The 112,993-nt window shown below is 72.1% G+C and carries 103 protein-coding genes and 1 pseudogene (2 of these 104 only partly in view); 40 read left to right on the top strand and 64 right to left on the bottom strand.

What is annotated here, in order from left to right; translation table 11 throughout:
* Positions 1–1,898: the 3' portion of an ABC transporter permease gene (locus tag FHS37_RS06195; RefSeq protein WP_184818020.1), read on the top strand. It extends 436 nt beyond the left edge of the window; only the last 1,898 of its 2,334 coding nucleotides appear in the window; the start codon falls outside the window, past its left edge; the stop codon is at positions 1,896–1,898.
* Positions 1,899–1,987: 89 nt separating this feature from the next.
* Here the strand turns inward: FHS37_RS06195 and FHS37_RS06200 are convergent, their stop codons facing one another.
* A complete protein-coding gene (locus FHS37_RS06200; RefSeq protein ID WP_184818021.1) occupies positions 1,988–2,932 on the bottom strand; it encodes a LysR substrate-binding domain-containing protein in 945 nt (314 codons plus the stop codon).
* 133 nt (positions 2,933–3,065) lie between these two features.
* Between FHS37_RS06200 and FHS37_RS06205 the strand changes: the two genes are divergently transcribed.
* Together FHS37_RS06205 and FHS37_RS06210 are read left to right on the top strand one after the other, a co-directional pair.
* Positions 3,066–3,620: a peroxiredoxin gene (locus tag FHS37_RS06205; protein WP_184818022.1), complete on the top strand. Its 555-nt coding sequence runs from the start codon at positions 3,066–3,068 to the stop codon at positions 3,618–3,620.
* A gap of 6 nt (positions 3,621–3,626) precedes the next feature.
* Positions 3,627–4,160, top strand: a complete 534-nt coding sequence (locus tag FHS37_RS06210) for an alkyl hydroperoxide reductase (protein ID WP_184818023.1) — start codon at positions 3,627–3,629, stop codon at positions 4,158–4,160.
* 129 nt (positions 4,161–4,289) lie between these two features.
* Here the strand turns inward: FHS37_RS06210 and FHS37_RS06215 are convergent, their stop codons facing one another.
* The 9 genes from FHS37_RS06215 to FHS37_RS06255 form a co-directional block, all read right to left on the bottom strand.
* The gene (locus tag FHS37_RS06215; protein ID WP_184818024.1) at positions 4,290–5,654 is read right to left on the bottom strand and encodes an AI-2E family transporter; all 1,365 of its coding nucleotides are present in this window, start codon (positions 5,652–5,654) and stop codon (positions 4,290–4,292) included.
* 162 nt (positions 5,655–5,816) lie between these two features.
* Positions 5,817–6,521: an aggregation-promoting factor C-terminal-like domain-containing protein gene (locus tag FHS37_RS06220; RefSeq protein ID WP_184818025.1), complete on the bottom strand. Its 705-nt coding sequence runs from the start codon at positions 6,519–6,521 to the stop codon at positions 5,817–5,819.
* A 420-nt stretch (positions 6,522–6,941) separates the two neighbouring features.
* Positions 6,942–8,267 (bottom strand): RNA 5'-3' helicase PhoH2, encoded by a 1,326-nt coding sequence (gene phoH2 / locus FHS37_RS06225; RefSeq protein WP_184818026.1) that lies wholly within the window; start codon positions 8,265–8,267, stop codon positions 6,942–6,944.
* Positions 8,268–8,603: 336 nt separating this feature from the next.
* A complete protein-coding gene (locus FHS37_RS06230) occupies positions 8,604–9,377 on the bottom strand; it encodes an isoprenyl transferase (protein WP_184818027.1) in 774 nt (257 codons plus the stop codon).
* Positions 9,378–10,377: 1,000 nt separating this feature from the next.
* Positions 10,378–11,178: a class I SAM-dependent methyltransferase gene (locus tag FHS37_RS06235; RefSeq protein WP_184818028.1), complete on the bottom strand. Its 801-nt coding sequence runs from the start codon at positions 11,176–11,178 to the stop codon at positions 10,378–10,380.
* Positions 11,179–11,252: 74 nt separating this feature from the next.
* Positions 11,253–12,128, bottom strand: coding sequence for an LLM class flavin-dependent oxidoreductase (locus tag FHS37_RS06240; RefSeq protein ID WP_184818029.1), 876 nt, complete (start codon positions 12,126–12,128; stop codon positions 11,253–11,255).
* A gap of 72 nt (positions 12,129–12,200) precedes the next feature.
* A complete protein-coding gene (locus tag FHS37_RS06245) occupies positions 12,201–12,659 on the bottom strand; it encodes a hypothetical protein (RefSeq protein WP_184818030.1) in 459 nt (152 codons plus the stop codon).
* A 938-nt stretch (positions 12,660–13,597) separates the two neighbouring features.
* A complete protein-coding gene (locus FHS37_RS06250; protein ID WP_184818031.1) occupies positions 13,598–14,953 on the bottom strand; it encodes a putative T7SS-secreted protein in 1,356 nt (451 codons plus the stop codon).
* On the bottom strand, positions 14,950–15,273 hold the full coding sequence (locus tag FHS37_RS06255; RefSeq protein ID WP_184818032.1) for a hypothetical protein: 324 nt from the start codon (positions 15,271–15,273) through the stop codon (positions 14,950–14,952). The genes FHS37_RS06250 and FHS37_RS06255 overlap by 4 nt, the downstream gene beginning before the upstream one ends.
* A gap of 248 nt (positions 15,274–15,521) precedes the next feature.
* Here FHS37_RS06255 and FHS37_RS06260 point away from each other — a divergent pair, with 248 nt between their 5' ends.
* A complete protein-coding gene (locus FHS37_RS06260; protein WP_184818033.1) occupies positions 15,522–15,992 on the top strand; it encodes a hypothetical protein in 471 nt (156 codons plus the stop codon).
* A gap of 37 nt (positions 15,993–16,029) precedes the next feature.
* On the opposite strand, the gene FHS37_RS06265 is transcribed toward FHS37_RS06260, so the two are convergent.
* The 5 genes from FHS37_RS06265 to FHS37_RS06285 form a co-directional block, all read right to left on the bottom strand.
* Complete coding sequence (locus FHS37_RS06265; RefSeq protein WP_184818034.1) at positions 16,030–17,058, bottom strand: hypothetical protein; 1,029 nt, start codon at positions 17,056–17,058, stop codon at positions 16,030–16,032.
* Positions 17,046–17,705, bottom strand: a complete 660-nt coding sequence (locus FHS37_RS06270) for a hypothetical protein (protein ID WP_184818035.1) — start codon at positions 17,703–17,705, stop codon at positions 17,046–17,048. The genes FHS37_RS06265 and FHS37_RS06270 overlap by 13 nt, the downstream gene beginning before the upstream one ends.
* Positions 17,706–17,911: 206 nt before the next feature.
* Positions 17,912–18,316, bottom strand: coding sequence for a TIGR03618 family F420-dependent PPOX class oxidoreductase (locus FHS37_RS06275; RefSeq protein ID WP_184818036.1), 405 nt, complete (start codon positions 18,314–18,316; stop codon positions 17,912–17,914).
* A 59-nt stretch (positions 18,317–18,375) separates the two neighbouring features.
* The gene (locus tag FHS37_RS06280) at positions 18,376–18,579 is read right to left on the bottom strand and encodes a DUF4287 domain-containing protein (RefSeq protein ID WP_184818037.1); all 204 of its coding nucleotides are present in this window, start codon (positions 18,577–18,579) and stop codon (positions 18,376–18,378) included.
* A 137-nt stretch (positions 18,580–18,716) separates the two neighbouring features.
* Entirely contained in the window at positions 18,717–19,757 is a 1,041-nt protein-coding gene (locus tag FHS37_RS06285; RefSeq protein ID WP_184818038.1) for a sigma-70 family RNA polymerase sigma factor, read from the bottom strand.
* Between the two features lie 191 nt (positions 19,758–19,948).
* On the opposite strand from FHS37_RS06285, the gene FHS37_RS06290 reads away from it, so the two are divergent.
* Entirely contained in the window at positions 19,949–20,557 is a 609-nt protein-coding gene (locus tag FHS37_RS06290) for a GNAT family N-acetyltransferase (RefSeq protein ID WP_184818039.1), read from the top strand.
* Positions 20,558–20,597: 40 nt separating this feature from the next.
* Here the strand turns inward: FHS37_RS06290 and FHS37_RS06295 are convergent, their stop codons facing one another.
* The 3 genes from FHS37_RS06295 to FHS37_RS06305 all read right to left on the bottom strand — a co-directional run bounded on the left by FHS37_RS06295 (position 20,598) and on the right by FHS37_RS06305 (position 24,379).
* Entirely contained in the window at positions 20,598–21,158 is a 561-nt protein-coding gene (locus FHS37_RS06295) for a hypothetical protein (RefSeq protein ID WP_184818040.1), read from the bottom strand.
* The gene (locus FHS37_RS06300; RefSeq protein ID WP_184818041.1) at positions 21,155–21,865 is read right to left on the bottom strand and encodes an Imm52 family immunity protein; all 711 of its coding nucleotides are present in this window, start codon (positions 21,863–21,865) and stop codon (positions 21,155–21,157) included. The genes FHS37_RS06295 and FHS37_RS06300 overlap by 4 nt, the downstream gene beginning before the upstream one ends.
* 102 nt (positions 21,866–21,967) lie before the next feature.
* Positions 21,968–24,379 carry a Tox-REase-5 domain-containing protein gene (locus FHS37_RS06305; RefSeq protein ID WP_229889994.1) on the bottom strand — a complete coding sequence of 804 codons (2,412 nt, stop codon included), beginning with the start codon at positions 24,377–24,379 and terminating at the stop codon, positions 21,968–21,970.
* Between the two features lie 350 nt (positions 24,380–24,729).
* Here FHS37_RS06305 and FHS37_RS06310 point away from each other — a divergent pair, with 350 nt between their 5' ends.
* The 5 genes from FHS37_RS06310 to FHS37_RS06330 all read left to right on the top strand — a co-directional run bounded on the left by FHS37_RS06310 (position 24,730) and on the right by FHS37_RS06330 (position 27,103).
* Positions 24,730–24,918 carry a hypothetical protein gene (locus tag FHS37_RS06310; RefSeq protein ID WP_184818042.1) on the top strand — a complete coding sequence of 63 codons (189 nt, stop codon included), beginning with the start codon at positions 24,730–24,732 and terminating at the stop codon, positions 24,916–24,918.
* A gap of 85 nt (positions 24,919–25,003) precedes the next feature.
* Entirely contained in the window at positions 25,004–25,393 is a 390-nt protein-coding gene (locus FHS37_RS06315; RefSeq protein WP_184818043.1) for a DUF192 domain-containing protein, read from the top strand.
* A complete protein-coding gene (locus tag FHS37_RS06320; RefSeq protein ID WP_184818044.1) occupies positions 25,390–25,821 on the top strand; it encodes a hypothetical protein in 432 nt (143 codons plus the stop codon). The genes FHS37_RS06315 and FHS37_RS06320 overlap by 4 nt, the downstream gene beginning before the upstream one ends.
* Positions 25,822–25,862: 41 nt before the next feature.
* Positions 25,863–26,417, top strand: a complete 555-nt coding sequence (locus FHS37_RS06325) for a GNAT family N-acetyltransferase (RefSeq protein WP_184818045.1) — start codon at positions 25,863–25,865, stop codon at positions 26,415–26,417.
* Between the two features lie 122 nt (positions 26,418–26,539).
* Entirely contained in the window at positions 26,540–27,103 is a 564-nt protein-coding gene (locus FHS37_RS06330; protein WP_184818046.1) for a cysteine hydrolase family protein, read from the top strand.
* A gap of 286 nt (positions 27,104–27,389) precedes the next feature.
* Here FHS37_RS06330 and FHS37_RS06335 read toward each other — a convergent pair whose 3' ends face one another.
* The 14 genes from FHS37_RS06335 to FHS37_RS06400 form a co-directional block, all read right to left on the bottom strand.
* Entirely contained in the window at positions 27,390–28,031 is a 642-nt protein-coding gene (locus FHS37_RS06335) for an OmpA family protein (protein ID WP_184818047.1), read from the bottom strand.
* A gap of 8 nt (positions 28,032–28,039) precedes the next feature.
* Positions 28,040–28,621 carry a hypothetical protein gene (locus FHS37_RS06340; protein ID WP_184818048.1) on the bottom strand — a complete coding sequence of 194 codons (582 nt, stop codon included), beginning with the start codon at positions 28,619–28,621 and terminating at the stop codon, positions 28,040–28,042.
* A gap of 34 nt (positions 28,622–28,655) precedes the next feature.
* The gene (locus FHS37_RS06345; protein ID WP_184818777.1) at positions 28,656–29,258 is read right to left on the bottom strand and encodes a pilus assembly protein TadG-related protein; all 603 of its coding nucleotides are present in this window, start codon (positions 29,256–29,258) and stop codon (positions 28,656–28,658) included.
* Positions 29,255–29,452, bottom strand: a complete 198-nt coding sequence (locus FHS37_RS06350; protein WP_184818049.1) for a Flp family type IVb pilin — start codon at positions 29,450–29,452, stop codon at positions 29,255–29,257. The genes FHS37_RS06345 and FHS37_RS06350 overlap by 4 nt, the downstream gene beginning before the upstream one ends.
* A gap of 160 nt (positions 29,453–29,612) precedes the next feature.
* A complete protein-coding gene (locus FHS37_RS06355; protein WP_184818050.1) occupies positions 29,613–30,488 on the bottom strand; it encodes a response regulator transcription factor in 876 nt (291 codons plus the stop codon).
* 44 nt (positions 30,489–30,532) lie between these two features.
* Complete coding sequence (locus FHS37_RS06360; protein ID WP_184818051.1) at positions 30,533–32,077, bottom strand: sensor histidine kinase; 1,545 nt, start codon at positions 32,075–32,077, stop codon at positions 30,533–30,535.
* Between the two features lie 17 nt (positions 32,078–32,094).
* On the bottom strand, positions 32,095–32,982 hold the full coding sequence (locus tag FHS37_RS06365) for a DUF5936 domain-containing protein (protein ID WP_184818052.1): 888 nt from the start codon (positions 32,980–32,982) through the stop codon (positions 32,095–32,097).
* A gap of 22 nt (positions 32,983–33,004) precedes the next feature.
* A complete protein-coding gene (locus FHS37_RS06370) occupies positions 33,005–33,949 on the bottom strand; it encodes a type II secretion system F family protein (protein ID WP_184818053.1) in 945 nt (314 codons plus the stop codon).
* An 11-nt stretch (positions 33,950–33,960) separates the two neighbouring features.
* Positions 33,961–35,298: a TadA family conjugal transfer-associated ATPase gene (locus FHS37_RS06375; protein ID WP_184818054.1), complete on the bottom strand. Its 1,338-nt coding sequence runs from the start codon at positions 35,296–35,298 to the stop codon at positions 33,961–33,963.
* Positions 35,299–35,346: 48 nt separating this feature from the next.
* Positions 35,347–35,712 carry a TadE/TadG family type IV pilus assembly protein gene (locus FHS37_RS06380; RefSeq protein WP_184818055.1) on the bottom strand — a complete coding sequence of 122 codons (366 nt, stop codon included), beginning with the start codon at positions 35,710–35,712 and terminating at the stop codon, positions 35,347–35,349.
* A 1-nt stretch (position 35,713) separates the two neighbouring features.
* The gene (locus FHS37_RS06385; RefSeq protein ID WP_184818056.1) at positions 35,714–36,106 is read right to left on the bottom strand and encodes a pilus assembly protein; all 393 of its coding nucleotides are present in this window, start codon (positions 36,104–36,106) and stop codon (positions 35,714–35,716) included.
* Positions 36,103–37,356 (bottom strand): CpaE/TadZ family protein, encoded by a 1,254-nt coding sequence (locus FHS37_RS06390; protein WP_184818057.1) that lies wholly within the window; start codon positions 37,354–37,356, stop codon positions 36,103–36,105. Before FHS37_RS06390 ends, FHS37_RS06385 begins: the two co-directional genes overlap by 4 nt.
* Before the next feature lie 9 nt (positions 37,357–37,365).
* Positions 37,366–38,073 carry a Flp pilus assembly protein CpaB gene (gene cpaB, locus FHS37_RS06395; RefSeq protein WP_184818058.1) on the bottom strand — a complete coding sequence of 236 codons (708 nt, stop codon included), beginning with the start codon at positions 38,071–38,073 and terminating at the stop codon, positions 37,366–37,368.
* A gap of 166 nt (positions 38,074–38,239) precedes the next feature.
* Positions 38,240–39,130, bottom strand: coding sequence for a hypothetical protein (locus FHS37_RS06400; protein WP_184818059.1), 891 nt, complete (start codon positions 39,128–39,130; stop codon positions 38,240–38,242).
* Positions 39,131–39,557: 427 nt separating this feature from the next.
* On the opposite strand from FHS37_RS06400, the gene FHS37_RS06405 reads away from it, so the two are divergent.
* The 4 genes and pseudogenes from FHS37_RS06405 to FHS37_RS06420 form a co-directional block, all read left to right on the top strand.
* Positions 39,558–41,267 carry a chitinase gene (locus FHS37_RS06405; RefSeq protein ID WP_184818060.1) on the top strand — a complete coding sequence of 570 codons (1,710 nt, stop codon included), beginning with the start codon at positions 39,558–39,560 and terminating at the stop codon, positions 41,265–41,267.
* 160 nt (positions 41,268–41,427) lie between these two features.
* Positions 41,428–41,937: a SigE family RNA polymerase sigma factor gene (locus tag FHS37_RS06410; RefSeq protein WP_184818061.1), complete on the top strand. Its 510-nt coding sequence runs from the start codon at positions 41,428–41,430 to the stop codon at positions 41,935–41,937.
* 66 nt (positions 41,938–42,003) lie between these two features.
* Positions 42,004–43,278, top strand: a complete 1,275-nt coding sequence (locus FHS37_RS06415) for a hypothetical protein (RefSeq protein ID WP_184818062.1) — start codon at positions 42,004–42,006, stop codon at positions 43,276–43,278.
* Between the two features lie 308 nt (positions 43,279–43,586).
* A pseudogene (locus FHS37_RS06420) lies at positions 43,587–43,865 on the top strand (serine/threonine protein kinase); the annotation flags it as partial.
* Between the two features lie 37 nt (positions 43,866–43,902).
* On the opposite strand, the gene FHS37_RS06425 reads toward FHS37_RS06420, so the two are convergent.
* The gene (locus FHS37_RS06425; protein WP_184818063.1) at positions 43,903–45,225 is read right to left on the bottom strand and encodes an Nramp family divalent metal transporter; all 1,323 of its coding nucleotides are present in this window, start codon (positions 45,223–45,225) and stop codon (positions 43,903–43,905) included.
* Positions 45,226–45,407: 182 nt separating this feature from the next.
* Between FHS37_RS06425 and FHS37_RS06430 the strand changes: the two genes are divergently transcribed.
* Positions 45,408–46,745 (top strand): M14 family metallopeptidase, encoded by a 1,338-nt coding sequence (locus tag FHS37_RS06430; protein ID WP_184818064.1) that lies wholly within the window; start codon positions 45,408–45,410, stop codon positions 46,743–46,745.
* Between the two features lie 15 nt (positions 46,746–46,760).
* On the opposite strand, the gene FHS37_RS06435 is transcribed toward FHS37_RS06430, so the two are convergent.
* From FHS37_RS06435 to FHS37_RS06455, 5 genes are all read right to left on the bottom strand, one after another.
* Complete coding sequence (locus tag FHS37_RS06435; RefSeq protein ID WP_184818065.1) at positions 46,761–47,357, bottom strand: hypothetical protein; 597 nt, start codon at positions 47,355–47,357, stop codon at positions 46,761–46,763.
* Positions 47,358–47,440: 83 nt separating this feature from the next.
* A complete protein-coding gene (locus tag FHS37_RS06440; protein WP_184818066.1) occupies positions 47,441–48,928 on the bottom strand; it encodes a GntP family permease in 1,488 nt (495 codons plus the stop codon).
* A gap of 110 nt (positions 48,929–49,038) precedes the next feature.
* Positions 49,039–49,467, bottom strand: a complete 429-nt coding sequence (locus FHS37_RS06445; RefSeq protein ID WP_184818067.1) for a RidA family protein — start codon at positions 49,465–49,467, stop codon at positions 49,039–49,041.
* A 14-nt stretch (positions 49,468–49,481) separates the two neighbouring features.
* Positions 49,482–50,240, bottom strand: a complete 759-nt coding sequence (locus tag FHS37_RS06450; RefSeq protein WP_184818068.1) for an IclR family transcriptional regulator — start codon at positions 50,238–50,240, stop codon at positions 49,482–49,484.
* On the bottom strand, positions 50,237–51,322 hold the full coding sequence (locus tag FHS37_RS06455; RefSeq protein ID WP_184818069.1) for a sugar kinase: 1,086 nt from the start codon (positions 51,320–51,322) through the stop codon (positions 50,237–50,239). The genes FHS37_RS06450 and FHS37_RS06455 overlap by 4 nt, the downstream gene beginning before the upstream one ends.
* A 134-nt stretch (positions 51,323–51,456) precedes the next feature.
* On the opposite strand from FHS37_RS06455, the gene FHS37_RS06460 reads away from it, so the two are divergent.
* Both FHS37_RS06460 and FHS37_RS06465 read left to right on the top strand, forming a co-directional pair.
* The gene (locus tag FHS37_RS06460) at positions 51,457–52,746 is read left to right on the top strand and encodes an amino acid deaminase (RefSeq protein WP_184818070.1); all 1,290 of its coding nucleotides are present in this window, start codon (positions 51,457–51,459) and stop codon (positions 52,744–52,746) included.
* Between the two features lie 10 nt (positions 52,747–52,756).
* Complete coding sequence (locus FHS37_RS06465) at positions 52,757–54,367, top strand: N-acyl-D-amino-acid deacylase family protein (RefSeq protein ID WP_184818071.1); 1,611 nt, start codon at positions 52,757–52,759, stop codon at positions 54,365–54,367.
* Between the two features lie 18 nt (positions 54,368–54,385).
* On the opposite strand, the gene FHS37_RS06470 is transcribed toward FHS37_RS06465, so the two are convergent.
* The gene (locus tag FHS37_RS06470) at positions 54,386–55,318 is read right to left on the bottom strand and encodes a S1 family peptidase (protein ID WP_184818072.1); all 933 of its coding nucleotides are present in this window, start codon (positions 55,316–55,318) and stop codon (positions 54,386–54,388) included.
* 332 nt (positions 55,319–55,650) lie between these two features.
* Entirely contained in the window at positions 55,651–56,346 is a 696-nt protein-coding gene (locus FHS37_RS06475) for a hypothetical protein (RefSeq protein WP_221499405.1), read from the bottom strand.
* A gap of 124 nt (positions 56,347–56,470) precedes the next feature.
* Between FHS37_RS06475 and FHS37_RS06480 the strand changes: the two genes are divergently transcribed.
* Both FHS37_RS06480 and FHS37_RS06485 read left to right on the top strand, forming a co-directional pair.
* Complete coding sequence (locus FHS37_RS06480; protein ID WP_184818073.1) at positions 56,471–57,682, top strand: pyridoxal phosphate-dependent aminotransferase; 1,212 nt, start codon at positions 56,471–56,473, stop codon at positions 57,680–57,682.
* 77 nt (positions 57,683–57,759) lie between these two features.
* On the top strand, positions 57,760–58,179 hold the full coding sequence (locus tag FHS37_RS06485; RefSeq protein ID WP_184818074.1) for an SCO4983 family protein: 420 nt from the start codon (positions 57,760–57,762) through the stop codon (positions 58,177–58,179).
* Between the two features lie 139 nt (positions 58,180–58,318).
* Here the strand turns inward: FHS37_RS06485 and FHS37_RS06490 are convergent, their stop codons facing one another.
* Positions 58,319–60,043, bottom strand: a complete 1,725-nt coding sequence (locus FHS37_RS06490) for a WD40 repeat domain-containing protein (protein WP_184818075.1) — start codon at positions 60,041–60,043, stop codon at positions 58,319–58,321.
* Between the two features lie 128 nt (positions 60,044–60,171).
* Positions 60,172–60,897: a peptidoglycan recognition protein family protein gene (locus FHS37_RS39130; protein ID WP_229889993.1), complete on the bottom strand. Its 726-nt coding sequence runs from the start codon at positions 60,895–60,897 to the stop codon at positions 60,172–60,174.
* A 447-nt stretch (positions 60,898–61,344) separates the two neighbouring features.
* On the opposite strand from FHS37_RS39130, the gene FHS37_RS06500 reads away from it, so the two are divergent.
* Together FHS37_RS06500 and FHS37_RS06505 are read left to right on the top strand one after the other, a co-directional pair.
* Complete coding sequence (locus FHS37_RS06500) at positions 61,345–62,727, top strand: SMI1/KNR4 family protein (RefSeq protein ID WP_184818076.1); 1,383 nt, start codon at positions 61,345–61,347, stop codon at positions 62,725–62,727.
* Positions 62,724–63,392 carry a hypothetical protein gene (locus FHS37_RS06505; RefSeq protein ID WP_184818077.1) on the top strand — a complete coding sequence of 223 codons (669 nt, stop codon included), beginning with the start codon at positions 62,724–62,726 and terminating at the stop codon, positions 63,390–63,392. The genes FHS37_RS06500 and FHS37_RS06505 overlap by 4 nt, the downstream gene beginning before the upstream one ends.
* A 19-nt stretch (positions 63,393–63,411) precedes the next feature.
* Here FHS37_RS06505 and FHS37_RS06510 read toward each other — a convergent pair whose 3' ends face one another.
* The gene (locus FHS37_RS06510; protein WP_184818866.1) at positions 63,412–64,170 is read right to left on the bottom strand and encodes a hypothetical protein; all 759 of its coding nucleotides are present in this window, start codon (positions 64,168–64,170) and stop codon (positions 63,412–63,414) included.
* A 237-nt stretch (positions 64,171–64,407) separates the two neighbouring features.
* Here FHS37_RS06510 and FHS37_RS06515 point away from each other — a divergent pair, with 237 nt between their 5' ends.
* The 6 genes from FHS37_RS06515 to FHS37_RS06540 all read left to right on the top strand — a co-directional run bounded on the left by FHS37_RS06515 (position 64,408) and on the right by FHS37_RS06540 (position 70,424).
* Positions 64,408–64,938, top strand: a complete 531-nt coding sequence (locus tag FHS37_RS06515; protein ID WP_229889992.1) for an SMI1/KNR4 family protein — start codon at positions 64,408–64,410, stop codon at positions 64,936–64,938.
* Positions 64,939–64,996: 58 nt separating this feature from the next.
* On the top strand, positions 64,997–65,872 hold the full coding sequence (locus FHS37_RS06520; protein ID WP_184818078.1) for a hypothetical protein: 876 nt from the start codon (positions 64,997–64,999) through the stop codon (positions 65,870–65,872).
* A 127-nt stretch (positions 65,873–65,999) separates the two neighbouring features.
* Positions 66,000–67,076 (top strand): substrate-binding domain-containing protein, encoded by a 1,077-nt coding sequence (locus FHS37_RS06525; protein ID WP_184818079.1) that lies wholly within the window; start codon positions 66,000–66,002, stop codon positions 67,074–67,076.
* A gap of 15 nt (positions 67,077–67,091) precedes the next feature.
* Positions 67,092–68,267, top strand: a complete 1,176-nt coding sequence (locus tag FHS37_RS06530; protein WP_184818080.1) for a toxic anion resistance protein — start codon at positions 67,092–67,094, stop codon at positions 68,265–68,267.
* Positions 68,264–69,811 (top strand): substrate-binding and vWA domain-containing protein, encoded by a 1,548-nt coding sequence (locus FHS37_RS06535; protein WP_184818081.1) that lies wholly within the window; start codon positions 68,264–68,266, stop codon positions 69,809–69,811. The genes FHS37_RS06530 and FHS37_RS06535 overlap by 4 nt, the downstream gene beginning before the upstream one ends.
* A 4-nt stretch (positions 69,812–69,815) precedes the next feature.
* The gene (locus FHS37_RS06540) at positions 69,816–70,424 is read left to right on the top strand and encodes a hypothetical protein (RefSeq protein WP_184818781.1); all 609 of its coding nucleotides are present in this window, start codon (positions 69,816–69,818) and stop codon (positions 70,422–70,424) included.
* Between the two features lie 73 nt (positions 70,425–70,497).
* On the opposite strand, the gene FHS37_RS06545 is transcribed toward FHS37_RS06540, so the two are convergent.
* The 6 genes from FHS37_RS06545 to FHS37_RS06570 all read right to left on the bottom strand — a co-directional run bounded on the left by FHS37_RS06545 (position 70,498) and on the right by FHS37_RS06570 (position 77,955).
* Positions 70,498–71,631 (bottom strand): FAD-dependent monooxygenase, encoded by a 1,134-nt coding sequence (locus FHS37_RS06545; RefSeq protein ID WP_184818082.1) that lies wholly within the window; start codon positions 71,629–71,631, stop codon positions 70,498–70,500.
* Between the two features lie 83 nt (positions 71,632–71,714).
* Positions 71,715–72,284, bottom strand: coding sequence for a GTP-binding protein (locus FHS37_RS06550; RefSeq protein WP_184818083.1), 570 nt, complete (start codon positions 72,282–72,284; stop codon positions 71,715–71,717).
* 5 nt (positions 72,285–72,289) lie between these two features.
* Positions 72,290–72,646, bottom strand: a complete 357-nt coding sequence (locus FHS37_RS06555; protein ID WP_184818783.1) for a DUF742 domain-containing protein — start codon at positions 72,644–72,646, stop codon at positions 72,290–72,292.
* Between the two features lie 47 nt (positions 72,647–72,693).
* Positions 72,694–73,131 (bottom strand): roadblock/LC7 domain-containing protein, encoded by a 438-nt coding sequence (locus tag FHS37_RS06560; protein ID WP_184818084.1) that lies wholly within the window; start codon positions 73,129–73,131, stop codon positions 72,694–72,696.
* Positions 73,128–75,698 (bottom strand): sensor histidine kinase, encoded by a 2,571-nt coding sequence (locus tag FHS37_RS40435; protein WP_184818085.1) that lies wholly within the window; start codon positions 75,696–75,698, stop codon positions 73,128–73,130. The genes FHS37_RS06560 and FHS37_RS40435 overlap by 4 nt, the downstream gene beginning before the upstream one ends.
* A gap of 436 nt (positions 75,699–76,134) precedes the next feature.
* Positions 76,135–77,955, bottom strand: a complete 1,821-nt coding sequence (locus tag FHS37_RS06570) for a phosphoenolpyruvate carboxykinase (GTP) (protein ID WP_184818086.1) — start codon at positions 77,953–77,955, stop codon at positions 76,135–76,137.
* Between the two features lie 326 nt (positions 77,956–78,281).
* Here FHS37_RS06570 and trhA point away from each other — a divergent pair, with 326 nt between their 5' ends.
* From trhA to FHS37_RS06590, 4 genes are all read left to right on the top strand, one after another.
* Positions 78,282–78,995: a PAQR family membrane homeostasis protein TrhA gene (gene trhA / locus FHS37_RS06575; RefSeq protein WP_184818087.1), complete on the top strand. Its 714-nt coding sequence runs from the start codon at positions 78,282–78,284 to the stop codon at positions 78,993–78,995.
* 129 nt (positions 78,996–79,124) lie between these two features.
* Entirely contained in the window at positions 79,125–80,825 is a 1,701-nt protein-coding gene (locus FHS37_RS06580; RefSeq protein ID WP_229889990.1) for an MFS transporter, read from the top strand.
* 4 nt (positions 80,826–80,829) lie between these two features.
* Positions 80,830–81,462, top strand: coding sequence for a TetR/AcrR family transcriptional regulator (locus FHS37_RS06585; protein WP_184818088.1), 633 nt, complete (start codon positions 80,830–80,832; stop codon positions 81,460–81,462).
* 63 nt (positions 81,463–81,525) lie between these two features.
* Positions 81,526–82,257 (top strand): Mut7-C RNAse domain-containing protein, encoded by a 732-nt coding sequence (locus tag FHS37_RS06590; protein ID WP_184818089.1) that lies wholly within the window; start codon positions 81,526–81,528, stop codon positions 82,255–82,257.
* On the opposite strand, the gene FHS37_RS06595 is transcribed toward FHS37_RS06590, so the two are convergent.
* The 5 genes from FHS37_RS06595 to FHS37_RS06615 form a co-directional block, all read right to left on the bottom strand.
* Entirely contained in the window at positions 82,254–84,683 is a 2,430-nt protein-coding gene (locus FHS37_RS06595; protein ID WP_184818090.1) for a galactose oxidase early set domain-containing protein, read from the bottom strand. The two genes, FHS37_RS06590 and FHS37_RS06595, sit on opposite strands and share 4 nt — an antisense overlap.
* Positions 84,680–85,879, bottom strand: coding sequence for a glycosyltransferase (locus FHS37_RS06600; protein ID WP_184818091.1), 1,200 nt, complete (start codon positions 85,877–85,879; stop codon positions 84,680–84,682). Before FHS37_RS06600 ends, FHS37_RS06595 begins: the two co-directional genes overlap by 4 nt.
* Positions 85,876–87,522 carry an ArnT family glycosyltransferase gene (locus tag FHS37_RS06605; RefSeq protein ID WP_184818092.1) on the bottom strand — a complete coding sequence of 549 codons (1,647 nt, stop codon included), beginning with the start codon at positions 87,520–87,522 and terminating at the stop codon, positions 85,876–85,878. The genes FHS37_RS06600 and FHS37_RS06605 overlap by 4 nt, the downstream gene beginning before the upstream one ends.
* Positions 87,519–88,787, bottom strand: coding sequence for a glycosyltransferase (locus FHS37_RS06610; protein WP_184818093.1), 1,269 nt, complete (start codon positions 88,785–88,787; stop codon positions 87,519–87,521). Before FHS37_RS06610 ends, FHS37_RS06605 begins: the two co-directional genes overlap by 4 nt.
* 239 nt (positions 88,788–89,026) lie before the next feature.
* The gene (locus tag FHS37_RS06615; RefSeq protein WP_184818094.1) at positions 89,027–91,060 is read right to left on the bottom strand and encodes a thioredoxin domain-containing protein; all 2,034 of its coding nucleotides are present in this window, start codon (positions 91,058–91,060) and stop codon (positions 89,027–89,029) included.
* Positions 91,061–91,596: 536 nt separating this feature from the next.
* Here FHS37_RS06615 and FHS37_RS06620 point away from each other — a divergent pair.
* On the top strand, positions 91,597–94,797 hold the full coding sequence (locus tag FHS37_RS06620; protein ID WP_184818095.1) for a tetratricopeptide repeat protein: 3,201 nt from the start codon (positions 91,597–91,599) through the stop codon (positions 94,795–94,797).
* A 54-nt stretch (positions 94,798–94,851) separates the two neighbouring features.
* Here the strand turns inward: FHS37_RS06620 and FHS37_RS06625 are convergent, their stop codons facing one another.
* Entirely contained in the window at positions 94,852–95,112 is a 261-nt protein-coding gene (locus tag FHS37_RS06625) for a hypothetical protein (protein ID WP_184818096.1), read from the bottom strand.
* The gene (gene mca, locus FHS37_RS06630; protein WP_184818097.1) at positions 95,105–95,986 is read right to left on the bottom strand and encodes a mycothiol conjugate amidase Mca; all 882 of its coding nucleotides are present in this window, start codon (positions 95,984–95,986) and stop codon (positions 95,105–95,107) included. The genes FHS37_RS06625 and mca overlap by 8 nt, the downstream gene beginning before the upstream one ends.
* A 147-nt stretch (positions 95,987–96,133) precedes the next feature.
* On the opposite strand from mca, the gene FHS37_RS06635 reads away from it, so the two are divergent.
* Entirely contained in the window at positions 96,134–96,532 is a 399-nt protein-coding gene (locus FHS37_RS06635; protein ID WP_184818098.1) for a DUF4307 domain-containing protein, read from the top strand.
* Between the two features lie 201 nt (positions 96,533–96,733).
* Positions 96,734–97,231, top strand: coding sequence for a transcription elongation factor GreA (greA, locus tag FHS37_RS06640; protein WP_184818099.1), 498 nt, complete (start codon positions 96,734–96,736; stop codon positions 97,229–97,231).
* 78 nt (positions 97,232–97,309) lie between these two features.
* On the opposite strand, the gene FHS37_RS06645 is transcribed toward greA, so the two are convergent.
* The 3 genes from FHS37_RS06645 to ilvA all read right to left on the bottom strand — a co-directional run bounded on the left by FHS37_RS06645 (position 97,310) and on the right by ilvA (position 100,587).
* Entirely contained in the window at positions 97,310–98,155 is an 846-nt protein-coding gene (locus tag FHS37_RS06645; protein WP_184818100.1) for an ABC transporter permease, read from the bottom strand.
* Entirely contained in the window at positions 98,152–99,195 is a 1,044-nt protein-coding gene (locus tag FHS37_RS06650) for an ATP-binding cassette domain-containing protein (protein ID WP_184818101.1), read from the bottom strand. Before FHS37_RS06650 ends, FHS37_RS06645 begins: the two co-directional genes overlap by 4 nt.
* Before the next feature lie 162 nt (positions 99,196–99,357).
* Positions 99,358–100,587 (bottom strand): threonine ammonia-lyase, encoded by a 1,230-nt coding sequence (ilvA, locus tag FHS37_RS06655; protein WP_184818102.1) that lies wholly within the window; start codon positions 100,585–100,587, stop codon positions 99,358–99,360.
* 163 nt (positions 100,588–100,750) lie between these two features.
* On the opposite strand from ilvA, the gene FHS37_RS06660 reads away from it, so the two are divergent.
* From FHS37_RS06660 to FHS37_RS06670, 3 genes are all read left to right on the top strand, one after another.
* Positions 100,751–101,269: a MarR family winged helix-turn-helix transcriptional regulator gene (locus tag FHS37_RS06660; protein WP_184818103.1), complete on the top strand. Its 519-nt coding sequence runs from the start codon at positions 100,751–100,753 to the stop codon at positions 101,267–101,269.
* A gap of 168 nt (positions 101,270–101,437) precedes the next feature.
* The gene (locus tag FHS37_RS06665; RefSeq protein WP_184818104.1) at positions 101,438–101,941 is read left to right on the top strand and encodes a sigma factor-like helix-turn-helix DNA-binding protein; all 504 of its coding nucleotides are present in this window, start codon (positions 101,438–101,440) and stop codon (positions 101,939–101,941) included.
* A gap of 72 nt (positions 101,942–102,013) precedes the next feature.
* Entirely contained in the window at positions 102,014–102,262 is a 249-nt protein-coding gene (locus FHS37_RS06670; RefSeq protein WP_184818105.1) for a hypothetical protein, read from the top strand.
* 28 nt (positions 102,263–102,290) lie between these two features.
* On the opposite strand, the gene FHS37_RS06675 is transcribed toward FHS37_RS06670, so the two are convergent.
* A complete protein-coding gene (locus FHS37_RS06675; protein ID WP_184818106.1) occupies positions 102,291–103,448 on the bottom strand; it encodes a cystathionine gamma-synthase in 1,158 nt (385 codons plus the stop codon).
* Positions 103,449–103,614: 166 nt separating this feature from the next.
* Here FHS37_RS06675 and FHS37_RS06680 point away from each other — a divergent pair, with 166 nt between their 5' ends.
* Both FHS37_RS06680 and FHS37_RS06685 read left to right on the top strand, forming a co-directional pair.
* Positions 103,615–104,733, top strand: coding sequence for a hypothetical protein (locus FHS37_RS06680; RefSeq protein ID WP_184818107.1), 1,119 nt, complete (start codon positions 103,615–103,617; stop codon positions 104,731–104,733).
* Positions 104,730–105,050 (top strand): DUF6247 family protein, encoded by a 321-nt coding sequence (locus FHS37_RS06685; protein WP_184818785.1) that lies wholly within the window; start codon positions 104,730–104,732, stop codon positions 105,048–105,050. The genes FHS37_RS06680 and FHS37_RS06685 overlap by 4 nt, the downstream gene beginning before the upstream one ends.
* Before the next feature lie 368 nt (positions 105,051–105,418).
* On the opposite strand, the gene FHS37_RS06690 is transcribed toward FHS37_RS06685, so the two are convergent.
* Entirely contained in the window at positions 105,419–106,462 is a 1,044-nt protein-coding gene (locus FHS37_RS06690) for an NAD(P)-dependent alcohol dehydrogenase (protein ID WP_184818108.1), read from the bottom strand.
* A 172-nt stretch (positions 106,463–106,634) separates the two neighbouring features.
* Between FHS37_RS06690 and FHS37_RS06695 the strand changes: the two genes are divergently transcribed.
* A complete protein-coding gene (locus FHS37_RS06695) occupies positions 106,635–107,549 on the top strand; it encodes a helix-turn-helix domain-containing protein (RefSeq protein WP_184818109.1) in 915 nt (304 codons plus the stop codon).
* An 89-nt stretch (positions 107,550–107,638) separates the two neighbouring features.
* On the opposite strand, the gene FHS37_RS06700 is transcribed toward FHS37_RS06695, so the two are convergent.
* From FHS37_RS06700 to FHS37_RS06710, 3 genes are all read right to left on the bottom strand, one after another.
* Positions 107,639–110,962 carry a S8 family peptidase gene (locus FHS37_RS06700; protein WP_184818110.1) on the bottom strand — a complete coding sequence of 1,108 codons (3,324 nt, stop codon included), beginning with the start codon at positions 110,960–110,962 and terminating at the stop codon, positions 107,639–107,641.
* Positions 110,963–111,182: 220 nt separating this feature from the next.
* Positions 111,183–111,866, bottom strand: coding sequence for an ABC transporter ATP-binding protein (locus FHS37_RS06705; protein ID WP_184818111.1), 684 nt, complete (start codon positions 111,864–111,866; stop codon positions 111,183–111,185).
* An 80-nt stretch (positions 111,867–111,946) separates the two neighbouring features.
* A protein-coding gene (locus FHS37_RS06710) for an ABC transporter permease (RefSeq protein WP_184818112.1) crosses the window boundary here: on the bottom strand, positions 111,947–112,993 show its 3' portion. 399 nt of this gene lie beyond the right edge of the window; the window shows 1,047 of its 1,446 coding nt (coding positions 400–1,446); its start codon lies off the right edge, out of view — the gene reads right to left on this strand; it ends in the stop codon at positions 111,947–111,949.

A 112,993-nucleotide genomic window follows, 5' to 3' on the forward strand; every position in this document is an offset into this window, starting at 1 on the left:
TGGTGGGCACGATCGGCGAGCAGGGGCTCGTCGGCTCGCAGGAACTCGCCTACTACGCCGGCGCCGAGGGGCTCGCGGAGCGGATCGACGGCTCCACGGCGGCCCGCATCGACGCGTTCGGAGACCCGGACCCGACGGAGGAGGAGACGGATCCGGTCCTGGTCCTGCTGGTCCTGGTCGTCTTCGTGGTGCTGCTGATGCCGGTCGCCGTGTTCATCGCCGCGGCCGTGCGGTTCGGCGGCGAGCGGCGCGACCGCAGGCTGGCGGCGCTGCGGCTGGTCGGCTCCGACAGCCGGGCGACCCGGCGGATCGCCGCGGGCGAGGCGCTCGCGGGGGCGTCGCTCGGACTGGTCCTCGGCACCGGCTTCTTCCTGGCCGGACGCGAGGTCGCCGCCTCCTTCGAGGTGTTCGGCGTCAGCGTGTTCCCCAGTTATCTGAACCCCTCGCCGCTGCTGGTCCTGCTGGTCGCGGTGACGGTCCCGGCGGCCGCGGTGCTGGTGACGCTGCTCGCGCTGCGCGGCGTGGTCATCGAACCGCTGGGCGTGGTGCGCACGGCGCGCCCCGCGCGGCGCCGGCTGTGGTGGCGGCTGCTGCTGCCGCTGGCCGGGGTCGGCATGCTCACCCCCATGATCGGCCAGGGCCGGGAGAACGGGGACTTCAACCAGTACCTGGTCGTCGGCGGCGTCATCTGCCTGCTCGTCGGGGTGACCGCGCTGCTGCCGTGGGTCGTCGAGACGGTCGTCGCCCGGCTCGGCGCGGGCGGCCTGTCCTGGCAGCTGGCGGTGCGGCGTCTGCAGTTGAGCAGCGGTGCGGCGGCCCGCATGGTCAACGGCATCGCGGTCGCGGTGGCCGGGGCGATCGCGCTGCAGATGCTGTTCGCCGGGGTGGAGAGCGACTACACCGAGGCCACCGGCTACGACGTGTCACGGGCCCAGATGCAGGTCCGGGTGCCCGAGGGCACGGAACTCGCCGCGGCGGCGACGAAGCTGGAGGAGACCGAGGGCGTACGGCGGGTCCACGCCCTGTCCGAGGGCTACCTCTACGACACGCCGCCGCCGAAGGAGCCGGAGAACGGCGCGCTGCTGACCGTCGGCGACTGCGCCACCCTGCGGGAGGTCGCGAAGCTGCCGGACTGCCGGGACGGCGACGCGTTCGCACTCCGCGGCGGCGACTACGACGAGGGGACCGCGGCGCTGAACGAGCCCGGCCGGAAGCTGTACCTGGAGACGTCCGGATCCAGCGGGCCCGGGGCCGTCGTCTGGACCCTCCCCGAGGGGGTGAGACAGGCCGACTCGATCGAGGACCCGACCGGCAACAAGCGCAACGGCTTCCTGATGACCCCGGGCGCGATGCCCGCGGGCCTGGCGGAGGAGGTCAGCGGGGAGCTGTACCTGGCGATCGACGACTCGGTGCCGTACGTCCACGAGCACGTGCGCAACGCGGCGGCCGCGATCGATCCGACGGCCCAGCCGATGACGTGGTACGCCACCGAGCGCTCCGACCGCTACGAATCCATCCGCACCGGTCTGTCCGTCGGCGCCACGGCCGTGCTCGCGCTGATCGGGGCGAGCCTGCTGGTCTCCCAGCTGGAGCAGTTGCGCGAGCGCCGCAAGCTGCTGTCGTCCCTGGTCGCCTTCGGCACCCGGCGGCGCACGCTGAGCCTGTCGGTGCTGTGGCAGACGGCGATCCCGATCGGCCTGGGGCTGCTGCTGGCGTCGGCGGTGGGCGTGACGCTGGGTGCGGTGCTGCTGCGGATGACCGCGACGTCGGTCCGCGTGGACTGGCCGAGCGTGCTGCAGATGACCGGGATCGGCGCGGCGGTGGTCGTGGTGGTGACCCTGCTGAGCCTGCCGCCCCTGCTCCGCATGATGCGCCCGGACGGCCTGCGCACGGAGTAGCCCCGGGGCCGAACCGCGGGGGCCGGCCCCCGCACCCACCGCGGATCGGCCCCGCACGCACCACAGACCAGACCCGCACACGCCGCAGGTCAGCTCCGCACGATCCGTACCGGCAGGTCCCGCATCGCCTCGCGCAGGGCCGTCGCCAGTTCCTCGTACTCCGCCGCCCTCGCCGCGCCCGTGCGCATGGCGAGGGCGATACGGCGGCCGGGGGCCGGGTCGGCGAAGCGGCCGGTGAGGAGCCGGCCGGAGCGGGTGGTCTCGACCTGGACGGCGGTGCGCGGCAGCAGCGTCACCCCGAGGCCGCCCGCGACCAGCTGCACGAGCGTGGACAGCCCCGCCGCCGTCGTGGTGGCCGCGACTCCCGCGCTGCCGGCCTCGCGGCAGATGTCGAGGGCCTGGTCGCGCAGGCAGTGCCCCTCGTCCAGGAGGAGCAGGTTGACCTCGCGCAGCGCCTTGCGGGGGATGCCCTCCCGGCCGCCGAGCCCGTGGCCGAGCGGGGTGACCAGCACGAAGTCCTCGTCGAACAGGGGCAGCTCGGTCACCCCCGGGACCCCGAGCGGCACCGCGAGCAGCAGCAGGTCGAGCCGGCCGCCGGCCAGCCCGTCCAGCAGGCTGGCGGTCTGCTCCTCGTGCACCTGGAGGTCGAGGTGCGGGTAGCAGTCGTGGACCAGCCGCAGGACCGTGGGCAGCAGGTACGGCGCCACCGTCGGGATCACACCGAGTCGCAGCGCTCCGGTGAACGGCGCCCGCAGCGCGTCCGCCTCCTCCGTCAGCGCCCCGACCTCCGCCAGCACCGCCTTGGCGCGGACGGCGAGCCGCTCGCCGGCCGGTGAGAGCAGGACCTTGCGCGTCGTACGCTCCAGGAGCGTGACACCGAGTGCCTCCTCCAGCGCCGACACGGCGCCCGACAGGGCCGGCTGGCTCATCCCGAGCGCCGCGGCGGCGTCCCGGAAGTGGAGATGCTCGGCCACGGCGGCGAAGGCGCGCAACTGTGCGAGGCTCGGCTGCCTGCGCCTTTTACGCACGGTCACTAATAGCTACCTCCGATCAACACGACCGAGTGTAGCTATTTCACTCATCAATGCACCGTGTGCCAACATCAATAAGGTCCAACCCATGGGAAACACCCGGAAAACGGGTGTTTCTTCGCTGCAAGGAGAGCCTGTGCTCACTGTCGGTGACAAGTTCCCCGAGTTCGAACTGACCGCCTGCGTCTCGCTGGAGAAGGGCAAGGAGTTCGAGACGATCACCCACAAGACCTACGAGGGCAAGTGGAAGATCGTCTTCGCATGGCCCAAGGACTTCACCTTCGTGTGCCCGACCGAGATCGCGGCCTTCGGCAAGCTGAACGACGAGTTCGCCGACCGCGACGCCCAGATCCTCGGCTTCTCCGGTGACTCGGAGTTCGTCCACCACGCCTGGCGCAAGGACCACGACGACCTGCGCGACCTGCCGTTCCCGATGATGGCGGACTCCAAGCACGAGCTGATGCGCGACCTCGGCATCGAGGGCGAGGACGGCTTCGCCAAGCGCGCCGTCTTCATCGTCGACCAGAACAACGAGATCCAGTTCTCCATGGTGACCGCCGGCTCCGTCGGCCGTAACCCGAAGGAGGTCCTGCGGGTCCTGGACGCCCTGCAGACCGACGAGCTCTGCCCGTGCAACTGGACCAAGGGCGACGAGACCCTGGACCCGGTCGCGCTGCTGGCCGGGGAGTGATCTGACGTGTCGCTCGACTCCCTGAAGTCCCGCATACCGGACTACGCCAAGGACCTGAAGCTCAACCTGGGCTCGGTCATCGGCAACTCCGACCTCCCGGCCCAGCAGCTGTGGGGCACGGTGCTGTCGACGGCGATCGCCTCGCGCTCGGCGATCGTGCTGCGCGAGCTGGAGCCGGAGGCGAAGGCGAACCTGTCGCCGGAGGCGTACACGGCCGCCAAGGCCGCCGCCGCGGTGATGGCGATGAACAACGTCTTCTACCGCACCCGCCACCTGCTGTCGGACCACGAGTACGGCAACCTGCGCGCCGGCCTGCGGATGAACGTCATCGGCAACCCGGGCGTCGACAAGGTCGACTTCGAGTTCTGGTCCTTCGCGGTCTCCGCGATCAACGGCTGCGGCATGTGCCTCGACTCCCACGAGCAGGTGCTGCGCAAGGCCGGCGTGGAGCGTGAGGTCATCCAGGAGGCGTTCAAGATCGCCGCGGTGATCCAGGCGGTCGCCGCCACACTGGACGCGGAGGCGGCCCTCGCGGAGTGACGCCGCGCCCGCCCGCGCATCGGGCCCGTCCACCGGTCACGGTGGACGGGCCCGCTGTCGTAGGGCCCGCCGTCGTGCGGGGCCCCGCACGCCACGGCCGTCCGGAGGCGGCGGGCGCAGCCGTTCCCGCTACTGGTCGCGGGTGTCCTCCGGTCGTTTCCCCTCCTCCGGAGCCGGCGGTTCCGTGTCGGTGGGCGCCGGGGCGTCGGCCGAGGACATCGCCGTCGCGCCCCGGGGCCTGACGGCCTGCCGCACGGCCGCCTCCTGGGAGTACGCGCGCAGGTAGACGGCGACGGTGTTGGTGACCGCGACCAGCGGTACGGCGACCACCGCGCCGCCGATGCCGGCCACCATGCCGCCCGTGGAGACCGCCAGCACCACCGCGAGCGGGTGGACGCGCACCGCGCGGCCCAGGATGAACGGCTGGAGGATGTGTCCCTCGATCTGCTGCACCGCCAGGACCACCACCAGGGTCATGACGCCCGTGAACACGCCCTGCGTGACGAGCGCGACGACCACCGCCAGCGCTCCGGACACCACCGCACCGACGAGCGGGATGAAGGAGAACAGGAAGATGAAGACGGCGAGCGGCACCGCCATCGGCACGTCGAGGAAGTAGATGCCGAGGCCGATGAAGATCGCGTCGATCAGGGCCACCACCACCGTGCCGCGCACGTACGCCGTGAGCGTCCGCCACGCGGCCGGACCCGCACCGGCGACACCCGGACGGGCCGCGGCCGGGACGAGCCTGAGTGACCACTCCCAGATGCGCCGGCCGTCGTAGAGCAGGAACAGCGTCGAGAAGATCGCCAGCAGGATGCCGGTGAGCGCCTCGACGACGACCGTCACGCCCTCGATGCCCGCCGAGGTGATCTGCTCGGTGTTGGCGCCGACCGCGTCCCGCAGGTTCTTGGCGATCTCGTTGATCTGCTTGTCGGTGACGTGGAAGGGGCTGTTGAGCAGCCACCTGCGCAGCTCGTCGATGCCGTCCTGGATCTGGTCGGAGAGGTGGTCGATGTTCTCCATGACCTGCCAGGTCACGAACCAGCCGATGAGGCCGATCACGACGAACCCGAACAGGGCCGTCAGCGCGGTGGCCGGTCCGCGCGGCACCCCGATCCGGCACAGCCGCGCCACCGTCGGCTGCAGCAGCGCCGTGATCAGCAGCGCGGCCGCGAACGCCAGCACCACCAGCTGCACGGCGCTGATCACCCGCATGAGCACCCAGAGCGTGCCGGCCAGCACCAGCAGCCGCCAGCCGGCCTCGGCCGCGACCCGGACCCCCCACGGCACGGCCTGCGCCGGGTCGGGCCGGGGCTGGACGAGGGGGGCGTGGTCGGGCGGTGGCGGCACGAGCTTCGCGGTGGTCTCCCGTTCGGACTCCCCGTCCTCCCGGTCACCCCGCTCCACCTCGGCGCGGCGTTCCTCCAACCGCTTGCTGACCTCGGTCAGCCGGGTCCCGACCCGGCCGAGCCACCCTGGCACTCGCGACATGATCCGTCCTCTTCCCCCGTTGCTCCCCACCACTCCCCCCTGGAGTCGTCGGTCAGACCGTACATGGCGCAAGCCCCGCACCGTAGGACGGTGCGGGGCTGTGCTGGGGTTGAGCGGCGGCCGGGGGCCGGCGGATCGGAGGGCCGAAGGGCTCCGGATCTCCTAGTACCAGTGGTTGGCCTGCCAGAACGACCACGCGCCGCAGGGGCTGCCGTAGCGGTCGTTCATGTAGTTGAGGCCCCACTTGATCTGGGTGGCCGGGTTGGTCTGCCAGTCGGCGCCGGCGGAGGCCATCTTGGAGCCCGGGAGCGCCTGGACCAGGCCGTAGGCGCCGGAGGAGGGGTTGACGGCCCTGTAGTTCCAGGTGGACTCGTGGTCCACGATGTTGCTGAAGCACTGGAACTGGCCGGCGGGCACCATCTGGCGCGCCATCGCCTGCACCTCGGCGACCGTGTACGAGCTCTGCACGGCGAAGTCCGAGGCGTCCCGGGCTGCGTCGCGGCTGGCGGCGGCCTTGGCCTCCGCGCGCTCCTTCGCCTCTTCCTTCGCCTTCGCCGCCTTCTCGGCGGCCTCCTTCTTGGCGATCGCGGTTTCGGCGGCGGCCTTGCGGGCGGCCTCCTCCGCGTCCTTCTTCGCGCTCGCGTCCGCGGCGATGGCCATCGTTTCGGCCTGCTGCGTCAGGGACGCGGTCTGCACCTGGGCCTGCTGTCCCGCGGGGATGTCCGCGAGCAGCGTGGTGCCGCCTGCCGTCGCTTCGGCGTCGTTGTTCTGCGCGGTGCTGCCCGAGGCAACGCCGACGACGCTTCCGACAGCGGTGACCGCGGTGGCCGAGGCCACTGCGAATCCCCGGACCGAGATCCGGCTCACACGGTTTCCTTCCAGCATCGCCCGCTTCGGTGACCCTCGCGGACGCAATCGTGCCCCTGGCACTGGCCTCCCCAACTGCGGGTCACGGAAGGCGCGGGCCCGGTGGGCAACTCCCGCGAGGGGAGCGCCGCGTGCTGCTCGGGCGGCATACGACGACGCTATGCAGTTGAAGCTGTGCCGTGCTGTGGTGCCGTACCGCTGGGGGTACAGGTGTGTCGTATGCGGGGCCTGACAGGAGTGAGACTCTGCCGTAACCCGACGGTGCAAGGCAATTCTCCGTTGCGTGTGAAAGCTCACACCCCGTTTGGCCCCCGGGATTCCAGGAAATCCGCACACGCGCCGACGCCGCCCGGCTAGGCTCTACGCCTTTTCCGGACGGCGCCAACTACTGCGTAACCGACCCTTGTTGGGATGATCGGATCAGACCTGCCCGTCTTCGAGCATTTCGGTCACAAGGGCGGCGATCTGGGACCTCTCGGACCGCGTCAGGGTGACGTGCGCGAAGAGCGGGTGCCCCTTCAGCTTCTCCACGACGGCGACCACACCGTCGTACCGGCCGACCCTCAGGTTGTCCCGCTGGGCGACGTCATGGGTCAGGACGACCCGCGAATTGGCCCCGATCCGGGACAGAACGGTCAGCAGGACGTTCCGTTCCAGCGACTGCGCCTCGTCCACGATCACGAACGCGTCGTGCAGCGAGCGGCCCCGGATGTGCGTCAGCGGCAGGACCTCCAGCATGCCGCGCGCGGTCACCTCCTCGATGACCTCACGGCTGGTGACCGCCGACAGCGTGTCGAAGACGGCCTGCGCCCAGGGGCTCATCTTCTCCGCCTCGGTGCCGGGCAGGTAGCCGAGCTCCTGCCCGCCCACCGCGTACAGCGGACGGAAGACCATCACCTTCTGGTGCTGCCGGCGCTCCAGCACCGCCTCGAGCCCCGCGCACAGCGCCAGCGCCGACTTGCCGGTGCCGGCCCGGCCGCCCATCGACACGATCCCGACATCCGGGTCGAGCAGCAGGTCGAGCGCGATCCGCTGTTCGGCGCTGCGGCCCTTGATGCCGAACGCCTCCCGGTCGCCGCGCACCAGACGGACGTTGCCGTCGGCGGTGACCCGCCCGAGCGCCTTGCCGCGCTCGGACTGGATGGTCAGACCGGTGTGCACGGGCAGGTGCGCGGCCTCGGGCACGTACACGTGACCCTCTTCGAAGAGGACGTCCACCTGCTCGCCGGGCAGGGTCAGTTCGGACATTCCGGTCCAGCCGGAGGCGTCCGTGATGGCGAGTTCCGCGCGGTACTCCTCGGCGAGGAGACCGACGGAGGACGCCTTGATCCTGAGCGGGAGGTCCTTCGACACGACGGTGACGTCGAACCCTTCGGCCTGCAGGTTGCGGGCGACCGCGAGGATGCGGGAGTCGTTGTCCCCCAGGCGGTAGCCGCTGGGCAGCACGCTGGGGTCCGAGTGGTTGAGCTCGACCCGCACGGTCCCGCCGAGGTCCCCGGTCGGAATGGGGGCGTCGAGACGGCCGTACCGCACCCGGTAGTCGTCCAGCAAGCGCAGCGCCTGGCGGGCGAAATAGCCGAGTTCGGGGTGGTTCCGCTTGGCCTCCAGTTCCGTCACCACGACGATGGGGAGCACGACCTCGTGCTCGTCGAAGCGGCTCAGGGCCTTGGGGTCGGCCAGCAGGACGCTGGTGTCGAGAACATAGGTGCGCCGGTCTGGCTTGGGGCGCTTTGCGCTGGTCACCACGGAAGGACGTACCCCCTCGGATGAGGTCGGGGAGCGACGAGGCGGAGCTGGACCGGTCGACGGCCCTCACGCACACCCCGGTGCACAGCGGGCCACGAACCGGCCCTCCGCTGCTTCTTCCGTGCCGTGACCGCACGGTCGGGCTGGTGCAAAGGGCCTCCCGGGCGGACGGCTCCCGTGCCGTCCGCTGAGATCCGACACCCGTGGTTCGGGTGTCGACCTGTCTGGCTTATGCCCTCGAACGAGCGCCGCCATGCCACGGCATATGACGGCGCGCCGGTGAACAGCACGTGACGACCGGGGCGGTGCGGGGTGCGCGACGGCGCACGCGGCCCCTCAGCCGCCGTAGCGGCGGTGGCGTGCGGCGTAGTCGCGCAGCGCGCGCAGGAAGTCGACCTTGCGGAAGGCCGGCCAGAAGACCTCGCAGAAGTAGTACTCCGAATGCGCGGTCTGCCAGAGCATGAATCCGGACAGCCGCTGCTCGCCGCTGGTGCGGATGACGAGGTCCGGGTCGGGCTGGGCGCGGGTGTAGAGGTGACGCCCGATCATGTCGACGTCGACGGCCTCGGCGAGCTCGTCCATCGTGGTGCCCTTCTCGTGGGCGTCGAGCAGCATGGACCGCACCGCGTCGGCGATCTCCTGGCGGCCGCCGTACCCGATGGCGACGTTGACCACTATCCCGTCGATGTGCGCGGTGGCCTCCTCGGCCTCCTTCAGGGTGGTCTGCATCCCGGACGGCAGCAGGTCGAGCGTCCCGACGTGGTGCACCCGCCAGCGCCCGTCGGCGGCGAGGGTGCGGACCACGTCCTCGATGATGCCGAGCAGCGGGACGAGCTCCTCCTTCGGCCGGTCGAAGTTGTCCGTCGACAGCAGCCAGAGGGTGACGACCTCGACGTCCGTCTCGGTGCACCAGCCGAGGAACTCCCCGATCTTGTCCGCGCCGGCCCGGTGGCCGTGGACGGTGCTGGAACCCGCGGCCTTCGCCCACCGGCGGTTGCCGTCCATGATGACGCCGATGTGCTTGGGCACCTGAGCGGTGTCCAGGTGGCCTTCCACCCGGCGCGCGTACAGCCTGACCAGCAGGCCGCGCAGCTTGTCGCGCAGGTTCACGTGATCGTCAGCCTCTCCGTACGGATCGGACAGGGACGGCACCCGCCGCGGCGCGGCACTCGGCCCGGTCTCGGCCGCGGGCGGACCCTGTCCGTGTGGCAGTCCCCGGAGGCGAAGCCTACCCCCGCCGGGGCGGGGGTCCCCAAAGTCCGGGGTGGCGCGTTTGTCGGACGTGCCGGGGCGGCACACCGTTCGCGGGGTGCCGCCGGAACCGGGCGCCCGCGCCGCTCCGACCGGGCAGGACGCCGGGCAGCGCCCGGGGCCCGGTCGTCACGAGGATCACCACTCGGGCGGCCCGTACGGGTCGCGGTACGGCGGGAGACCGGCCGCCCGGGCCTGCGGCGGGACACCGGGCGCCGGGTACGGCGGGAGACCCGGGGGCTGGGCGGGGCGGGCCGAGGCGGCCGGGCGGTGTCGAATGTTCGTTCGACACCGCCGGGCTCCGGCCAGGGGCCGGGGCGAAAGAGAAAACGGGCCGGTCCGTGGGGGGGAGACGGACCGGCCCGAGGGGGGGTTTCCACCATAACCCTTCGTAAGTGATGCTGCGTGCATCGGCGTGCCACAACTACTCTCCGGAGTCGGCTGACGACGCCTCGACGCCCGTGGAAGCCGCCGTTCAGGCCGTTCCCGTGGCCGAAACACGGTGACATTCCGCCGAAAAGCGAAGAGTGAGAGGCTGCTGTGAAGGATGTGACGGCAAAGGACCCGCATCGCGACAACCCTTCCGGCCGTCCCCCCGACGGGTGACCCGGCGGCGAACGCCCGCTTGACCCGCTCCGCGGCGAGCGGCGCACGAGGGGGGAGGAATGCGGGCGAGGGCCGGGAGGTGAAGGGCGGGGACGAAGGGTGTGGGTACCGCGCAGCCCCCTCCACTGCGCGGTACCGCCCGCACAGCTTTGCTTGCGCGAATTACCTTGGTCTGAACTTACGCGACGCCGGGTCCCGGAAGCGAGCCGCACCCGATAACGATGCGGAAACCCCGGCGCCCGGGCCCGGTCGTTCAGGGCGTACGGGACGTACCGGGCTTGCGGGCCTCGAAGAGATGACGGGTGCTGTGGGCCACGAACGCGCCCTCGGCCTCGATCCGCTCGTGCAGGGCGCGCAGCTGCGGCAGATACGCCTCGACGGTGAAGCCCGGGACGATCCAGATGACCTTGCGCAGGAAGTGGACGACGGCTGCGATGTCGTAGAACTCCATGCGGAGCCGTTCGGCACGCAGATCGACGATCTCCAGCCCGGCGGCCTCGGCGTCCCGCCGCTCCCGGTCGGGATGCCGGGCGTTGCGCCGCTCCTCCGGCTGCGGCCCGAGGAAGTACTCGACGAGCTCGTAGACGCTGCCGGGCCCGACGTGCTGGGCGAAGTAGGTGCCGCCGTTCTCCAGCACCCGGGCGATCTCGGCCCAGCGCGCCTCGACGGGATGCCTGCTGACGACGAGGTCGAAGGTCCCGTCGGCGAAGGGCAGCGGCGCGTCCTCCGGCGAGGCGACGACGGCGACGCCGCGGGGCCGGAGCAGGGCGGTGGCCCTGGCGACGTTGGGCGGCCACCCCTCGGTGGCGACGGTGAGCGGGGGCCGCCGGGCGGCCTCGGCGAGGGCGAAGTCGAGCACCTCCCCTCCTCCGGTCTGGACGTCCAGCGCGGCGTCGGCCCGGCCCAGCCGCTCGGCCGTCGACACCGCGTACCCCCAGGAGGGCCTGGCCTCGGTGGCCCGGCCCTCGAACCAGGAGAAGTCCCATCCCTCGGTGGGGACGGAGGCCCCTTCCGCGACGAGATCGTCAAAAGAACGGTTCCGTTCGTCCGGCATGACCTGATCATGCAGGACAGCGGTGCGCCTCGTCGCCCGGATTACGGCGCCCCCGGATCGCGGCACCGTCCGGATCACGGCACCAGCGGCCGTACGTCCTCCGCCACGAACCGCACGAAGCCCTCGGGGTCCGGCTCGTCGCCGGTCGGCTGGAGGACGACCGAGTCGGCCCCGGCCTCGGCCAGCCGCTGCACCGCCTTGGCGACGGCGCCCGCGTCCCCGGCGACCCCGAGGTCCGGTTCCCCGCCGACGCCCTCGGCGATCAGCTCGGCACGCAGCCGCTCGCCGGCGCCGGGGCCCGTGGCGGCGAGCAGGTAGACGACGACCTCGTGCGACTCGGCACCCCGTCCGGCTGCGGCGCGCCCCTCCTCGATGAGCCGGCGTGCGCGCCGGACACCCTCCGGCGAGGTGGTGGCGGTGAGGATGGTGCCGTCGGCGGCCTCACCGGTGAGCCGCACGGTACGCGGCCCGGTGGCCCCGGCGAACACCTCGACCTCGTGCCCCGGCGGCCAGTCCAGGGCGACGTCGTCGAGCGCGACGTACCGCCCGTCGGTCGTGATCCGCTCCCCGCGCAACAGGCCCCGCAGCGCGACGAGATGCTCCCGCAGCAGGGTGACCGGCGACTCGACCCTCGCCCCGACCTGCCCCATCCAGTCCTGCACCCCGTGCCCGACGCCGAGGATCGCGCGCCCGGGGAACATGCGGTGCAGGGTGGCGGCCTCCATGGCGGTGATGGCGACGTTCCGCAGGGGCACGGGCAGCAGCCCGACCCCGACCCGCACCCGCTCGGTCCACGCGAGCGCGGCAGCGGCGGCCGAGATCCCGCCCTCCCGGAAGCAGTCCTCCCACAACCACAGCTCCTCGAGCCCCGCCTCGTCGGCAAGCCGGGCGACGGAACGAAGACGCTCGGGGGCGAGCTGGGGACGGAAGACTGCGCCGAGTGTGGTCATGGTGGGGGTCCTACCCGGCAGGGGGTGGGTCGGTAACCCCGTCAACGGAACAATGGACTTCGACCGGTTCGCTCACGACCCGCCGCTCGCCTCACCCAGGGGATTCTCGAAGCTGACGCTCTCGGCGATCAGCCGCAGAATCGCCCGGTACTCGTCCCGCCGGCCCGGGGCCGTCGTGGTGAGCGTGAGCACGGCGAGGCGTCTGCAGTCCGGGTGGGGCAGGTACGCGTGCAGTTGGAGGAGCGGCCGCTGCGGCAGCCCGCTGCCGGGTGCCGGTGTCGCCGCCGTCTCGCTGAAGGTGGCGGGACCGCAGGGAAGTTCGGCGAACCCGATCTGCGCGTGCCCGTCGGCGGACGTCACCGCACGAGCCGCGGTGACGCCCCGCGGGGCGACGCCGGTCTCCCGCCAGGAGACGGTGAAGAGGGAGAACAACGGCCCCCTGCTGTCCGCAACGGACACATCACCGACGTCGTCCCGGTGAAGACCGATGGAGCAGTGGACGGTGCCGACCTCACGGAGTGCGGCCAGCAACCGCTGTGCCGTGACGAACTGAGTGATGAAGTGCTGGCGTGCCCTCTCGTCTGGGACAACGTCAAGAAGTGGAGCGACCGCCGTGCGCAAGTCATCCGCCGCCCGCGTACCAGGCGAAGGGAGCAGAGCACTGAGGGGAAGGGCCGTGAAACCGGCAGGCTCGGAGAACCAGAGTGCCGCGTGGGGATCGTTGAATGAATCATCGAGAATGATTGCCAGGTTGGCCATAAGCGATTCCGTATACGGATCAGAGCTGAGCGGGGAAAGTTCCGAGTACTTCTACTACGGCTCTGCGTCCTCCACAGCGACACCCAATTCAACACGTCGCTGCCCCTCTCGCAATGTCGTTCGCTGCTCGAGTACGTGTAGCCGACGAGGCCGGGTACCTCTGCCATCCGGTACGGCGATGAGCCCGATGAAGCGAGGATCGCCGGCGAACCAGATCGTCTCGAGCTCCGCCTTCAGCACGGGCTTGGCGTGAGGTGCCATCCTGCGGTGCCACCACTCCGTACGGTGATGACGAGGGAAAACGAGTGGCAGTCGATACTGAGGACGGACTGGGTGGGAGAACTCGAACCACCCGTAGTGTTTGCTGACGACCTTGGAGTGGTCCGCCAATCCATACGGGATGCACCGAAGAACCTGCCATGGATACACCAGCATGATGCGCCGCATGCGAAGGGCCGGACGGAAATAGCACAGTTGCACTGTCGATCGATAGAAGCAATAACAGAGCGGGAGTGCAAAGAGGAATGAAAATCCTGGAGACAGGAGAACAACCAGTACATAAAGCAAACCGAACCAGGAAGCGATCCACCCAAGTAGGCCAGTAAAATTCATCAACATGTGCCCTGCCCAAGCCCGACGGGCAGGCGGGTAATCCCAGGCCACGCGGTACGCTTCAGGGTTCATGAGCTCCCTTTCCCCTCGCCCAGACGTCAGAAGGCATGACGGACGACATCAAAGATTCCGGAGTTGTCCAGAATCAGTCGCGATCCGTCGATACCTGCGACAGTCCCGTCCTTGATTCCGTCGTCGTCTGCGTCCACGATGTTGTTATAGAGCCCAAATCCAGCAGTACCGACGCCGACCAGTCCTGATGTGGTCGCCACTGCCTTGGCTGCGACATCGGGGTTGCTGAGGCTCCGAACAGCCCTAGCGACAAGAGGGTTGTCGAGCCGGGAAATGGCCTGCATGTTGTCCATGGTTTTGGTGCCGAACAGTGTTGCCTTCTGAGCGAGCGAAAGTGTTGTGCCACTCGTACGAAGCGCGTTCACGACTCCCTTGGTTCCAGCTGCCACCGCCGCGAGGCCGGGAAGCGCCCCGGCGGCATCCGCTCCCACCGACACCAGGTTGCTCCAGAAGTCCGCATCGAGCTCACCTTTGGTGAAGCCGTCCTTCAAAGACTCCAGCGTCTCGGGATTCGCGAGGAGCCGTAGACCGAGCGCCGTCACACTCAGCCCCGACGCCGTCAGCATCAACGCCGCCACCATCGTCAACCCGAGCGGTCCCGCAAAGAGAATCGCCACGACGCCTGCGACTCCGGCCAAGAAGCTCAGGATGTCCGGCAGGTTGTCGCTCAGCCAGTCGAGGGCCTCGTCGAACCAGCCCGGTTCCTGCGGCGCCAGTTTCCTCGTCGCGTCGCGGATCTTCCTCGCACGGTGCTGAGCCCGGCGCTCATGCTCCTCGGCCAGCCCCTTCGCCCTGCCGATGACTTCGTCGAGCTCGGCCTGCGCCTCCTCGGCGTCCTTGTTCGCCCGGGTCAGCGCCCGCTGCGCGGCCTCCTGATCGGCGCCCTCCTTCTCGAGGTCGGGATGGTCCCCCGCCTCGGCCGCGCGCCCCTCGGCCCGGTCGACCGCGGCCCGCGCCTCCTTCGCGTCGTCCTCCAGCCGCTTCGCGCGCCGCTGGAAGTCCTCCAGCTCCTCCTCCCACCGGCTCAGCTGCCTCGCCGCCTTGCGGAGGGAACGCGCCGCGTTCCTCAGGTTCAGCGGCAGCGGCCCGCCGTCGAGCTGCTCGCGGAAGGCGACGGCGGCGTCGCCCTTCCAGTAGCTCCCGTCCAGCAGCCTGGTGACCACGTCGTACGTGTCCTGGAGCACCTCCGCGCAGCCGCTCAGCTTCTTGCGCAGTCGGCGGACGGTCTCCGTTTCGCCCGGCACCGGATCGAACCCCAGATGCGGGTAGTGCGGGTTCGGCATGCGCGGTGCCGACTTGAGCCCCTGGGGCAGACCGAGGTCCGCCCGGGCCCGCGGGTCCGGAACGGCGCCGGACCGGTCGGTCTCCGGAGCGAAGGTCACCTCGCACCACCCCCGCCCTTGCCCCCTTCGCGCCCCTGCCCCAGCGCCTCCTCCAGGGCCTTGTCGACCTCGAGGTAACCGTCCCGGCTCTTGCCGATGATCTCGGCGAGGTCCTCCGTCTGCTTGCCGATCTCCTCGGCGCCGTACTCCCAGTCCTCCTGGAAGTCCTGGCAGGCCTCGTCGAGGTCGTCGGTGCCGAGCCCGGTGACGGTCGCGTCGGCGAGCGCCTTGCGCACGCCTCTGAGCGAAGTCGACGACTTGCGCAACGACTTCATGAAGCGCCCGAGTTCACCGCCGTCGACCGCCAGCCGCTCCGCCATACGCCCGTCCCCTCCAGCCGGCTCATCCGCACCGAAGGGATGAACGACGCTGCGCGCCATTCGTGACGCACCGAGCGAGCAGGCACCTCTGCACCTGTCCACCCGTGCATACGCATAGGAGAATCCGGAGAGATGACGGTCGGATGCAGTGGCCACGATCAGCCAGTCGGGCAGGCGGGGACGTCCCGGCCCGCTCTCGTCGTCGCCGCCCGAGAAGCGGTTCCGGCCGCCGGAGGGGACCAGCCCGCGTGAACCGTCACGACGCTCCGTGCGAGGAGCCGGCCGAGCACCTCCGCTTCGCCGCCCACCTGAACGAACCGCGGCAGGTCGCCGACCTCGACGAGGCCGCTCCGGTCGGCTCGGTCCTCACCGACCGGGACCAGGCGATGGCCCGGTCCGCCGTCCTCCGGCACCTGGACCGCCGGGCCGGCGCCCTCCACCTCGGCCCGGCCTCCGACCGGTGGGCGGAGTCGATGGCCCAGGCCACCGCCGGCGATCCGTTCCTGGCCGCCCGGCTGCGGGAATGGACCCTCTTGCGCGCCATCGCGCTGAGGCGGTCCTGGGACCGGGACGCCCCGCTCGCGTCATCCGGCTGGCTCCAGCGCGAAGCGGCCGCCGCGTCGGACGCCGAGGCCGTCGAGCTCCTCGCCGAGCACGGTCGCACCCGAAGAACCCGCACCACCGCGAGGGCACGCCTCGAGCACGGGCAACCGCATTGAGCCACACACCGACTCGCTCACGGCCCCGCCACCGCGTTCACCGGTTGACGGCCTGGATCTCCTGGACGACGACGTCCTGCGTCGCTCCGAACTCGCCGTCGGGGAGGTCGCCGCCCGCGCCGCCGCTGCCCGTCCAGTGGATCTCCCAGGTGACGGTGGCCTGGAGCGGGAAGGTGCCGTCGCCCGAGGAGCGCAGGTACTTCACCCCGCACGGGGGCGTCTCGTCCGCCTTGCCCTTCGCGTACGGCTCCCCGATACGGCCGTCTTCGATCTCGCAGACGCCCGAGGCCGGGTACGTCTCGGCGTCCGGGGTGCCCGGCTCGATCTTCAGCGAGACCGGCTCCGCCGTCGCGGTCGCCTCGATGCCGATCACCGGTACGGACGCGGTGACCGAGACCGGCTTGAACTCGGCACCGTCCAGCCAGGACCAGGTCGGGAGGTTGACCTTGGTCGCCTCCGCGGGGGCCAGCGTCACCTCGGTGCCCGGGACGCGGATCTCGGCGTAGGCGAGCTCGGCGAGGACCTCCGGGGTGACGGCGTTCTCGATGTCGGCGGGCGGCGGGTCGCCCTGGTCCACCCAGAAGTAGTCCTTGTCGCAGGAGTCCCAGCCCGGCGGGTAGCTCTCGTTGACGTACGAGCCCCACCAGTAGCCCTTGCCGGTCTTGTCCTTGTTGAAGCCCTTCTCCTCGTCGTCGGCGTTGTACTTCTTCCGCTGCTCGGCGTCCCACTGGTAGCCCGTCGACTCGGCCTCCCAGATCGGCTCCAGGTACTCCTGCAGCTCCTCGGGCGTGTACTTGGGCGCGTACCAGCACGGGGGAGGTGTCCAGGACGTGGACGACGTCAGCGCGCCCGCGGAGCCGCCGCTGCCGTTCTTCGAACGGTCGAACACGACACCGCCGACGGTCACGGAGACGGTGCCGTCGTCGCCGACTTGAGCGCTCTGTTCAGCCTCATTCGCGTTTCCGTTCGATCCGCGTTCAGCGAATGCCGCAGGGGAAGCGAAGAGGGAGGCGCACGTGAGTATCAGGACCGTGGCAGTCCTCGCCGATCTCCTTACGGCTGACACGCTTTGTTCCCCCTGTTCGAGACGACGTCAGTGGTCTGCCAGACTCCGTCGGAATTCTTGGTGAGGCTCGTGTTGTACAGCACGTACGCATTCGCCGTGGCCGGTGATCTGTCGACCTTCTCCGTCTTCTTGTTCTTGATGTAGGACTTGCTCTCGTCGGAGCAGTAGGTGACGTAGGCCTTCTTGGTTCCGGATAGCGTCACCTTGTAGTTGAAGTACCGGGTCTCGCCCACCCATGTCTCGCCGTCGTCGATGTACTTCTGCACGTAGGTGATGTACGCGCTCAAAGCCTGGCCCGTGTTGTAGAAGCCCAGAGCCTTGTTGCCCGTGCTGCCCGTAAAGATCGCTTCGTCCACGGAGTTGACGCTGAGCGTACTGTCGGCGAGAGCCGCGTCCTTCGCCGCGTCGCCCGTCTTCTCGTACTCGAAGACGTTCTTCGCGTCGGAAGGGAAGGTGATCTTCGGGCGTCCACCGGAGTCCGACGCGCTCGGACTCGGCGACGCCGACTTCTCGCTGTCGGTGTCAGCGCCCGCGATCTTGTCGCTGTCCTTGGACGGGCTGTCGTCGTCGCTTCCGCACGCGGTCAGCGTCAGGGCCGCGGTGGCGGTCAGCGCGAGCGCTGTGAGGAGGGTGGGGCGGCGGTTCACGGTCGGCTCCCGGTGGGGCGAGGCTTCTCTTGAGCGAACCCAAGCTATCCGCGTGATGCACGGCGACACCAGGGTGAAAGGTGTCAACTTGAGCCGGTAAGCACCCCATTGGGGCTGGAAGGTCCTTGCCCGTGCGGGTAACGGTTCGGGGCGCGATCACCTCCGTGACCGCTTCCGGCCGCGCCGGGCGGCGGTCCTCGCCGCGGTCACCGGGCCGTACCGGCCAGCAGCCAACGGCGTACGCGCACTTCCAGCAGGACGCGCTCGGCTTCCGGGCGGGTGGGAGCGGTCACGTCCCACCCGTACTTCGCCTCGAACGCCGCCACGACCTCCGGCGGGAACCGGTCCCGGACCAGCGTGGCTTCCCCTTCGGCCACGACCGGGGACCGGCCGTCCTCCAGGGCCAGGGAGACGCGCGGCTCGGTCCGGACGTTCCTGGCCTTGACCGAGCCGTGCTCCGTGCCGATCCACCACGTGGAGGCCTCGTAGACGAACCAGACGGGCGTCACGTGCGCGGAGCCGTCCGGGCGCACCGTGCACAGCCAGACGTTCCTCTCCTCGGCCAGGCGCGTGCGAACGGCCGGCTCCAGCTCACTCGTGAGATCGTCCATCCACCCATTGGATCAAGGCGTCCGGTGGAGGGCATCGGGCAGCGGCTCGGACCAACGTCCTAGGCCTCCGCGAGGGTGTGGGCGACGAGGGCGTTGGCGTGGCCGTGGCCCAGGCCGTGTTCGGTCTTGAGCCAGTTGACGAGCTCCATGTGCTTGGTCAGGGGGGAGGAACGGATGAGGTCCTTCCACTCCGCTATCGGGCGACCGTACTTCTTCTCGATGGAGGGAAAGTAGCTGGCAGGTCCCTTGGCGGCGGCGGCCATGTCGGTGGCGTCCTGTCTGTCGGTGCTCGGTGTCGTCGTCCGTATGACCGGTGGGCACGGCTCATGTCATCGGCCGCCGGGGGTGCGCTGCGTCACACTTCGGGTGCCGAGCGGCCCTGCCGTGGGAACCGGCTCCGCTACGCGTCGATGCGGGCGGGCAGGTCGAAGAGCGGGAACAGGCGCTCGGTGTCGCGGAAGGCGCTGATGTTCGTGATCCGGTCGCCGGAGAAGTCGATGACCTGGAGCGCCCAGGGCACGAACCCGGTGCCGTCGGCGTCGGGCCGGTACTGGCCGAACGCCGGCGAGCCGTTCGCGAAGGTGGGGACCAGCCGTGACCCCCGGCAGCCGGCCGCCGGTCCCGTCAGCCACGCCTGGATGTCGGACACGCCTCGCATCCACAGGGCGTGCGGCGGCAGGGACAGGGTGGCGTCCACGTGCAGCAGCATGCTCAGCTCGTCCATGTCGAAGCCGGAGAAGGCCGCCGCGTACCGCTCCGCCAGTGCCTGCTGGACGGTGCCGGGCGGCCGTACCGCCGTGTCGCCGGTCGTTTCGCGCCGGGCGGCCAGTGTGGCGCGGGCGCGCTGGAGCGCGCTGTCGACCGAGGCGACCGTGCAGCCGTGCAGGTCCGCGACTTCGCGCGCCGAGAAGCACATGACCTCCCGCAGGAGGAGGATCGCGCGCTGCTTGGGCGGCAGGTGCTGCAACGCGGCGATGAACGCCAGACGCACCGACTCGCCGGTCTCGGCCGCCTCCGCGGGGTCGTCCGCCGTGTTCACCAGGCCGGCCGGACACGGTTCGATCCAGAGGCCGGCGTCCAGGGGGGCGCCCGGTGAAGCGGCGCCGCGGGTCGGCCCGGAGAGGTCCATCGGGCGGGCCCGGCGCTTGCCGGCGGCGAGCGTGTCGAGGCAGACGTTCGTGGCGATGCGGTAGACCCACGACCGCAGCGACGACCGTTCCTCGAACCGGTCGAGGCCGCGCCAGGCCCGCACCATGGTCTCCTGCACGGCGTCTTCCGCCTCGAAGACCGACCCGAGCATCCGGTAGCAGTAGCCGACCAGTTCGGCCCGGTGGCTCTCCAGCCGGTCCGCCCCTGCCCCGGCTCCGGGTTCGGCTTCGTGTCCGGGTGCGCGCCTGGGTGCGCGCCCGGATCCGACGGCGGCGACTTCGAGGCCTTCCATGTGTCCCTCCCCCCTCGGCGTGCGCGGGCCCTCAGGGTACGGGGACGGGGCTTCTCCCGGGTGAACCCGGGCCGTCCCGCGTCCCGTGACCGCACCGGCGCGAACTCGCCCGCCGGACCGCGTCGTTGTCCCCGCGGTCGGGCCGGACCCCCGCTCCGCCGTCGAAGATCACGAAGGGCAGAATGACCCGTATGCCGATGACGAACACGCCGAAAGCGGCAACGGTCGACGACGCCCCGCTGATCAGCCGCACCCTGGCCCGTGCCTTCGACGACGACCCGATGATGCGCTGGTTCTTCCCCGACGACGCCTCCCGCGAGGCGTCGCTGGGCCGCTACTTCAGCACGATCTTCACCCGGCAGTACGTCCGGCACGGCGTGTGCGAGCGCACCGGGGCGGCGGCCGCGTTCTGGACACCGTCGGAGGCACAGGACAAGGCCGTTCCCGACGCGGAGACCGTCCAGGAGCTCCGGAACATCCTCGGTGACCGGGCCCAGCTGTTCGGGGAGGCCGTCGAGACGGCCGCCCGGCACACGCCCCGGGAACCGCACTGGTCCCTGGCGGTGATCGGCGCCGACCCCGCCGCCCGGGGCCAGGGGCACGGGGCCGCCCTGCTGCGCTCGGGGCTGGCCAAGGCCGACGCGGCGGGCATGCCCGTCCACCTGGAGTCCTCCAAACCGTCCAACCTCCCCTTCTACGAGCACTTCGGCTTCACCGTGCGCGAGGAGCTGCGACTGCCGGGCGGCGGACCGACGTTGTGGGCGATGTGGCGTGAGCCCCGCCGCCCGGTCGACGGGTAGTCCGCTCGGCCCCGAAGCGGTGATGAGCGCCGTACCGGCCTCAGCCCTGGTCGGCGGGTTCCGTGATCGGGCGGGTGCTGACCAGGGCGGTGATGAGCATGGGGGCGTCGCCGTCGGACTGGTTGAGGGAGAGGGCGAACCACCGGGGGGCGGCGGGCGGACCGGCGGACGGACCGCCGAGTGGGCCGGCGGGTGGCACCGGGCCCCATACCGTCAGGTCGCCGTAGCAGTCCTTGGCCGTCAGGGTGCGGAACGGTTCGGGGAGGGAGGTGCCCGCCCGGCTGCGGTGCAGGGGGACGCGCATGCTCACCGTGCGGTGGGGGCCCCAGCGGCGGTCCAGTTCCGTGACGAGCGCGGTGAGGTTCGCCTCGGCCGCCGCCTCGGCGTCGTTCCACTCGGGACCGTACACCCCCGTGAGGGCCCCGCTCTCCCAGAGGGGGAGGAGCAGGAAGCCCTCGCCGCGGGTCGCGGTCCACTCCCCCGTGGCCGGTTCGCCCTCGCTGGTCGTGGGGCCGGCCGTCGGGACGGGGGCGGACAGGGCCGCTTCGGCGTCGGACGTCGCGCGGGTCACGTCGAAGGGCTCGCCGGCACGGGCCGTCACAGCGTGGGCCCGGTCATCGGCTGGGGCAGCGGGTCCAGGGCCCCGGCCTTCCTGAGCGCGTCGTAGGCCCGGACCACCCCGGCCGTGTCGCCGGGCTCCGCGATGTCCAGGAGCACGCCGACGCCGGGGAGGTCCTTGCGCGGGGCCGGCCAGTCGGCGGGGATGCGGGCCGCCCGGCCCGGGGACAGGAAACCGGCCCAGCCGACCGACGGGGTCCCGATCCTGAAGCCGGCCTCCTTCTTCAGGGCCGCCGTCACCGCCCGGTCGCTCACGTCCCCGTGGTCCGGACGCCACGCCTCGGCGACGGCGGTGAGGAGGTCGGCGTCGGGGAGCCGCTCGTCGTCGGGGGACACGATCGTGGCCACCAGCGACTGGAGCAGGAACTCCGGGGTGCCGCCCGCCAGTCCGGCGACCTCCACCTTCCAGCCGGGCGGCACGCCGTCGGCGACCAGGCGCAGCGACGTGCCGTTCCCCGCCGACCAGTCGTCGGCCGCCTGGGCCGTGCGCAACGCCTCGAGCAGCGACGCCTCGTCCGGCTGGAGCAGCCGGGAAGGACCGGAGGCCGGGGCGGTCCGCCACGTCCACCGTGCGCCGGGGGCGGGGCCGAGGAGTCGGGTGAACCGGTCCAGGGTCGTGCTCCACCGTTCGGCGAGTGCCTCCACCGGTTCCCGCCGCGGGCCCCAGAAGCCCCGCACCACTCGTCGCATGTCCCGTCCTCTTCCCTTCTTCCTTCTTCCCTCGTCCTCGTCCGCGCCTCTCGTCCCACGTCCCGCGGTCCCACCTTAGGGCCGCCCCGGCCCGCGGTCCCGTCAGTCGAACGCCTCGGGTCGTCGGTCGCCGGCGACCCGCTCGGGTGCGGTGTGGACGACCTCGATGTCCAGGCCCGCGTCCTCGAACGCGTCCCTGGCCGCGTCGGCGACCTCCTCGTTGGAGAAGTGCCACTCGACGTCCTTGCCCCGCGCGGCCTCGACCTGTCTGCGGGCTTCGGCCAGCAGGCGTTCCCTGCCGGACGGGGTGAGTTCCGTACGGTCCGCGGCCAGGAAGCTGTCGTAGCCGTTCTTGGCCTCCAGGTAGGTCTGGCGCGAGGAGTCCCAGCCGTCGAACTCGACGTCCGGCACGTCCGGGTCGGTGTGCGGGACGACGTACTCGTACCCGCGCTGCGTGCCGTTGACCTGCTCCTGGTAGCGCAGCCACGACTCGTTCTTCCAGCCCGGCTTGGGGTTGCGGTCGCGGCTCGCCCAGAAGCCGTCGCCGGCGTCGGCGTCCCCGTACGTGCGGCTCCGCAGGTTCTCGGCCCAGTCCGGCGGGTTGTAGTTGCGCGGGTCGCCGGTGTCGTTGCGCTCGGGGTCCGGCCACTGCTTCTTGTTCTCCAGCGCCTGCCGGGCGCGCTCCGGCTCCTCGGCGCGCTTGCGCTCCAGGTAGGCCTGGCGCTCGGCGGCCCGGGCCTCCTCGGCCTGCTCTCGGGCCTCCTCGTCACAGCCCCCTTCGGCCAGGAAGACGTAGAGGCTGTTCGCGACGGGGCCGGCGGCGAGCACGGTCGTGCCCGTGCCGGGCCCGCCGCTCAGGTCCGGGTGCGGTCCCTCGCCGTACGGGATCCCGCGGGCGGGCGCGGAGAGGGTGCAGCCGGTGCGGCGGGCCGCGTCCTCCGCCTCGTCCGCGGCCTCGTCGGCGCGCCGGGCGGCGTCCTCCAGTGCGTCGAGGTCACCCGCCTCGGCCGCTCGCCGCGCGTCCTGGGCGGCCTCGGTGGCGTCGTCGACGACCTTGCTCAGCCTGCCGAGCGAGCCGATCTTCTCGGCGATCTTGACTTCGCCGTAGCCGGGGATGAAGAGGGAGCCGACGTTCCAGATGACGGTGGTGACGGCGCGGGTCTCGTTGCCGTCGTTCCACTGGTCCACGACGTCGTCGCCGATGAACGAGTCGAACAGGACCGTGCCGCCCGTCCCCAGGGAGGCGCCGCCCCAGTCCAGGATCGCGCCGAAGTAGTCGCCGTCGTCCCACTTGTCGCGGGCGTCCGCGGTGTCGTTCCACCACTCGTCGCCGAGCGAACGGCCGTAGTCCATCAGGCCGTTCCACGTGTCGACGGGGTTGGTGACGGTGTCCCAGATGCCGGTGAGGTCACCCCAGACGCCGTCGACGAAGAGGCCTTCGCCGACCTGCTTGACCTGGTCGCCGGCGCATCCGAAGAAGGCGCCGAAGCCGGAGAAGCAGCCCTCGTCGTCCTCGCCGCCGCCCTCTTCGCCGCCGTCGCCGTCCGCCTCGTCCCCGTCGGCGGTCGGGTCCTCGTACGGGGGCTCGTCGATCTCGTCCCCGGCGGCCACGGGGTCGACGACGGACGGGTCCCCGTCCCCGCCGGGCTCCGTGGTGTCCCCGCCGGGCTCCGTGGCGTCCCCGTCCTGACCGGAGCCGGTTCCCCCGGTGTCGCCGTCCGGGTTTCCGGTGCCGTCGCCGGGGCCGGCGTCTCCGGGGTCGTCGCCCCCACCGGCGTCACCGCCGGTTCCGTCGGAGTCCTCGCCGGCGTCCCCGGCGCCCCCTTGCTCGCCCCCGTCGCCGCCCTCCGCGGTGACCTCGCCGCCGCCCCCGGGCGCGGGGCACGCCGTGCCGGTGACGCGGCACACCTGGGCCTGGATGCCGGTGAGGAGCTGCGTGCCGAGGCCGCTGACGACGAGCGCGGCGATGATCGCCGCGACGACCGCGACCAGGCCCGCGTACTCCACCGCCGTCTGTCCCTCGTCCCGGCGCCAGCGGATCAGCCGGGCCGGGGAGAAGGGGCGGCGTTCCCGCCGGTCCGGTCCGGCGAGGCGGTACCAGGCGCGGCTCTCCGGGCGGGTCAGGAGGAACAGGGTCAGGAGGGGGAGCAGGAGCTGGGTGAGGCCGCGCGCCGACCCGTCGACGACGTTGGACACCGAGCCGAGGACCAGCCACGCCTGTACGGCGATCAGCCCGCCCCAGATCCCGGCGCCGCCCTCCCACGTGCGGCGGGCCAGCCACCAGCCGAGCACGCCGGGGGCGGCCGCGTACGCCACCTGGGCGAGCAGGGCGCCGTCCACCGCGTCGAGGGACGCCGCCGTGAGGAGCAGGCCCAGGCCGCCGAGCACGGTGAGCGCGAACAGCGCGTGGACGGACAGGAGCGCCCACGACAGCGGCCGGGGCATGTCCCGCCGCCCTCCGGGCCCGGCCGGCCGCACGGCCCCGAACTCCGCTCCTCCCCCGATCGAGGCCATGCCCGTCCCTCCTCAGTTCCCCCGGTTCGCAGCCGTGTTCGGACACGGCACGGCCGAGGGTAGGGAGGGGCAGTTGTCACGGCATGGGCCCGTGGGCCCAAATCAGCACCCACGCATCGCCGTGCGCGACCCGGTTCCGTTCACTCGCGCGTGTCACACCGCGCCCCCGTCACGCGATCCGCGGGAGGTGCTGCTCGTCGGCCGGCACGACGGGCCGCCGCCCTGCCCCGGCCCGGGCTCCCGACCGTCCGTGTGGCCGACTCCGTCGGACCCGGGCACCAGGGTCCCCGATCACAGCCGCCACATGGGCAGCCATCGCTGTTGACCTGCCGTCAGGAGCTGAAGCAGTCATGGGCCTCGAGGCCACTTACGTGGACTTCTCCGTCGACCCGATCCGGCTGTCCAACGCCGAGGTCGCACGCCGTCGGGTCCGGTTCTCCGGGTCCCGCCTGGCCACGGACCTGGAGGTGGCCGTCCAGAGCCCGGCCGGGACCGCCCGGACCCTGACCGCGCCGGCCGCGCGACTCCGCGACGGCTGACACCGGGCGGCCCGCCGACGATACGTTCGGTTCGGTGGGCCGGTCGTCCGGCCGGTCGGTCGTTCGGTGGCGGAGGGGGTCGGTGATGGCGCGCTGGCGGGACGGGCGTGGGGAGTTGAGGGTGCCGGGGAGGGAGCCCGGAGGGCCGCCCGTGCGCGTTCCCCTGGAGATCGCGGCCTCCTACCGTGCCCGCACCAAGGGATTGCTCGGGCGGGACTCCCTCGACGGGGCGCTGCTGCTGTCCCCCGCCAACAGCGTGCACACCTTCCGCATGCGCATGCCGATCGACGTCGCCTACCTCGATCGCCGTCTCACCGTCGTCGCCGTACGCACCATGCCGCCGGGACGGCTGGGGCTGCCGCGGCTGCGGGCGCGGCACGTGGTCGAGGCCGAGGCCGGGGCCATGGAGCGGTGGGGAGTGACGGTGGGGACGCGCGTGGAGATCACGGCGGCGGGGCAGGGGGCGACGGGTTGAGCGGGGGAGGAGTCCGGGGCGCACTGCGGCGGTCGCCGGCCTTCTGGTTCCTGTCGTCGGCCATGTCGTGCGTCACGCTGTTCGTCGTCTGGTTCTGGGGGGCGTGGTCCGGCGGCCTGGACGTGGCGGAGACCTGCCGCCTCCTCCACGGCCAGGAATTCGACCCGGACTACAGAGGTGAGCACCCGGACGAGCCTCTCCGCGTGTTCCCCCTGCACAACAGGTGCAACGCCTCGTACGACCTCGTCCCGGCCTGGATCAACCCCGCGCTCGTCTGCCTGGCGGTCACCGCCGCGGGCTGCTTCGTCTCGGGCACGGTGGCGGTCGTCGCTCGTTCCAGGACGCGTGGCGGACGGGCCGGGCGGCGTCCTGAGCCGGAGGAGGCGGAGGTGTCCCGCACCCGGCGGCCGTGGGTCCGGTGCCGTTAATTGCGTTGTCGATCCGGTGAGGCCGGGGCAGCATCCCGGTCATGGGACAGCCTGCTGACGTACTCCGCTTCGACCAGGTCGAACTGCGCCGATGGCGTGCCGACGACATCGAGGCCCTGCACCGGGTGATCACCGAGTCGCGTGACCACCTGCTGCCGTGGATGCCCTTCGCGGCCACCCACGACCGGAAGCAGGGGGAAGGTTTCCTGGCCCACTCCGAGGAGCAGTGGGACTCGGGGCAGGAGTACAACTACGCGATCACCTCGGGTGGGGTGGTGGTCGGCAGTTGCGGACTGCATCGCCGGATCGGACCCGGCGGCCTGGACATCGGGTACTGGCTCCACCACGCGTGGACGGGGAAGGGGCTGGCCACCATGGCCGCGGCTGCCCTCGTACGGGCGGGACGGGACCTGCCGGGCGTCGATCACATCGAGATCCACCACGACGAGGCCAATTCCGCGAGTGGTGCGGTCGCCCGCCGCCTGGGCTTCACCGAGGTCGAGCGCGTGCGGGTGCCGGACGGACCGGAAGCCCCCGGCGAGACGGGTGTCCGAGTGAGGTGGCGCCTGCGGACCGGGACCGACAAGGACCAGTGACTCCGTAACTGACGGGCGGCACCGCTCGTCCGGAGGGCTGACACCGGTCACGGGCGCACTGCGGCGCGACACCGACGAGGACGGTCCTGCTCTTGTTTCGTCACGGAGAAGGGACGGCGAGCATGGCGAACAGCGCGCTTCTGGTGATGGACGTCCAACGGGACGTCGTGGCCATCGCCGACGACGGTTCCGGATACCTGCCGCGCCTGCGCAGGGCGATCGACGGAGCCCGGGCTGCCGGCATCCCCGTGATCTACGTGGTGCTCGGGTTACGGCCGGGTGATCCGGAAGTCAGCCCCCGCAACAAGGTGATGACGAACATCCTGCGGGCCGGCCTGTTCACCGAGGGTCGGCCCGGCACCGAGATCCATGACGACGTCGCGCCCCAGCAGGGCGACGTCGTGGTCACCAAGAGACGAGGGAGCGCCTTCTCGGGCAGCGACCTCGACCTGGTGCTCAGGGCTCGCGACGTCGACAGCCTCGTTCTCACCGGCATCGCCACCAGCGCTGTGGTGCTGTCCACCCTGTGGCACGCCATCGACCTGGACTTCGGCCTCACCGTCCTGGCGGACGCCTGCCTCGACACCGACCCCGAGGTGCACCGGGTCCTCACCGAGAAGCTGTTCCCTCAGTGGGCAGATGTCGTCACCGTCGAGGACTGGCTCAAGGCCATCGCACCGCAATAGGGCGAAGCCGCCCGGGCCCGGGACGGGCCGGGCGGCCTCGGCCGGCTCCTCCCGGGCGGCGGAGCCCGACTCGGCTCACGGGCCCGAGTTCCTTCACGGGCAGTCGCAGTGGGACAAGTACCGAGCACATCTGGACCGGATGGAGACCGCGTCGTTCCCGTCGGCCGGATCGCGGGACTTCCTGCGCAGCACCGCCAGTGACTTCTGGTCACCGACAGCAGGGAGGCCCTGCGCGCCGTGATCCTGGAGATCAAGGCGGGCAAGGCCGACCACCTGCTGTGACTGGCTAGCTCTCCGTGCGGGGGAAGGAGATCTCGACCCGGCGGTTCTTCTTGCGGCCGGCCTCCGTGGAGTTGTCGGCGATCGGGTACTGCTCGCCGTAGCCGCGCACCTCGTAGGTGATGTCGGAGTCGTTCAGCTCCTGCTCCAGGACGCCGTGCACGGCGTTCGCGCGCCGCCGGGACAGGACGTCGCCGTGCGCGGAGGAGCCGAGGTTGTCGGTGAAGCCGAAGACGCGGATCCTCGTCGCGTTCTGGGTCTTGATCTCCTCCGCGATCGTGGCGATCCGGGACTTTGCCTGTGCGCTGAGCTTGGCGCTGTCCTTGCCGAACAGCACCTCGGCCTGGAGCGCGAACGTCACCTTGGAGTTGGTGTCCTCGCGGCGCTCGTCGCCGCTCTGGTCCTCGACGACGGTCTTGATGTCCAGGACCTTCGGTTCCGCGAGGGTCGCACCGTCCGGGAGCTTCAGGTCCGGGTCGTTGGGGTCGAGTTCGACGGGGGCTGAGGCGGTGGCTTCGGTGCCTGGGGGGACGCTGGGGCCGTCGTCGGCTGCAGCGACCGTGGTGCCGTAGAGGTTCGTGGTGACGAGAACGGTGACGGCAACGAAGGCGAATCGCGGCAGCACCGGACGCTTGTGGGTACGTGTCATGACCGACCTCACCCAGAGATCTGGATGGTGCCGCTGGCGAATGTCGGCAGTTGGAAGGTGACTTCCGTGGCGTCCGCAGGTGGGGCAGGGAACTGCATGAAGACGGACAAGCTTTCCCCGGCCTTAATCGTCGAGAAGCCAGTGGTGGTCAATGGACGACCATCCGTGTCACGAAGCACGTAGTACCGCTTTTTGCCCTTTGAGTCGACCAACGTGGCACCACCGAGCGAGCGGCCGTTTCGCACGATCTCGGTCTCGTTACCACTCAGAGCTGCCGGGACCACAATGCTCTTGGCTCCGTCGTTCTTCAGGGTGCCGTTAACGGTGACGAACCCACCGGCGTCACGCTGTGCGGAAGTGATCTGAAGAAGCAACCCGCCCGAGCCCCTCAGCTCGGCAAGGGGCTCGTCCGCCTGTCCCTCCTGTGCACTCGGGTTAGACCCACTGTCCTTGGAAGCCGAAGCCGAGGTCTCCGGCTTCTTATCGTCGTCACCGCCTCCACCGCAGCCGGCCACGCCGAGGGCCAGTCCGGCCGCAACGGTCAACGCGACCATCCCCCTACGGGCCTTCGTTGTGAACCGAATGCTCATGCCTCTGCTTCCTTAGTCACTCGTCGTTCGCTTGTCAGTCGGCCAGGTGGACATCGAAGAGGTCCTCGGGTTTCGGAAGCAGTTCTTCAGGGCCCTTCGGGTCCAAGTCCCACTCCCTTCCCTCACAGGTGAGCGGAGGAAGCTCGTCTCCCCCTTCGTCCCCCGTCGGAAGTTCGAACGTGCAGCGAGGCTCGATCACGGCTGTGGCGGTCTCCTGCGACTTCTCGTCCTCCGTGCCGGGCACGATGGAGTCCCCCACGGTGTCGTTCGTTTCGACCACGACCGTGTAACCCAGCAAGCCGTCCGGAAGGCAGCTCAGCACATCGGCATCGTTCTGTGCCGCGAGCTGGTCCGCCCGCCAGCAGGACAGGCCGAGCCCTTTCGCCTTGCCGTCGAAGATGTCCTGCCACTCGGTCGGATCGAGGAGGGCCTGCACCCACGCACCCGCGAGTTGGTCCCGCCGGTCCTGGGCTGCCGCGAGCGCGGCCGCGTCAGCGGCGGTCTGCGCGTCGTTCCGGTTCGCCGCGGCCTGACCGACCGCAAAGTACGCGAACGCGAGGAAGAGCAGGCCCCCCACCACCGTGATGTAGATGGGGAAGGCCTGCCCTGCGTCGCCGTACTTACGGGAGCGCGTCAGCCACCGGTTACTTCGGCGATCTGCTGCGTGATCGCGTCGTAGATCGACTGCCCGATGTCCGTCCCCGTGATCGCCAGCACGATCGCCACGACCACCGCGATGATGCCCAGGTACTCCACCGCGGTCTGGCCCTTGTCGTTGCGCGCGGCGCGGGACTGGAGGTACGCGACCGTCGTGTGGATCCAGTTGCTCATGGTGTTCCCCTCCGGCTGACGCGGTGGCGGCTTCCTTCGCGGTGCCGCTCTCGACACGAGCAACGTAGGGGCGGACGCCCCGCCCGCCGGAGGGCCCCAGGGCCCAATCCCGGGCCCAATCACGGGCCCAGTTCCTCTTCCCCCCTGCCGTCACCGCCGGTCACCCCACTTCCCGGCCGGAGCCCGGTGCCGTGCCGAGCCACTTCGCGGCGGCCTCGGAGCGGCTGGTGCTGTGGAGCTTGGCGAAGATGCGGTTGATGTGGTTCTTGACCGTCTTCTCGCTGATGAAGCACGTGGCGGCGATCTGCTGGTTGTTCATGCCGGACGCGATGAGGTCCATGATCTCCGCCTCTCTCGTGCTCAGTCGGAACCTCGACCTGTCGGGAGCGGTCGGGCGGCCGCTCGTCCACCCAGACGACGACTGTGCCACATCCGGTTGCAGTTGCGAAAGGTTTTCCGCGGAAGTAGGCGGAGAGGGGATGTGCGGGAGACCTACTCCCGTTGGGTTGCCGCGAATTGTGTCCGCGCTCCCCAACCCCTCCGGCAGCGCCTGACCCGTCCCCGGCGCTTGGCGGAGTTGCGTCAGCAACGCACCCGCCGCCGTCGGTGTGAAGTGGGCCCTGCCCTCCCTGATGTCCCGTACCGCCGTGACCAACTGGTCCGCCGTGAACTCGCCGTGGACCAGGTAGCCGCCCGCCCCCCTGCGCAGCGCCTCCTGGACGATCTCCGACTCCCTGCTGTACGTCAGCATCACGACCGGTGCGATCCGCACCAGGTGGGGCAGCGCCGAGATGCCGTCCACGCCCGGCATGCGGACGTCGAGGAGGACGACGTCGGGGCGGTGGGCGTGGGCCGCCTCGTAGGCCTCCTTGCCGTCGGCGGCCTCCGCCACGACCGTGATGTCCGCGCGGCCGGAGAGCAGGGCGGTCAGGCCGGCGCGGACCACCGGGTTGTCGTCGGCCACGACCACCCGGAGCGCGGCGGGCGGGGGGACGTTCTGGAAGGGGTTCGGCGGCGGCTGCGTGGGGCTCTGCATGGGGCTGCCTCCTCTCCGGGGACGGGGGGACGCGTACGGCGTGTTCACGGGGTGGCCTCCGGGGGGCCGGACGGCGCCACGGCCGCCAGGGGGAGCTCCAGCCGGACCTCCGTGCCCCGGGCGTGCGAGCCGCGGCCTATGCGGATGCGGGCGCCGACGGAGGCCGCCCGTTCGACCATGCCGAGCAGGCCGAAGTGACCGGCCCGGCGGAGTTGTTCGAGGTCCGTGCCGGGCGGGAGGCCGCGGCCGTCGTCGTGGACGCTGATGCGGAGCAGGCCGCCGTGGACGCCCGCCCGGACGTCGACCCGGGTCGGCCCGGCGTGGCGGTGGGCGTTCTCCATGGCCTCCGAGGCGATGGTGAGGAGCTGGCGGGCCACCGCCGGCGGGACCGGGGGGACCGTGTCGCCGCCCGTCGGGCGGTACGTCGTCGGCAGGCCGGTGCGGGCGCCGAAGTCGCGTGTGCGGGCGGCCAGTTCGACCAGGACGTCCGTGCCCTGGTCCGGGTCCGACTCGCGGCGCAGGTCGGTGAGGAGTTCGCGGGACTCCGCCGCCGCGCGGCGGGCCGAGCGGGCGACGAGCTCCGCCTGCTGCCGCACCAGGGCCGGGTCCACGCGCTCCGCGCTCGCCGTGGCCGCCAGGCCGTCGGCCGCCAGGGCGACTCCGTGCAGGGTCTTCGCCACCGAGTCGTGCATCTCCCGGGCCAGCCGGGCGCGTTCCGCGCCGACCGCCTCCGTGACGGCCAGGCGGGCCCGGACCGTCGTCAGGGCCTGGGTCGCCGCCCCGAAGCGGAGCATGAGGTTGCGCAGGCTGGAGCCGACCGCGCCCGCGACCACGCAGAGGCCGGGCAGGAGCAGCGTCTCCGCCAGGCCCGCGTGCGGGTCCTCCACGGTCGCGTAGACCAGCAGGAGGATCAGGCCCTGGAGGGACGCGAAGACGGCCGCGCCCCGCCAGCCGTAGACCAGGCCCGCCAGGAGGGGGGTGCAGACGCTGACGTAGGCGAGGGTGGTGTCCGGGCCCGCGGAGACGAGGAGCAGGGCGCCGAAGAGGGTGTCCACGGCGAGGAGCGTGGGGTGGCGCAGGAGGAGGGGGCCGAAGCGTTCCCAGTCCCGGAAGAGGACGTAGGACGCCATGAAGGTGACCACCACCGCGCTGCCGACCAGGCGGGTGCCCCAGCCGGGGCCCGCGTTGAGGAGGGCGGCGGGGGCGGCGAGCGCGATCATCGCCAGGCGGAAGCCGAATGCCTGCCGGCACAGGGCCTGCAATGCGTTGACTTGGATCTGCACGTCCGGCGCGGGTTGTGGGGGGTGTACCCGGCCTCCGGCCGGGTTCTCGCTCCCCCTCGCACCACCCGTGGGGGTTTCGTCGTCGGGCGCGGGTGGCCCCTGCGGGACCCGAGCGCCGTCGGCGGCTTTCTCTCCGTTCGCCGCCTCCCAGCCCGGCGGCAGCGCCGGTGTCGCCGTCGTCACCGGGATGTCCGCCGCGCCCGTCCGGGCGTGGGCGGGGAGGACCGTGCCCGCCGGTGGGGTGGTGATCTCGGGGGGCCCGGGGTGCCGGCGGAGCAGCCCCGTGCGTTCCCCTGTCGTCGTCATGGCACCCTGCCCCCGTCCTACTCGCCCGTGATCGAGCCGAAGTCGGTGCCGGAGCCGAGGATCAGGCCGGCGCCGAGGAGGATCATCGTGGCCGGGACCATGAACGTGGTGATCATCATGGTGGCCTTGGGGACCGCGCGGGCGGCCTTGCGGCGGGCGTTCTGGGCGTCCGTGCGGCGCATGTCCTTCGCCAGGGACACCAGCGTGTCGACGATCGGCGCGCCCAGTTCCTCGCCCTGCTGCAGCGCCGTGACGAACATGGCGACCTGCTCCGAGTCGTTCCTCCGTCTGAGCTCCGCGAAGGCCTGGCGGCGGCTCATGCCCAGGTCCATCTGGCGGAGGGTGATGCGCAGCTCGTCCGCCCAGGGGCCCTCGTACCTGGACGCCACGCGGTCCAGGGCCTGGCGGAATCCGAGGCCCGCGCTCACCACGACCGCCAGCACGTCCAGGAAGTCCGGCAGCGTCCGCTCGATCACGTCCTTGCGGACGCGGATCGCCGACCAGATGCCGACCTCCGTCCAGAACGCGCCGAAGGCGAGCAGCAGCAGCGCCACGAAGAGCTGGCCGCGCAGGAGGAAGACCAGGAAGCCGACGCCGCCGAGGGCGCCGTAGACCGCGCGGCGGGCGGCGTAGCGGTCGATGGTGAGGCCGCCGGGGTTGCCCGCCAGGTCGATCCTGCGGCGGTACCTGGCGACCTGTTTGGGGCCCATGACGCGCAGGACGGCGGGGGCGTAGCGCATGCCCATCCGGTCGATGAGGGAGTCGACCGCGCCGGTGCGGGTGGAGCCGACCTCCAGGGCGAGGACGAGGTCGCCGGGGAGTTTGGCCTCGGCCCGGTACATGCGGATGCCGGCGAAGGCGCCGTAGACGCCGAGACCCATCAGGAGGGCGAGCAGAAGTCCCATGTCGGTCGGTCCTCCTCGCCGCTCAGACGTCGATGCGGGACAGGCGGCGGATGAGGACGAAGCCGACGGCGTAGAGGCCGAACGCGATGATCACCGCGGCCTGGCCGGCCGGGGAGCCGGTCATGCGCTCCAGGGCGCCGTCCTTCACGCCGTTCATCAGGAACAGGGAGCCGACGCCGAGGACGGGGACGGCGTACGACGTCATGCTGACCTGGGAGAGCTGGGTGCGGACCTCGCGCCTCGTCTCCTTCCGCTCCTCCAGCGTCTCGGTCAGGTTCCTGAGCGCGCTCACCACCTGGCCGCCCGCCCGGTTGGACAGCACCAGGGTGGTGACCAGGACGACCAGCTCCCGGGAGGGGAGGCGGTCGGCGAGTTCGCCGAGGGCGTCGTCCATCGACGCGCCCACCGCCAGCTGGTTGGCGACCTTGGCCAGTTCCTCGCCGGCCGGGGCCTCCAGCTCCTCCGCCGCCATGCCGATGGCGGTGCGCAGGGCCAGTCCGGCCTGGGTGGCGTTGGCCAGGATGCGGGCCAGTTCGGGGAGTTGGTTGATGAACTTCTCGATGCGCTTCTGGCGTTGCCAGTTGAGGAACTGGACCGCCGCCCAGACGCCGAGGAGCCCGGCGATCGGGCCGAAGAAGGGGGCGAGGGTCGCCTGGCCGATGAGCCAGAGGCCGGTGACCGCGGCGAGCATGGCGGCGAAGAACTCGCCGGGGGTGACGTCCAGGCCGGTGGCCAGCAGGCGCAGCTCCAGCTTCCGGCCGAGCCTGGTGCGGCGCAGGCGGCGGTCCAGGGCGGGGAAGTGGCGCCGGCGGCCGGCGAGCGGGATCCGGCCGGTGGCCGACAGGCGGTCCACCAGCGCCTGCCGCTGTGCCTTGCCGGTGGCGTAGGAGTGCACGCCGACGACCGCGAGGACACAGGCCAGCAGGGCGATGCCGGTGGTCAGCGTGATCAGGTTCTGCAGGTCCATGGGGGCGGTTCCTACCTGGCTTCTCGGGTGGCGAGCTGGTCGGCGGACTGGGCGATGCCGAAGGCCTGGGGGACGGGCTGGCTCGCCATGTAGAGGCGGTCGGCGGTGCGGCGCGGGAGCGGGTGGTACTCGAAGGCGCCGTAGACGCGGCCGTCGGCGGCCATCGGCTGCGCGCGGAAGCGGGCGACCGTGGCCAGCCGGTACGGTTCGCCGCCGTGGCTCTCCAGCAGGGCGATCTCGGTGATGCGGCGGACGCCGTCGGCGAAGCGGGTGAGCTGGACGATGACGTCGACGGCGCTGTTGATCTGGTCGTGCAGGGCCACGAAGGGGATCTCGACGTCGGACATGGAGGCGAGGGTCTGCAGGCGCATCAGCGCGTCCTCGGCGCTGTTGGCGTGGACGGTGGCGAGGGAGCCGTCGTGGCCGGTGGACATCGCCTGGAGCATGTCGAGGGACTCGCCGCCGCGGACCTCACCGACGACGATGCGGTCGGGGCGCATGCGCAGGGAGTTGCGCACCAGGTCGCGGATGGTGACCCGGCCCTTGCCCTCGACGTTCGGCGGGCGGGACTCCAGGCGGATGACGTGCGGCTGCTGGAGCTGGAGTTCGGCGGAGTCCTCGATGGTGATGATGCGTTCGCCCTCGGGGATCAGGCCGGAGAGGGCGTTGAGGAGGGTGGTCTTCCCGGTGCCCGTCGCGCCCGAGACGATGACGTTGAAGCGCGCCTGCACCAGGCCGGCCAGCAGGTAGAGCATGTGCTCGTCGAGCGAGCCGAGGCCGATGAGTTCGTGGAGGGTGAAGGAGCGGGGGAAGCGGCGGATGGTGAGGGTGGCGCCGGTCAGGGACAGCGGCGGGATGATGACGTTGACGCGTTCGCCGGAGGGGAGGCGGGCGTCGACCATCGGGTTGGACTCGTCGACGCGGCGGTTGACGGTGGAGACGATGCGCTCGATCGTCTGCATCAGCTGGTCGTGGGAGGCGAAGCGCAACGGCAGTTGCTCGACCCGGCCGCCGCGCTCCACGAAGATCGCGTCGGGGCCGTTCACCATGATCTCGGTGATCGACGCGTCCTCCAGCAGCGGCTCCAGGATGCCGAGGCCCAGGGCCTCGTCGACGACCCGGCGGATCAGCTGGGAGCGCTCGACGGTCGACAGGACCGGGCCCTCGCGGCTGATGATGTGGCCGAGGACGCGTTCCAGCCTGGCCCGGCGCTCGGCCGCCGCCAGCGAACTCATCTCCGCGAGGTCGATCTCCTCCAGGAGCTTGGCGCGGTAGGAGGCGACCAGGTGGCCGTCCTCTCCCCGGCCGGCCGTCTCCTCGGGGGAGTTGATGCGTGCCCGCAGGCTCATGGGTCGCTCGCTCCTCGTTCCTCGGTCCTCGTCGGCTCTCGTCCTCGGTCAGTGGTCGATCGGCATCGTGGCGGTCTTGTGGGCGGGGCCGAAGTCCCAGCCCGGCACGATCGAGGGGATGTCGACCGTGGCGGTGACGGTGACCTCGTCGCCGCCCTCCGCGGCGCCGCAGTCGGTCCCGTCGGCCAGCCAGTCGCTGACGGCGGCGGCGCAGGCCGGTCCGGCGCCCTGGTCCAGCGAGGCGCTGCGCGCCCCCGCGCGGGCCGCGGTGCCGGCCTGCTGGGCGGTGTAGGCGATCAGGCCGAGCTGGACGGCCGCCATGGCGACGATGATCAGGATCGGGATGAAGCCCAGGTACTCGAGGGCTGCCTGGCCCCGGTCGCGGTGTCCGCGTGGGCACGGTGTGTACGGCATGTCAGTCCGTCTCCTCCTCGACCGCGCCGGCGTGCCCCTCCACGTCGAAGGGGAAGGAGGCGGTGCCCGGGAAGAGGACGGGGACGCTCAGCTTCACGTCGGCGGTGACGAAGCCGCCCGCGGTCGTGCAGTCCACGGTCGCTCCCCCCGCCCACGCTTCCGGCAGCTTGTCCAGCCCGGCCTCCTGGCAGGCGCCCTGGCGTGCGCCCGGCGGCGCGGCCGTGCCCGCCCGTACGGCCTCGTCCGCAGCATTCCCCGCGAGGATGAACGTGTACCCCACCAGTACGAGCTGCCACAGCACCACCAGCGTCACGAGGATCGTCGGGGTCATGCCGAGGAACTCGATGGTGACCTGGCCCCGGTCGCGGGGCCGCCGTAACGCCTTCACGCTCATCCCCCTCCGTCCCTGCGCCGCCGGAAGCTCACCGATCCCCGGTCGCCGCGCCCCCGTCCCGCCTTGTGGGCGCCCTCGGCGGCCTTGACCAGGCCGAGTTCGCCGGCCAGGCCCCACAGGGCCTGCTTGACCGTGCTCCTGCCCTCCAGTTCGTGGACGCGGCCGGCGTCCACGACGCCCTGCAGTTCCTTGAAGTGGGCGGGGATCGTGGTGGCCGCCACCGCCGTGCCGGTGATCTTCCGGATGAGCGGGGGCTGGATCTCCGTGGCCCGGGTGTGGCGGTTGACGACCACCGTGGTCTCCTCGGCCTTGCGGATCTGCAGCCGGTCCCACATCCGCACCGTCCGCTTGGCGCCCCGTACGGCGATCACGTCCGGGGTGGTGACCAGCAGCGCCGTGTCGGCCATCTCGACCGCCGCCGCGCCGGCCCCGGCGAGCTGGGCGCCGCAGTCGATGACGACGACCTCGTAGCGGGAGCGCAGGGCGCTGACGATCTGGCGGGCGGCCCGGTCGGTGACGTCCTCGCCGCGTTCGCCCTCGGCGGGGGCGAGCAGCAGCGCGACGCCGGTGTCGTGCCGGAAGACCGCGTCGGCCAGGACGCGCGGGGAGATGTCGTTGATCGCGGCGAGGTCGACGACGGACCGGCGGAACTGCACGTCCAGGTAGGAGGCGACGTCGCCGGTCTGGAGGTCCAGGTCGACGAGGGCGGTGGCGCGGCCGGACGCCTGGGCGGCGAGGGCGAGCTGGACGGCCGTCAGGGTGGCGCCCACGCCGCCCTTGGCGCCGCTGACCGTGACGACCGTGCCGCCGACTCCGGTGAAGACGTCACCCCCCGCGCCGAGGTGGCGGCGTACGCCGACCGACCACTGGGCGACGGCCTGGACGCGGCTGGCGAGTTCCTCGTAGCTCAGCGGCAGGGCGACCAGGCCGCGGGCGCCGTAGTCCATGGCGGCCTGGAAGAGGCCGGGGCTCGCGTCGGAGGTGACGAGGATGACGCCGACGGCCGGGAAGCGCAGGGCGACCTCGCGGATCAGCTCCAGGGCGGGGACGGGGCCGATCCGCTCGTGCACGACCACGACCTCGGGCAGCTCGTCGACGGACTCGGCGGCCAGGCGCGCGAGGGTGTCGACGAGCTGGGTGGAGTCGACCACCGGGGTCACCGGCTCGGCGTCGGGGAGCTGGCTGAGCAGTGTGGTGAGGGACCGGACCGCGTCCGCGTCGCCGACTGCCGGGAGGATCCTCGTGGGCATGCGGGCCTCTCACTTGTCCTTCGCGAGTTCGTACGTCCGCTGCGAGTCGGGGACGGTGGTGTCGCTTCCGGGTGCCACCAGCGCGAGGCGGACCCGCTGGGCGAACGACTCGGCGTAGGTGATGCGCTGGGCGTCGATGGTGGACAGCGCGAAGGTGATCGGGACGGCGTCGGTGGGCTGCCGGCCGCGGTCGTTCTCGTCGGGCTGGAGGGCGGTGAGCCGGCCCACGTCCAGGACCTTGGCGTTCGTCACAATGATCTTGGACTGAGCGGGGTCGTCCTCACGCTCTCCCTCGAAGGTGGCGTAGACGTTGACCGTCGAACCCGGCGTGATCTTGCCGGCGACGCCGGTCGCCGCGTCGATCATGATGGCGACCTCCTGCTGCCCCGGCTGCAGGGCGGGCTGGTCCACGATCATGTCGCTCTGCAGCAGGGAGCCCTCGCGCAGGGTGGTCACGGCGATCTTGCCCCGGATCTCGTCCAGATCGGTGACCGCGTTCTCCGACAGCCACCGCTCGGGCATCTTGGTCTTCTCGAACTGGCCCGTGCTGAGGGCGGTGTAGGGCGCCACGTCCGTCTTCAGCCGGTACGCGGTGACCTCGGGGCCCACCTTGGATCTCACGTCACTGATGACGGACAGCACGCCGGCGAACGCGCCGAGGGCGCACAGGACCGACAGGAGCAGGAGTATCACGCCGCGGCGCTGACGGGAGTTCATGAACCGTGCAACCTCATCGAAGGATCGGTCGAGCGGAATCGGGCGGGCGGGGCCGGGTGCGGTGAGCGGTGGGCCGGACGGACCCGGCGGACCGGGTGGGCCGCGCGGGGCGGTGCGGGCGAGCCGGGACGGCGGAAGTCCTCCGGGGCGTCCCGTGGTTCAGGACTCACCCGACGGCCGTGCGGTTCTCGGGCCGTGACCGGTGCGGGCCCTCCAGGCCGGGCGGCGTGGCCGAACAGAACACGCACCGGTCGCCGATGACGTCGATGCCGCACCAGTGGCAGGTGGTGCGCCGCACGGACGTGACCAGCTGGTAGAGGACGGACAGGTCGGGCAGGTAGGTGCAGAACTCGATCAGCCTGCCGGTCCCCCACCAGCCCGGGGACTCGGCCGGAAGCGGTGTCTCGCGCAGCCCCTGGACCTTCCAGGACGGTGCCAGGGTGCCGGTGACCCAGTCGGACTGGAGCTGCCCCTTGGCGACCAGCATCCAGGTGCCGAACTCCGGTCCGTCGAGCGCGGCTTCGGGACCGAGGCGGACGAGCTGCGGCTGCGGGTGGGCGAGGACGGCGAACTGGCTGCCGGGCATCCAGGACTTGGCGTGCTGCTTGAGGTTCACCGGCACGCGGTCGAGGCGGGCGACGGAGCCCAGCAGCGCCCCGGAGTGGATGTAGTGGATCAGCAGGCGGCCGGCCGAGGCGAGGACGCCGGGGGTGAGGTCGCAGGAGGCCAGCTGCCGCAGCTGGCGGGCCAGGACGGCGAGTCCGAGCGGCGGGAGGTCGGGGCGGAAGAGCGCGATCCGGTCGCTCTCCAGCAAGGAGCGCAGGGTGTGCAGTCGCCGCTGGACGGCGGTGGGGGTGGCCTGTGAGCAGACCACGATGACGTGCCCGTGGTGCTCGATCAGCGTCTGGAGGTCGGCCAGCGCCTGCTCGAGCGGACGGGTCTCGACGTCCCGCAGCACCACGGCGGGCAGGGTTCGTTCGTCCTGCGGCGGCAGCGCCATGTCGGCGCTGGTCACGGCAATGGCGGTTGGCACAGTGCAGCTCCCCGTTCTCCCCATGCCCCGTCGGCCCACCGGGCGTTACTCCGGTGCACCCAGGTGACTTCACTGCGTGACTACCTCAGCACTGTATCCACGGCTCTGTGACCGGAGAACAGCGTTTGGACAGCTGAACAGGAACTCCTGGGGCACAAGATGCGCCATAACGGGACAGGCCGAGCATCTCGCCGGCCTCCTCCCCGACCCGGAGGCGCGGGGGTCCGCACACCGGCTCGACGCCGGGTCCGCGGCGCGACGCCGCCGGACAAGGGGGCGCCCAGGGGCCGGAGTCGACGGCCGTTGTCGGTCCGGACCTATTGACAAGGTGATTGGTCTGGACCACCTTGTACCTCCAGCGGTGGCCACCGTCGCTCCACTCTCCCTTCCCCCCCTCCCCTTCCCCTCCCTCTCCCCTCTTTCCTCCCCTTCTCCCCCACCGGAGGCCCCAGTGGACCGCGCACCCGGCACGCCCCGACGCGGCAGACGCGTCTGGGCCGGAGCCCTCGTCTCCGCCCTCTCCCTCACCCTCGCCGGCGTCGGCGCCGGCCAGGCGTCCGCGGCGGACGTCAACAACGCCAAGAACGCCGGCTTCGAGGCGGGCCTGAGCAACTGGACCTGCTCGGCGAACAGCGGGACGACCGTCTCCTCCCCCGTGCACGGCGGCACGGCCGCGCTCAAGGCGACGCCGTCCGGGCAGGACAACGCCCGCTGCAGCCAGACCGTCGCGGTGAAGCCCGACTCCACGTACCGGCTGAGCACCTGGGTGCAGGGCGGCTACGCCTACCTGGGCGTGACCGGCACCGGAACGACGGACGTCTCCACCTGGACCCCGGACTCCGCCGGCTGGAAGCAGCTCTCCACGAGCTTCACCACCGGCGCGAACACGACCTCCGTGACGGTCTACACCCACGGCTGGTACGGCCAGGCGGCCTACTACGCGGACGACCTGTCGGTGTTCGGCCCCGACGGGGGCGGCGGCGAGGAGGAGCCCGAGGTCCCGGGCACGCCGGGTGGTCTCGGCGTCTCCGGCACGACGTCCTCGTCGGTGTCACTGGCCTGGAACGCGGTGCCGGGGGCGACGGGGTACACCGTCTACCGCGACGGCACGAAGGTGACGGCCGTGTCGGGCACCTCGGCGACGGTGACCGGCCTCGCGGCCGACACCTCGTACTCCTTCCAGGTCGCCGCGACCAACGCGGCGGGCGAGTCGCCGAAGTCGGCGGCGGTGACGGCCCGCACGAAGCAGAAGGACGACGGCGGCGGGAGCGGTGACCTGCCCAGGCACGCCGTGACCGGCTACTGGCAGAACTTCGACAACGGCGCGACGGTGCAGAGGATCTCCGACGTGCCCGCCCAGTACGACATCATCGCGGTCGCCTTCGCGGACGCCACGAGCACGCCCGGGGCGGTCACCTTCAACCTGGACACCGCCGGGCTGAACGGCTACACCGTCGACCGGTTCAAGGCCGACGTCCGGGCCAAGCAGGCGGCCGGGAAGAAGGTCATCATCTCGGTCGGCGGCGAGAAGGGCACCGTGGCGGTGAACGACGCCGCCTCGGCGACGGCCTTCGCGAACTCGGTGTACGCCCTGATGCAGGAGTACGGCTTCGACGGCGTCGACATCGACCTGGAGAACGGCCTCAACGCGACCTACATGACGCAGGCGCTGCGGGCGCTGTCCGCGAAGGCGGGCCCGTCGATGATCCTGACCATGGCCCCGCAGACCATCGACATGCAGTCGACGTCCAACTCGTACTTCAGGACGGCGCTGAACGTGAAGGACATCCTCACGGTCGTCAACATGCAGTACTACAACAGCGGTTCGATGCTGGGCTGCGACGGCAAGGTCTACAGCCAGGGCTCGGTGGACTTCCTGACCGCCCTGGCCTGCATCCAGCTCGAGGGCGGCCTCGACCCGTCCCAGGTCGGCCTGGGCCTGCCGGCCTCGACCCGCGGCGCGGGCAGCGGCTACGTCTCCCCGACCGTGGTGAACAACGCCCTGGACTGCCTGACCCGGGGCACCAACTGCGGCACCTTCAAGCCGTCGAAGACCTACCCGAGCCTGCGCGGCGCGATGACCTGGTCCACCAACTGGGACGCGACGGCGGGCAACGCCTGGTCCAACGCGGTCGGCCCGCACGTCCACGCACTGCCGTAACCGGAACCCCGGCCGGACCCGGCCCCTTCCCTCCCCCGCCCCCGTCCCCGCCGCGTCACGTGGCGGGGACGGGGGCGGGGGCGTCTCGTGTGAAACATTTCCCCGGGCCCACCGCATCAATGAGGTGAAGGCAGGGCGGGACGAGCACGGGGGCACATCCATGAGACAGGGCCGGGCGGACGAGTACGCCGAGTTCGCGACGGCGCGGGCCGGGCATCTCTACCGGTCCGCCTGCCTGCTCACCGCCGGCGACACCCACCTGGCCGAGGACCTCGTGCAGGAGACCCTGGGGCGGCTGTACGTGCGCTGGGGGCGGGTGTCCCGGGCCCAGAACCCCGCCGCTTACGCGCAGACCGTCCTCACCCGCACCTTCCTCGCCCACCAGCGGCGCCGCAGCAGCGGTGAACGGACGACGGACGCGTTCCCCGACCTGCCCGGTGCCGCCGACGGCGACGCGCCCCTGCGGCTGACCCTGCTGGCCGCGCTGGCCCGGCTGCCCGCCAAGGACCGGGCCGTCGTCGTCCTGCGGTACTGGGAGGACCGCTCGGTCGAGCAGACCGCCGACGTGCTCGACGTCAGCTCGGCGGCCGTGCGGACCCGGAGTGTCCGGGCCCTCGGCAGGCTGCGGGAGCTGCTGGGCGGGGACCTCGCGGAGTACGCCAGACCCTGACGGCGGAGGTCCCGCCCCCGGCCTTCACCCCACAACGTCCCAGATTCGCGGAAGCGGTGGTTCGCCATGCCCGAAGACCAGCACGGAGAGCAGTACGACGACGCCTTCGAGGGGCGGCTCGCCGCCGCCCTGCGCGCGACCGGCGGCGGCTTCGACACCGACCGGACCGCACTGGCCGACGCCGGCCGGGCCCGTGGCCGGCGGCTGAGGCTGCGGCGCCGGGCCGCCGTGCTCGGGGGCGTGGCCGGCATCGCGGCGGTGGGCGTGGGCGGGGCGCTGTTCGTGGCCCCCGGCGACGCCCCCGGCTCCCGGCTCCCGGCCGCGGCGCACTCCGCGGCCCCGGCGGCCTCCGCGTCGCCCGGCCCCGCGGCCCGGGAGTACACGGGGGACGAGATCCTCCGCGCGCTCAAGGAGCTGCTCCCCGAGGGCGAGTTCAGCCAGGAGGAGGCGCGGGGGACGGAGGACGAGCTGCCCCCGTCCGCCCGTCTCGTGTACGACGACGGGAAGGGCGCCGCGGCCATCGGGCTGAGCCTGGGCCGGGTCGAACCGGGCAGCCAGGAGGCCCGGCAGGTGACGCGGTGCCCGGACGAGGTGTTCGTCCCGCACGACAGCTGCACGACCAGCCGGCTGCCGGACGGCTCGGTGCTCATGCTCTTCCAGGGGTACGAGTACCCGGACCGGCGGGTGGACACCAGGTGGTGGGCCGCGGAGCTGGTCACGCCCGAGGGCCGGCACGTCTCCCTGAGCGAGTGGAACGCCCCGGCGGAGAAGGACGCCGCCGTCAGCCGCCCGGAGCCGCCGCTGTCCCCGGAGCAGTTGAAGGAGGTCGTCACGGCCGGGGTGTGGCGCGCGGTCGTGGACGCGGTGCCGGAGCCCCCCATGCCGTCCGCGACGCCGAGCGCCCCGCCGCGGGCGTCGGGCGAGTCGGTCGGCGAGACGCTCGCCGGGCTGCTGCCCGAGGACGTGGAGGTGGTCGGGAAGGGCGGTCAGGAGGGGGATTACGCCTACGTCGTCGTCGACGACGGCGAGGGCAGGAGCCTGGTCCAGATCAACGTCCAGCACGGCATGGCCGATGTCGCCGACCAGCTCTACGGCTCCGGCGAGACCCTCCCCGACGGCACGCGCGTCGCCACCCGGAAGGGGAACGGTGACGACCGTGTCGCGGGGGTCGTGATGTGGACCGTCGACACCCTGCGCCCCGGTGACGACGGCTTCCGCGTCGTGATCAGCGCCTTCAACAACGGTGCCGCGCACGCCGAACCGACCCGCGACACCCCCGCGCTGACCATGGAGGAGCTGAGGGGGATCGCGCTCAGCCCGGAGTGGGACACGATGCGGTAGGCCGTCCCGAGCGGCGCTGCCGTGAGCGAGGGGCGCGGCCCCTCGGCTGATCCGGGCCAGCGCGGCGTGTCCGTCGCGAGCCGCCGACCGGAAGAACGGGACCAGCGCCCGGTCGTGGCTCGGCCACGCGGGCCGGGCGTTCGCCGCGTTCCCGGACGGCGGTGGGACGGACACCGGCCCGGGCCCGGCGCCCCGGCCGGGGCCCGCTGGTCACGAGCGGGATGCGGAAGTCACCGATACGGCACCGGCGGCCTTCTCGCGCGACGACTGCGCGGGGATCGGCCCGTGGATGAGCCGGGACCCGACGCCCCGTCACCACCGGCTCCTGCCGGCTCCTCGCCCGTCTCGGTGCGGGCGGCAGGGCGGGGTCCATCTGGCCCGCTCGGCCGGTGGCCGCACCGTCGCCGTGGAACTCGTCCGCTCCGAGCCGGCGTCGGAGCCCGGGTTGCGCAGGCGGTTCGCGCAGGAGGCCGCGTCCGCGCGGCGCGTGGGCCGCGCCCGTGCCGGACGCGGACACCGACGCGGCCGCGCCGCGGGACGCCACCGGGTACGGGCCGGGGCCCTCGCTGCACGCGGTGGTCGCCGAGCGCCCGGCGGCCTGCCGCCGCACGGACTGAGCGGGTGTCAGAGGAAGTCCGCCCACGGCTGGTCCCAGATCTCCTTCACGCCGAGCACCAGGAACAGCAGGCCGGCGATCGCGAGCATCGCGTTGCTCAGCGGCCCGCTGCGCCATTCGCTCGGTGTGCGGGAGGAGTTGAGGAGCCAGATCAGGGTGAGGGCGAGGAAGGGCATGAAGGCCGCGCCCAGGACGCCGTAGACGATGACCAGGCGGAAGGGCTCGCCCTGGAAGAGCAGGACGACGGGCGGGAAGGTCAGCCACAGCAGGTAGGCGCGGAAGGGCCAGGAGCGTTCGCGCCGGCCCGAGGCGATCTCCTCGCCCTTCGTCCCCGTGCGGTCCCGCAGCCGGGCCACGAAGTCGGCGAACATCAGGCTGACGCCGTGCCAGACGCCGATGAGCGAGGTGAAGGACGTGGCGAAGAAGCCGATGAGGAAGAACTTCGCCGTGGCCGTGCCGTACTCGTCCGCCAGGATGTCACCGAGCTGCACCAGGCCCTTGCCGCCGCCGGAGAGGGCGATGTCCGCCGCGTGCAGCAGCTCCGCGCCGACGATGAGCATGGCGACGACGAAGACGCCGGTCGTGATGTACGCGACCCGGTTGTCCAGCCGCATGACCTTCATCCAGCCGGCGTCCGTCCACCCCTTGGCGTTGACCCAGTAGCCGTACGCGGCCAGCGTGATCGTGCCGCCGACGCCGCCGATCAGGCCGAGGGTGTTGAGGACGGAGTCCTCCTCGTCGGGCAGGACCGGGAGGAGACCGGCGAAGGCGTCGCCCAGGTTCGGGGTGACCACGATCGCCAGGTAGACCGTCACCACGAACATGACGCCGACCAGCACCGTCATGACCTTCTCGAAGACGGCGTACTTGTTGAACCAGACGAAGACCAGGCCGACCACGCCGCAGGCCACGCCCCACCACTCGAGGTCCATCACGTCCGGGAAGAGGGCCTGGAGCGGCAGCGCGCTGGACGACATGGCAGCCGCGCCGTAGGAGAAGCCCCAGATCACCACGTAGACCGCGAAGAACCAGGTGGTCCAGCGGCCGAGGCTGGCCCAGCCGTCGAACAGGGTGCGGCCGGTGGACAGGTGCCAGCGGCCGGCCGCCTCGGCGAGGGAGATCTTGACCAGGCAGCCGATGACGGCGGCCCACAGGAGGGTGTAGCCGAAGTTGCTGCCCGCGATGAGCGTGGCGACGAGGTCGCCGGCGCCGACGCCGGTCGCGGCGACGACGATGCCGGGGCCGATGTACTTCCAACTGGACTTGCGCGGCCGGGGGCCGGGCTCGTGCGCTGCTCCGGTGTCCTGGGTGTTTCCCGTGGTGTCCGCCATGGGGTCAAGAAAGCGGACGGGTGCCGGGCGGGCAAGAGGGCGTGCGGGGATCTTCACGGGATGTACCTGGACGAGCGGTCGGCGAGAACCATCGCTTGACCTGATCATGTCATGTCCCGACGATGACGGCACCGCACCACGCACGTCGCACTGAACAACCCCACCTCCCACAAGGAGACTTCATGCGACTCCGCACCCGCGGCAGGCGGTCCGCCGCGCTCGCCGCGCTCCTCTCCCTCGCGCTCGCCGCGCCCCTCTCCGCGACGGTGACCGACGCCACCGCCGACAGCGCGGAACGGGCCGCGCCCTCCGCCGACGACATCCGCCAGTACGAGATCCACCGGCACACGACCCCCGTGACCCGTACGGCGATCCAGCGGTCCGGGGTCACCGTGGACGAGGCCGACGAGGAGACCGTCGTCGTCTCCGGGCGCGCGGACCAGATCCGTGCGCTGCGCCGGCAGGGCTACGAGGTCACGCCGCTGGGCGCGGCACCGGACCGCTCGTCCGCCGCCGACGGACCGCGCCTGTACGACTTCCCCTCGGCCGACTCCCGCTACCACAACCACGCCGAGATGAACGCGGAGATCGAGCAGCGGCTGGCGGCGTACCCGGGCATCATGAGCAGGCGGGTGATCGGGAAGTCCTACCAGGGCCGGGACATCGTCGCCGTCAAGATCAGCGACAACGTGGCCGCGGACGAGGACGAGCCGGAGGTCCTGTTCACCCACCACCAGCACGCCCGCGAGCACCTGACCGTGGAGATGGCCCTGTACCTGCTGCGCGAACTCGGCGCGGGGTACGGCGACGACCCCCGGATCACGGACATGGTCGACGGGCGGGAGATCTGGATCGTCCCCGACCTCAATCCCGACGGCGGCGAGTACGACATCGCCACCGGCTCCTACCGTTCCTGGCGCAAGAACCGCCAGCCCAACTCCGGTTCGTCCTACGTCGGCACCGACCTCAACCGCAACTGGGACCACCGCTGGGGCTGCTGCGGCGGCTCCTCGGGCTCCAAGTCCTCCGAGACCTACCGGGGTTCCGCCCCGGAGTCCGCGCCCGAGGTGAAGGTCGTCGCCGACTTCGTGCGCAGCCGGGTCGTCGGCGGGAAGCAGCAGATCAAGGCCGGCATCGACTTCCACACGTACAGCGAGCTGGTGCTGTGGCCGTTCGGCTACACCTACTCCGACACCACCACCGGGATGACGGCCGACGACAACGCCGCGTTCAAGGCGGTCGGGCAGAAGATGGCCGCGAGCAACGGCTACACGCCCCAGCAGTCCAGCGACCTGTACATCACGGACGGGTCGATCGACGACTACCTGTGGGGCGCCCACAGGATCTTCGGGTACACCTTCGAGATGTACCCGAGGTCCGCCCTGAGCGGCGGTTTCTACCCGCCCGACGAGGTCATCGAGCGGGAGACCTCCCGCAACCGCGACGCGGTGCTCCAACTCCTGGAGAACGCGGACTGCATGTACCGCTCCATCGGCAAGGAGGCGCAGTACTGCGGCTGAGCCGCCGGGGACGTGCTACTCGGCGTCGGCGGCGGTGACCTTCTCGGCCTCCGTCTCCGCCTTCTCCTCCGTCTCCGCCTTCTCCTCCGCGGACTTGTCGCCGTCCTCGTCGAAGTACGCGTCCAGGACCGCGTCCAGCCCGGCGTCCCACTCCGCGAACCGGCTCCGGGACGGCGCCTCGATCTCGAGGGGGTACCAACGGCGGTCCGGGGTGTGGACGGTGACCGTCCACCGCTTGCCGAAGCGGGCGGTCTCCGTCTCCACCGCGCCGACCTCGTCCCAGCGGAACTCGCACTCCTGGTCGTCCAGGCGCAGGCGTACGCCGCTGTGGTCGGCGACGATCCTGGCCCGCCGGTCGGACGCCTCGAAGACGGGGCCGTCGGGGGCCGCCTCCTCCTCGGGGGCGGTCCCCTCCCCGGCCTCCTCCGTCCCGGGCGCCGCGTCCTCCGGCTCCGGGGCGGTGTCCTCCGCCTTCTCCGGCTCCACCGGCTCCTTCGCCTCGGCGTCCTCCTTCCGGCCGGACACGGGTGCGGTGAGCCCGGGAACGAAAGCCGGGTCGAACCCGGCGCCTTCCAGGGGCTGGCTGCTCGAACCTATGCGCTGCTGCTCCACAGCAGGGCAGTATGGTCGACAAACCTGTGCCGGGCCCAGCCAGCCCCTCTTTCGTTATCAGACGCCTACACGCGCACCGCGGCTCACACGACCAGGCTGAGCGCCGCCGCGACCACGAATCCGGCCACCGACAGCACGCTCTCCAGCACCGTCCAGGTCTTCAGCGTGTCCCGCTCGCTGATGCCGAAGTACTTGGCGACCATCCAGAACCCGCCGTCGTTGACGTGCGAGGCGAAGATCGAGCCGGCCGAGATGGCCATGATGACGAGCGCGACGAACGCCTGGGAGTGGTCCCCCTCGGCCAGCAGCGGGGCGACGATGCCCGCCGTGGTCACGATCGCCACGGTCGCCGAGCCCTGGGCGACCCGCAGCACCACGGAGATCAGGTAGGAGAGGACGATCACCGGCAGGCCGACGTCGTTGAAGGTGTCCGAGAGGGCCTGGGCGACGCCGCTGGCCTTGAGGACGGCGCCGAAGACCCCGCCGGCGCCGACCACCAGCAGGATGTTGCCGACCGGCTTCAGCGAGGACGTGGAGACGGTCTCCAGGGACTTGCGGGACCAGCCGCGCCGGATGCCCAGCAGGTAGTACGCGAGGAACAGGGCGAGGGTGAGGGCCACGAAGGGGTGGCCGAAGAACTCGACGACCGAGCGGAGGGTGGAGGGGTCCAGGGCGATCGAGGAGAAGGTCGCGGCGAGGATCAGGATCAGCGGCGTGCCGATGATGCCGAGGACCGTGCCGAGCGGCACCGGCGCCTCGCGCGGCTCGACGCCGGACGCGCGCTGCTCGTCCACGACGGCCCGCCTGGCCTCCTCGGCCGCCTCGACCATGTCCTGCGGTACGGCGACGAAGATCCGCCTGCCGATCCAGGCGGAGTAGGCCCACGCGGCCACGACGGCCGGGATGCCGCAGACGACGCCCATGAGGATGACCCAGCCGAGGTCGACCCGGAGCAGCCCGGCGGCGGCCACCGGGCCGGGGTGCGGGGGCAGGAAGGCGTGGGTGACCGAGAGGCCGGCGAGCAGCGGCAGGCAGTACAGCAGGACCGACCTGCCGGAGCGCTTGGCGGCGGCGTAGACGATCGGCGCGAGGACGAAGATGCCGACGTCGAAGAAGACCGGGATGCCGAAGATCAGGCCGGTGAGGCCCATGGCGAGCGGCGCCCGCCTCTCGCCGAACAGGCCGAGCAGCCGGCCCGCCAGCACCTCGGCTCCCCCGCTGACTTCGAGGATCGCGCCGAGCATGGTGCCCAGGCCGATGATGATCGCGACATGGCCGAGGATGCCGCCCATGCCCGACTCGATGGTGGACACCGCGTCCGAGCGCTGGACCGTGCCGAAGAGTTCGGTGACCGACAGCCCCGCCAGCAGGCCGACGGCTATGGAGACGCCGAGCAGGGCGACGAAGGGCTGGAGCCGGACCTTGATGATCAGGAAGAGGAGGAGCGCGATGCCGAGGGCGGCGACGGTCAGCAGACCGGCCGTGCCGTCGACGAGGAGGAGCAGTCCACCGGTGTGCGGGGGTGTCTCCGCCGGCGCGGAGGCGGCGAGCGGGAGGGACGGGTGGGGCATTTCGGACGTCCTCTGGGTAAGGGCATGAGGCTTTCGGGCAGGGGGGACCGCGGCACGGCGCGAGGGCGCCGTGCCGGACGGGTGCGGGGGGTTCGGTTACCGGGCGCGCGTCAGCCCAGGACGGCCAGCGCGTCGATCTCGATGAGGAGGCCGGCGGGCAGACCGACGTAGACGGTCGTGCGGGCGGCGGGCGGCTGGGTGAGGCCCTGCTCCTCGAAGTAGTCGTTGTAGATCTCGTTCATCTCGGCGAAGTGGCCGACGTCGGTGAGGTAGACGCGGATCATCATCACGTCGTCCCAGCCCGCGCCGCCCTCCTCGAGGATCGCCTTGACGTTGGCGAGGGTCTGGAGGGTCTGCTCGCGCAGGGTGGGGCCGGCGGGCGTCGGGGGCTTTCCCTCCTCCGCCGGGAGGAAACCGACCTGACCGGCGACCTGGAGGATGTTGCCCTTGCGCACCCCGTGCGAGAACTTCGCGGGCGGGGTGGTGTGGGTCTTCGGGGTGAGCGCGATCTTCTCGGACTTCTCGGTCTTCTCGGTCATGCGGGGGGGTGTCCTTACTGGAGTTCTGCCGGGGTTCTGCCGGAGTACTCGCCGCTGATCGCGTCCGCCGTGCGGCGCACCAGCGGGAGCAGGGTGAGGAGTTCGTCGGCGGTGACGACGACGTTCGGCGCGGAGACCGACATCGCGGCGACCACCCGGCCGTCGGCGCCCCGGACGGGGGCCGCGACGCAGTTGATGGACTCCTCGTGGCCGCCGAGGTCGGTGGCCCAGCCCTGTTCGCGCACCTTCTCCAGCTCGCGCAGGAACGCGGCCGGGCCCGGGGTCGAACGGGACGTGTACATGGGGTAGTCGAGCTTCTCCGCGAGGGCGCGGCGCTCGTGTTCGGGCAGGTCGGCCAGGAGCAGCTTGGCGACGGCGGCGACGGTGATGGCGACGGGCTTGCCGATCCGCGAGTACATGCGCACCGGGTAGCGGCTCTCCACCTTGTCGATGTAGAGGACCTCGTTCTCCTCGTACACGGCGAGGTGGACGGTGTGCCCGCACTGCTCGTTGAGGCGCACCAGGTGGGAGTGGGCGATCTCGCGGACGTCGAGGTTCTCCATCGCCTCCTGGGCGAGGGCGAAGAGGCGGGCGCCGAGCCGGTAGCGCTGGTCGGACTGGCGGTAGACCAGGCCGTGCTCGTGGAGGGTGCGGAGCAGGCGCAGGGCGGTGGACTTGTGCACGCCGAGGCGGTCGGCGACCTGCCCGAGGTCGGCGGGGCCCTCGGCGAGCAGCGGCAGGATGCTCAGGGCGCGGTCGACGGTCTGGCTCATGGGGTGCGTACCTCCTCCTCGGCCCGGTCCGCGGTGTCGGTCGCGGCTGTCCAACCGGGGCCGAGACGCAGTCTCCCCCACGCGGTGTCGTCCAGGGCGGCCAGCCGGTCGGCCAGCTCGCGGGCGGGGGGCTCGGCGAGGTCGCCGGGCACGGTGAGCGCGGCGGCGGCCATGAGGTGGCCGTGGCGCAGGCGGTCGCGCACGGGCAGTCCGCGCAGGGTGGCGGAGAGGAACCCGGCGGCGAAGGCGTCGCCCGCGCCGACCGCGGCGACGACGTCGACGCGCAGGGCGGGGACGAAGGTCGCGGTGCCGGTGGCGTCCTCGCACGGGAGGCCGTCGGTGTCCCTGTCGAAGGCGACCGCGCCGCCCCTGCCCTGCTTGACGACCACGATCTCCGGTTCGGGCAGCGCCTCCCGCACCCTGCGGGCGCCGTGCAGCCCCCACGCCGCGCGGGCCTCGTCGTCGCCGACGAAGACGATGTCCGCGCCGCGCGCCAGTTCCAGCAGCACCTCGGGACCACGGGGGTCGCGCCACAGGCCCGGACGGTGGTTGACGTCGAAGGAGACGAGCGGGCGGCCGGGGCGGGGCGCGGTGAGTTCCCGCATCAGGTCCAGGCAGCCCTCGGAGAGGGCCGCCGTGATGCCGGACAGGTGCAGGACGCGTCCGGCGCGCACCGCCTCCAGGTCGACGTCGGCCGTGGTCATCGCGGAGGCCGCGGAGCCCGCCCGGTAGTAGGCGACCTCGTGGGCGTCGGTGGCCCGGTCGCCGGCCGTGCGGAAGTAGACGCCGGTGGGCCGGTCGGGGTCGCGGCGGACGTACGACACGTCGACGCCGTGGCCGCCGATCGCCTCGACGAGGTGGTCGCCGAAGCCGTCGGCGCCGACCCTGCTGACCCAGCGCACCGCGTGGCCGGCCGCCGCCAGCACGCACGCGGTGTTGGACTCCGCACCGCCGATGCCGCGGTCGAAGGAGGGGACGTCGGCGAGGCGGCCCGGCCGGGAGGGCAGGAACGTCACCATGGACTCGCCGAGCGCGACGACGTCCACGACGCCGGGGGCGGTGCGGGATCCGGTGGCGGTCACGATGACGTGGCTCCTGGTCGGGGACGGGGGCGCGGTGTCCGTTGACCCCGCGTGGCCGAGATGTTAGACAGCGGTGAGCGATATACGCAACGAGTGTTGCAGTGCATGCAACACGCCTGATCAGGGAGGCTCTGATGGTCCTCGACCCCGGCTCCGACACTCTCGCGCGACTCACCGCGGAACGTGTCGACCACCGCTTCAAGGGTCTCCCGCCGGACGCCGAGGGGCTGACCGTCGGCGAGCTGGCCGCCCAGCGCCGCAACCTCTTCACCGACGGCTTCACCACCCCCGTGCTCGCGCTCTCCGCCGAGCGCCTGGAGCACAACCTGGGGCTGATGGAGACCTACGCCGCCCGGCACGGGCTCGCCTTCGCCCCGCACGGCAAGACCTCCATGGCCCCGCAGCTCTTCCACCGCCAGATCGAGCACGGGGCCTGGGGCATCACGCTCGCCGTTCCGCACCAGGTGCGGGTGGCGCGGGCGTTCGGGGTCCGGCGGGTCTTCCTCGCCAACGAGCTGGTGGACGCGGCGGCCCTGCGCTGGATCGCCGCCGAGCAGGACGCCGACCCGGACTTCCGCTTCGTCTGCTACGTCGACTCCGTGCGCGGGGTCGAGCTGATGGACGCGGCGCTGACCGGGACCGGGGCCGGGTCCTCCCGCCCGGTGGACGTGGTCGTGGAGCTGGCCGCCGGGGAGGGCGCCCGCACGGGCGTGCGGACCGAGGCGGAGTGCGCCGCCGTCGCCGACGCGGTGGCGGGTGCGCGCGGGCTGCGGCTGGTCGGGGTCGCCGGGTACGAGGGCGAGGTCCCGCAGGCGGATCCGGAGCGGGTGCGCGCCTGGCTGCGGCGGCTGGTGTCCCTGGCGGCCGGCTTCGACGAGGCGGGCCGGTTCGCGGGACTGGACGAGATCGTGGTGAGCGCGGGCGGCAGCGCCTGGTTCGACGCGGTGGCCGACGTCTTCGCCGGGATCCCCGAACTCTCCGCGCCGGTCCTGAAGCTGCTGCGCTCGGGCGCGTACGTCTCGCACGACGACGGCCACTACCGCAGGCTGACCCCCTTCAACCGGGTGCCGGAGGAGGGCGCGCTGGAACCGGCGTTCCGCCTGTGGACCCAGGTGGTGTCGCGCCCCTCCGCCGACCAGGCCTTCGTCAACGCCGGCAAGCGCGACGCCGCCCACGACCTCGACCTGCCGTTCGCCCAGGTGGTCCGCCGGGACGGTGCCGAGCGCCCGGCCACCGGGATCTCGGTGACCGCCCTGTCCGACCAGCACGCCTGGCTGCGCACCACCGGGGAGGCCGACCTGGAGGTCGGCGACTGGGTGGGGCTCGGGCTGTCCCACCCCTGCACGTCCTTCGACAAGTGGGTGCTCATCCCCGTGGCGGAGGCGGACGGCACGGTGGTCGACTACATCCGTACGTTCTTCTAGGAGGCGGCACATGGAAGAGCTCGTCATCCGGGACGCGGACGTCGTGGACGGCTCCGGCGACGACGCGTACCGCGCGGACGTGGTCGTGGACGGCGGCCGGATCGTCTCCATCGTGAAGGAGGCGGCCGCAGCGGGCTGCCAGCGCCCGAAGGCCCGCCGCGAGCTGGACGCCGAGGGACTGGTCCTGGCCCCCGGGTTCATCGACATGCACGCCCACAGCGACCTCGCCCTGCTGCGCGACCCCGACCACGCCGCCAAGGCCGCGCAGGGCGTCACGCTGGAGGTCCTGGGCCAGGACGGCCTGTCGTACGCGCCGGTCGACGACCGCACGCTCGGCGAGGTGCGCCGGGCGATCGCCGGCTGGAACGGTGCGGGCGACGACGTCGACTTCGACTGGCGGTCGGTGGGCGAGTACCTGGACCGGCTCGACCGGGGCATCGCGGTCAACGCGGCCTACCTGATCCCGCAGGGCACGGTCCGCGCGCTCGCCGTCGGCTGGGAGGACCGCGAGGCCACGCCGGACGAGCTGGACCGGATGCGGCGGCTGGTCGCGGAGGGCCTGGAGCAGGGCGCGGTCGGCATGTCGTCGGGGCTGACGTACACGCCCGGCATGTACGCCCCGCAGGCCGAACTCACCGAACTGTGCCGGGTGGTGGCCGAGTACGGCGGCTACTACTGCCCGCACCACCGCTCCTACGGCGCGGGCGCCCTGGAGGCGTACGCGGAGATGGTGGCGCTCACCCGGGAGGCCGGGTGCGCGCTGCACCTGGCGCACGCGACGATGAACTTCGGGGTGAACAGGGGTCGGGCGCCCGAACTGCTGGCGCTGCTGGACGAGGCGCTGGACACCGGCGCCGACATCAGCCTCGACACCTATCCCTACACCCCCGGCTGCACCACGCTGGTGGCGCTGCTGCCGAGCTGGGCGAGCGAGGGCGGGCCCGAGGAGACCCTGCGGCGGCTCGCGGACGAGGGGACCGCCGAGCGGATCCGGCACCACCTGGAGGCCATCGGCTCGGACGGCTGCCACGGGGTGCCCGTGGAGTGGGAGACCATCGAGATCTCGGGCGTCGGCGATCCCGCGCTGGGCGAGTACGTGGGCCGTACGGTCCTGGAGTCGGCGCGGGCGCGCGGCGAGTCGCCCTGGGGCGTCGCCCGGGAGCTGCTGCTGAAGGACCGGCTCGCCCCGACGATCCTCCAGCACGTCGGCCACGAGGAGAACGTGCGGGCGATCATGCGGCACCGGGTGCACACGGGCGGCTCGGACGGCATCCTCCAGGGCGCCAAGCCGCACCCGCGCGCGTACGGCACGTTCCCGCACTACCTCGGGCACTACGTCCGGGAGGCGGGGGTGCTGTCGCTGGAGGAGTGCGTGGCGCACCTGACCTCGCGGCCCGCCGCCCGGCTGCGGCTGCCGGACCGGGGGCTGGTCCGCGAGGGGTACAAGGCCGACCTGGTGCTGTTCGACCCCAGGACGGTGGCCGCGGGGTCGACCTTCGAACGGCCCCGGGCGCTCCCGACGGGCATCCCGTACGTGCTGGTCGACGGGCGGTTCGTGATCGAGGACGGGCGGCGCACGGACGTACTGGCGGGACGGGCGGTCCGCCGGACTCCCCGGTGACCGCCCGCCCGTCCGTCGTCACGGCTTGGGGACGGCGCAACCGCTCGCGTTCAGCTCGAGCCTGTTGTCCGCGCCGAAGCAGGCGGGGAACAGGTAAGTCTGCTGGGCGTAGTTGATGCCCTGACGGACCGTCACGGTGCCGTTCCGGTCGACCTCGCACGGGTTGTTGACCGTGCAGCGCTCGCCGTCCTCGTTGCCGGTGTTGTTGACGGCGACCACCTCGCCCGTGGCGCCGTCGACGACCGGCGAGCCGGAGGTGCCGCCGATGGTGTCGCACTCGGGGGTGTAACGGACCGAGTCCTTCCAGGTCCAGTCGCCCTCCTTCATCCGGTACACGAACCCGTCGACGGAGCAGTTGTAGATCCGCTTCCAGTAGCCGGAGACCACGCTGATGGCGGTTCCGGCCTGCGGGCGGGTGTCGGACAGGGTCAGCGCGTCGATGCCGTACGCGCTCTTGATCCGCGCGTACGTGGTGTTCAGCCGGTAGATCGCCGCGTCCGTGTCGGTCATGGTCGCGTACAGGAGCCGGTCGGCGCGCAGGGTGGCGACCCTGGCGCCGGAGGGGTTCAGCAGCCCGAAGGAGCGGCTGGACGCCCGGTCCACGAGGACCTGGCCGGGCGCGGGGAAGCCGCTCTCCAGGCAGTGGCCGTTGGTGAGCACGAGCGCCGGGTCGTCGGCCGCCGAGTCGGGCATGCGGACGACGGAACCGGAGCAGTTGCTGAGCGAGACGGTGCCGGCGAAGCCGACCGCGCCGGCCTTCGGCGCGGTGAGGCCGGACAGGGTGTCCGCCGCGGTGCCGACCACGCCGTCGACGACGTCCATCACCGTGGTCGGGCCCGCATCCGCGGTCGTGTCCGCGCCCGTGGAGGAAGGCGCGGCGGCGACCGCGGGAGCCGCGCCGGCCACGGCCATCGCCAGGGCGCACAGCGCGACGACGAGAGGTTTTCTCATGTGGGGGTCCCCTCATTGCGACGTCGGGCGACCGGGGACGCACGCGTCCGGGAATCCTCCGGCCACCCATAGGATTGTCATGTTCATTGTCATCGCGCGGGCGGCGGGGGACAAGGAGGTGTTTCCGGCCGGTGGTTCCCGGGACGGCACACGGCCCGCGCCCCGGCCGGCCGCGGCGACACCCGCATCAGGGTCGCCCACTCCCGTGGAGGCGGCGGGGACCGACGTGGGGAGGCTCGGTGCGAAGGTCATGAAGACACCGGCCGACGGCCCCGCCGCGAACCCGCGTCCGCCCGACCGGCCCTCCCTCCCCGGTCGGGCCGCGCCGGTCTTCACCCCCGGCCCGGACGACCGTCACCGTCGCCCGGGCCGCCGGAAGCGGTGGCGGAGGGGGACGGCGCCGGAGGGGCATCGGCGGTGGGGACGGCGGGCGCGGTGGAGGTGTCGGGCGGCGGAGCCGGCGGCGCGCCGCCGGCCTTCCGGTCACCGTCGGACGCGCTCGTGCTCGCGCTCGGGGAGGCCCGGCCGTCCGGCGGGCCGCCGGGGGCGGCCGGGCTCCCGGAGGGGGACGCGTCCGGTTCCGCGGACGTCCCGGGCTCCCCCGCCACCGGTCCCGTACGGGCGTCCTCGTTCCCGGCGCCGCCGGACGGCGAGCCCGAGAAGGCGAACCCGGCGATCAGCGCCGCCGCCGACACCGCGCCCATCGCCCCCGCGGCCATCGCCACCCGGAGCACGCGCCGGGGGCCGGCCTTACGGTGGGCGCGCCGGCCCGAGCCGCCGCGGCCGGAGCCGTCGGCGCCGGACCGGCCGGACGCACGCCCCGCTCCCCCGCCCGTCGCGGCCTCCGCCGCGATCGGCGGCAGCTCGCGCGTCTCGTCGTACGCGTTCTGCCAGCCGTGGGCGGTCGCCGGGTCGGCGTACCCGTCGTACGCCGGGGAGGGGGCGGTCTGCGGGAGGTACACGTTCGGCGGGTCCCGGGGCTCCCGCGCGTCGTGCCCCCCGTCGGCGTACCGAGGTGGCCTGGACATGGCGGCGCATTCCAGGGACCCGGAGGACCCGGGGACAGCGGGCGGACATAACCACCCGAACCGCCGCGTCTCACGTGGCGGAAAACACGGCACGAACGACCCTGCCCAGCTTTAAGCTCCCAGCATGCAGGTGATCCAGTCGACCAAGCTCGCCAACGTCTGTTACGAGATCCGGGGCCCGGTGCTCGAGGAGGCGATGCGGCTGGAAGCGGCCGGTCACCGCATCCTCAAGCTGAACACCGGCAACCCGGCCGCCTTCGGCTTCGAGTGCCCGCCCGAGATCCTGGAGGACATCCTCCGCAACGTCTCGACGGCCCACGGCTACGGCGACGCGAAGGGCCTGCTGGCCGCGCGCCGGGCCGTGGTCATGCACAACCAGACCCTCGGCATCGAGACCGACGTCGAGCACGTCTTCATCGGCAACGGCGTCTCCGAGCTGATCGTGATGGCGATGCAGGGGCTGCTGGACGACGGGGACGAGGTGCTGGTGCCCGCGCCCGACTACCCCCTGTGGACGGCCGCGGTCTCGCTCTCCGGCGGCACGGCGGTCCACTACCGCTGCGACGAGCAGTCCGACTGGATGCCCGACCTCGCCGACGTGGAGCGCAAGGTCACCGACCGCACCAAGGCGATCGTCATCATCAACCCGAACAACCCGACCGGCGCGGTCTACGACGAGGCGGTCGTCAAGGGCCTGACGGACATCGCCCGCCGCCACAACCTGCTGGTCTGCTCGGACGAGATCTACGACAAGATCCTCTACGACGACGCGAAGCACGTCCCGACCGCCTCCGTCGCCCCCGACCTGCTCACCCTCACCTTCAACGGCATGTCGAAGGCGTACCGGGTGGCCGGCTACCGGGTGGGCTGGATGTCGATCTCCGGGCCGCGCGCGCACGCCGACTCCTACATCGAGGGCCTGACGGTCCTGGCGAACATGCGCCTGTGCGCGAACATGCCGGGCCAGCACGGCGTGGTCGCCGCGCTCAGCGGCCGCCAGACGATCAACGACCTGGTGCTGCCGGGCGGCCGGCTGCGCGAGCAGCGGGACGTGGCGTACGAACTGCTGACCCAGATCCCGGGCGTGAGCTGCGTGAAGCCGAAGGGGGCGCTGTACCTCTTCCCGCGCCTCGACCCCGAGGTCTTCAAGATCAAGGACGACCGGCGGATGGTCCTCGACCTGCTGCGCCGCGAGAAGATCATGGTCGTGCAGGGCACCGGCTTCAACTGGCCGGAACCGGACCACTTCCGGGTGGTGACCCTGCCCTCGGTCACCGACCTGCGGGACGCGGTGGGCCGGATCGGCCGCTTCCTCGACGGCTACAGCCAGCCCTGAAGCAGTTTTGTGGACGACTCAACTTTAGACGAGATCTAAGCTAGGATGGTTTCCTGTCAGCACCCAGGAGGCCATCCATGTACGAACCGATCCGCTCCAAGTCGGTCCACAGCACGATGGCCGGCACCCCCCACGACTTTCCCCACCGCTCCCGCGAGGAGGAGCTGGACATCCAGCTCGCGGGGCACCTCGCCGCACTGCTCGCCGTCACCGACGAGCTGCGTGCGGCGGCCCCCTCGGCCGACCTGGACGCCGCGGCCGAGCGGATAGCCGAGCAGGTCACCCGCCTGCGGGGAGGGCGGGTGCCGGCCCGGGCGTCGGCGACCACCGGCCGCGAGCCGAACGCGACGGCCCTGCACCGGCGTGCGCACGCCCTCGCGGGCCGCGCCCTGGTCGTCGCCGCCTCGCGCGCCGACACGGCGGTGGCGATCCTCGCCGCCGAACGGATGGACGCGCACACCGCGGCCCTGCAGCCGCGCGCGCTCGCGTCCCGCTGAGCCCTCACCGGGCTCTCCCAGGACGGCCCCGGTCCGCGCGCACCCGCAGCGACGCGCGGACCGGGCGCCACGCACCGCACCGCCGACGGGGCACCCCGGGCAGCACGCCCGGGGTGCCCCGTCGCCGTTTCCCGCGCGGTCAGCGCGTGACGTGGACCGTCGCCGATGCCGTGGACCCCTCGTGCAGGTCGTCGCCGGGCCAGCTGACCGTGTAGGTCGTCTCCCGCCGGGTGCGCGGCATGTCGTCGAGGGTGAAGGTGCCGTCGGCGGCGACCGTCACCGACGACAGCGTGCCGGTGCCGAGCCGGTCGGTGCGCTCCACCTTCAGCGTGGCCCGCTCGGGCAGCGCCTTGCCCTGCGCGGTGAACGTCCCGGTGATGCGGACGCCGGTGCTCATCGACGCCTCCGCCGGAGCGGTGAGCGCGATCGAGCTGGCCGCCTTGCCGACGGACACGGTGTGGGTGACGTCGGTGGCCGGACGGTGGGTCAGGTCACCGAGGAAGGACACCGTGTACGTGGCCTCGCCGACCAGGTCCGGCTCGTCGAGGACGGTGAAGGTGCCGTCCGCCTTGACGGTCGCGGTGCCGAGCTCGTGCGTGCCGTTCGCGTCCGTACGGGTCGCCGTGACCTTCGGCGGCTCGGCGGGGGCCGGGCCGTCGAACTCCAGCTTGCCGCGCACCGCCAGCGCCTCGCCCGCCACGGCCTGAGCCGGGCTGTGGGCCAGCCCGCCGGTGAAGCGGCTGTCGTACTGGGCGGCCGGGGGCTGGATGACGTGCAGCCAGTACTGGTTGCCGGCGGTGTTGGTGGTGACCGCGAACAACCGGGAGCCGTCGGCGGACCACTCCAGCCCGCGCGGCGCCACCCGGTCGCCGTCGAGACTGCCCTCGAAGGCGAACTCCAGCGGCGCGGTCGCGTCCCCCGGGTCGGCGGGCGAGAGCAGCAGGTCGGGCGTCGCACCGGAGGCCGAGGCACCGCGCGCCAGGTACTTCCCGTCCCCGCTGAAGGCGACGGCGGAGGCGGAGGCGCCGGACGGCAGCGCCGGGTAGCCGGTGCCGGCGTCGGACAGATCGGTGGTGTTCAGCAGCCGGGTGCCGGCGGAGGCGTCGGCGACGGCGACCTTGCCCCCGTCCGGGGAGAACGCCATGTCCTTGAGGTTCAGGGCGCCCTTGCCGTCGGCGTCGGCGAAGCGGCGGCCGGCGGTGCGCACCAGGGTGCTTCCGCTCGCGTCGTACACCGCCAGGAACGGGTCGGCGGCCTTGGCGTTCAGCGGCTGGCCCATCAGCAGCCGGTCCCCGGGGCCCGCCTCCAGCTGGAGCCTGCCGTGGTCCTGCCAGCCGGTGCGCTGCCAGGTGTTGTCGGAGTGGTAGGAGTCCAGGTACGTGAGCGCCGTGTCGCACTCCGAGGTGGAGTACGCGTACGGCGTGGTGTGGTACACCGTGCCGCCCGCGAAGGCCAGGCTGCGCCCGCAGGTGTCCGTGCCCGACAGCGGCGTGTTGAACTGCTGGTAGGTGGTGGTGTCGTACCGCAGGACCCCGTCGCGGCCACCGGCGTAGAGCATGCTGCCGTCGGCGTTCAGCGCGAGCCCGGAGATGTGGCGCTGGGTGGTGAGGGTGGTGACGCGCTCACCGGAGAAGTCGTAGACGGCGATGAGTCCGCTGTTGTAGGAGCTGCCCAGGTTGCTGTCGGCGACGTACACGCGCTGGTGCGCGGAGTCGACCGCCAGCGCCGAGAACGAGGAGATCGGCAGCTTGGCCACGAGGTCGGAGGCCGCCGCGTGCGCGGCGGGCGCGGCGGCGAGGGTGAGGCCGCCGCCGGTGAGCGCGGCGGCGAGCAACGTGGCCGCGAGACGTCTGGACCGTCGCACTGCGTTCCGTCGCACTGCGTTCCGTCGTGCTGTATTCAACTGTGCCCCCCACAGGCTGTGTTGGCGACCCGTGCGAAACGGCCGCCCCCGCCTCCAGGGACAGGAACAGCCGTTCGGGTCGTGCAAGGTCAGTGAGCGTACACCGACGCGCCCGCCGTGCGGCGGATCTCCGGCAGTGCCGAGTAGAGCGTCGCGCCCGGGCACAGCGTGGCGTAGCCGTCGCGGTGGCCGGAGACGGTGTTCAGCGTGGCCTGCTCACCGGTCCTGTAGACACCGGTGTCGCCCGCGGCGGTGAGCGTCACCTTCGCCTCCGGGTCGACGCCGTGCAGGCCGAGCTTCCAGGCGGAGAGGTCGGCGATCGCCTGCTGGGCCGCGGCGGTCGGGGTGCCGCCGTTCTCGTAGTCGCCGAGGAGCGAGATGCCGGACGAGTAGCCGTTGAAGCCGTACGTGTGGGCACCGCGGACGGGCTTGTCGACGCCGCCCGCGCGGCCCTCGAAGACCGTGCCGCACTTGTCGACGAAGAAGTTGTAGCCGAGGTCGCTCCAGCCGTTGGTCTCCACGTGGTACGTGAGGATCGCCCGGACGACGGCCGGCGACTCGGCGCAGTCGTAGTCGTTGGTGCCGGCCGTGTGGTGGACGAAGACCGCGTCGACCTTGTCCAGGTAGGAGGGCGGGTCGGTGACGAGCGACTCGTCCGCGCCCCAGTCGGCGCGGCTGACGATCGCCGGAGCGGCGGGGGCGGCCGGTGACGTGGACCCGGTCGGTTCCGGCCGGGTGCTAGACGGAAGAGCTCCTCCGCCAGGGGCTGCGTGTTCTCGACGCTCGCTCCCTGGAGTTCCTCCGCCTGCACCCACCTGGCGACGACCCCGGGGACTTCGGAGTCGGGTACTCCGGCCAGCGTGTCCCGTACCAGGAACGGGAGTTCCGACACCCACGGTCCCGTCGCCCACGGGTCGTCGTCCGTCTCGGGGCCCTCCGCACCCGGTGCCGGGGAGATCGGCCACACGGTCGTCCCGTCCACCAGGTCCACTCGCCACTCGGTCCGGTGGATGGCAGCGATCAGCTGCCCCAGGACCACGGCCGGATCCACGCCCTTGGCGTCGACTCCCTCGAACGGAGGGGGTTCCGCGAAGAGCGGGGATCCGCCGTCCGTGCCCTCCAGCGACTGCACCACCGCCGCGGCGTTCGGTGCGCGGAAGTAGTCGGTCAGAACACCCATCGCTCATCTCCAGGTCTCCGTGTGTCAGTGGCCGGTCCTAGGATCGCGGCGCCTTCAGTGACCGAACGAGCGGAGAGCGCCGTTGTCCTCGATACATGACTTCGCGACCTGGGAGCCGCTGCTGCGGCTGGTGCGGGATGCCCACACGGAGCAGCTTGCCGCGCCGGGTGGTCACTTCATGGGCCAGATCGGTCTGGGCAGTTGGACCCTGCCCGCGCCGCAGCCGCGCACGGAGCCGGGGCGAGCCTTGCTGGTGGCGGACATGCAGGACCAGTTCACCGCCGTGGAACGCGTCCAGACCGCCCTCAGGGCCGACGGCGCGAGCGGCGTGTCGTACATGGTGGAGACGGCGCCGGACGGGACGTTGCTGCTCCATGTCGTCGAGCCGGGCCCCGCCGTGGAGCACGGCGTCGTCAGTCCCTTTCTGGGAGCCCTGCTCCTGGTCGAGGGCGCCGTTCCCGAGCCCTGGCGGCGTCTGCCCGAGGCGGTGCCGGGCGCGGTGCCGGCTCCGTCGGCGGACCCGGCGCTGCTGGAGCGGACCCTTCGCGAGCGGCTTCCCGACGCCATCGGTGCCACCGAGGAGGAGATCGCCCAGGCGGAGGCACGTCTCGGTGTCGTGCTGCCCGACGAGCTCAAGGCCCTCTACCGGGTGACCCGGGCGCAGTGGAAGGACTGGGGCGGCGATTACGAGGCGGCGCAGCGGGTCAGCGATGCGGTCGGCTGTGAGCTCTTCCCCCTGGACGGGCTCTACGTCGCGGACGCCCGGTCCCGTCCCTGCCCTTGGCAGTTCGCCGCCGACGACGCCGCCGTCACCGCGCCGGACGCCGCCGTGCAGGGACTCGTCGGGTCGCCCGGCTGGATCGCCTTCGGCGACAACGGCGGCGGCGACCGGCTGGCCATCGACCTGACTCCGGGCCCGGCCGGACACACCGGGCAGGTCATCGTGATCGACCACGAACGGACCATCGGCGCCGGACTGCGCGCCGAATCCCTCACCGACATGGTGATCAACCGCCCCAACGGCTGGCACCTGGACCGTGACACGGACGGCCCGCCGGTGGTGGCCCGGGTGGGCACCCACCTCCCGGGCGGTGTGGAGGAGGCCGCACGTCCCGAGCTGGAGGTGCTCCGCATCGGCCGGCGGGAGGGCGAGCCGGTCAGCCTCGCCCCGGTCGTCGGGCTTCCCCGCCTGCGGACCCTCACCGCCGACGCGGGCACGCTCGCCGATCCCCTGGAGATCGCCGGGCTGACGGGGCTGGAGTACCTGAGCCTCGGCCCCGAGGACTGGCGCGTCCTGCTCGACGCCGGTGCCGTCCCCCGGAGCCTGTCGGCGGCCCACATCGAGGTGCGGGGCAAACCGCACCCGCTGCCGATCCTCGACCTCGCCAACGAACTCCTCGCCCTGTGGGACCGCCCCCTCATCAGCCGGACCGTCCTCGAAGCCCGACTGGACACCGACCGGTGAGCGAGGACTGGGCGGTGCCGCCCCAGTACGGGATCGAGGTCGGTACCGAGCCCCTGGACCGGCCGGCCCGCAACTCGGTGGGCGGGTGGCCCTACTTCGACGACGGCCAGGAGTGGCCGCGGTGCTTCTGCGGCGAACGTATGGCGCTGTTCTTCCAGCTGGACCTTCCGGACGACGTCGAGTTCTTCGGCGGAGAACACCTGTCGGTCTTCCACTGCGCCCACCACAACGACGCGTCCGACCCGATCACGGCCGGCGGCCGCCTCGTGCCCCGGTTCTGGGAGGCTCCGCAGCCGCCGTTCCCGGGCTCGTTCTGGCGGGTGCTGCTCCAGCGTGACCCGGGGATACCGGAAGCGGAGCCCGAACCGGCCGTACGCGCCCTGCCCCTGACCCTGCGGCCCTTCAAGGACACGTACTTCAAGGTGGGTGGTACGGCGGCCTGGGCGCAGGAGCCCGAGTACTACCGGTGCGCGTGCGGCGCGGAGATGGCGTTCGTCTGCCAGGTTCCGGAGAACTGGGGTTTCGGCGTCCGCCCCGGGGCTCCGGTGCAGCCCTACAGCATCTCGGACGACGCCTACATGCTGTTCCTCGGCAACGAGGTCTATCTGCTGGCCTGCCCGAAGCGCTGCGACCCGGCGGCCGTCCTTCCGGTGAACCAGCACTGACGGCACGCGGTCGGGCTGCTCACACCTGGGAGGTCTCCAGCTCCATGGAAACCGCGACAAGCCGGTCGCTGAAAGAGCCGGCGGCGCTGTCGCCCGTCGTCCCGGCGCGGTACGCACGGACCGCCGGGTCGGCGAGCGTGAGAGTCAGCACCGGGCAGTCCGCGACGTCATTGGTGTGCTCGGGCGAGCACTTGATGACGTCGGCCAGGTCGTGGCCGGGACACACGGCCCCGGCGGGCAACTCCACGTCCAGGAGCAGCTCCTTGCCCGGCTCCACACGGAAACTGCCGGACGCCGGGACCTCCACGGGCTTGCTCATGTAACCGCTCTCCACGACAGTCGCGGTGAGACCGCGGGCGGAAGCGCGGACACCCTCACCGTGGGGGCCGTAGAGATCGAGCGTGACCCGACCTTTGGCCAGCGGTGCGTCGAGCACCAGAGGACGGTCGCCCGTTCGGATGGCCGCATGGACGGTGAAGCTGGGTTCGCCCGGCATCTTCGACCCCGGATCGTAGAAGCCCCAGCTCGTGAACACCAGACTCGGGGCCTTGCTCTGCTCGCCCTTCCCCCGTGGTGCCGGCCGCGGCCACTCGCCCACCCCGCACTTCGACAGCTGGGCCGTGCCGCCGGCGGGGAGCGGACTGTCCCGCAATGGCTCGGTGGCCTGCCAATCCGCGGATGCGCGCGGCTCGGACGTCGTAGCGGAATACGTCAGCACCAACACACCCACGACGGGCACGGCGAGGACCAACCAGGAACGCAGGGAAACGCGGAACACTCAGCCACGTCCTCGCGCTCGGCCGACCGCCCCGGCACCGTCACCAGGACGTCCGCGGTCGTCGGCCCGGGGGAACACTTCCATGACGCTCATGATTCTTTCTGCGCACTCGACGGCAAGAACGTCACTGAAGGGCCCGCCGGCCCCGGACTACTCGAGGGACGTGACGAACGACGTCCAGGCCGGGGCCGTGATGGTGAGGACCGGGCCGCGGGCCTGGGCGAGCCCGCGTCCTGGGTGGACGGGATCGTCGCCGTCACCGGATGGGAGAGGACGGAGGTGCGCACGGTCGACTGGGCGGCGGTGGAGGCCCGGCTCGGGACCCCGCTGCCCGGCGACTACAAACGGCTCGTCGAGATCTTCGGCGGCGACGGCGCCTTCGACGGCTATCTGCAACTCCATGTTCCCGACGCGCATGACAAGAGCATGGACGTCGTCCGGCACACCGAGTGGCTCGGCGAATGGGCCCGTACGCGCGGCAGCCGCCTCTGGAACCCGTACCCGGTGTACCCGGCCCCCGGCGGGGTGCTGCAGTGGGCGAGCACCGAGCAGGCGGACGGGTTCTACTGGCTCACCGGGGACCCCGACCCGGACAAGTGGCCCGTGCTGGCGAAGGAGGACATACCCGACTCCTGGGTCCGGTTCGACGGCACGACCGCCGAATTCGTCCACCGCGTGCTCACCGACGCCGACCACCCGTTCTCGACCGCCCGCTGGTTCGACGTCCACTGGTTCCAGAGCTATGAGGGGGAATGTCCGCCGGGGTGATCGGGGGACGGGCGCTGTTGTACAGTCCGCGCCCCGTCCCGACGTAAGGAAAAGCCTCATGCGCACGCTGTCCGGACGCACCGCCGTGCTCGCCCTCCCCCTCGCCCTCGCACTGGCCGCGTGCGGCGCGGAGACGGAGGAGCCGACCCGGGCGGAGAGCCCGCAGGCGGCTGCGCCGGAGCCGGCGAAGCAGCCCGCGGAGCCCGAGACCGCGGAGGACTTCCTCGACCTCGCCGAGCAGGCGATGGCCGAGGAGCCCGCCTGGGGTTTCTCGGTGAAGGGCGAGGAAGGGCTGACGCTCCAGGGGCAGAAGAGCGCCGCGACCTACGAGGGCACCGTCCGGCGCGCCGTCGGGCGGACGGCGCTGCACGCGCAGGGCGTCAGCACCGGCAGCAAGGGCACGAAGAAGACCGAGGAGCTCTACGTCGTCGACGGCGCGGGCTACCTGAAGGAGGGCACGGCCGGCTGGAAGGCCCTGTCGCCCGCCGGCCCCGGGATGCGGAACAAGGTCGAGGACCCGATCGCGGTCGTCGAGGAGTTCCGCGGCTACGCGCGGGCCGCCGGCGGCGAGGTGGAGGTGACCGAGGCGGACGGCGGCGGCACGATCGAGCTCCGCGTCACCAGCGGCGAGCGGAAACTGAGCGCCGTGCGGGACCGGGCGTGGGCGAAGAAGGCGAAGCGCGAGTTCGACCCGACGGCCGGGCAGCTCCGCGAGGCGGGCGTCCCGGTGGAGGACGCGCAGATGACGCTCTCCGGCCTGGAGGAGGTGCTGGTCCTGGACGCGACGTCGTACCGGATCAGGAGCCACCGTTTCGAGTTCGGCTTCCTGATTCCGTACAACGGCCAGGACATCGCCTTCGAGCAGCGGGTCACCGAGGAGAACCAGGGCCCGTACCGGGGGCGGATCGAACTCCCGGCGGGCGTGGCCGGGTGACCGTCGCGGCGCTTCGCCCTCCCCCGGCCCGGAGTGGCTCGTTCCCGTTGCATACCGGTATCGCGCGGACACCCCCCGTTCACCCGGAACGGCCAGGAATGTCTGATTCCGGGAGCACGCTCCTCGCGTGAGACGTATCGCAGGCATCGTCCTCGCGGTCCTGCTGATCGGTGGCGTGGTGGCCGCCGTGGTCGCGGGCCGGGACAGCGAGGAGACGGGCACGGCAACGAAGACCGTGCGCATGGTCATCGGATCGGAGAAGGCGGAGTTCTTCGCGGATCCGGACGTGGTGAAGGCCCTCGCCGCCAAGGGCTACACCGTCGAGGCCGAGACCTCCGGGTCCTGGGCCATGGAGGGGCTGGACCTCGAGGGGTACGACCTCGCCTTCCCGTCCAGCCGGGCGCCCGCCGCCGAACTGGCCGCCCGGTACGAGGTCCGAGGGACGCTCCCCCGCCCGTTCTACTCGCCCCTCGTCGTCGTGGCCCGCCGCGGGGCCGCCGACGTGCTCGCCAGGAACAGGCTCGTCACGCTCGACGGGAGGAGCCGGGGCACGCTGAGGATGGCCGCGTATCTCGACGCGGCCGAGCGCGACCGCACCTGGCAGCAGCTCGAGGGCGCCGAGAAGTACGGGGAGCTGACCGGCACCCTCTCCATCTCCAGCACCGACCCGGAGAGCTCCAACTCCGGCGCCCTCTACCTGGCCGCCGCCTCCTACGTCGCGAACGGCGGCAAGGTGGTCGCGAGCGACGCCGAGGTGGAGCGCACCGCTCCCCTGCTGCGCAAGCTGGTCAGCGTCCAGGGCGCCCAGCAGAGCAGCACGGACGCGGTCTTCCGGGACTTCGTCAGCGGCGCCGGCAACCCGCTCGTCCTCGTCTACGAGTCCCAGGTGGCCGCCCTCCTCGACGAGCGGCCCGACGCGGGGGACCTCGTCGTCCTCTACCCGGACACCACGGTCAACAGCGACCACACCGTCGTGCCGCTCACCGGGATCGGCGAGGAGCTGGCCGGACTCCTCGGCGCCGACCCGCGGTTGCGCGAGCTGGCCGCCCGGCACGGCTTCCGGCCACAGGGCGACCTCGCCGAGTTCGCCGAGGCCACCGCGGACCGCACCGCCTACCTCAAGCAGCGACTGACCGGCGTCCGCCAGGCGCCCGTGCCCACCTCCACGGTGCTGCGCGAACTGGCGCGACGGGCGCACGGATAAGGGGGACGACACCACGTGAGCACCACCGACAGCGACTTCACCCTCACACCGCCCGAGCCCGTCGCCCCCGTGCCGCGGGAGAAGGCCGGCGGACTGGTCCCGGTCGACGACGGCGTCCGCGCCGACATGGCGGCCAAGGCCGCCGCGTACGTCGAGGGCCTGGCCGCGCTGGACGCCCGCTCGCCCGAGTTCGCGGGCAAGGTCGGCGAGATCACCGCGCTGGGCGCCGGCGAGATGCGGACCGCGACCGCGCAGTCCAACCGCATGCTGGAGCGCACGGTGCGCAGCCTGCCGGACAAGGGCGGGGACGCCCAGTCCAAGGTCGCCGGGTCGCTCGTCGAGCTGCGGCGCGTGGTCGAGGACCTGGACCCGCGGGACCTGCCCGCACACAAGGGCCGCAAGCTCCTCTCCCGGCTGCCCGGCGGCAACAGGCTGCGCGACCACGTCGCCAAGTACGCCTCCGCGCAGGGCACCCTGAACCGGATCGTGGGCGCCCTGAGGGGCGGCCAGGACGAACTGCGCCGGGACAACGCCGCGTTGCAGACCGAGCGGGTCCGCCTGTGGGAGACCATGGGCAAGCTCCAGGAGTACGTCGTCCTGACCGAGGCCCTGGACACGGCCGTCGAGCAGCACATCGCCAAGGTGGAGGCCACCGGTCCGGCGCAGGCCGACTCGCTGCGCGCCGACGTCCTCTTCCCGGTCCGGCAGAAGCACCAGGACCTGCTCACCCAGCTCGCGGTGTGCGCGCAGGGCTACCTCGCCATGGACGTCGTACGCCGCAACAACGACGAGCTGATCAAGGGTGTGGACCGGGCGGCCACGACGACCGTGTCGGCGCTGCGGATCTCCGTGGTGCTGGCCTCGGCGCTGGAGAACCAGAAGAAGGTGGTCGAGCAGGTCAACGCCCTGCGCGGCACCACCGAGGACCTGATCCGGGGCAACGCGGAGATGCTGGCGACGCAGAGCGGGGAGATCCAGCGCATCGCCGCCGACCCGGCCGTCGGGGCCGAGACGCTGCGGACCGCCTTCCAGCAGATCTACCGCACCCTCGACGCCATCGACACCTACAAGGTCCAGGCGACCGAGGTGATGGCGGCGACGGTGGAGAACCTGACCTCCGAACTCCGGCAGGCGAACACGTACCTGGAGCGCAGCCGGGCCCGGGGCGCGCTGGAAGGTGGCCTCGGATGAGAGGGCCCCGGACGAGGAGGACACCGGCCGCCCTGCTCGCCGTCGCCGCCCTGCTGACCGCGTGCACGGCCGCCCGGGAGGAGGGGAAGGACCCGGACGCTCCCGCGCCGGGCACCCTCCGCGTCCTGGCCTCCAGCGAACTCAGCGACATGGCACCGGTCCTGGAGCAGGTGGAGAAGGACACCGGCGTCACCCTCCGGCCGACCTACACCGGCACTCTCGACGCCGTGAAGATGCTGGCCACGGGGAAGACGGACGGCAGGTACGACGCCGTGTGGCTGTCGTCCAACGACTACCTGCGGCTGCGCCCGGAGGCCGCGGAGAAGGTCGTCTCGGAGACGCCCGTCATGTCCAGCCCGGTCGCCATCGGCGTCAAACCGACCGTCGTCGAGGGACTGGGCTGGAAGCCGGCGGAGGTCACCTGGTCCCAGGTCGAGCGGGCCGTCCGGGACGGGAGGCTCACCTACGGCATGACCGACCCGGCCCGCTCCCACTCCGGTTTCTCCACGCTGGTCTCGGTCGCCTCGGCGCTCTCCGGGGCCCAGTCCGCGCTCACCGACGCGGACGTGACGAAGGCGCGCCCGCGGCTGAAGGAGTTCTTCCGGGGACAGAAGCTGACCTCGGGTTCGTCGGGCTGGCTGGCGAGCGCGTACGCCCGCCGCGGCGACGTCGACGCGCTCCTCAACTACGAGTCGGTGCTGGAGGGCTTCAAGAACCTGACCGTGATCCGCCCGAAGGACGGTGTCGTCACCGCCGACTACCCGCTCTCCTCCCTCGCCGCCACCGACGTGGCCACCCGCGAGGACGTGCGCCGGGTGGCCGAGGCGCTGCGCACGGACGCCGTCCAGCGGCTGATCACCGACCACACGCGCCGCCGCCCGGTCGTCGCCTCCGTGCCGCCGGCGGCCGGCCTGGACACCGGCCGCCGGCGCGAACTGCCCTTCCCCGGCAGCCGCTCCGTCGCCGACGGCCTGCTCGACGCCTACGAGAACGAGCTGCGCCGTCCCTCGCGGACGGTGTACGTCCTCGACACCTCCGGCTCGATGGAGGGCGAACGGCTCAGCCGTCTGAAGACGGCCCTCACCAACCTCACGGGCGACTTCCGCGACCGCGAGGAGGTCACCCTGATGCCGTTCGGGTCGCGGGTGAAGAGCGTGCGCACCCACGTCGTCGACCCCGCCGACCCGGAGCGGGGGCTCGCGGCGATCCGCCGGGACACCGGGGAACTGCGGGCCGAGGGCGAGACCGCGATCTACACGTCCCTGCGGAAGGCCTACGACCGTCTCGGCGCCGACGAGGACGCGTTCACCTCGATCGTGCTGATGACGGACGGCGAGAACACCGCGGGCGCCGAGGCCGCCGACTTCGACGCCTTCCACCGGGGACTGTCCGACGACCGGCGGGACATCCCCGTCTTCACCGTCCTGTTCGGCGACTCCGACCGCGCGGAGCTGGAGCACATCGCCGAGCTGACCGGCGGCCAGCTGTTCGACGGGCAGGGTTCGCTCGACGGCGCCTTCGAGGAGATCCGTGGCTATCAGTAGGGCGATGGCGTACCTGGAGTCCCGCAAGAACCTCGCCGGGAGCGCGGGCGGGCTGGCGGGGCTGGTGCTGACGTTCACGGGCGTGGCCGGTCCGTACTGGCCGGTCGTGGTGGCCGGACTGTACGGGGCGGGCGCGCTGATCGCCCCGCCGGAGCGGCCGGCGGTGCCGGACTTCCCGGACCCGTCCGCCCAGCTCGACGAGGTGCGGGCCGACTTCGACCGGCTCCGGGGGTATCTGGCGGACGCCGACCTGCCGCCCGCCGCGGCCGGTGCGCTCGACGGCCTGACGGAGCTGCTGGTCGCGCTGCTCGATCCCGGGTGGAGCGGTGAGCTGCTCGCCCAGGACCCGGAGGGCGTGCACGTGCTGTCCCGGACGGTGCGCCGGGACCTCCCGGAGGCCGTCGACAGCTACGTACGGACCCGGTGGTGGACCCGGATGACGCCCGGGGGCGAGTCGCCCGAGCGTCATCTGGTGCGGCAGCTCGGTCTCCTGCGGGCGGAGGCCGAGCGGCTCGCACAGACCCTGCGCGAGACGGAGGCCCGCCGCCAGGAGTCGCACACCCGCTACCTGGAGGACCGGGGCCCGGCCGGGAACGGCGGCATCACCGCCTGACGTGCACCCGGCCCGCACCGGCACCGCGGACGCCTCGTGCGGACCGCTCCTCGCAGGCGGCGCCGGGCACGGCTCAGTACGGCTCGACCAGGACGTGCGCGGCGCCCGGGACGCCGGTCTTCAGCAGCTCGTCCTCCTCGGCGGTCGTCCTGCCGCCCGTCTCCTGCTTGAGCACCGCGCGCGACAGGGCCTGCACCCACAGGGCGCGGGGCCGGCGCCGCTCCTCCCAGGCCGCGAGCGCCGCGGGCACGTCGGCCGTCGCGTCCAGCGACTCGGCGAGCACGATCGCGTCCTCGACGGCCATCGCCGCGCCCTGCGCCAGCTGCGGGGCGCTCGCGTGGGCCGCGTCCCCGGCCAGCGCCACACGGCCCACGTGCCACGGCGCGTCCACCGTCACCTGGGAGATCCGCGAGTACACGACGTCAGCGGGGTCCGTGACGGTGGCGAGCGCCTCGGCGACCGGTCCGGAGAACATCGTCAGCCGCTCGGCGAGCTGCTCGTGGGCGCGCTCCGGGTCCGGCCTGAAGTCCTCGGCCTCGGCGAACACCGCGCCCAGGTACATCGTCCCGTCCGTGATGGGGGTGAGCAGCGCCTTCGCCTCGTGCCCGGCGGTGCTCATCACCACGCCCCGCACGTCGGGCAGGCGCGGGACCGTGACCCGCCAGTTGGCGAAGCCGGTGTACTCGGGGGCGTACCGGTCGCCGTACAGCCGGGTGCGCAACGGGGAGCCGATGCCGTCGAAGCCGACGACCAGGTCCCAGCGGCCGGACGAGCCGTCCGAGAGGGTGACGTCGACGCCGGAGCCGTCGTCGGTGAGGTCGGTGACGGTGGCGGAGAACCGGATCTTCGCGCCCGCCGTCACCGCGGCGGTGCCGAGCACCCGCGCGAGAGCGGGGCGGGGGATGCCGTTGCCGGGGGGAAGGTCGCCCATCCGGGGCTGCGGTATCCGGGCCAGGGGGGTGCCCGCCGGGTCGGCGACGGTGAGGATCTCCCACTCGAAGCCGGCCGCGAGGCAGTCCTCGAGGACGCCGATCTCCCGCATGACGTGCAGCGCGTTGGACGGCTGGATGATGCCCACGCCCAGCGCCTCCAGCTCCCCGCGGAGTTCGGCGACCTCGACGGTGTGACCGCGCCGGGCCAGGGCCGTGGCGAGGGTGAGCCCGCCGATGCCGCCGCCGTGGACGAGTACGCGCAGAGGTGAGGCCATGTCGGTTCCTCCGGGGAGAGGGGAAGGTGAGGGGGTGGTGCGGTCCCAGCCGACCGGTGCGGTCCCAGCCGACCGGTGCGGTCTCAGCCGACCGGTGCGGGCAGGCTCGCCAGGTGGTCGACCAGGGCGAGCAGCGCCTCCTTGGCGTACTCGCGCCGCCGGACGTCGCCGATCAGCAGCGGCACGTGCGGGTCGAGGTCGAGGGCCTGCCTGATCTCGTCCGCCGTGCGGGTGTTGTGGCCGTGGAAGCAGTTGATGGCCACCACGAAGGGGATGCGCCGGCTCTCGAAGAAGTCGATCGAGGCGAAACTGGTGTGCAGGCGCCGGGTGTCCGCGATGACCACCCCGCCGAGGGCGCCGTTGACCAGGTCGTTCCACATGAACCAGAAGCGTTCCTGGCCCGGGGTGCCGAAGAGGTACACGACCAGTTCGTCGTTGATGGTGATGCGTCCGAAGTCCAGGGCGACGGTCGTGGTCTCCTTGTCCCCGGCCCCGGCGAGGTCGTCGACGCCGATGCTGGCCTTCGTCATGTACTCCTCGGTGCGCAGCGGTGCGACCTCGCTGACCGCGCCCACCATGGTGGTCTTGCCCACGGCGAATCCGCCGGCGATGAGGATCTTGACGGCGGCGGGGGCCGCCTGACTGGGGGTCATGGGTTCTACAGTCTCCGGAGTCCGTCACGAACGGCGGCCAGCAGGTCCGGGTCGGCGCCGCCCGCCGCCCAGGCCACCGTGATCGGTGCCCGCGCGGCGAGCAGGCCCTGGCCGACGAGGTCCGCGAGGAGGATCTTGGTCACCGACACGGGGAGGTCGAGTGCGGCGGCGACCTCGGCGACGGCCGCGGGACGGCGGCAGCGTTCCAGGATCCGGCGGTGCTCCGGCTGGAGCCTGCCCGGGCGCACCGGCACGCCGCGCTCGTCGCGCGGGTCGTCGAGGGTCGTGAGCACCGTGATGAGCGTGAGGTCGTCCCGTTCGGGAGCGGTCCGGCCGCGGGTGATGGTGTACGGGCGCACCATGCTCTCCGCGCCGTCCTCCCCGGGGTCGTCGTCCTCCCAGTCCGGGTTCACGCGCCGGTTCCCTGCCCTGTGCCGAAGGCGTCGAACTCGCCGCGGACCGCGGTGCCGAGCTTCTGCCCGACCTGCTGGACGAGGTTGTGCATGGCGAGCGACATCACCTCCGCGTCGACCTCCTGGGAGGCGACCACGGCCAGGTGGGTGCCCTGGCCCGCCGAGATGATGAAGAGCCACAGGTCGGCGAGTTCGACGATGACCTGGTGGACGACGCCGCCGTCGAAGAGCTGACCGACCCCGCGGGCCAGGCTCTGCTGGCCGGTGCAGATGGCGGCCAGCCGTTCGGCGTCCGCGCGGGAGATGCTCCGCGAGTGGCTCACGACCAGGCCGTCGTCGGACAGCAGGACCGCGTTCCTCGTCTCGGCGACCGAGTCCACGAGGCCGTCGAGGAGCCAGTCCAGGTCCTGGTGGGTGGCGGTGGTTCGTGTCATGACCGTTCTTCTTCTCTCATCACTTGGCGAGGTGCGGTGGGTTCGGGCGGCGTCGGGGTCCGTCCCTCGCGGGCCGCGCGCGACCGGCGCTGGAACGCGCCGATCGTCGCCCCGGCGCGGCGCGGTACGGGACGCAGCAACGGGTCGTCCTGCCAGCGCGGCGGCCTGGGCAACGCGGCTCCGGCGGCGGGGTCCACGCGCAGTTCGTCGACGAGGCTGGCCTGGCGCACCCGGCGGGGCAGCGGGGCTTCGTCACCGGTCAGGTCGGGGGCGCCGTCGGCGCCCGCGCCGGCGTGCGGTGCGCCGGGGGCGGGACGCGGGTCCCCGGCCTCGCCGGGGCGGGCCGGCGCGGTCCCGTGCGGCGCGTGCCCGGCCCCGTGCTCCCGGGCCGGGGCGGACGTGTGGGCGTCGTACGTCCCGTGGGGCCGGTACGGGTCCCGGGGCGGGTCCCGGTGCGGCTGCGGCTCGGGTTCGTGGGACGCCGGTCGCATCGGGTGCAGCGCCGTGACGTCGGCCATGGCCCGTCCCCGGCCCCGTACGGGCAGCTGCTCCTCGGCGCCCGATGCGGGACCGGCCGGGGCGGGAACCGGGGCAGGTGCGGGAGCCGGAGCAGGTGCGGGCGCGGGTGTGGGCACGGCCACCGGGCCCTGCCGGGGGGCGGGGACGGTGAGGTCGGAGGGGACGAGCACGACCGCCCGTGTGCCGCCGTACGCGGACGCGCGGAACTCCACTCCCAGGCCGTACTGGCGTGCGAGGTGCGCGACCACGTGCAGGCCCAGACGGATGTCGTCGGAGTGGGCGAGGACGTCGAGCCGGGGCGGACGGGCCATCAGCTCGTTGGCCTCGGCCAGCCTGTCCTCGTCCATGCCCAGGCCGCGGTCCTCGACCTCGATGACCAGGCCGCGGCTCACCTCGGTCGCCCTGACCTCGACCGGGCTCGACGGGGGAGAGAACGCGAGCCCGTTCTCGATCAGTTCGGCGAGCACGTGCGCGACCGGGCCGACGGCCCGGGCCGCGAGCCAGGGCCCGCCCTCCAGGTCGATCATCACCCGCCGGTAGTCCTGCACCTCGCTCTGGGCCGAGCGCATCACGTCGAGCAGGGCGACCGGCTTGCGCCACCGCCGGTGGGGCGTACCGCCGGAGAGGATGACCAGGTTCTCCTCGTAGCGCCGCAGCCGGGCGGTGAGGTGGTCGAGGTCGAAGAGGCCGTCGAGGACCTCGGAGTCCTCGTGGCGGCGCTCCATCTCGTCCAGCTTCTTGAGCTGCTGTCCGATGAGCTGCTGGGTGCGGCGGGCGACGCGCTGCAGCAGCCGCTCGAACCCGCGGTGCTGGTCGGCCTGCTTGACGGCGGCCTGCAGGGCACTGGTGCGGGCGAGGTTGAGCGCCGTGCCGAGCCGGGTCAGCTCGTCGGTGGTGCGGCCGGTGTCGTCGGGGCGGATGGCCCGCGCCTCGGTCTCGACGTCGATGCGCTCGCCCTGCGCGAGCCGCTCGACGACGTCGGGCAGGGCCGCCTCCAGCTCCTCGGCCTGCCGTTGCAGGCTGCCGATGCGCTGTCGCAGGCTGCGGGTGAGGCGCCACGTCGTCCAGATGACGGCGACGACGGCGGCGAGGCCGACGACGGTGGTGATCACCATCCTCCGGAGCAGTGCCATCACACTGCTCTTGCCCCGTTCGCCCACCAACGCGGTCCGGTGCTCGAGGAGTTCCTCGAGCTTCGGGGTGAGGGTGTCCATCGCCCCGCGCCAGGTCCTCCGGTCGGCGTCGAGGACGACCGTGCCGCCCGCGTCGGACCCGCCCCGGCTCAGCACCGTCCGCTCCACGCGGGTCTTGTTCTTCCACGCCGCGCTGTCGACGATCCGCCGCCACATGGCGCGTTCGTCACCGGGCAGCTCGGGGTCGACCTTGACGGTGTGCAGGAACGACTGCGCGGCGACCGCGTCACGGAACTGCCGGAGCTCGTCGGCGGTCAGCGTGCCCCCGTCCCGGCCGCGGGCCAGGAGCGCGTCCGAGCGGGAGATCATCTCCTTGGCCCAGAAGAGGTCGACGAGCGGCTGGGAGAGCACGGTGATCCGGCCGTTGTCCACGTGGCTCAGGGCCGTGAACAGCTCGAGGTCGACGGCGATCAGGTCGGTGTAGTACCGGTACACCGCTTCCTGCTGGTCCTGGTCGCCGGTGTCCACCAGGGAGCGCTGCGCGGGCAGCCGGTCGATCGCCGTGCGCGCCTCGGTGACCGCCTCCCTGATCTCCCGGGGGGCGGCACCGGCCGAGGACAGGTCGTCGGAGAGCGTCCGGAAGACCTCCACCGCCTCGTCGGTCGACTCCCGTTGCCGCGCCAGCGCCTCGTCCGCCCCGTCGTGTCCGGCGAGGACCTCGGCGGACAGCCGCCGTTCCTCCTGGAGGTTGTAGTAGACGATGTTGGACGGGTTTCCGGCCTTCTCCGCCAGCATGCCCTGGTCGGCCTGCCGCTGGAAGTCGAGCAGGGTCTGGCCGCTGGTGACGGCCCAGAGGGCGGCCAGCGCGATCCCGGGAACGAAGGCCAGGACGAGGAGAGCCGTCCGCAACGACATGGTCGTCGAGGCGGTCCGTCGTGAGGCACGCGTGCGCAGGTCGAGCTCCCTTGACGTGGGCCGGCTTTCACAACCGGACGGGTTCAGTCACAGAATGTGCCGCGCGCATACTAATCACACTGCGCATCCGTGCACCCACGCGGGGGCGACGCCTCGAGGGCGTCCGGACCCGGGTACTTCGGCGACGCGTTCCACGCCCCGGGCGTGAGGCGCGTCGCGGGGACCGGCGCCGGCGAGGTCCGGACGGCCGGCGCGGAAAGGCGGGGGTGGGCCTGCCGCCGCGTTCCCCGTCGGGGCGGACGGAGGACGGCGACAGGCCCGGAACCCCGCACGCCGTTGTGCGGGGCCCCGCCGGTGTGTCCCGCGGCCGGCCGTGGCGTGACGATCGCTGGTCAGGGCATCCTCATACCGACCGGCCGCGGAGTCTGTGCGGGCGTCAGCCCAGGCGCTTCACCAGCGCGTGGTACTGGTCCCACAGCTCCTTGGGCGTGTGGTCGCCGAAGGTGTTGAGGTGGTCGGGGACCAGCGCGGCCTCCTCGCGCCACACGTCCTTGTCGACGGTGAGCAGGAAGTCCAGGTCGGCGTCGGAGAGGTCCAGGCCGTCGGTGTCCAGCGCCTCCTTGGTCGGCAGGACGCCGATCGGGGTCTCGACGCCCTCCGCCCTGCCCTCCAGGCGCTCCACGATCCACTTCAGGACGCGGCTGTTCTCGCCGAAGCCGGGCCAGACGAACTTGCCGTCGTCGTCCTTGCGGAACCAGTTGACGTAGTAGATCTTCGGCAGCTTGGACTGGTCCTTGTCCTTGGCCACGTCGATCCAGTGCCCCATGTAGTCGCCCATGTTGTAGCCGCAGAACGGCAGCATGGCGAACGGGTCGCGGCGCAGCTCGCCGACCTTGCCCTCGGCGGCGGCGGTCTTCTCGGAGGCCACGTTGGCGCCGAGGAAGACGCCGTGGTTCCAGTCGAAGGACTCCGTCACCAGCGGTACGGCGGTGGCGCGGCGGCCGCCGAAGAGGATCGCGGAGATCGGCACGCCCTTGGGGTCCTCCCACTCCGGCGCGATGATCGGGCACTGCGCGGCGGGGGTGGTGAAGCGGGCGTTGGGGTGGGCGGCCGGGGTGCCGGACTCGGGGGTCCAGTCGTTGCCCTTCCAGTCCGTCAGGTGGGCCGGGGTCTCCTCGGTCATGCCCTCCCACCACACGTCGTTGTCGTCGGTGAGGGCGACGTTGGTGAAGACGGAGTTGCCCCACAGCGTCTTCATGGCGTTGGCGTTGGTGTGCTCACCGGTGCCGGGGGCGACGCCGAAGAAGCCGTACTCGGGGTTGATGGCGTACAGGCGGCCGTCCTCGCCGAAGCGCATCCAGGCGATGTCGTCGCCGATCGTCTCGACCGTCCAGCCGGAGACGGTGGGCTCCAGCATGGCGAGGTTGGTCTTGCCGCAGGCGGACGGGAAGGCGGCGGCGACGTACTTGGACTCGCCCTGCGGCGGGGTGAGCTTGAGGATCAGCATGTGCTCGGCGAGCCAGCCCTCGTCGCGGGCCATGACGGACGCGATGCGCAGGGCGTAGCACTTCTTGCCGAGCAGGGCGTTGCCGCCGTAGCCGGAGCCGTAGGACCAGATCTCGCGGTCCTCGGGGAAGTGCGAGATGTACTTGGTCTGGTTGCAGGGCCAGGGGACGTCCTCCTGGCCGGGCTCCAGCGGGGCGCCGAGGGAGTGCACGGCCTTGACGAAGAAGCCGTCGGCACCGAGCTCGTCCAGGACCGGCTGACCCATCCGGGTCATGGTGCGCATGGACACGGCGACGTACGCGGAGTCGGTGATCTCGACGCCGATGGCGGACAGCGGCGAGCCCAGCGGCCCCATGCAGAAGGGCACGACGTACATGGTGCGGCCGCGCATGGAACCGCGGAACAGGCCCTTCTCACCGGTGAAGATCTCCCGCATCTCGGCGGGTGCCTTCCAGTGGTTGGTGGGACCGGCGTCCTCCTCCTTCTCGGAGCAGATGAAGGTCCGGTCCTCGACGCGGGCGACGTCGGTGGGGTCGGAGGCCGCGTAGTAGGAGTTGGGGCGCTTGATCGGGTCGAGTTTCTTGAAGGTGCCCTTGGCGACGAGCTCCTCGCACAGGCGTTCGTACTCGGCCTCTGAGCCGTCGCACCAGACCACCTGGTCCGGCTGCGTCAGGTCTGCGATCTCGTTGACCCAGGAGATCAGTCCCTGATGGGTGGTGGGGACGCTGGGAGCCGCGATGTCGCGCGCCACGATTGCTCCTAAATGAGGGGTTTTTTGTTTGGAGGCCCCGTGGGGGCTGCGACCCGGATGCTTGACCGTGAGATCTTGGGCGCTCATCCGGTGCCGACCGCACTCATTTGATCATCCGACGTGAGCGCCCATCTGTCCAGAGGAGCGCACAGGTGAGCAACGTGACGCTGACCACGGTCTCTCCTGCCGTTTTACGTTCACGTTGGGTCGGCCTGACCGTTTCTTTGCGTGACGATTCCGTGGAGCCGTGTGAGACGATGGCCACTCCGGGCACCCAACGCGGTGCACTGACCCGTAACTTACGGTTCCGTAGGTACGATGCCGCCATGACTGCGCTCGCCCCCGACGCGCCACCGGACCCGCCGGCCGACGGCCGCGGCCCGGTGGCGACCTCCCTGCCGCACCCGGTCAAGCCCAAGCTCCGCGGGTGGCTGCACCTCGGCATGTTCCCCGCCGCCCTGGTGGCCGGACTGGTCCTGACCGCCTTCGCCGACTCCCCCCGGGGCCGCCTCGCCTGTGCGGTCTACGCCCTGACCGCCTGCCTGCTGTTCGGCGTGAGCGCCCTGTACCACCGGGGCAACTGGAGCCCCCGCATGGACGGGGTGCTGCGGCGGCTCGACCACGCCAACATCTTCCTGATCATCGCGGGCACCTACACCCCGCTGACCATCCTGCTGCTGCCGGACTCCAAGGGGCAGTGGCTGCTGTGGGGCATCTGGGCCGCCGCCGCCGCGGGGATCGTCTTCCGGGTCCTCTGGGTCGGCGCCCCGCGCTGGCTCTACACCCCCTGCTACATCGCCATGGGCTGGGCGGCCGTCTTCTTCCTCCCGGACTTCCTGCGCACCGGCGGCATAGCCGTGCTCGTCCTGGTGGTCGTGGGCGGCGTGCTCTACAGCGCGGGCGGGATCGTCTACGGCATCAAGAAGCCCAACCCGTCACCGCGCTGGTTCGGCTTCCACGAGGTCTTCCACTCCTTCACCCTGGCCGCCTTCATCGCGCACTACGTGGGGATCTCGCTGGTGGCGTACCAGCACGCGTAGGCACTCGTCCCCACCGGGTCCGGGCCGCGGCGTCGACGCCGCGGCCCTCTTCGTTTCCCGCGCCCCGGCGCGACACGCGGACCACACCTTCGTTGACACCGGACACCTTTTGACAGTTACTCTCACTTCATGGCCACTGTCACTCCGCAGAACGCCGCGCACGCCGACCCCCGCCGCTGGTGGGCCCTCGGCGCCCTGGTCGCGAGCATGCTCACGCTCGGCTTCGACCTGACGATCCTCAACGTGGCGCTGCCGACCATGGCCGCGCAGCTGGAGGCGAGCACGGGCGAGCTCCAGTGGATCGTGGACTCGTACATCGTGGTGTTCGCGGCGCTGATGCTGCCCGCGGGGCTCCTCGGCGACCGCTTCGGGCGGCGCCGCATGCTCGTCGTGGGGCTCTGCGTGTTCCTCGCCGGGTCCCTGGCCGGCGCCCTGACCGACGCACCGGGACTCGTCGTCGCGGCCCGCTCGGTGATGGGCCTCGGGGCCGCGCTGGTGATCCCGCTCGGGCTGTCCGTGCTGCCGTCGATGTTCGGCGCGGAGGAGCGCGGCAAGGCGGTCGCCGCCGTCACCGCCTCCATGGCCGCGGGGATGCCGCTCGGACCGCTCGTCGGCGGGCTGCTGCTCGACCACTACTGGTGGGGCTCGGTCTTCCTGGTCAACATCCCGATGGCCGCCGCCGGCATCGCCGCCTGCCTGTTCCTGCTGCCCGAGTCCCGCGACCCCTCCTCCCCCAGGGTCGACGCGCTGTCCACGGCGTTCAGCGCGCTCGGGCTCGGGGCGCTGGTCTTCGGCATCATCGAGGGGCCGGCGCGCGGCTGGACCAGCGCCTGGGTGCTCGGCTCGTTCGCGCTGTCCGCGCTGCTGCTGGCCGGCCTCGTGGTGCGGGAGCGGCGCGCCGCGCGGCCCATGCTCGACCTCGCGCTGCTCGGACGGCGCGTCTTCCTGTTCAACGTCCTGGCCGCGACGCTCGGCACCTTCGTCTTCTCCGGGCTGCTGTTCCTGCTGCCGACGTACCTGCAGGAGGTCGGCGGCAGCGACGCGTTCGGCACCGGGCTGCGGCTGCTGCCGATGATGGGCGGCCTGCTGGTCGCCGCGCGGGCGAGCGCACCGCTGGTGCGGCGGTCCGGACCGCGGCCGGTGGTCGGTACGGGGCTGGCCGTGCTGTGCTTCGCCGCGCTGCTCGGCTCCCGGACCGAGCCGGGCGACGGCTACGGGTTCACCGCCGTGTGGCTGACCGTCGCGGGCCTGGGCTTCGGCCTGGCGATGGTGCCCGCGATGGACGCGGCGCTCGGCGGCATCCCCGCCGACGAGGCGGGCAGCGGCTCCGCCCTGCTGATGACGCTGCGCCAGGTGGGCGGCGCCGTCGGCATCGCCCTGCTCGGCAGCCTCGTCGCCGACGTCTACGCCGGCCGGCTCGACACGGCCGGGCTGCCCGCCCCCGCCGCCGAGGCCGCCCGGGAGTCGCTGAGCGGGGCGCACGCCGTCGCCGGGCGGCTGGACCTGCCGGCCCTCGCCCGCTCCGCCGACGCGGCGTACCTGGACGGGATGTCCCTCGTGCTCGTGGTCTGCGGGATCGCGGCGCTGGTGACCGCGGCCCTGACCGCGCTGTTCCTGCCGAATCCGCGCCCCGCCGCCGCCCCGGCGGCCGGACGGACGCCGGACGGACCGGACACCGCCGTCCCGGACCGCTCGGACCGGCAGGACCACCCGGGCCTCCCCGGCCAGCAGGACCGGCCGGACCTCCCCGGCCAGCAGGACGGGCCGGAGCCGACCGGAGCGGGGTCCTCCCCGGCCGTGGTCCGGCGGACGGCGGATGACGGACAATGACGGCATGACCACGGCACGAACCCCTGTTCCCGAGGCGGCCCGCCACCTGGGCCTGCGTGAGCGGAAGAAGATCAAGACCCGCATGGCGATCAGGGAGGCCACCTACTCCCTGGTCAAGGAGCAGGGGTACGACGCCACCACCGTCGAGCAGATCGCGGACCGCGCCGAGGTCTCACCGAGCACCGTCTTCCGCTACTTCCCCGCCAAGGAGGACATCGTCCTGACGGACGAGTACGACCCGCTCCTCGAGAAGCTGCTGCGGGAACGCCCGGCCGACGAGCCGGTGCTGGAGTCACTGCGCTGGGCGATCCGCGAGGCGATGGCGATGGCGCTCACCGACAACCCGGCCTACGAGCAGGACGAGATGCTGCTGCGGGTCCGGCTGATGGTCGAGGTCCCCCAGGTGCGCTCGCGGCTGATGGAGAGCATGTCCGTCACGGGCCGCCTCGTGTGCCGGGCCCTCGCCGAGCGCACCGGGCGCCACGAGAACGACCTCGAGGTGCGGGTCTACGCCATGGGGCTCATGGGCGCCCTGCTGGAGGCGATGATCTACTGGGTCGAGGGCGACTGCCGCGACGACCTGCCGGAGCTGATCGACCGCACGCTGGCCACCTTCAAGGACCTCCCCCGCCGCTGAGGCCCGGCCCCGGAGCCGGAAAGCACGGGCCGGATGCGCGGCCCTCATGACATCCTTGACCGGGTGAACGGTCCCGAGATCCACGTCGAGTTCGCCCCCGAGCTGCTTCTCTTCGTCCCCCAGGCGCGGCCCGCCGGCACCCTGAAGGCCGCCACCGACGGCGTCTCCAGCCTCGGCCACGTCATCGAGTCGCTCGGCGTCCCGCTGACCGAGGTCGGCGCGCTGTTCGTGGACGGCCGCGAGGTGCCCGTCGGCCACGTGCCCGCCGCCGGCGAGTCGGTGACCGTGCGCGCCGTCGCCCACCCCCAGCGGGTGCCGGGAGCGCCCCTGCGGTTCCTGCTCGACGTGCACCTGGGCACCCTCGCCCGCCGGCTGCGGCTGCTGGGCGTGGACACCGCGTACGAGGCGACGGACATCGGCGACCCGGCGCTGGCCGCCCGGTCGGCGGCCGAGAAGCGGGTCATGCTCAGCCGCGACCGCGGGCTGCTGCGCCGCCGCGAACTGTGGGCGGGCGCGTTCGTCTACAGCACCCGGCCCGAGGAGCAACTCCCGTACGTGCTGGGCCGGTTCCGGCCCGAGCTGCGGCCCTGGACGCGCTGCACCGCCTGCAACGGCCTGCTGCGCGGGGCGACCAAGGAGCAGGTCGCCGACCAGCTGAAGGGCGGCACCCACCGCACGTACGACGTGTTCGCGCAGTGCACCGAGTGCGGGCGCGCCTACTGGAAGGGCGCGCACCACGAGCAGTTGGAGGCCATCGTGGAGCGCGCCCTCGCCGGGTTCGGGGAGGACCGCTAGCGCTTCTGGCGCACGTCCCCCTTGCCGCAGGCGACGCCGTCGCGGTTCTTGTCCAGCCGCAGCGGGTCGTCCTCGCCGTTGACCTCCAGCCGGCCGTAGTCGTGCTGCTCCAGCCAGGTGCAGCGCGCGGCCGTCGTCGCCTTCACCTCGGCCGGGAAGGTGGTCGGCACGCAGACGTTGGCCGAGCCGTAGTGCCGGTCGCAGCCGGAGACGGCCGGGCTGACCGGCTGCGCGGCGCGCTTCTCGCCGGGGCCCGTCACCTTGCCCTCGGGCGCCTCGGCGAAGTCGTGGACGTGGGCGGAGGCGTCCTTGGCGGTGAGGGCCTCCGGGCCCTGGAGGTGCACCCACTCGGCCACCGAGGGCACGCCATTGGCGTCGACCGCGAAGAGCATGTACCAGCCGGGCGGGGCCAGGTTGGGGTTGCTCGTCACGTTCAGGTCGACCGTCTTCCCGTCGTCTCCGCCGACCGACAGCGGCAGGTCCACGAACCGCTGGTTGGGGTCGGAGGAGTGGGTGACGGCCGCCGGGCGGATCAGCTCGGCCTTGGCGATGGGCCGGTCGACGGTGATCCGCTGGGTGTCGCCGTAGGTCCACTCGGTGTCGATCACCGAGGTGATCTCCGGACGCTCGCCCTTGAAGAGGTAGGGCGGGCTGTAGATGGACACGTTGTGGTTCCAGGAGCCGTTGCCCGGGTTGTCGCCGGTGGTCATGACCCGGCCGTCGGGCAGCAGGAACGCCGAGGAGTGGTAGCCGCGCGCCTCCGGGTCGACGGCCACCGGGTCGAAGGTCTCCGACGCCGGGTCGAAGATCGACGTCTCGAAGACCGGGTTGGCCCGGTTGTGCAGTGCGCCACCGGTCTCCAGCACCTTCCCGTCGGGCAGCAGGACGGCGGAGACGTACATCTTGCCCTGGTCGCCGGTCTGCGGCACCGGGCCGTTGCCGTAGTCGACCGTGCCCTGCGGGATCGGCGGGCCGGCGACGTAGGACGGGTTCGGCTGCTTGAGGTCGATGATGTCGGTCAGCCGGTTGGCGTCCGGGTTGGTGTCGATGTTGCCGCCGCCGAGGGTGAGGACCTTCTGGTCCTGCGCCGGGGGCAGCAGCACGCTCGCCGACTGGTCCCGCTCGTCCTTGTTCTGCAGGCCGGGGACCTGGGTGATGGTGTTGGCGTCGTAGTCGTAGATCGCGGAGCCGGTGCCCGGGATGTTGTTGCCGAAGACGTGGCTGCCGGAGTAGAAGAGCCGGCCGTCCTGCATCAGGATCATCGACGGGTACAGGCCCCAGTACGACCAGGTCTGGTTGACCTGCCAGGCCGGCAGCCACTTCTGCTGCTCGTCCGACCACAGGTCGGCGGTCACCGAGCCGGTGGAGTCCTCGCGCAGCCCGCCGAAGCTGATCACGTCGCCGTTGCCGAGAATGGTCGCCGACGGGTACCAGTGGCCGTCGTTCATGTCGTTGGTCCTGGTGTACGACTCGGTCTCCGGGTCGAAGACGTAAGAGTCCTTGTAGCCCTGGTAGCCGATGGTGCCGTCGGCGGACGGGTAGCCCTTGTTGCCGCTCATCACCAGCACCCGGCCGTCCTTCAGCTGGACGTGCCCGGCGCAGAACATGTCGTCCGGGGTGGGGATGACCTTGTAGGTGCCGTTCTCGGGGTCGTAGACGGCCGAGGTGAAGGTGCCCTCCTCGAACATCTCCGGGTCGTTGCCTGAGCCCGCGATCAGCAGCACCTTGCCGTTGTGCAGGACGACGGAGTGCATGGAGCGGACCGGGTTCTGCGTGGGCAGGACCTCCCAGCGGCCGTCGGCGCACTCCTTCGCCGTGCCCGTGCAGTCCGGCTCCGGAACCGGGGCGGCGACCTGCTCCATCGTGTAGTCGTCGGTGGTGGCGGAGCCGGTGCCGTAGACGGAGACGCCCCAGGAGATGCGGTCGGTGCCGGCCGGGACCTCGGGGGTGCGGACGGTGGCCTCGGTCCAGGCGGCCCGCATGTCCAGGGTCTTGAGGTCGGTCCAGTACTGCCACCCGGCCGTGGTGTCGTGCCGGAACAGGGTGATGGACGCGTCCGGGGTGGTCGTCTTGTACCAGAGGCCCAGGTCGTACTGCCTGCCGGGCGTGACGACCGGCGCGCACTCGGCGGACTCGGTGATCAGCGCCTTGCGGTCGCCGTCGACGCGGCGGGTCAGCTCGACCTTCATGGCCCTGTCGCCGGTGTGGGCGTCGGAGGTGGTGGTGAAGGTGAAGTCGTTGTCGCCCCAGCCGGACTTCTCCCAGCAGTAGGGCATGTCGCCGGTGCCGGCGGCCTCGAAGCCGGGGTTCTTGATCAGGTTGGCGGCGGAGGCGGGTTGCGGGGCGGTGAGGAGCAGGCCGGTGGTGAGGGCGCCGACGGCGAGGAGGGCGGTTCTGGGTCTGGACCTGGCGACTGCTTTCTTCATCGGCTCTCCTGGTGGTGCGCGACGGGCGACTTCTTCGGAGTTCTCCGGGGCAGGTACACCAGCGCTTCGGTTCCCACGAAGCGCAGGACGAAGGTGATCACGAGCGCCAGCGCGGTGGCCGGCAGCGCCGCCACCCCGAACCGGCCGACCAGCAGCGCGATCAGCGGCAGCCGCAGCACCAGGTCGGCGTTGGCGAGCAGCGCGAACCGCGCGGTCCGGTCGGCCCAGTGCCGGTGGAGCCGCCGCTCGCGGAACAGCAGTCGCTCGATCAGCAGGAAGTTCCAGGCCACGCCGAACTGGTTGGCGACGATCTCGGCGGGCAGGTAGTGCATCCCCGCCTCGGTCAGCGCCCACAGCGCGGCCAGGTTGGGCAGGAAGCCGGTCAGTCCGATCAGTCCGAAGACGACCATGCGGGCGAACGGCGCCTCGGTGCGCAGCCCGGCGAGGTGGCGCAGGAAGCGCAGCCCCTCCTTCGCGGTCGACTTGGACTCGCCGGCGAACCGGTCCTGGAAGACGAACGGGACCTCGGTGACCGTGCGCGGGCGGCTGCGGACGGCGAGTTCGAGGAGGATCTTGTAGCCGAGGGGCTTCAGGACGTCGGCGGTGACGGCGCTGCGGCGGACGGCGAAGAAGCCGCTCATCGGGTCGCTGATGCCGTGCAGCCGGCGCGGGAACAGGGCCTTGGCCAGCCAGGTGGCACCGCGCGAGACGGCCACGCGGTAGCCGCCCGCGAGCCCGGCCCGGCTGCCGCCCTCGATGTACCGGGAGGCGACGACCAGTTCGGCGCCCGCCCGCTCCCCCCTGGCGACCAGCTCCGGCACCAGGGACGGCGGGTGCTGGCAGTCGCCGTCCATGACGACCACCCAGTCCGACGAGGCGGCCTTGAGGCCCTCGACGACCGCGCCGCCGAGCCCGCCGACCGCCTCCTCCCGGTGCAGGACGGTCACCGGGAAGGGGCAGTCCTGCGCGGCCTCGCGGACGACCTCGGGGGTGTCGTCGGTGGAGTCGTCCACGAAGACGACCTCGCAGGGCAGCCGGGCCGGCACCGACTCGGTGATCCGGTGCAGCAGCTGCCGTACGTTCGCCGACTCGTTGAAGGTCGGGACGACGATGGTGACGGCGCCCGGCTCCGGCACTTCGGCGGGGTCGAGGGCCGGGTCGCCCAGCTCGTCGGGGACGATGGACTCCTGGCTCATCGGGTGCCTCCGGCGGTCTCGACCCGGCGTATCTCGACGCGGTCCTCGCCGGTGCCGAAGACGGCGACCGGCTCCGAGTGCTCGATGGCCGCCCTGACGTTGGGCAGGTCCTTCGCGTCGCGCCGCACCGTCGGCGAGGCGACCACGTAGTCGATGTCCCGCCAGCCGCGCGGCATGGTCTTCGTCACCGCCGGGTCGAGGTCGGCCTTGTAGAACCAGATGACGCCGAGCCCGGGCCGGTACCCGGCGTGCACCAGGTCCAGCCACATCGCGTCGTCCACCAGCACCCGGGTGGAGTCCGGGTCCGCCACCTCGGTGGCCATCCACCTGGACGCGGCCTCGTAGGGGGCGTTGGCTTCGGTGGTGACGGCGGTGCGCGCCCCGTCGTACCAGCGGGGGACGACGTACGCGCAGGCGGCGAGGGCGAGGGCGGCGGCGAGCGCGTACCGGCCGTACGTCACGGTCCGCCGCTCGGCCCGGTCCCGGCGGCGGCGCAGCACGGCGTGGGCGACGCTCGCGGTGGAGCCGGCGAGGACGAGGGCGAGGAAGGGCAGCGCCTGGATGACGTACATCGCGGGCAGGTAGCCGTTGGGGCGCAGGGCCAGCGCGGCGAGGATCGCGACCGTGAGGGCGGGGCCGGCGAGGGCGCGGGCGGTGACCGACCAGCGCCAGGTGGCGAGCAGCAGCAGCGCGCCGGCCAGGCCGGCCAGGGGCAGGACGCGGTCGTAGTACAGCCAGGACTGCAGGACGTCCCACGAGCCGGAGCCCCGGTCCAGGATGAAGCCCGAACCGGGCCTGGTCAGCTGGTACCTGACTCCTTCCCACAGGGAGACGTGTCCGCTGCCCGGGAACAGCTCGCCCTTCAGCAGGGCGAACAGCGGGTAGGAGAACCCGATCAGCGCGCAGGCCGTGACGGCGCCGGTCAGCGCGAACTTGCGGGTGTCCTTGTGGCTGTGCCGCCAGGCGGTGACGAACAGGGCGGGCAGGACGACGAGCATCGTCTCCTTGGTGAGGACCGCGGTGGCGGCGGCCATGCCCGCGCCGAAGTGGTGCCAGAGGTGGCGGCTGGGCGAGGCGGCGAGGGTGAAGGCGAGCAGCGTCCACATCACCGCGAGGTTGTCGAGGAAGATCTCCCGCTGGAGGACGACCGACAGCGGGGAGAGCCCGAAGAGCACCATGCCGAGCCCGGCGGCCCAGCGGGGCAGGGCGAGCCGGCGGCCGAGGACGTAGACGAGGACCGCGCTGACGCCGCTGACCAGCAGCATCACGGCGCGCATGGTGCCGACGGTCATCGACTCGGGGCTGAGCATCGCGGGGATCCAGGTCAGCGCGGCGAGCTGGATCCAGCCGAGGGGCGGGTGGTCGTACCAGTAGGTGTAGTGGGCGAGGCCCCTGCCCTCCTGGACGGCCCAGGCCTGGGCGAGGTAGGTGCCCTCGTCGTCGCTGAGGGTCGGGTAGTCGGCGATGTTCCAGCCCTGGACGATCAGGATCGCCACGAGGAGCACCCCGCACAGGACGAGGTCGGGCCGGGAGGAGCGCAGCCGGCCCGGGGGTCCCGGGCGGCCGTGCGGACCGGCCGCGGGCGTGGCGCGGCGCTGCGCGGGGACCTTCGGGTCGGTCGCCGCGGGAAGGGTGGAGGTCACGCGGGAACGTCCTCTCGGGTCACGCCGGGCGCGTCGATGTGCGCGCCGACATGCGCGGTGAGCTCCCAGTCGGTGCGTCCGCGCTGCTCGCGCCAGACGGCGCGGACCGCGGCACCGGCGAGGAGCACCTGGTAGAAGGGACCGCCCACGATGAGCTTGAGGTAGTGGACGAACCGGACGCGCAGCCCGTACTGCTTGCCGAAGTCGTGCAGTCCGACCACCTCGAAGACGAAGGTGACCAGGGCGGTGACGGCCGGCAGGAAGGTGATGAAGGCGATGGAGACGGGCACGTCGAGGAAGAGCGCGATGGCCACGTTCAGCGGGATGATCAGCCCGGTGAACGCCTGGAGGAACGGCGTCATCAGCGTGTAGCGGGCCAGCATCCGCTGCCCGAACGTGGGCAGCTGCTTCCAGTCCTTCTTCCGGTACACCTGGAGGAATCCCTGGTTCCAGCGGGTGCGCTGCTTCAGCAGCGACACCAGGGAGCCCGGGGTCTCCTCCCGGGTCACCATGTCGGAGTCGTAGGCGACGACGACCTTCCTGCCGACGCTGGAGAGCCTGACGCCCAGGTCGCAGTCCTCGGCGAGGCAGTCCGGGTCCCAGCCGCCGGCCTCCCGCAGGACGGCGGTGCGGACGAAGACGGTGTTGCCGCCGAGCGGAATGAATCCTTTCTGCGCGTGCAGGTGGAGCCGCGAGCGGAACCAGAAGAAGTACTCCAGGCAGTTGCGCAGGCTGTACCAGCTGGAGTGGAAGTTGATCAGCTGTACCCCGCCCTGGACCACGTCGGCGCCGGTGGAGCGGAAGGCGTGGTCGACGTGGGCGAGGAGCTCGGGATGGACCTGGTCCTCGGCGTCGAAGACCCCGACGACGTCGCCGCGGCAGTGCGGCAGCGCCGTGTTCATGGCCTTCGGCTTGTTCTTCTTCTCGTGCGTGTCGACGACCACCCTGACCCGGGGGTCGCGGCCGGCCGCCGCCTCGGCGACCGCGGCGGTCTCCGGGTCGTCGTGGCCGACGATCACGATGATCTCGAAGTCGGTGTGGCTCGACTCCAGCAGCCGCCGGACGGTGTGATCGAGCACCGCCTGTTCGTGCCGGGCCGGCAACAGCAGGGAGAACGACAGGTGCTCGCCGCCGTCCGGGCTGCTGAACCGGGTGGAGGCCAGCACCTCCGGCGTGCGCCAGGCGTGCATCTGCCACCACAGGGTGAACGCGGCCATCCAGAAGAGCGCAAGCGAAACGACAGCGATGAAGACGGACGTGAGCAAACAGATCCCCCCAGATCCTCAATCCCCCCGAAACCCCCGCGACGTGACACCGCGTCACCCAGGACGCGTACCGTCCGTCACGTCACCGTGCAGAGATTAGGGGGGAATTGTGAAGCACGGGGGCGGTTTCGATAAAGAGCCTGTTGCGGATCGGCGTGATGGGCGAACAGGATTGACCGGATCAAGCCGTCACGCGTTCCGTTTCCGGACAGCCCGGATCGCCCGGCCCACTTGCCCGTTCAGCCGCCCAGTGCCGCGCGCAGCCGGTCCGGATCGGTCGTCGGCGCGTCGCACGTGAAGTTACGGCAGACGTACGCGGCCGGTCCGTTCCGCACCAGCGGCCGTTCGGCGAGCAACGGGAACTCGTCACCGTCCGGCGTCCCGACGGCGACCACCGCGCCCGGCGCCGTGCCCAGGAGTGCCGTACGGTGCAGGGTCCGCGTGGCCTCGTCGTCCGGCGCGGGACCGACCACCGCGATCTCCCGCGGCCCGTCCAGCACCGCCTCGGCGACCGCGAGCCCCCACCCGATGAACCGCGGGACCCGCGGACCGAGCGCCTTCACCACGCCCAGCGCCCGCTCGGCGGCGGTGCGGTGGGGAGCGGACCCGGTGTGGGCGGCGTAGCTCAGCAGGGCGCCCGCGGCGGCGCTCCAGCCGGACGGGACGGCGTTGTCGGTCGGGTCCTGCGGACGCCGGATGAGCCGCTCCGCGTCGGCCGCGGTGTCGTACAGGGCGCCCGACTCGGGATCGGTGAAGCGGGCGAGCACGTGGTCGAGCAGCAGCCCGGCGAACTCCAGCCACACCCCCTCCCCGGTCACCGACGCCAGCGCCAGGAAGCCCTCGGCGACGTCGGCGTAGTCCTCCAGCACGCCGGCGTTGGCGCCGACGCGGCCGTCCTTGCTGGTGCGGGCGATCCGGGCGTGGTCGTCGAGGTGCAGCCGCACCAGCAGGTCGCCGGCGGCGACGGCGGCCTCGGTCAGGTCCGGCCGGTCGAAGTAGGCCCCGGTCTCGGCGAGCGCGGCGATGGCGAGTCCGTTCCAGGCGGCGACGACCTTGTCGTCCCGGCCGGGCGCGGGCCGCTCGGCGCGCGCCGCGAGCAGCCGCGTCCTGACGCCGTCGATCCGCGCGGCGTCGAACACCTTGTCCCGCTGCGGGAGCTGCAGCACCGAGGCGCCCTCCTCGAAGGTGCCCTCCTCGGTCACCCCGAAGTACCGCGCGGCGAGTTCCGCGTCGTCCTCCCCGAGCACCTCGCGCAGTTGCGCGGGCGTCCACACGTAGTACGCGCCCTCGACGTGCCTGCCCGTGCCGTCGTCGCTGTCGGCGTCCAGCGCGGAGGCGAAGCCGCCCTCGGGCGTGCGCAGTTCGCGCACCATGAAGTCGGCGGTCTCCAGCGCCACCCGGCGCGCGAGCTCCGAGCCGGTGGCCCGCCACAGGTGGGCGTACACCCGGCACAGCAGCGCGTTGTCGTAGAGCATCTTCTCGAAGTGCGGCACCACCCAGTCCCGGTCCACCGAGTACCGGGCGAAGCCGCCGCCGAGCTGGTCGTAGATCCCGCCGCGCGCCATCCGCTCGCAGGTGTCCCGGGCCATCTGCAGCGCGCCCTCGGCGCCGGTGCGGGCGTGGTGCCGCAGCAGGAACTCGATCACCATGGACGGCGGGAACTTCGGCGCCCCGCCGAACCCGCCGCGCTGCGGGTCGTACTCCCGGGTCAGCCCGAGCAGCGCCTGCGCGAGCTCCTGCTCGCCCGGCACCTTCGCGTCCCCGTAGGAGATCTCCCGGCCGGCCAGGTCCCGCACGATCTTCCCGGCCACGTCGGTGACCTCGTCCCGCCGCTCCTCCCACGCCTGGTGGACCCCCTGGAGCACCTGCAGGAAGGACGGCATGCCGTGCCGCGGCTCGGGCGGGAAGTACGTGCCGAAGTAGAACGGCTCGGCGTCCGGCGTGAGGAAGACGGTCATCGGCCACCCGCCGTGCCCGGTCGCCGCCTGCACGGCCTCCATGTAGACGGCGTCCACGTCGGGGCGCTCCTCGCGGTCCACCTTGACGCTCACGAAGTGCCCGTTCAGGTAGTCGGCGGTCGCCCGGTCCTCGAAGGACTCGTGCGCCATGACGTGGCACCAGTGGCAGCTCGAGTAGCCGACGCTCAGCAGGACGGGCACGTTCCGTTCGCGCGCCTCCGCGAAGGCCCCGTCCGACCAGGGCCACCAGTCGACGGGGTTGTCGGCGTGCTGAAGGAGGTAGGGGGACGTCTCGTGCGCCAGTCGGTTCGGCATGCCCCCATCTTCGCGCACCCGCCGGGGGCTCGCCCGGAAGGGCGGGAGCGCCTCGCCGGTGCCGCTCGCGGGCGCCGGTCAGCTGGACGGCCCGCGGCGCGGCGCCGACCGGCAACCGTGCCGACGACCGCGGGCGGCGTGGGGGCCGGCGCCACGCCCGTGACCCCCGTGTACGGCACCACGGTCGGGGCGGTGCCCGCGGTGCGCGGCGCCGCCGGGTCGCGGCGGCGGTGGCCGCCTCCCGGCCGGTGCCCGGCTCCAGGGTGATGCGGGCGCGGCGGGCCGGTCCGTCGCGCCCGTACGCCACGGTCTGCGCGAACCGTGGCGGCGGGCACGCCACGTCCTCGCCGCGCGGCGGAGAACACCGCTGCGGGCACCGCCACGGTCCGCGCACCGGGATCGCGGCCTGACGCCCCCACGCCGCCCGGGCCGTCCGCCCCGGCCGTCGCCCATCGGCGATCGTCGCCCCCTCGCGCCGACGCCCCGTCCGAAGCACACTCATGGGCAGAGGAGTCGCCGCCGGAGGGGGACGTGACATGCGGGACGGTCATCGGGCGGACGCCGAGCGGCTGTTGGCGCGGGCCGTGGAGGAGGAGGTGCGCCGCTCGGGCGGGCGCACGGACGGGAAGGTGCTGCTGGCGCGGGCGCGCGGGGCGCTGGACGCGATGGCGCGGACGGCGTCCGAGGAGTACGAGGCGTACACCCGCGCCCTGGACGAGGCGGAGGCCGGGCAGCTCACCTTCCGCCAGCGCTACGCCCGCGAGGGCGCCGGGACACCGCTGCTGGCGGCCGGGGTGGCGGGCGTGGCCGCCGTGGTCGCCGACATGGCGCTCGGGACGGACGCCGGGACGGCCCTGAGCGCCGGGGTGACCGCCGGGGTGGCCGGGGCGGTGGCGACCGTGGTGAAGGTGGCCGGAGCGCACGTGCCCGCCGTCCACCACCGGGCCGGTGCGGTGAGCCAGCCGGGCGGGCCCGAGCAGCTGCGGCTGCAGTGGCTGACGGCGCTGGAGGTGCGGGGGATACGTCCGTTCCTGGACCAGCAGCGGGTGCTGGCCGCGTCCACGGGGCGGAAGAAGCCGGGGCCGCAGCTGCGCGGCACGGACAAGAGCGCGGTGGCCCGCGGACGGAGCGTGCTGGAGCAGTCGTTCGGTCAACTGCCGGAGCCGCTGGGCCCGTTCGCGGGCCGACGGCAGGAGATGGCGCGGATCAGGCAGTGGGTGCAGGCGGCCCGCGCGAGCACCGAGACGCAGCCGACGGTGGTGGTGCTGCACGGGGCTCCCGGCAGCGGCCGCACGACGCTCGCGGTGCGCGCCGCGCACGACCTGAGGGACCACTTCCGCGGCGCCTGCGTCGTCGATCTGCGCGGCGAGGGCTCCGGCGAGCCGCCGCTGTCCACCCGGGACGCGCTGCTGCACCTGCTGAACCGGCTCGGGGCGCCCCGCGAGCAGCTGCTGTTCCGTGAGCGGTCCTCCCCCGACCAGCAGGTCAGACGGCTGGGCGAGCTGTACCACCAGCACCTGACGGGCACCCCGGTCGTGGTCGTCCTCGACGACGCCTCCGATCCGCAGCAGGTCCGCACGCTGATCCCCGAGCGGTCCGACAGCCTGGTCCTGGTCACCGCCCGCGCCCCCCTCGGCCTGCCCGACGACCTTCCGGCCCGGGTGTACCAGCTGCCGGTGGAGCCGCTGGACGCGGCGGGCGCGGAGGAACTGCTGGCCGCCGCCGCGCAGGACTCCCCGGGGCCGTACGACGCCGAGTCCGCCGACCGGGTGCGGGAGCTGTGCGGGGGGCTGCCGCTGGCGCTGCGGCTCGCCGGTTCGTCCCTGGGGCCGCGGTCACCGCGCGCGCTGGCCACGGACCTGGGCGCGTACGGCCCGGTCGAGCCGGTCGAGCGGGCCCTGTGGCTGCGCTACACCGACCAGTCGGAGACGGTGCGGCGGCTGCTGCGCCGGCTGGCGCTGGCCGGCCGGGTCTCGCTGGGCGCCGCCGCGGCGGCCGCGGTGCTCGCCACCGACGAGGCGGAGGCGACCCGGCACCTGGAGGTGCTGTCCCGCGCCGGTCTGGTCGACCGGGTGCGGCACAGCCGCTACCGGCTGCACGACCTGGTGCGCGCCTTCGCGCTGGCCCGGCTGCTCGACGAGGAGGACCCGGCCGAGCGCACGGCGGCGCAGGAACGGCTGATCGTGAACTACGCCGAGCTGGCCGACTCGGTGCTGCGGCTGGTCGACGGCAACATGTCGACCCGCTCGGACCGCTTCGGCCCGTACGGCTTCACCTCGCTGGACGAGGCGCTGCGCTGGCTGGACGACGAGTCGAGCTTCATCACGGCGGCGCTGCGGCACGCGGAGGGCGTGGACCGGGCGGCGGTGCTGAACCTGCTGGGCGCGCTGTGCGACTACTGCCTGCTGCGCGGCGACCTGTACCGCCTCGGCGAGATCAGCGAGCTGGCGCAGGCGGTGGACGAGGGCCTGCTGGTGCGCTCGGTGCAGTGGCGCACGGGCATCGCGGCGCGCCAGCTGGGCGAGCTGGACAAGGCGCGCACGACCCTGGCGTCGGTCGTGGACCTGTACCGGGAGGCGCACCACGACGCGGGCGCGGCCCGTGCGCTGACCTCGCTCGGCATCACGATGCACCACCAGGGCAGTCTGACGGAGGCGTCGGCGAAGCTGCGCGAGGCGCTGGACCTGCAGGCCGCGCCCGAGCTGGCCACGGACCGCGCCTGGACGATGCACGCGCTGGCGGCGGTGGAGCGCGACCGCGCCCGGTTGGCGGAGGCGCTGGACCTGCTGACCGAGTCGCTGGTGCTGCACCGGGCGGGCGAGTCCGTGCACGGCCAGGCCTGGGCGCACTACCAGCTCGGCCAGCTGTACCTGCGCACGGGCGACGTCCCGCGCGCCGAGGGCGAGCTGCGCGCGGCCCTCGAGCTGTACGGCCGTACCCGCGACGCCCGCGGCGAGGCCTGGGCGCTCACCCAGCTGGCCCGGGCCCGCCTCGTGGACGGTGACGCCTCCGGTGCGGTGGAGGACCTGCGGCGGGCCGCCGCCCGGCACCGGGACAACGAGGACGCGCGGGGCGAGGCCTGGACGCTGTACTACCTGGGCCAGGCGCTGGAGGAGACCGGCGACCTGGACCGGGCGGTGCGCGAGCTGGAGCGCGCCCGCACGATGTTCTCCCGGATGCGGGACGTCTACGGCCTGGCCTGCGCCCGGCACCACTCGGCGCGGGTGACCCGCGACCAGCGGGCGGCCCGGACCGGCTCGCTGCGCAACTCCGGTTTCGCCCGCCAGCTGCTGGTGGACGCCCGGGCCGACTTCCAGCGCATCGGCGTGGCGCACGGCGAGGCGTGGACCTGTCTGGAGCTGGCGGTCGTCGACGCGGGCAACGCCCGCACCCAGCAGGCGCTGGCCCTGTGCGACGAGGCGGTGGCGCTGTTCGCGTCCTACGGCGACCGCCGCGGCGAGGACTGGGCCCGCTTCCTGCGCTGCACCCTCCTGCCGTACGCCGCCCCGGGCGGCACGGAGGTCGGCACGGCGGTGGCCCAGGAGGAGCTGTCCCAGCTGGGCCGGGCCGTCCACTCCTCCCGCGACGGGAAGCTGGACGACTACGTGGAGGCCTACCAGCTGCTGCTGGAGCGGGGCGTCAGCCTGGAGGCGGGCTGGCAGGCCTGGCGCCTGGGCATGGTCCCGAGCCGCCACGCGCGGGAGGTGATGGGAGTGGCCGTGGGGTCGAAGGCGTAGGAGGACGCAGGAACCCGCGGGCGGCCCTCCGGGGTTCCGGAGGGCCGCGCGGGCTCAGCCGTTCTTCTTCTTGCCCCCGGAGGCGACCGCCTCGGTGTCGCCCTCGGACCGGCTCTCCGGGTCCTCGGCCTCGGGGAAGTCGACCCGGCCCATGTGGCGGTTCATCGACTTCATCAGGGCCCAGACCGCCAGGGCCATCACCGCGAAGACGATGAAGCCGAGGACACCGGGGGTGACCTTGTCCTCGTCGAGCTCCTTGGCGAGGGGGACGAGGTGGGTGATTGCCAGGCTTGCGCTTGCGCTCATGTCAGGCATTGTCCCGGATGCCCGCGAAGAGGTCGTCCTCGGGGAGGGAGGTGTCGACGAGGGACTTGGCGAGCTCGTACTCCTCCGTGGGCCAGACCTCCTTCTGGAGCTCCATCGGCACCCGGAACCAGCCGCCGTCGGGGTCGATCTGCGTGGCGTGCGCGATCAGCGCCTTGTCGCGGGTCTCGAAGAAGTCGGCGCACGGGATGTGCGTGGTGAGCGTGCGCTCCTTGCGCTCGAACTCGTTCCAGCGCTTGAGCCAGTCCCCGTAGGGCGACTCCAGGCCGCGGTCCAGCATGGCCTGGTGCAGCGCCTCGGTGCGGGGGCGGTTGAAGCCCTGGTTGTAGTACAGCTTCAGCGGCTGGTACGCCCGGCCGTACTCCTCCTCCGGGTACTTCTCGGTGTCCGCCGCGCCCTCGAACGCCACCATCGTGATCTTGTGGGTCATGATGTGGTCGGGGTGCGGGTAGCCGCCGTTCTCGTCGTAGGTGGTGATCACCTGGGGGCGGAAGGAGCGGATCTTGCGCACCAGCTCGCCGGCCGCCTTGTCGACGTCCTCCAGGGCGAAGCAGCCCTCCGGCAGCGGCGGCAGCGGGTCGCCCTCGGGCAGGCCGGAGTCGACGAAGCCGAGCCACTCCTGCTGCACGCCGAGGATCTGGCGGGCCTCCTCCATCTCCTTCCTGCGCACCTCGTGGATGTTTTCCTCGATGTACGCGTCGCCCTGCAGTTTCGGGTTGAGGATGGAGCCGCGCTCCCCGCCCGTGCAGGTCACCACCAGCACGTCCACCCCCTCGGACACGTACTTCGCCATGGTGGCCGCTCCCTTGCTCGACTCGTCGTCGGGGTGGGCGTGGACGGCCATCAGTCGCAGCTGGTCAGTCAAGACTCAATCCTCAAGTCGGTAGGCGCCCTGTGTGCGGCGGCGCAGTCGCAGGCTTCTATAGTGACCGAATCGGGGGGCGAATAATTCCGGGATCCGGGCCCTCGTCCATGACGGGACCCGCGTCCCCTTCCTGCCGAGGAGACGATCATGAGTACGGCGAGCACGCGGCCGCCCGAGGGCCGTTACGGCCGTTCCTCGGACGAGCGGGCCGACCGCACGCTCAGGGTCGTCGGCGCCGTGCTGGCCGTGGTGACGCTCGGGCTGATCGGCTGGTTCGGTTACCACCACGTCGCCAAGAACGAGATCAGCGCCGAGGTGATCAGCTTCGACCTCGGGAAGGACGCCGTGAAGGTGCACCTGGAGGTGCGCAAGGACGCGGGGGCGGGCGGTTACTGCACGGTGCGCTCCCAGGCCGAGAACGGCGCCGAGGTGGGCCGTGCCGACTTCCGCTTCGACGGGGACGACACGCGCATCGACGAGGTCGTCACGCTCCGCACCACCTCCCCCGGCACGACGGCCGAGCTCGTCGGCTGCCACGCGGACTGACGCCGGCGGGGAGCAGGCGGGGAGCCACCAGGCCGACCACCAGGAATACACGGCGGCTGACCTGCGCTGACACGAGTGAGGGGGCTTATGTCCTCCCCCTTTGGGCACTCAATTGTTAGGCTCGTGGTTTCGCCCATCCGTGGAGGAACATCCTTTGGGGAGGGCGATGCTTTGTATTCCCAGTACCTACGAGGAGCACCTGTGACCCAGACCAGCGAGAACGTCACCTGGCTGACCCAGGAGGCGTACAACAAGCTCAAGGACGAGCTTGCGTACCTTACTGGTCCCGCGCGCACGGAGATCGCCGCGAAGATCGCCGCCGCGCGCGAGGAGGGCGACCTGCGTGAGAACGGCGGGTACCACGCGGCCAAGGAAGAGCAGGGCAAGCAGGAGCTCCGTGTGCGCCAGCTCACCCAGCTCCTCGAGAACGCCAAGGTCGGCGAGGCGCCGGCGGCCGACGGCGCGGTGGCGCCCGGCATGGTCGTGACGATCGCCTTCGACGGCGACGAGGACGACACGCTGACCTTCCTCCTGGCCTCGCGCGAGTACGCGAGCTCGGAGATCGAGACCTACTCGCCGCAGTCCCCGCTGGGCACCGGCGTCATCGGCCACAAGGTCGGCGAGGACGCGGAGTACGAGCTGCCGAACGGCAAGAAGGCCTCGGTGAAGATCCTCAAGGCCGAGCCCTACAACGGCTGACCCGCCCCGCAGGTCTCCGACGGGCCCCCGGCACCCTGTGCGGTGCCGGGGGCTTCGTCATGCCGCGGCCGGACTTCGTCATGTCGCGGCCGAGCGGTACTTGCGCACGGCGAGGGTCCTGAACAGCGCGATGATCAGGACCGAGTAGATCAGCGAGGCCCAGACCGGGTGCTGCATGGGCCAGGCGTCCGAGGTGGAGACCCCGGGGTTGCCGAAGAGCTCGCGGCAGGCCTGGACGGTGGCACTGAACGGGTTCCACTCGGCGATGTGGCGCAGCCAGGGCGTCATGTTGTCGGAGTCGACGAACGCGTTCGAGACGAAGGTGACCGGGAAGAGCCAGACGAGTCCGCCGGAGGTGGCCGCCTCCGGGGTGCGGACCGACAGGCCGATGACCGCGCCGATCCAGGTGAACGCGTACCCGGTCAGGAGCAGCAGGGCGAACGCGCCGAGCACTTCACCGAAGCTGGTGTGGGTGCGCCAGCCGACGAGGAGGGCGACGACGGCGAGCACGAGCAGGGTGAGCGCCGTCTGCACCAGGTCGGCGAGGGTGCGGCCGGTGAGCACCGCGCCGCGTGCCATGGGCAGGGAGCGGAAGCGGTCGATGAGCCCCTTGTGCATGTCCTCGGCGATGCCCGCGCCGGCTCCGGCGGTGGCGAAGGTGACGGTCTGGGCGAAGATGCCCGCCATCAGGAACTCGCGGTAGACCTCCGGACTGGTGCTGCCGCCGATGTCCATGGAGCCGCCGAACACGTACGAGAACAGCACCACGAACATGATCGGCTGGATGAGCCCGAAGATGACCACCTCCGGGATCCGGGCCATGCGGATCAGATTCCGGCGGGCGACGACCAGGGAGTCCCGGATCGACTGGGCGATGGGGTTGCCGGGCGCCGTGGTCCGCACGGCGTCGGTGACGGCGCTCATTTCGCGGCCTCCTTGCTGGAGCGGTGTCCTCGTCCTCCGGCGTCGCGCGCGGTGCGCTCTCCGTCGCCCTCGTCCTCGCCCCCGGCCTCCGCGACGTGGCCGGTGAGGGAGAGGAAGACGTCGTCGAGGGTCGGGCGGCGCAGACCGATGTCGTCGATCTCGATGCCGTGGGTGTCGAGCTCGCGGATGATCTCGGCCAGGAGCTTCGCCCCGCCGGCCACCGGGGTGGTGATCTTGCGCATGTGCTCCTCGACCGTGGTGTCGCCCTTGCCGGGGCCGCGCAGGCTGTACTTGTCCAGGAGGGCGGAGGCGGCCCGGATGTCCTCCCGCTCGTGCACCACGACCTCGACGCGCTCGCCGCCGGTGCGGGCCTTGAGCTGGTCGGAGGTGCCCTGGGCGATGACCCGGCCGTGGTCGACGACGGCGATGTCGTGCGCGAGGTGGTCGGCCTCCTCCAGGTACTGGGTGGTGAGCAGCAGCGTCGTGCCCCCGGAGACGAGCTGTTTGATCACCTCCCACAGTTGCTGCCGGTTGCGCGGGTCGAGGCCGGTCGTCGGCTCGTCCATGAACATCACGGGCGGCGAGACGACCAGGGCCGCCGCGAGGTCGAGCCGGCGGCGCATGCCTCCGGAGTAGGTCTTGGCGGTGCGGTCGGCCGCGTCCGCGAGGTGGAACTGCTCCAGCAGCTCGTCCGCGCGGGCCCGGGCCGCCTTCGCCCTCATCTGGTAGAGCTGTCCGACCATCTGCAGGTTCTCGCGGCCGGTCAGGTACTCGTCGACGGCCGCGAACTGGCCGGACAGGCCGATGGAGCGGCGCACGGCGTCGGGTTGCTTCAGCACGTCGAGGCCGGCGACGACCGCCTTGCCGCTGTCGGGTCGCAGCAGGGTGGTCAGGCAGCGGACGGTGGTGGTCTTGCCCGCGCCGTTCGGCCCGAGCAGGCCCAGGACGGTGCCCTCGGGAACATCGAGGTCGACGCCGTCCAGTGCCCTGACGTCCCCGAAGGTCTTCACCAGACCTTCGGCGTAGATGGCGCCTGGCATATGAGTCTCCACGTCGTCGGGGAATTCTTCGGAAGGACTGGGTTCGCGCAGAGGAGCAGTGACGCGGCACACACCATAACGCGATGTATCGCGTGTCTCAATGCATTTTCCCGAACGGGTGACCAGGAACCGTGGTCCCTGGCCGGTGCCGGGCCGTCCGGATCAGTCCATCACCGTGTAGCCCGCGTCGCGCAGGGCCCGGTCGACCTCGGCGCAGTGCGCCGGACCCTTGGTCTCCAGGTGCAGCTCGACCTCCGCCTCCGTGAGCCCGAGCCGTGGATCGGTCCGTACGTGGCTCACATCGAGGACGTTAGCGTCGACCACTGACAACGCCCCGAGAAGCGACGCGAGGGCGCCCGGCCGGTCCGTCAGACGCAGCCGGACGGCCAGGTAGCGGCCCTGCGCGGCCATGCCGTGCCGCAGCACGCGCTCCATCAGCACCGGGTCGACGTTGCCCCCGGACAGCACCGCGACGACCGGCCCGTCGAAGGCGTCGGGCCGGCTCAGCAGCGCCGCGACCGGGCTCGCCCCGGCCGGCTCGACGACCAGCTTGGCCCGCTCCAGGCACAGCAGCAGCGCCGTGGACAGCTCGTCCTCGGTGACGGTGCGCACCTCGTCCACCAGCTCGCCGAGGATCCCGAACGGCACGTCACCGGGCCGCCCCACCTTGATGCCGTCGGCCATCGTCGCCGGGTTGCGCACCGACACCGGGTGCCCGGCCGCCAGCGAGGGCGGGTACGCCGCCGCGCCCGCCGCCTGCACACCGACGATCCGCACGTCCGGCCGCAGCGCCTTCACCGCGACCGCGACGCCGGCGGCCAGCCCGCCCCCGCCGACGCCCACGACGATCGTCCGCACCTCGGGGCACTGCTCCAGGATCTCCAGGCCCACCGTGCCCTGGCCCGCGATGACGTCCGGGTGGTCGAAGGGGTGGATGAGCACCGCCCCCGTGTCGTGCGCGTACTCCTCGGCGGCGGCCAGCGACTCGTCCACCACCTGGCCCTGCAGCCGCACCTCGGCGCCGTAGTCCCGGGTCGCGCTGATCTTCGGCAGCGGGGCGCCCCTCGGCATGAACACCGTGGAGCGCACCCCGAGCAGCGACGACGCCAGCGCGACACCCTGCGCGTGGTTGCCGGCGCTCGCCGCGACGACACCGGCGGCACGCTCCTCGGGCAGCAGCCCGGCGATCCGGACGTACGCGCCGCGCAGCTTGAACGACCCCGTCCGCTGCAGGTTCTCGCACTTGAGGTGCACCGGCGCGCCCACCAGCCGGGACAGGTGCCTGCTGCCCTCCATCGCGGTCGTCCGCGCCACCCCCGAGAGCATCTTCTGGGCGCCGCGCACATCGTCGAGGGTGACGGCCCGCAAGGAGCCGGCCGTGCTGTAGCTCATGCCTCCAGCATCGCAGTTCACACGTGTCCGCGACCGCTGTGACCAACCCGCGGACTCCGCTTTGCGCAGCGCCCGCACGACCCGCCCTCCGGCCGCGTACCCTGTCCCCCACACAAGCAGCCCTCCACGAAGTGAGCCCCCGGCCATGCCCACAACACCTGAAATGTCGATGGACATGACGACGGACGCAACTGCCGTCGGTGACACCGGTCTTCTCGACACGCTGCAGCACGAGGTGGCGCTGTTCGCCCGCCGCGCCGAACAGACGCGGCTCGGCGGGGTCGGCCAGGTGCGCAATTCCATGGACCGCGCCGCCTACCTGCTGCTCAACCGCCTCGACAAGGAGGGTCCGATGGGCGTCAAGGCGCTCGCCGCGAGCATGGGCATCGACTCCTCGACGGTCACCCGGCAGGTGGCCCCGCTCGTGGACACCGGCCTGGTCAAGCGGACCTCGCACCCCGAGGACGGACGCGCGGTCGTGCTCCAGCTGTCCCCGCGCGGACAGTCGCGGCTGGAGGAAGTGCGCGCCTCGCGGCGTCAGTTGATGGCCGAGCTGACCCACGACTGGGAGCCGGAGGAGCGCGAGGCGTTCTGCGCGCTCCTGACGCGTTTCAACGGGGCGCTGTCCACGCGGATGGCGGCACAGGGGGCACCGGGTCCGGAGGGGCAGTCGACGTCCTGACCGCCCCGGACGTCCGCCCTACGCGGACGACCCGGTTCCGGGCGTGCGCGGCCCTTGACCGCGGGGCGGGCCCTGGCCTCATATGAAACCGGGTCCCCTCGTCGTACGCGCCCGCCGAAGACCGTACGCGGCCGGGACCGGCTCGGTCAGGGGTGACGGGAGGCGCGGTTGCGACCACGGCATGCGTCCCGGGATCTGTGCCGGGCCCGCGAGTTCGAGGCGTTCGTCGCGGGCGCGGGCGGACGGCTGCTGCACGCCGCGACGCTGCTCACCGCGGAGGCCCCGGGCGACAACCCGCGCGCGCGGCGCCTGCTGACCCTGGCCCTGGCCCACACGTACGCGTCCTGGGACCGGCTGCGCGGCGAGGACCCCTACGACGTCACCCGCCAGCACCTGGCGACCCGTTTCGCGCACGGCACCTGGCGCCGGCGCGGCGGCCTGCTCCGCTCCCGTGCCCACCCGGAGAGCCCCCTCGCCCGGCTCACCCCGCAGGAACGCCTGGTCCTGGTGCTGCGGCTCCACGAGGGCGTCGCCGAGGAGCAGACGGCGGCCCTGCTCGGTCTGCCCGCGGAGCGCGTGCGGACGGTCTTCCACCGCGCGATGGCGGTCCTCCTGAGCCCGCCCCGGAAACCGGCCGCGGCGGTGGGCGGGGTCGAGACGGTGCCGTCATGAGGCCGCCGCTCGGCCCGGCGGGCCCCGGTGACGGCGGTGACAGGGTGACGACGGCCACGGCGGGAGGCGGAGATGGCCCGGATGAACCGTGAGGCGACCGCACGGCGGCTGCTGGAGCGGCCGCCGCCCCCGGTGCCGCCCGGGCTCCACGCGGAGGCCGTGCGGCGCGGTGCCCGCATCCTGCGGCGCAGGACGCTGGTGCGCCGCGCGACGTGGCTGCTGATGCTCGCGGCGGCCGTGGCGTTCACGGTGTGGGCGCTGACGGTCCGCCCCTGGGTGGAGCCGCCGTCGGAGACGACCCCACCCCTGACGGGCTGGTGAACCGGCCCGGCGCGCACCGCGGCAGGCCCTACTTCCCGAGCGCCTGCTGAAGGTCGTCGAGCAGGTCGTCGACGTTCTCGATGCCGACGGAGAGCCGCACCAGGTCGGCGGGGACCTCGAGGGCGGAACCCGCCGCCGACGCGTGCGTCATCCGGCCGGGGTGCTCGATCAGCGACTCGACGCCGCCCAGGGACTCGCCGAGCGTGAACACCTCGGCCCGGTTGCAGACCTCGACGGCCGCCTCCTCGCCGCCCTCCACGCGGAAGGAGACCATGCCGCCGAAGGCCCGCATCTGCTTGGCGGCGACCTCGTGACCGGGGTGGTCCGGCAGTCCCGGGTACAGGACGCTCGTCACGCGCGGGTGCCGGGTGAGCATGTCGGCGATCCTGGTCGCGTTCTCGCTGTGCCGGTCCATGCGCACCGACAGCGTCTTGGTGCCGCGGAGCACCAGCCAGGAGTCGAAGGGGCCGGCGACCGCGCCCATCGCGTTCTGGTGGAAGGCGAGCTCCTCGCCCAGCTCCGCGTCGTCGGTGATCAGGGCGCCGCCGACGACGTCCGAGTGGCCGCCCATGTACTTGGTCAGGGAGTGCACCACGACGTCCGCGCCGAGGGAGAGCGGCTGCTGGAGGTAGGGCGTGGCGAAGGTGTTGTCGACGACGAGGCGGGCGCCCGCGTCCCGGGCGACCTGGGCGACGGCGGCGATGTCGGTGATGCCGAGCAGCGGGTTGGAGGGGGTCTCCACCCAGACGACCTTGGTCTTGGGGGTGAGGGCGGCCCGCACGGCGGCGGGGTCGCCCGTGTCGGCCACCGACCACTCCACGCCCCAGCGGGCGACGACCTTGGCGAAGAGCCGGAACGTGCCGCCGTACGCGTCGTTCGGGATGACCACGTGGTCGCCGGGGCTGAGCAGCGTACGCAGCAGGCAGTCCTCGGCCGCCAGTCCGGACGCGAACGCGAGGCCGCGGCGGCCGCCCTCCAGGGCGGCGAGGTTCTCCTCCAGCGCGGTCCTGGTCGGGTTGGCGCTGCGGCTGTACTCGTAGCCGCCGCGCAGGCCGCCGACGCCGTCCTGCTTGTAGGTGGACACCTGGTAGATCGGCGGGACGACCGCGCCCGTCAGGGGGTCGGCGGTGTTGCCCGCGTGGATCGCGAGCGTCTCGAAGTGCTGACTGATGTGCCTGTCGCTCATGAGCACCGAGGGTAGTGCTCGGGCGGCGCCGATGGCGGACGCGGAGCGGGTTCGGGCGGACGGGCACCGCTTCCGGAACCCGGAGCCGCAGGCCGGGGGCCGGGAGTTCTCCACAGGTAGGGCACCAGGTTGGCCAAGGGGCGGCGCGGTCTGGTTCGCTGGTGGCATGGAGATTCTCTGGGTCCTGATCGCGCTCGTCATGCTCAGCTTCGTGGTGGTGCCGTTCCTCAGGCGCCGGCGCGGCGCGGTCGGCCTGGTCCCGCCCGGCCACCCGGACGCGGCGGACCCGGCGAACTACGGCTTCGCCCGCGAGGAGGAGCTGGACATCCGCATGCCCGGCCCCGACCAGGACCTGCTGGACGTGCTGGACCTGGTGCAGCGCACGCAGGACCACCGCGCGGCACAGCAGCTGCTGGCCGGCACGGACGCGGGGAGCGAGCTGCGCTGGCAGCGCGTCCAGGCCTTCGCGGGCGCCGTCTCGCTGGAGCTGCGGCAGCGGCCCGGCGGGGTGGGCGAGGCGCCGGGCGGACAGTGGCTGCGGGTGTGGCGGACCGAGGCGCCCAAGGACGCGGGGGGAGCGGCGGTGCACGCCGAGTTCCTGGTGCAGCAGGCGTGGCGTACGGCGACCCCCGGGACGGACGAGTTCCGGATCATCATGGAGGAGGCGAAGGAGGCGTGCGGCGAGGCGGCGCTGCTGGCTCCCGGTGATCCGGTCCCGTACATCGTGGAGCTGTCGGTGGCCCGTGGACTCGGCTACTCCCGGGAGGACTTCGAGCAGGTCTGGCTGAAGATCCTGGACCGTGCGCCGAACCACATGGGGGCGCACCTGGCCGCGCTGCACTACTGGTGCGAGAAGTGGCACGGCTCGCGGCAGCTGGCGTACGCGTTCGCGGAGGCCGCGGCGGCCCGGGCGCCGCAGGGGTCGCTCCTCGCCGCGATGCCGCTCTTCGCGGTGTTCGAGCACATGCCCGAGGTGAACCTGGTCAGCGGCTTCTACCAGAGCGAGGTCGTCACCAAGGCGATCCACGGCGCGCTGCACGCGGTGCACTCGGCCCGCCCCGACGACCCGATGCTCGCGCACGTCCGGCACCTGCTGGTCTTCTTCCTGGTCCGCGCCGAGCGCTGGGCGGAGGCCATGAGCCAGCTGATACGCGTCGACGGCCACGTCGGCGCGCTCCCCTGGACCCTGTCCGCCGACCCCGCCGCGGAGTTCGCGGTCTACCGGGCCCTGGCGGTCGCGGGCTACGAGGCGAACGGCGGCAGTCCGGCTACCCTGCCGCACTGAGTCCACCGGCCACGGTCGCCGCGCTGCGGCAGGCCATCCGGCAGATCGCACCGGCTGCGCTGCCTGCGTTCACCCGGGAACTGGACCAAGCGGCCGACCAGTCCCGGCAGGGCTCCGATCTGGCACCGCTCCAGCGGTTCATCGCCCAGTGGGCCGTCCACGTGCGCATCCAGCGCCGTCCCGGCCTGGCAGCGGGCCTCCGCCGCTGGGAGGACCTCGCCGAGTCGGGCGACGCCGCACAGGCCCGGCAGGCCGCCCGCGAGATCGGGCGGATCCTGGACGAAGCCCATGCGGCCGTCGGCCTCCCGCCCCGGTGAGCACGGACCGGCGCTGGGAGTACGACCCCGACCACGATCACGTGGCGGGCGGCGTTCCCGTCCACGTCGTGGCGGAAGTGGAGCGTCTGGCCGGCCAACTCGTCGACCTGGCCAGTACGGGCATCGGCGTCAGCGACCCGGGAAACGGCCCCGGCCCGGGGGTCTGCGCCGGATGGACGCCGCAGGTGGCTGGCTCTCCTCCTTGGTGGCACCACGTGACCCGTTGGTCATCGTCGTCCGTATCGTGCCTCCGTTCGAGGCGCTGTAGCCACTGCGGCAGCGGCCCCTCCCCGCCCTCCGGGCGGACACCGCTCGCCGGTGTCACGGAACGGGTCGCGCGGGGGCGACCGGGAGGAGCGCGCGGGGCGTCAGATCGTCGCCGTGTCGATGACGAAGCGGTAGCGGACGTCGCTGTCCAGGACCCGCTCGTAGGCCTCGTTGATCTCGGCCGCGGCGATCAGCTCGATCTCCGCGCCGATGCCGTGCGCGGCGCAGAAGTCCAGCATCTCCTGGGTCTCGGCGATGCCGCCGATCATCGAGCCGGCGAGGGTCTTGCCGCCTCCGATCACCGAGAAGAGGTCGAGGGAGACCGGCTCCTCGGGGGCGCCCACGTTGGCCAGCGTGCCCTCCGTCCTCAGCAGGGACAGGTAGGCGTTGAAGTCCAGCGGGGCCGACACCGTCGACACGATCAGGTCGAAGGCGCCCCGCAGTTCCTCGAAGGTCTTCGGGTCGCTGGTGGCGCGGTAGTGGTCGGCGCCCAGCCTGAGGCCGTCGTCCTTCTTGCGCAGGGACTGCGACAGCACCGTCACCTCCGCGCCCAGCGCGTGCGCGATCTTGACGCCCATGTGGCCGAGGCCGCCCATGCCGAGGATCGCGACCTTCCTGCCGGGGCCGGCGCCCCAGCGCTTCAGCGGGGAGTACACGGTGATGCCGGCGCACAGCAGGGGCGCGGCGACGTCGAGGGACAGGCCGTCGGGGATGCGGACGACGTAGTTCTCGTCGACGACGATCTTCTGCGCGTAGCCGCCGTAGGTCGGTTCGCCGTTCTTGTCCAGGGCGTTGTACGTGCCGACCATGCCGCTGCCGGTGCAGTACTGCTCCCGGCCGGCCCGGCAGTTGTCGCACTCGCGGCAGGAGTCGACCATGCAGCCGACCCCCACGCGGTCACCGACCCGGAACTTCGTGACGCCGGGGCCGACCTCGGACACCACACCGGCGATCTCGTGGCCGGGGACCATCGGGAAGATCGCCTCGCCCCAGCCCTCGCGGGCCTGGTGGATGTCGGAGTGGCAGATGCCGGCGAACTTGATGTCGATCAGGACGTCGTGCGTGCCGACCTCACGCCGCTCGATGGTCGTCCGCTCCAGCGGAGCCTTGGCGGCGGGTGCGGCGTACGCGGCAACGGTGGTCATACCAGGGGTCTCCTCGGAAGTCGTGCGCCCGGTCGCCTTCTGTCCGTCCGGGCACGGTCTCCAGCCTGCGACAACGGCCGGGAGTCACCCAGACCACCGCTTTGCCTACGTTGGCCGTGCGTACCACTGGCAGGGACAGGCTGGTGTGCGTACGACCGGCGATACTGGTGCCATGGACGAGCAGCGGACCGGCCCGGCGGCCGACGGGAGCACCGGCCTCGACCGGCGTGCGGAGCTCAGCGAGTTCCTGCGCACCCGGCGGGCCCGGCTGAAGCCGGAGGACGTGGGGCTGCCGGACTTCGGGCGGCACCGCCGGGTGCCGGGGCTGCGCCGCGAGGAGCTGGCGCAGCTCGCCGGGGTGTCCGTGGCGTACTACACGCGCCTGGAGCAGGGCAACGGGCGGAACGTGTCGGCGGAGGTGCTGGACTCGATCGCGCGCGCCCTGCGCCTGACCGACGCCGAGCACGCCCACCTCACGCATCTGGCGAAGCCGAAGCAGCACAAGAAGAAGCAGGTGGCGCGGGACCGGCAGGTCCGCCCGGCGCTGCGGCAGCTGCTGGACTCGCTGGACACGGTCCCGGCGTACGTCGTGGGACGGCGCTCGGACATCCTCGCCTGGAACCGGATGGCCGCGGCGCTCTTCGGGGACTGGGGGAAGCTCCCGGCGCAGGAGCGGAACTGGGCGCGGCTGGTGTTCCTGGACCCGGACTGCCGGGAGCTGTTCGTGGAGTGGGACCAGAAGGCGTACGACATGGTCGCCTATCTGCGCATGGACGCGGGCTGCCACCCGGACGACCCCCAGCTGTCCTCCCTGGTCGGCGAGCTCTCCGTCAAGAGCGAGGAGTTCAGGAGGCTCTGGGCCGCGCACGACGTCAAGGAGAAGAGCCACGGCGTCAAGCGCGTCCGGCACCCGCTCGTCGGGGAGCTGACCCTGTTCTTCGAGTCGTTCCGGCCGGCCGGTGAGACCGAGCAGTCGCTGGTCACGTACTTCGCGGAGCCGGGCTCGCCGTCGGCGGAGGCACTGCGGCTCCTGGGCAGCTGGGGCGCGGACGCGCGGCGGTCCGGGACGTCGGCGCCGACCGTCTGAGCCCCGCCGCCGCGGGTGCCGAAGGGCCCGCCGGAAGACGTGCTTGCGGCGGGCCCTCGCTCAGCGGGTACGGTCGGTGAGCCGGTGGCTCACTTCCCGTAGTACGCGTTGTAGATCGAGATCGTCGACTTGTTGCCCTTCTTGTCGGTGATCTTGGCGTGGAAGGAGACGGCCTTCCCCTTCGCCGGGTTCTTGAAGGTGATCTTGCCCTTCTTGACCTCGAGCTTCTTCCAGGTCTTGCCGTAGTCGTAGGAGACGTACGTGTGCAGCGACTTGAGGTTCTTGCCCTTGGCCGCGCCCTCGACGGTGACCGGGACGCTGACCTTCTTGCCGGCCGCGGCCTTGCTGTCCAGGCCGGTCGCCGCGTGGAAGCGGACCGTGGAGGCGGGCAGCTGGGTGAGGTCGGCGGTCTTCTTGGAGCGGAAGGTCCAGCTCGCGTCGATCCGGGTGGAGGCGGCGGCGACCTTGGCGCTGCGCTTGACCGAGGTGGTCAGCTTGTAGGAGGCGTCACCGGACGGGACCTTGAACTCCTTGTCGCCGAACAGCGGGTCGTCGTGCGAGCCGACCTTCTTGCCGTTGCGGTGGAGGCTGGTGGTGACCGAGGTGAACACCGAGGAGCCGAGGTGGCCCTTGCCGTCGGCGAACAGCGGGATCATGCCGTAGATGCTGTTGCCCTCGCGGAAGAGACCGAGGTCCGAGGTCAGCCGCGGCCCGAAGACGGCCGTGTTCACGGTCTCCGCGTACTTCTTGCCGGCCTTGTAGGTCTTCCCGGAGCCGATGAGGTACGCGGCCTCGTCGATCGGCCAGCCCTCGGCGTCGACACCGCCCTGCTGCGCGAACTCGAGGTCCCACTTCACGCCGCCCGAGGTGGACAGGTGCAGGGTGCGGGTGCCGGGCAGGGTCTGCGGGATGCCGATCGAGGAGGCTCCGCTGCTGCCGGGCAGCCAGCCCGTGGCGCTGACGGCGCCCTTCTTGCCGCTCGCCGCCGCGCCCATGCCGACCTTCACCGTGGTCAGTTCGCCCGCCTTGTAGTGCCGGGTGTAGCCGGTGGCGAGCTTCTTGACCTTGCCGCCGGTGACGGTGTCGTACTGCTCCTTGGCGCCCTTGCTCCAGTGGCCGTCCCACTGCTGGCTCAGCGAGCCGTCGGTGACCTGCGGGCCGAGGTGCGCGGAGCGGAGGCCGTCGTACGAGTCCAGCCACCAGCCGAAGCCGTAGGAGCCGTTCTTCGTCTCCACGGTGTAGTCGGCCGAGGCGAACTCCGGCTTGGCCGCCCTGTCGGGCACGGTGATGTTCACCGGCTTGGCCTTGCGCGCGTCCAGCGTGATCGTCGTGTTCCTGGTGACGTCCAGCTTCGGCTGGGCGAGCCAGTCGGCGCCCTCGAACTTCTCCGGGTCGGAGCCGACGAAGACCGCGCTGTCCAGGACGTAACCGCCCTTGGGCACGCGGACGGTGACGGTGCCGTCGGCGTCGTAGGGCTGGTACCACTGGTCGGTGGCCAGTCCGGAGACGCCGCTCAGGTTCGTGATGTAGTTGCCGGCCGCCTTGCCCTCGCGGTCGAGGAACTTCAGCGTCACGTCGTACGACTCGACCTCGCGCTGCACCGCGGCGGCCGTGCGCACGGTCTGCCCGCCGCCCGTGGCGACCACGTACGCGGAGTACGCGCCGTCGGCCGTGCCGCCGAGCCTGGTGTCGACGGTCATGTCGACGGAGGCCCTGCCGCCCGCCGGGACCGTGACCGTGGTGGCGCCGAGCTTGAAGAAGCCGGCCGGGGCCGCCTTGCCCTTGGGACCGGTGGCCGTCGACGCCAGCTTCAGGGTGACGTCCTCGGTGCCGAGGTTGCGGTAGGTCAGCTGCTTGGTGACCGGCTTGTCGTCGGTGTGCGGCCACTGCTGGACACCGAAGCTCACCGAGACCGGGTCGGCGATCACGGTCTGCTTGACGGCCTTGTCGACCTGGATCCGGCCCGATCCCTGCTCGAACGGGGTGTACTTCCCGCCCTTGGTGGAGCCGGTGAGCGCGCCCTTCAGCTCCGCGTGGCTCCACTCGGGGTGCTGCTGCTTCAGGAGCGCCGCCGCGCCCGCGACGTGCGGGGTCGCCATCGACGTACCGGAGATGGTCATGTAGCCGGCCGGCTTCTCGCCGACCTCCGCGGCGATGTCGTTGCCCTTCGCCGAGGCGGCCGTGATGTCCACGCCGGGCGCGGTGACGTCCGGCTTGATGGCTCCGTCGCCGACGCGGGGGCCGGTGGAGGAGAAGTCGGCGAGCCCGTCCTTGCCGTCGACGGCGCCGACGGTGAGGGCGGCGTCCGCACTGCCGGGCGAATTGACCGACTGGGGACCGGAGTTGCCGGCCGCGATGGCGAAGAGGATGCCCTTCTCGGCGGACAGCTTGTTCACCGCCGCCTCCAGCGGGTCGACCTCGGCCGTGTCCCCGCCGCCCAGGCTCATGTTGACGATGTCGGCGCCCTGCGCGGCCGCCCACTCCATGCCGGCGAGGATGCCGGAGTCGTCACCGGAGCCGGAGTCGTCGAGGACCTTGCCGTTGAGGATCCTGGCGCCGGGCGCGACGCCCTTGTACTTGCCGCCGGACTTGGCCCCGGTACCGGCCGCGGTGGCGGCGACGTGGGTGCCGTGGCCGACCTTGTCGCCGGCGTTCGGTGCCGCGGTGAAGTTCTTGGACGCGGTCACCTGGCCCTTCAGGTCCGGGTGGGTGGTGTCGACACCGGTGTCCAGGACGGCGATCTTCACGCCCTTGCCGTCGTAGCCGGCGGCCCACGCCTTGGGGGTGCCGATCTGCCCGACGGACGTGTCGAGGCTGGCCTTGCGGACCCCGTCCAGCCAGATGTGGGCGATGCCGGAGGCGGTCCGGTCGCCGTTGGTGACGGCGTCCCACAGCTCGGGCGCGTCCTCGTGCGGGGTCTGCACCGCGTCCGCGTTCAGGGACTTCAGGGTCCGGCGGAGCTCGCCCGCGTCGCGGACCTCGGCCTTGGCCGCCCGTGCGGTGCCCTTGTAGCCGACGATGACCTTCAGCCCCCGCTTGTGGGAACCGCGGGTCGCGGTCTTGTCGAGTTCGGTGACGTCGAAGAGCCGCTGGTCGAGCCTGCCGCTCGCGACCAGCCGGGCGGCGTCCGCCGGCAGCACCAGGGTGTGGCCGCCGGCCTTGCGTATCTGGACGGGTATGTGCTCCCGGCCCTCGGCCCGTTCCAGTCCGACGACGCGGCCCTTGGCGTCCACGACGACCCGGTCGCCGGTGATCAGCGTGATGCGGTGGTCGGCCTTGAGCGAGGACGTCTTCGCCGACGGCTGTCCGGTGGCGGCCGTCCGTTCCCCGTCGGCCGCCGCCGGACTGGTCATGCCCGCCGCGAGGGCCACGGCGGCCGCCGTGGCGACCGTGGCCGCGCATGCTCTCTTCACTTGTCTGCGCAAGGTTCCCCCTAGCGGAGTCGCCGGGTGAGTTCCCCTTCACCCGGCCGGGGGTGGTCTCGTACGCATGCGCGCACCCCCCGGATGTCGCAGTATGCCGAGGGGTGATCAAGCGCCTCAAGGGCTGTGGAAAAGGTGGGGAAGTCGCCGGGCGACTGTAACCTCGCCGCCGTGACTCCGTTACAGGACCGCGGGGTTGGGCCGCGCCGGGTCAGGCCTCCGCGTTCTCCCGCACGGTGATCCGCCCCTTGCGGATCGTCGCCAGGCGCGGGGCCCTCCTCGCGATGGCCGAGTCGTGGGTGACCATGACGAAGGTGAGCCCGAGCTCCTTCCACATGCGGACGAGCACGTCCATGATCTCGTCGCGCGTCGACTCGTCGAGGTTTCCGGTCGGTTCGTCGGCGAGCAGCACCTTCGGCTCCTTCACCAGGGCCCGCGCGATGGCCACCCGCTGCTGCTGACCGCCGGACATCTCGCCGGGCAGGTGCCCGAGCCGTTCGCCGAGCCCGACCGACGCGAGCGCCTCGGCTGCCTTCTCCCTGCGCTCCTTCGCCTTCACCCCGAGCGGCACGAGCGCGGTCTCGACGTTCTCCTGCGCGGTGAGCGTGGGGATCAGGTTGAAGGACTGGAAGACGAAGCCGATGTTCTCGCTGCGCACCCGGGTGAGCCGGGCCTCGGGCAGCTTGGCCAGGTCGGTGCCGTCGAGGACGATCTCGCCGGAGCTGGGCCGGTCGAGCCCGCCGAGCATCTGCAGCAGCGTGGACTTGCCGCCGCCCGTGGGTCCCTGGATGACGAGCCGGTCTCCGTCGGGGATGGTCAGGTCGATGCCGTCGAGGGCGTGGACGGTCTCCTTACCGCGCGTGTAGCGCCGGGTGACGCCTCTGAGTTCGTACATGGGTCGACTCCTGGATGGTGTACGGGGAGGGGAGGTCCGCCCATTGCCGTGCGGACCCCGGATCCGGTGCCGGGCGGGCGTCACTCGATGCGGCGCAGCGCGTCGGCCGGCCGCAGCCGGGAGGCGCGCCGGCCGCCGAAGGCGCCGGCGACGAGGCCACCGGCCACGGCGAGGCCGACCGCGAGGCCGAGGGTGGTGAGGCTGACGGGTGCGGTGAGCGCGACGTCGAGGGTCGTGGCGGCCTGCTGACCGGGTCCGCCCGCGCCACCACCGCCGGGTCCGCCCGTACCGCCCGTGCCGCCGCCGAGCTGGGCCTGCAGGGTGGGACTGGCCGCGGTGACGGCGTACGCGCCCGCCAGGCCGAGCGCGATGCCGAGGGCGCCGCCGACCAGGCCGTTGACGACGGCCTCGCCGACCACCTGCCGGGTCACCCGGCCCGAGGTCCAGCCCAGTGCCTTGAGCGTGCCGAACTCGCGCACCCGGCGGGAGACCGCCGAGGAGGTGAGCAGCCCGGCGACGAGGAACGCGGCCACGAGCACCGCGACCGACAGCCACGTGCCGACGCCGGTGGCGAGCGAGGAGGCGGTGGACAGGGAGCCGGAGACGGTGTCCGCGAGGTCGGCGGAGGTCGTGACGGTCGTACCGGAGATGTTCTTCTGTATCTCGGACTTGACGCTGTCGATCCGCTGGGAGTCGGTCGCCTTGACGTAGATCGTGGTGACCTTGTCCTCGGCGTCGGCGAGGGTCTGGGCCTGCCGCAGCGGGACGTAGAGGTTGGCGGCGGCGTCCCCGCTGGTGGCGGTGGCGATGCCGACGACCTCGTACTCCGTGCCCTTGACGGTGACGGTGTCACCGGTCTCGAGCTTCTTCTCCTTGGCGTAGGCGGAGTCGGCGACGGCGACCTTCGCGTCGGTCTCGGTCGTCTTGAAGGTGCGGCCGCTGGTGATCTCGGAGGAGGTCAGCGGGCCGAGGGCGGGCTCGGTGACGTCGGTGCCGTAGACGGTGTAGCTGTTGACGTCGAAGTCGGCGCCCCCGCCCTGGACCCGCCCCTGCGGGGAGGGCTGGGCGGCCCCCGGACCGCCGCCCTGTCCGCTCTGGCCGTCCTGCTGGACCTGACCCCGGGTGAA

It is taken from the genome of Streptomyces griseomycini (genome assembly GCF_014203535.1).
Taxonomy (GTDB): Bacteria; Actinomycetota; Actinomycetes; order Streptomycetales; family Streptomycetaceae; genus Streptomyces; species Streptomyces griseomycini.

Bases quoted from the DNA above. Each gene is read 5' to 3' on its own strand.
- FHS37_RS06650 (WP_184818101.1), bottom strand. From the start codon at position 99,195: ATGCCAGGCGCCATCTACGCCGAAGGTCTGGTGAAGACCTTCGGGGAC.
- FHS37_RS06385 (WP_184818056.1), bottom strand. From the start codon at position 36,106: ATGAGCGTGAAGGCGTTACGGCGGCCCCGCGACCGGGGCCAGGTCACC.
- FHS37_RS06390 (WP_184818057.1), bottom strand. From the start codon at position 37,356: ATGCCCACGAGGATCCTCCCGGCAGTCGGCGACGCGGACGCGGTCCGG.
- FHS37_RS06430 (WP_184818064.1), top strand. From the start codon at position 45,408: ATGCGACTCCGCACCCGCGGCAGGCGGTCCGCCGCGCTCGCCGCGCTC.
- FHS37_RS06300 (WP_184818041.1), bottom strand. From the start codon at position 21,865: ATGCGACGAGTGGTGCGGGGCTTCTGGGGCCCGCGGCGGGAACCGGTG.
- FHS37_RS06365 (WP_184818052.1), bottom strand. From the start codon at position 32,982: ATGGGACTTCTGCTCGCCCTCCTGATGGGTCTCGGCGTCTACGGCGCC.
- FHS37_RS06290 (WP_184818039.1), top strand. From the start codon at position 19,949: ATGCCGATGACGAACACGCCGAAAGCGGCAACGGTCGACGACGCCCCG.
- FHS37_RS06545 (WP_184818082.1), bottom strand. From the start codon at position 71,631: ATGGCCTCACCTCTGCGCGTACTCGTCCACGGCGGCGGCATCGGCGGG.
- FHS37_RS06615 (WP_184818094.1), bottom strand. From the start codon at position 91,060: ATGCCGAACCGACTGGCGCACGAGACGTCCCCCTACCTCCTTCAGCAC.
- FHS37_RS06660 (WP_184818103.1), top strand. From the start codon at position 100,751: ATGTCGATGGACATGACGACGGACGCAACTGCCGTCGGTGACACCGGT.
- FHS37_RS06330 (WP_184818046.1), top strand. From the start codon at position 26,540: ATGGCGAACAGCGCGCTTCTGGTGATGGACGTCCAACGGGACGTCGTG.
- FHS37_RS06215 (WP_184818024.1), bottom strand. From the start codon at position 5,654: ATGTCGCGAGTGCCAGGGTGGCTCGGCCGGGTCGGGACCCGGCTGACC.
- FHS37_RS06350 (WP_184818049.1), bottom strand. From the start codon at position 29,452: ATGAGCAACTGGATCCACACGACGGTCGCGTACCTCCAGTCCCGCGCC.
- FHS37_RS06600 (WP_184818091.1), bottom strand. From the start codon at position 85,879: ATGAGCCAGGAGTCCATCGTCCCCGACGAGCTGGGCGACCCGGCCCTC.
- FHS37_RS06645 (WP_184818100.1), bottom strand. From the start codon at position 98,155: ATGAGCGCCGTCACCGACGCCGTGCGGACCACGGCGCCCGGCAACCCC.
- FHS37_RS06335 (WP_184818047.1), bottom strand. From the start codon at position 28,031: ATGACACGTACCCACAAGCGTCCGGTGCTGCCGCGATTCGCCTTCGTT.
- FHS37_RS06670 (WP_184818105.1), top strand. From the start codon at position 102,014: ATGGCCCGGATGAACCGTGAGGCGACCGCACGGCGGCTGCTGGAGCGG.
- FHS37_RS06280 (WP_184818037.1), bottom strand. From the start codon at position 18,579: ATGGCCGCCGCCGCCAAGGGACCTGCCAGCTACTTTCCCTCCATCGAG.
- FHS37_RS40435 (WP_184818085.1), bottom strand. From the start codon at position 75,698: ATGTCGTTGCGGACGGCTCTCCTCGTCCTGGCCTTCGTTCCCGGGATC.
- FHS37_RS06355 (WP_184818050.1), bottom strand. From the start codon at position 30,488: ATGCAGAGCCCCACGCAGCCGCCGCCGAACCCCTTCCAGAACGTCCCC.
- FHS37_RS06235 (WP_184818028.1), bottom strand. From the start codon at position 11,178: ATGCCGGACGAACGGAACCGTTCTTTTGACGATCTCGTCGCGGAAGGG.
- FHS37_RS06415 (WP_184818062.1), top strand. From the start codon at position 42,004: ATGCCCGAAGACCAGCACGGAGAGCAGTACGACGACGCCTTCGAGGGG.
- FHS37_RS06585 (WP_184818088.1), top strand. From the start codon at position 80,830: ATGACCACGGCACGAACCCCTGTTCCCGAGGCGGCCCGCCACCTGGGC.
- FHS37_RS06535 (WP_184818081.1), top strand. From the start codon at position 68,264: ATGAGAGGGCCCCGGACGAGGAGGACACCGGCCGCCCTGCTCGCCGTC.
- FHS37_RS06635 (WP_184818098.1), top strand. From the start codon at position 96,134: ATGAGTACGGCGAGCACGCGGCCGCCCGAGGGCCGTTACGGCCGTTCC.
- FHS37_RS06275 (WP_184818036.1), bottom strand. From the start codon at position 18,316: ATGGACGATCTCACGAGTGAGCTGGAGCCGGCCGTTCGCACGCGCCTG.
- FHS37_RS06540 (WP_184818781.1), top strand. From the start codon at position 69,816: ATGGCGTACCTGGAGTCCCGCAAGAACCTCGCCGGGAGCGCGGGCGGG.
- FHS37_RS06375 (WP_184818054.1), bottom strand. From the start codon at position 35,298: ATGAGCCTGCGGGCACGCATCAACTCCCCCGAGGAGACGGCCGGCCGG.
- FHS37_RS06410 (WP_184818061.1), top strand. From the start codon at position 41,428: ATGAGACAGGGCCGGGCGGACGAGTACGCCGAGTTCGCGACGGCGCGG.
- FHS37_RS06595 (WP_184818090.1), bottom strand. From the start codon at position 84,683: ATGAAGAAAGCAGTCGCCAGGTCCAGACCCAGAACCGCCCTCCTCGCC.
- FHS37_RS06560 (WP_184818084.1), bottom strand. From the start codon at position 73,131: ATGACACGAACCACCGCCACCCACCAGGACCTGGACTGGCTCCTCGAC.
- FHS37_RS06460 (WP_184818070.1), top strand. From the start codon at position 51,457: ATGGTCCTCGACCCCGGCTCCGACACTCTCGCGCGACTCACCGCGGAA.
- ilvA (WP_184818102.1), bottom strand. From the start codon at position 100,587: ATGAGCTACAGCACGGCCGGCTCCTTGCGGGCCGTCACCCTCGACGAT.
- FHS37_RS06360 (WP_184818051.1), bottom strand. From the start codon at position 32,077: ATGACGACGACAGGGGAACGCACGGGGCTGCTCCGCCGGCACCCCGGG.
- FHS37_RS06450 (WP_184818068.1), bottom strand. From the start codon at position 50,240: ATGAGCCAGACCGTCGACCGCGCCCTGAGCATCCTGCCGCTGCTCGCC.
- FHS37_RS06520 (WP_184818078.1), top strand. From the start codon at position 64,997: ATGCGCACGCTGTCCGGACGCACCGCCGTGCTCGCCCTCCCCCTCGCC.
- FHS37_RS06380 (WP_184818055.1), bottom strand. From the start codon at position 35,712: ATGCCGTACACACCGTGCCCACGCGGACACCGCGACCGGGGCCAGGCA.
- FHS37_RS06705 (WP_184818111.1), bottom strand. From the start codon at position 111,866: ATGTACGAACTCAGAGGCGTCACCCGGCGCTACACGCGCGGTAAGGAG.
- FHS37_RS06695 (WP_184818109.1), top strand. From the start codon at position 106,635: ATGGACGAGCAGCGGACCGGCCCGGCGGCCGACGGGAGCACCGGCCTC.
- FHS37_RS06680 (WP_184818107.1), top strand. From the start codon at position 103,615: ATGGAGATTCTCTGGGTCCTGATCGCGCTCGTCATGCTCAGCTTCGTG.
- FHS37_RS06470 (WP_184818072.1), bottom strand. From the start codon at position 55,318: ATGAGAAAACCTCTCGTCGTCGCGCTGTGCGCCCTGGCGATGGCCGTG.
- FHS37_RS06240 (WP_184818029.1), bottom strand. From the start codon at position 12,128: ATGACCACACTCGGCGCAGTCTTCCGTCCCCAGCTCGCCCCCGAGCGT.
- FHS37_RS06285 (WP_184818038.1), bottom strand. From the start codon at position 19,757: ATGGAAGGCCTCGAAGTCGCCGCCGTCGGATCCGGGCGCGCACCCAGG.
- cpaB (WP_184818058.1), bottom strand. From the start codon at position 38,073: ATGAACTCCCGTCAGCGCCGCGGCGTGATACTCCTGCTCCTGTCGGTC.
- FHS37_RS06465 (WP_184818071.1), top strand. From the start codon at position 52,757: ATGGAAGAGCTCGTCATCCGGGACGCGGACGTCGTGGACGGCTCCGGC.
- FHS37_RS06480 (WP_184818073.1), top strand. From the start codon at position 56,471: ATGCAGGTGATCCAGTCGACCAAGCTCGCCAACGTCTGTTACGAGATC.
- FHS37_RS06580 (WP_229889990.1), top strand. From the start codon at position 79,125: ATGGCCACTGTCACTCCGCAGAACGCCGCGCACGCCGACCCCCGCCGC.
- FHS37_RS06440 (WP_184818066.1), bottom strand. From the start codon at position 48,928: ATGCCCCACCCGTCCCTCCCGCTCGCCGCCTCCGCGCCGGCGGAGACA.
- FHS37_RS06255 (WP_184818032.1), bottom strand. From the start codon at position 15,273: ATGGCGGAGCGGCTGGCGGTCGACGGCGGTGAACTCGGGCGCTTCATG.
- FHS37_RS06690 (WP_184818108.1), bottom strand. From the start codon at position 106,462: ATGACCACCGTTGCCGCGTACGCCGCACCCGCCGCCAAGGCTCCGCTG.
- FHS37_RS06370 (WP_184818053.1), bottom strand. From the start codon at position 33,949: ATGGACCTGCAGAACCTGATCACGCTGACCACCGGCATCGCCCTGCTG.
- FHS37_RS06675 (WP_184818106.1), bottom strand. From the start codon at position 103,448: ATGAGCGACAGGCACATCAGTCAGCACTTCGAGACGCTCGCGATCCAC.
- FHS37_RS06325 (WP_184818045.1), top strand. From the start codon at position 25,863: ATGGGACAGCCTGCTGACGTACTCCGCTTCGACCAGGTCGAACTGCGC.
- FHS37_RS06625 (WP_184818096.1), bottom strand. From the start codon at position 95,112: ATGCCTGACATGAGCGCAAGCGCAAGCCTGGCAATCACCCACCTCGTC.
- FHS37_RS06550 (WP_184818083.1), bottom strand. From the start codon at position 72,284: ATGACCCCCAGTCAGGCGGCCCCCGCCGCCGTCAAGATCCTCATCGCC.
- FHS37_RS06305 (WP_229889994.1), bottom strand. From the start codon at position 24,379: ATGGCCTCGATCGGGGGAGGAGCGGAGTTCGGGGCCGTGCGGCCGGCC.
- FHS37_RS06315 (WP_184818043.1), top strand. From the start codon at position 25,004: ATGGCGCGCTGGCGGGACGGGCGTGGGGAGTTGAGGGTGCCGGGGAGG.
- FHS37_RS06485 (WP_184818074.1), top strand. From the start codon at position 57,760: ATGTACGAACCGATCCGCTCCAAGTCGGTCCACAGCACGATGGCCGGC.
- trhA (WP_184818087.1), top strand. From the start codon at position 78,282: ATGACTGCGCTCGCCCCCGACGCGCCACCGGACCCGCCGGCCGACGGC.
- FHS37_RS06310 (WP_184818042.1), top strand. From the start codon at position 24,730: ATGGGCCTCGAGGCCACTTACGTGGACTTCTCCGTCGACCCGATCCGG.
- FHS37_RS06425 (WP_184818063.1), bottom strand. From the start codon at position 45,225: ATGGCGGACACCACGGGAAACACCCAGGACACCGGAGCAGCGCACGAG.
- FHS37_RS06620 (WP_184818095.1), top strand. From the start codon at position 91,597: ATGCGGGACGGTCATCGGGCGGACGCCGAGCGGCTGTTGGCGCGGGCC.
- FHS37_RS06340 (WP_184818048.1), bottom strand. From the start codon at position 28,621: ATGAGCATTCGGTTCACAACGAAGGCCCGTAGGGGGATGGTCGCGTTG.
- FHS37_RS06475 (WP_221499405.1), bottom strand. From the start codon at position 56,346: ATGTCCAGGCCACCTCGGTACGCCGACGGGGGGCACGACGCGCGGGAG.
- FHS37_RS06400 (WP_184818059.1), bottom strand. From the start codon at position 39,130: ATGGGGAGAACGGGGAGCTGCACTGTGCCAACCGCCATTGCCGTGACC.
- FHS37_RS06445 (WP_184818067.1), bottom strand. From the start codon at position 49,467: ATGACCGAGAAGACCGAGAAGTCCGAGAAGATCGCGCTCACCCCGAAG.
- FHS37_RS06555 (WP_184818783.1), bottom strand. From the start codon at position 72,646: ATGGTGCGCCCGTACACCATCACCCGCGGCCGGACCGCTCCCGAACGG.